General features: G+C 45.3%; 105 protein-coding genes and 2 rRNA genes (1 of these 107 running past the window's edge). 78 read left to right on the top strand and 29 right to left on the bottom strand.

All coding sequences use genetic code 11. The annotated features are described in order from the left end of the window. The 8 genes from T487_RS0108225 to T487_RS0108260 all read left to right on the top strand — a co-directional run. A 23S ribosomal RNA gene (locus T487_RS0108225) occupies nt 1-347 on the top strand; the annotation flags it as partial. A gap of 74 nt (nt 348-421) precedes the next feature. Next, nucleotides 422-539 (top strand): 5S ribosomal RNA (gene rrf, locus T487_RS0108230). 268 nt (nt 540-807) lie between these two features. Next, the gene (locus tag T487_RS0108235; RefSeq protein ID WP_051651601.1) at nt 808-1,776 is read left to right on the top strand and encodes a polysaccharide deacetylase family protein; all 969 of its coding nucleotides are present in this window, start codon (nt 808-810) and stop codon (nt 1,774-1,776) included. Nucleotides 1,777-1,818: 42 nt separating this feature from the next. Beyond that, complete coding sequence (locus T487_RS0108240; protein ID WP_031576377.1) at nt 1,819-2,508, top strand: response regulator transcription factor; 690 nt, start codon at nt 1,819-1,821, stop codon at nt 2,506-2,508. Nucleotides 2,509-2,532: 24 nt separating this feature from the next. Further along, nucleotides 2,533-3,930, top strand: coding sequence for a sensor histidine kinase (locus T487_RS0108245; RefSeq protein WP_051651602.1), 1,398 nt, complete (start codon nt 2,533-2,535; stop codon nt 3,928-3,930). 1 nt (nt 3,931) lies between these two features. Then, nucleotides 3,932-5,413, top strand: coding sequence for a hypothetical protein (locus tag T487_RS0108250; RefSeq protein ID WP_031576381.1), 1,482 nt, complete (start codon nt 3,932-3,934; stop codon nt 5,411-5,413). A 183-nt stretch (nt 5,414-5,596) separates the two neighbouring features. Further along, on the top strand, nt 5,597-6,511 hold the full coding sequence (locus T487_RS0108255; RefSeq protein WP_051651603.1) for a diacylglycerol/lipid kinase family protein: 915 nt from the start codon (nt 5,597-5,599) through the stop codon (nt 6,509-6,511). Between the two features lie 14 nt (nt 6,512-6,525). Further along, nucleotides 6,526-6,987, top strand: coding sequence for a hypothetical protein (locus tag T487_RS0108260; RefSeq protein WP_031576385.1), 462 nt, complete (start codon nt 6,526-6,528; stop codon nt 6,985-6,987). 93 nt (nt 6,988-7,080) lie between these two features. On the opposite strand, the gene T487_RS0108265 is transcribed toward T487_RS0108260, so the two are convergent. Further along, complete coding sequence (locus T487_RS0108265) at nt 7,081-7,704, bottom strand: hypothetical protein (RefSeq protein ID WP_031576387.1); 624 nt, start codon at nt 7,702-7,704, stop codon at nt 7,081-7,083. Between the two features lie 255 nt (nt 7,705-7,959). Here T487_RS0108265 and T487_RS0108270 point away from each other — a divergent pair, with 255 nt between their 5' ends. From T487_RS0108270 to T487_RS0108285, 4 genes are read left to right on the top strand one after another with little or no spacing between them, the layout of a single operon-like run. Then, nucleotides 7,960-9,966, top strand: coding sequence for a urocanate hydratase (locus T487_RS0108270; RefSeq protein WP_176758093.1), 2,007 nt, complete (start codon nt 7,960-7,962; stop codon nt 9,964-9,966). Next, nucleotides 9,967-10,860 carry a glutamate formimidoyltransferase gene (gene ftcD / locus T487_RS0108275; protein ID WP_031576390.1) on the top strand — a complete coding sequence of 298 codons (894 nt, stop codon included), beginning with the start codon at nt 9,967-9,969 and terminating at the stop codon, nt 10,858-10,860. Between the two features lie 10 nt (nt 10,861-10,870). Continuing rightward, nucleotides 10,871-12,112 carry an imidazolonepropionase gene (gene hutI / locus T487_RS0108280; RefSeq protein ID WP_031576391.1) on the top strand — a complete coding sequence of 414 codons (1,242 nt, stop codon included), beginning with the start codon at nt 10,871-10,873 and terminating at the stop codon, nt 12,110-12,112. A gap of 19 nt (nt 12,113-12,131) precedes the next feature. Then, nucleotides 12,132-13,043: an NAD(P)/FAD-dependent oxidoreductase gene (locus T487_RS0108285; protein ID WP_051651604.1), complete on the top strand. Its 912-nt coding sequence runs from the start codon at nt 12,132-12,134 to the stop codon at nt 13,041-13,043. A gap of 36 nt (nt 13,044-13,079) precedes the next feature. Here the strand turns inward: T487_RS0108285 and T487_RS0108290 are convergent, their stop codons facing one another. The 4 genes from T487_RS0108290 to T487_RS0108310 form a co-directional block, all read right to left on the bottom strand. Then, on the bottom strand, nt 13,080-13,562 hold the full coding sequence (locus T487_RS0108290) for a hypothetical protein (RefSeq protein WP_031576394.1): 483 nt from the start codon (nt 13,560-13,562) through the stop codon (nt 13,080-13,082). Beyond that, the gene (locus T487_RS0108295; RefSeq protein WP_162178239.1) at nt 13,562-15,136 is read right to left on the bottom strand and encodes a sensor domain-containing diguanylate cyclase; all 1,575 of its coding nucleotides are present in this window, start codon (nt 15,134-15,136) and stop codon (nt 13,562-13,564) included. Before T487_RS0108295 ends, T487_RS0108290 begins: the two co-directional genes overlap by 1 nt. A gap of 193 nt (nt 15,137-15,329) precedes the next feature. Then, complete coding sequence (locus T487_RS15915) at nt 15,330-17,030, bottom strand: CapA family protein (protein WP_051651605.1); 1,701 nt, start codon at nt 17,028-17,030, stop codon at nt 15,330-15,332. Nucleotides 17,031-17,148: 118 nt separating this feature from the next. Continuing rightward, nucleotides 17,149-17,781: a RusA family crossover junction endodeoxyribonuclease gene (locus tag T487_RS0108310; RefSeq protein WP_031576400.1), complete on the bottom strand. Its 633-nt coding sequence runs from the start codon at nt 17,779-17,781 to the stop codon at nt 17,149-17,151. 269 nt (nt 17,782-18,050) lie between these two features. Between T487_RS0108310 and tsaD the strand changes: the two genes are divergently transcribed. Next, the gene (tsaD, locus tag T487_RS0108320; protein ID WP_376751686.1) at nt 18,051-19,073 is read left to right on the top strand and encodes a tRNA (adenosine(37)-N6)-threonylcarbamoyltransferase complex transferase subunit TsaD; all 1,023 of its coding nucleotides are present in this window, start codon (nt 18,051-18,053) and stop codon (nt 19,071-19,073) included. Between the two features lie 2 nt (nt 19,074-19,075). After that, nucleotides 19,076-20,071, top strand: coding sequence for an alpha/beta fold hydrolase (locus T487_RS15920; RefSeq protein ID WP_031576403.1), 996 nt, complete (start codon nt 19,076-19,078; stop codon nt 20,069-20,071). Nucleotides 20,072-20,108: 37 nt separating this feature from the next. Here T487_RS15920 and T487_RS0108330 read toward each other — a convergent pair whose 3' ends face one another. Then, entirely contained in the window at nt 20,109-20,483 is a 375-nt protein-coding gene (locus tag T487_RS0108330; protein ID WP_031576404.1) for a hypothetical protein, read from the bottom strand. A 265-nt stretch (nt 20,484-20,748) separates the two neighbouring features. Here T487_RS0108330 and T487_RS0108335 point away from each other — a divergent pair, with 265 nt between their 5' ends. Then, a complete protein-coding gene (locus tag T487_RS0108335) occupies nt 20,749-22,056 on the top strand; it encodes a S1C family serine protease (protein WP_051651606.1) in 1,308 nt (435 codons plus the stop codon). Between the two features lie 123 nt (nt 22,057-22,179). On the opposite strand, the gene T487_RS0108340 is transcribed toward T487_RS0108335, so the two are convergent. The 7 genes from T487_RS0108340 to T487_RS0108370 all read right to left on the bottom strand — a co-directional run bounded on the left by T487_RS0108340 (nt 22,180) and on the right by T487_RS0108370 (nt 28,990). Then, nucleotides 22,180-22,848, bottom strand: coding sequence for a DUF542 domain-containing protein (locus T487_RS0108340; RefSeq protein ID WP_051651607.1), 669 nt, complete (start codon nt 22,846-22,848; stop codon nt 22,180-22,182). 9 nt (nt 22,849-22,857) lie between these two features. Next, entirely contained in the window at nt 22,858-24,081 is a 1,224-nt protein-coding gene (locus tag T487_RS0108345) for an FprA family A-type flavoprotein (protein WP_031576410.1), read from the bottom strand. 233 nt (nt 24,082-24,314) lie between these two features. Next, nucleotides 24,315-25,112 carry a hypothetical protein gene (locus T487_RS0108350; protein WP_031576413.1) on the bottom strand — a complete coding sequence of 266 codons (798 nt, stop codon included), beginning with the start codon at nt 25,110-25,112 and terminating at the stop codon, nt 24,315-24,317. After that, nucleotides 25,106-25,807: an ABC transporter ATP-binding protein gene (locus tag T487_RS0108355; RefSeq protein WP_031576415.1), complete on the bottom strand. Its 702-nt coding sequence runs from the start codon at nt 25,805-25,807 to the stop codon at nt 25,106-25,108. The genes T487_RS0108350 and T487_RS0108355 overlap by 7 nt, the downstream gene beginning before the upstream one ends. Continuing rightward, complete coding sequence (locus T487_RS0108360) at nt 25,804-26,172, bottom strand: GntR family transcriptional regulator (protein ID WP_031576417.1); 369 nt, start codon at nt 26,170-26,172, stop codon at nt 25,804-25,806. Before T487_RS0108360 ends, T487_RS0108355 begins: the two co-directional genes overlap by 4 nt. 118 nt (nt 26,173-26,290) lie before the next feature. Beyond that, on the bottom strand, nt 26,291-27,007 hold the full coding sequence (locus tag T487_RS0108365) for a hypothetical protein (protein ID WP_031576418.1): 717 nt from the start codon (nt 27,005-27,007) through the stop codon (nt 26,291-26,293). Nucleotides 27,008-27,058: 51 nt separating this feature from the next. After that, nucleotides 27,059-28,990, bottom strand: a complete 1,932-nt coding sequence (locus T487_RS0108370; protein WP_031576419.1) for an ABC-F family ATP-binding cassette domain-containing protein — start codon at nt 28,988-28,990, stop codon at nt 27,059-27,061. Between the two features lie 219 nt (nt 28,991-29,209). Here T487_RS0108370 and T487_RS0108375 point away from each other — a divergent pair, with 219 nt between their 5' ends. From T487_RS0108375 to T487_RS0108385, 3 genes are all read left to right on the top strand, one after another. Then, nucleotides 29,210-30,463: an MFS transporter gene (locus tag T487_RS0108375; protein WP_031576420.1), complete on the top strand. Its 1,254-nt coding sequence runs from the start codon at nt 29,210-29,212 to the stop codon at nt 30,461-30,463. A gap of 19 nt (nt 30,464-30,482) precedes the next feature. Beyond that, the gene (locus T487_RS0108380) at nt 30,483-31,577 is read left to right on the top strand and encodes an ArsR/SmtB family transcription factor (RefSeq protein WP_031576421.1); all 1,095 of its coding nucleotides are present in this window, start codon (nt 30,483-30,485) and stop codon (nt 31,575-31,577) included. Nucleotides 31,578-31,683: 106 nt separating this feature from the next. Next, nucleotides 31,684-32,784 carry a DUF3810 domain-containing protein gene (locus tag T487_RS0108385; RefSeq protein WP_031576422.1) on the top strand — a complete coding sequence of 367 codons (1,101 nt, stop codon included), beginning with the start codon at nt 31,684-31,686 and terminating at the stop codon, nt 32,782-32,784. 47 nt (nt 32,785-32,831) lie between these two features. Here T487_RS0108385 and T487_RS0108390 read toward each other — a convergent pair whose 3' ends face one another. Together T487_RS0108390 and T487_RS0108395 are read right to left on the bottom strand one after the other, a co-directional pair. Further along, entirely contained in the window at nt 32,832-33,269 is a 438-nt protein-coding gene (locus tag T487_RS0108390) for an Lrp/AsnC family transcriptional regulator (RefSeq protein ID WP_031576424.1), read from the bottom strand. Between the two features lie 180 nt (nt 33,270-33,449). Next, the gene (locus T487_RS0108395; RefSeq protein WP_031576426.1) at nt 33,450-33,869 is read right to left on the bottom strand and encodes a Fur family transcriptional regulator; all 420 of its coding nucleotides are present in this window, start codon (nt 33,867-33,869) and stop codon (nt 33,450-33,452) included. 181 nt (nt 33,870-34,050) lie between these two features. Here T487_RS0108395 and T487_RS0108400 point away from each other — a divergent pair, with 181 nt between their 5' ends. After that, nucleotides 34,051-35,250: a 6-phosphofructokinase gene (locus tag T487_RS0108400; protein ID WP_031576428.1), complete on the top strand. Its 1,200-nt coding sequence runs from the start codon at nt 34,051-34,053 to the stop codon at nt 35,248-35,250. A gap of 62 nt (nt 35,251-35,312) precedes the next feature. Here T487_RS0108400 and T487_RS0108405 read toward each other — a convergent pair whose 3' ends face one another. From T487_RS0108405 to T487_RS0108425, 4 genes are all read right to left on the bottom strand, one after another. Continuing rightward, nucleotides 35,313-35,648 (bottom strand): hypothetical protein, encoded by a 336-nt coding sequence (locus T487_RS0108405; RefSeq protein ID WP_031576429.1) that lies wholly within the window; start codon nt 35,646-35,648, stop codon nt 35,313-35,315. A gap of 56 nt (nt 35,649-35,704) precedes the next feature. Further along, the gene (locus tag T487_RS0108410; protein ID WP_031576431.1) at nt 35,705-36,088 is read right to left on the bottom strand and encodes a hypothetical protein; all 384 of its coding nucleotides are present in this window, start codon (nt 36,086-36,088) and stop codon (nt 35,705-35,707) included. Between the two features lie 200 nt (nt 36,089-36,288). After that, on the bottom strand, nt 36,289-37,080 hold the full coding sequence (locus tag T487_RS0108420) for a metal ABC transporter permease (RefSeq protein ID WP_031576433.1): 792 nt from the start codon (nt 37,078-37,080) through the stop codon (nt 36,289-36,291). Further along, complete coding sequence (locus T487_RS0108425) at nt 37,080-37,769, bottom strand: metal ABC transporter ATP-binding protein (RefSeq protein ID WP_031576434.1); 690 nt, start codon at nt 37,767-37,769, stop codon at nt 37,080-37,082. Before T487_RS0108425 ends, T487_RS0108420 begins: the two co-directional genes overlap by 1 nt. A 126-nt stretch (nt 37,770-37,895) precedes the next feature. On the opposite strand from T487_RS0108425, the gene T487_RS0108430 reads away from it, so the two are divergent. From T487_RS0108430 to T487_RS0108460, 7 genes are all read left to right on the top strand, one after another. Beyond that, complete coding sequence (locus T487_RS0108430) at nt 37,896-38,864, top strand: metal ABC transporter solute-binding protein, Zn/Mn family (RefSeq protein WP_051651608.1); 969 nt, start codon at nt 37,896-37,898, stop codon at nt 38,862-38,864. Between the two features lie 162 nt (nt 38,865-39,026). Beyond that, entirely contained in the window at nt 39,027-40,820 is a 1,794-nt protein-coding gene (gene pepF / locus T487_RS0108435; protein WP_031576436.1) for an oligoendopeptidase F, read from the top strand. A gap of 109 nt (nt 40,821-40,929) precedes the next feature. Further along, the gene (locus T487_RS15925; protein ID WP_051651609.1) at nt 40,930-41,907 is read left to right on the top strand and encodes a rhomboid family intramembrane serine protease; all 978 of its coding nucleotides are present in this window, start codon (nt 40,930-40,932) and stop codon (nt 41,905-41,907) included. Between the two features lie 115 nt (nt 41,908-42,022). Next, nucleotides 42,023-43,111, top strand: coding sequence for a DUF1232 domain-containing protein (locus tag T487_RS0108445; protein WP_031576439.1), 1,089 nt, complete (start codon nt 42,023-42,025; stop codon nt 43,109-43,111). Between the two features lie 53 nt (nt 43,112-43,164). Next, nucleotides 43,165-43,824, top strand: a complete 660-nt coding sequence (locus T487_RS0108450) for a ribonuclease H1 domain-containing protein (RefSeq protein WP_031576442.1) — start codon at nt 43,165-43,167, stop codon at nt 43,822-43,824. A gap of 302 nt (nt 43,825-44,126) precedes the next feature. Beyond that, the gene (locus T487_RS0108455; RefSeq protein WP_051651610.1) at nt 44,127-45,422 is read left to right on the top strand and encodes a helix-turn-helix domain-containing protein; all 1,296 of its coding nucleotides are present in this window, start codon (nt 44,127-44,129) and stop codon (nt 45,420-45,422) included. Continuing rightward, nucleotides 45,422-46,675, top strand: coding sequence for a helix-turn-helix transcriptional regulator (locus T487_RS0108460; RefSeq protein WP_031576444.1), 1,254 nt, complete (start codon nt 45,422-45,424; stop codon nt 46,673-46,675). Before T487_RS0108455 ends, T487_RS0108460 begins: the two co-directional genes overlap by 1 nt. A 92-nt stretch (nt 46,676-46,767) precedes the next feature. Here T487_RS0108460 and T487_RS0108465 read toward each other — a convergent pair whose 3' ends face one another. From T487_RS0108465 to T487_RS16230, 3 genes are all read right to left on the bottom strand, one after another. Then, nucleotides 46,768-48,384, bottom strand: a complete 1,617-nt coding sequence (locus T487_RS0108465; RefSeq protein ID WP_031576446.1) for an ABC1 kinase family protein — start codon at nt 48,382-48,384, stop codon at nt 46,768-46,770. Nucleotides 48,385-48,417: 33 nt separating this feature from the next. Further along, nucleotides 48,418-48,717 (bottom strand): phasin family protein, encoded by a 300-nt coding sequence (locus tag T487_RS0108470; RefSeq protein WP_031576448.1) that lies wholly within the window; start codon nt 48,715-48,717, stop codon nt 48,418-48,420. A 177-nt stretch (nt 48,718-48,894) separates the two neighbouring features. Continuing rightward, nucleotides 48,895-49,263 carry a PspC domain-containing protein gene (locus T487_RS16230; RefSeq protein WP_074542652.1) on the bottom strand — a complete coding sequence of 123 codons (369 nt, stop codon included), beginning with the start codon at nt 49,261-49,263 and terminating at the stop codon, nt 48,895-48,897. A gap of 163 nt (nt 49,264-49,426) precedes the next feature. Between T487_RS16230 and T487_RS15930 the strand changes: the two genes are divergently transcribed. The 11 genes from T487_RS15930 to yihA all read left to right on the top strand — a co-directional run bounded on the left by T487_RS15930 (nt 49,427) and on the right by yihA (nt 61,558). Then, entirely contained in the window at nt 49,427-50,692 is a 1,266-nt protein-coding gene (locus T487_RS15930; RefSeq protein WP_051651611.1) for an alanyl-tRNA editing protein, read from the top strand. A gap of 50 nt (nt 50,693-50,742) precedes the next feature. Next, a complete protein-coding gene (locus T487_RS0108485) occupies nt 50,743-51,870 on the top strand; it encodes a cysteine desulfurase family protein (RefSeq protein ID WP_031576454.1) in 1,128 nt (375 codons plus the stop codon). Beyond that, nucleotides 51,870-53,018 (top strand): tRNA uracil 4-sulfurtransferase ThiI, encoded by a 1,149-nt coding sequence (thiI, locus tag T487_RS0108490; protein ID WP_031576456.1) that lies wholly within the window; start codon nt 51,870-51,872, stop codon nt 53,016-53,018. The genes T487_RS0108485 and thiI overlap by 1 nt, the downstream gene beginning before the upstream one ends. Continuing rightward, nucleotides 53,015-53,167: a hypothetical protein gene (locus T487_RS16440; protein ID WP_162178240.1), complete on the top strand. Its 153-nt coding sequence runs from the start codon at nt 53,015-53,017 to the stop codon at nt 53,165-53,167. Before thiI ends, T487_RS16440 begins: the two co-directional genes overlap by 4 nt. Before the next feature lie 10 nt (nt 53,168-53,177). Continuing rightward, nucleotides 53,178-53,960, top strand: coding sequence for a hypothetical protein (locus tag T487_RS0108500; RefSeq protein WP_031576458.1), 783 nt, complete (start codon nt 53,178-53,180; stop codon nt 53,958-53,960). Nucleotides 53,961-54,040: 80 nt separating this feature from the next. Then, nucleotides 54,041-54,838, top strand: a complete 798-nt coding sequence (locus tag T487_RS0108505; protein WP_031576460.1) for a sugar phosphate isomerase/epimerase family protein — start codon at nt 54,041-54,043, stop codon at nt 54,836-54,838. Between the two features lie 70 nt (nt 54,839-54,908). Further along, the gene (tig, locus tag T487_RS0108510; protein WP_051651613.1) at nt 54,909-56,288 is read left to right on the top strand and encodes a trigger factor; all 1,380 of its coding nucleotides are present in this window, start codon (nt 54,909-54,911) and stop codon (nt 56,286-56,288) included. 281 nt (nt 56,289-56,569) lie between these two features. Beyond that, nucleotides 56,570-57,166 carry an ATP-dependent Clp endopeptidase proteolytic subunit ClpP gene (clpP, locus tag T487_RS0108515; protein ID WP_031576463.1) on the top strand — a complete coding sequence of 199 codons (597 nt, stop codon included), beginning with the start codon at nt 56,570-56,572 and terminating at the stop codon, nt 57,164-57,166. 173 nt (nt 57,167-57,339) lie between these two features. Next, nucleotides 57,340-58,581, top strand: a complete 1,242-nt coding sequence (gene clpX / locus T487_RS0108525; protein ID WP_051651614.1) for an ATP-dependent Clp protease ATP-binding subunit ClpX — start codon at nt 57,340-57,342, stop codon at nt 58,579-58,581. Nucleotides 58,582-58,634: 53 nt separating this feature from the next. Continuing rightward, nucleotides 58,635-60,962, top strand: a complete 2,328-nt coding sequence (lon, locus tag T487_RS0108530) for an endopeptidase La (RefSeq protein WP_031576467.1) — start codon at nt 58,635-58,637, stop codon at nt 60,960-60,962. After that, a complete protein-coding gene (gene yihA, locus T487_RS0108535; RefSeq protein ID WP_031576468.1) occupies nt 60,962-61,558 on the top strand; it encodes a ribosome biogenesis GTP-binding protein YihA/YsxC in 597 nt (198 codons plus the stop codon). Before lon ends, yihA begins: the two co-directional genes overlap by 1 nt. A 110-nt stretch (nt 61,559-61,668) precedes the next feature. Here yihA and perR read toward each other — a convergent pair whose 3' ends face one another. Both perR and T487_RS0108545 read right to left on the bottom strand, forming a co-directional pair. Then, complete coding sequence (gene perR / locus T487_RS0108540; protein WP_031576470.1) at nt 61,669-62,088, bottom strand: transcriptional regulator PerR; 420 nt, start codon at nt 62,086-62,088, stop codon at nt 61,669-61,671. A 71-nt stretch (nt 62,089-62,159) separates the two neighbouring features. Beyond that, complete coding sequence (locus T487_RS0108545) at nt 62,160-63,404, bottom strand: MFS transporter (protein ID WP_031576472.1); 1,245 nt, start codon at nt 63,402-63,404, stop codon at nt 62,160-62,162. Nucleotides 63,405-63,630: 226 nt separating this feature from the next. Between T487_RS0108545 and T487_RS0108550 the strand changes: the two genes are divergently transcribed. The 5 genes from T487_RS0108550 to T487_RS0108570 are packed head-to-tail and all read left to right on the top strand — an operon-like array spanning nt 63,631 to nt 67,379. Next, nucleotides 63,631-64,245 (top strand): TetR/AcrR family transcriptional regulator, encoded by a 615-nt coding sequence (locus T487_RS0108550; RefSeq protein WP_031576473.1) that lies wholly within the window; start codon nt 63,631-63,633, stop codon nt 64,243-64,245. A gap of 10 nt (nt 64,246-64,255) precedes the next feature. Beyond that, the gene (locus T487_RS0108555; RefSeq protein ID WP_031576474.1) at nt 64,256-65,113 is read left to right on the top strand and encodes an ABC transporter ATP-binding protein; all 858 of its coding nucleotides are present in this window, start codon (nt 64,256-64,258) and stop codon (nt 65,111-65,113) included. Continuing rightward, entirely contained in the window at nt 65,110-66,144 is a 1,035-nt protein-coding gene (locus T487_RS0108560; RefSeq protein ID WP_031576475.1) for an ABC transporter permease, read from the top strand. Before T487_RS0108555 ends, T487_RS0108560 begins: the two co-directional genes overlap by 4 nt. Nucleotides 66,145-66,155: 11 nt before the next feature. Continuing rightward, the gene (locus T487_RS0108565) at nt 66,156-67,154 is read left to right on the top strand and encodes an ABC transporter permease (protein ID WP_031576476.1); all 999 of its coding nucleotides are present in this window, start codon (nt 66,156-66,158) and stop codon (nt 67,152-67,154) included. Between the two features lie 18 nt (nt 67,155-67,172). Next, a complete protein-coding gene (locus T487_RS0108570) occupies nt 67,173-67,379 on the top strand; it encodes a hypothetical protein (protein ID WP_031576477.1) in 207 nt (68 codons plus the stop codon). Nucleotides 67,380-67,442: 63 nt separating this feature from the next. Here the strand turns inward: T487_RS0108570 and T487_RS0108575 are convergent, their stop codons facing one another. Continuing rightward, entirely contained in the window at nt 67,443-67,931 is a 489-nt protein-coding gene (locus tag T487_RS0108575) for a QueT transporter family protein (RefSeq protein ID WP_278245028.1), read from the bottom strand. Between the two features lie 125 nt (nt 67,932-68,056). Beyond that, nucleotides 68,057-69,538, bottom strand: a complete 1,482-nt coding sequence (locus T487_RS0108580; RefSeq protein ID WP_031576479.1) for a nicotinate phosphoribosyltransferase — start codon at nt 69,536-69,538, stop codon at nt 68,057-68,059. 171 nt (nt 69,539-69,709) lie between these two features. Between T487_RS0108580 and T487_RS0108585 the strand changes: the two genes are divergently transcribed. The 31 genes from T487_RS0108585 (at nt 69,710) to nagB (ending at nt 102,076) form a co-directional block, all read left to right on the top strand. Further along, a complete protein-coding gene (locus T487_RS0108585; RefSeq protein WP_143004625.1) occupies nt 69,710-69,979 on the top strand; it encodes a hypothetical protein in 270 nt (89 codons plus the stop codon). Nucleotides 69,980-70,030: 51 nt separating this feature from the next. Next, nucleotides 70,031-70,792: a nucleoside phosphorylase gene (locus T487_RS0108590; protein WP_036909336.1), complete on the top strand. Its 762-nt coding sequence runs from the start codon at nt 70,031-70,033 to the stop codon at nt 70,790-70,792. A gap of 170 nt (nt 70,793-70,962) precedes the next feature. Next, the gene (locus T487_RS0108595) at nt 70,963-72,690 is read left to right on the top strand and encodes an ATP-dependent helicase (protein WP_051651615.1); all 1,728 of its coding nucleotides are present in this window, start codon (nt 70,963-70,965) and stop codon (nt 72,688-72,690) included. Nucleotides 72,691-72,729: 39 nt separating this feature from the next. Then, nucleotides 72,730-73,695 carry an RluA family pseudouridine synthase gene (locus T487_RS0108600; protein ID WP_031576483.1) on the top strand — a complete coding sequence of 322 codons (966 nt, stop codon included), beginning with the start codon at nt 72,730-72,732 and terminating at the stop codon, nt 73,693-73,695. 12 nt (nt 73,696-73,707) lie between these two features. Then, entirely contained in the window at nt 73,708-75,309 is a 1,602-nt protein-coding gene (locus T487_RS0108605) for a putative polysaccharide biosynthesis protein (protein WP_031576484.1), read from the top strand. A gap of 155 nt (nt 75,310-75,464) precedes the next feature. Further along, the gene (locus tag T487_RS0108610; RefSeq protein ID WP_051651616.1) at nt 75,465-76,196 is read left to right on the top strand and encodes a zinc dependent phospholipase C family protein; all 732 of its coding nucleotides are present in this window, start codon (nt 75,465-75,467) and stop codon (nt 76,194-76,196) included. A 13-nt stretch (nt 76,197-76,209) separates the two neighbouring features. After that, the gene (locus T487_RS0108615) at nt 76,210-77,871 is read left to right on the top strand and encodes a B12-binding domain-containing radical SAM protein (protein WP_051651617.1); all 1,662 of its coding nucleotides are present in this window, start codon (nt 76,210-76,212) and stop codon (nt 77,869-77,871) included. A gap of 159 nt (nt 77,872-78,030) precedes the next feature. Further along, the gene (locus tag T487_RS0108620; RefSeq protein ID WP_143004624.1) at nt 78,031-78,357 is read left to right on the top strand and encodes a hypothetical protein; all 327 of its coding nucleotides are present in this window, start codon (nt 78,031-78,033) and stop codon (nt 78,355-78,357) included. 1 nt (nt 78,358) lies between these two features. Then, nucleotides 78,359-80,293, top strand: coding sequence for a V-type ATP synthase subunit I (locus T487_RS0108625; protein ID WP_162178241.1), 1,935 nt, complete (start codon nt 78,359-78,361; stop codon nt 80,291-80,293). Between the two features lie 12 nt (nt 80,294-80,305). Continuing rightward, entirely contained in the window at nt 80,306-80,791 is a 486-nt protein-coding gene (locus tag T487_RS0108630; RefSeq protein WP_031576489.1) for a V-type ATP synthase subunit K, read from the top strand. 42 nt (nt 80,792-80,833) lie between these two features. Further along, on the top strand, nt 80,834-81,388 hold the full coding sequence (locus tag T487_RS0108635) for a V-type ATP synthase subunit E (RefSeq protein ID WP_031576490.1): 555 nt from the start codon (nt 80,834-80,836) through the stop codon (nt 81,386-81,388). A 10-nt stretch (nt 81,389-81,398) separates the two neighbouring features. Continuing rightward, complete coding sequence (locus T487_RS0108640) at nt 81,399-82,400, top strand: V-type ATP synthase subunit C (RefSeq protein ID WP_031576491.1); 1,002 nt, start codon at nt 81,399-81,401, stop codon at nt 82,398-82,400. Then, nucleotides 82,393-82,701, top strand: coding sequence for a V-type ATP synthase subunit F (locus T487_RS0108645; RefSeq protein WP_031576492.1), 309 nt, complete (start codon nt 82,393-82,395; stop codon nt 82,699-82,701). The genes T487_RS0108640 and T487_RS0108645 overlap by 8 nt, the downstream gene beginning before the upstream one ends. Before the next feature lie 13 nt (nt 82,702-82,714). Then, a complete protein-coding gene (locus T487_RS0108650; protein ID WP_031576493.1) occupies nt 82,715-84,478 on the top strand; it encodes a V-type ATP synthase subunit A in 1,764 nt (587 codons plus the stop codon). Beyond that, nucleotides 84,471-85,859, top strand: coding sequence for a V-type ATP synthase subunit B (locus T487_RS0108655; RefSeq protein WP_031576494.1), 1,389 nt, complete (start codon nt 84,471-84,473; stop codon nt 85,857-85,859). Before T487_RS0108650 ends, T487_RS0108655 begins: the two co-directional genes overlap by 8 nt. 2 nt (nt 85,860-85,861) lie before the next feature. Next, on the top strand, nt 85,862-86,500 hold the full coding sequence (locus T487_RS0108660; protein WP_031576495.1) for a V-type ATP synthase subunit D: 639 nt from the start codon (nt 85,862-85,864) through the stop codon (nt 86,498-86,500). A gap of 183 nt (nt 86,501-86,683) precedes the next feature. Further along, nucleotides 86,684-86,950, top strand: coding sequence for a DUF1292 domain-containing protein (locus T487_RS0108665; RefSeq protein ID WP_031576496.1), 267 nt, complete (start codon nt 86,684-86,686; stop codon nt 86,948-86,950). Next, entirely contained in the window at nt 86,943-87,338 is a 396-nt protein-coding gene (locus T487_RS0108670; RefSeq protein ID WP_031576498.1) for a hypothetical protein, read from the top strand. Before T487_RS0108665 ends, T487_RS0108670 begins: the two co-directional genes overlap by 8 nt. 341 nt (nt 87,339-87,679) lie before the next feature. Continuing rightward, nucleotides 87,680-87,868: a DUF896 domain-containing protein gene (locus T487_RS15440; RefSeq protein ID WP_036909337.1), complete on the top strand. Its 189-nt coding sequence runs from the start codon at nt 87,680-87,682 to the stop codon at nt 87,866-87,868. 9 nt (nt 87,869-87,877) lie between these two features. Next, entirely contained in the window at nt 87,878-88,810 is a 933-nt protein-coding gene (gene hprK / locus T487_RS0108680; RefSeq protein ID WP_031576499.1) for an HPr(Ser) kinase/phosphatase, read from the top strand. 115 nt (nt 88,811-88,925) lie between these two features. Then, nucleotides 88,926-89,366, top strand: coding sequence for a Fur family transcriptional regulator (locus tag T487_RS0108685; protein ID WP_036909338.1), 441 nt, complete (start codon nt 88,926-88,928; stop codon nt 89,364-89,366). Nucleotides 89,367-89,556: 190 nt separating this feature from the next. Next, on the top strand, nt 89,557-90,231 hold the full coding sequence (locus tag T487_RS0108690; protein ID WP_031576501.1) for a response regulator transcription factor: 675 nt from the start codon (nt 89,557-89,559) through the stop codon (nt 90,229-90,231). Beyond that, the gene (locus T487_RS0108695; protein ID WP_031576503.1) at nt 90,228-91,232 is read left to right on the top strand and encodes a sensor histidine kinase; all 1,005 of its coding nucleotides are present in this window, start codon (nt 90,228-90,230) and stop codon (nt 91,230-91,232) included. Before T487_RS0108690 ends, T487_RS0108695 begins: the two co-directional genes overlap by 4 nt. A gap of 102 nt (nt 91,233-91,334) precedes the next feature. Further along, a complete protein-coding gene (locus T487_RS0108700) occupies nt 91,335-92,018 on the top strand; it encodes an ABC transporter ATP-binding protein (RefSeq protein WP_031576505.1) in 684 nt (227 codons plus the stop codon). Next, nucleotides 92,015-94,666 (top strand): ABC transporter permease, encoded by a 2,652-nt coding sequence (locus T487_RS0108705; protein ID WP_031576507.1) that lies wholly within the window; start codon nt 92,015-92,017, stop codon nt 94,664-94,666. Before T487_RS0108700 ends, T487_RS0108705 begins: the two co-directional genes overlap by 4 nt. Nucleotides 94,667-94,801: 135 nt before the next feature. Further along, nucleotides 94,802-95,686, top strand: coding sequence for a DMT family transporter (locus T487_RS0108715; RefSeq protein ID WP_051651619.1), 885 nt, complete (start codon nt 94,802-94,804; stop codon nt 95,684-95,686). Nucleotides 95,687-95,947: 261 nt separating this feature from the next. Next, nucleotides 95,948-97,354 carry a PTS mannitol transporter subunit IIBC gene (locus T487_RS0108720; RefSeq protein WP_031576512.1) on the top strand — a complete coding sequence of 469 codons (1,407 nt, stop codon included), beginning with the start codon at nt 95,948-95,950 and terminating at the stop codon, nt 97,352-97,354. Nucleotides 97,355-97,424: 70 nt separating this feature from the next. Continuing rightward, on the top strand, nt 97,425-99,482 hold the full coding sequence (locus T487_RS0108725) for a BglG family transcription antiterminator (protein ID WP_031576514.1): 2,058 nt from the start codon (nt 97,425-97,427) through the stop codon (nt 99,480-99,482). A 5-nt stretch (nt 99,483-99,487) separates the two neighbouring features. Beyond that, the gene (locus T487_RS0108730; protein WP_031576516.1) at nt 99,488-99,916 is read left to right on the top strand and encodes a PTS mannitol transporter subunit IIA; all 429 of its coding nucleotides are present in this window, start codon (nt 99,488-99,490) and stop codon (nt 99,914-99,916) included. Continuing rightward, nucleotides 99,917-101,068 carry a mannitol-1-phosphate 5-dehydrogenase gene (locus T487_RS0108735; protein WP_031576518.1) on the top strand — a complete coding sequence of 384 codons (1,152 nt, stop codon included), beginning with the start codon at nt 99,917-99,919 and terminating at the stop codon, nt 101,066-101,068. A gap of 282 nt (nt 101,069-101,350) precedes the next feature. Beyond that, nucleotides 101,351-102,076 carry a glucosamine-6-phosphate deaminase gene (gene nagB / locus T487_RS0108745; protein ID WP_031576522.1) on the top strand — a complete coding sequence of 242 codons (726 nt, stop codon included), beginning with the start codon at nt 101,351-101,353 and terminating at the stop codon, nt 102,074-102,076. Between the two features lie 88 nt (nt 102,077-102,164). On the opposite strand, the gene T487_RS0108750 is transcribed toward nagB, so the two are convergent. After that, complete coding sequence (locus T487_RS0108750) at nt 102,165-103,007, bottom strand: PHP domain-containing protein (RefSeq protein ID WP_031576524.1); 843 nt, start codon at nt 103,005-103,007, stop codon at nt 102,165-102,167. 271 nt (nt 103,008-103,278) lie between these two features. Here T487_RS0108750 and T487_RS0108755 point away from each other — a divergent pair, with 271 nt between their 5' ends. Next, nucleotides 103,279-106,737, top strand: coding sequence for a 5'-nucleotidase C-terminal domain-containing protein (locus tag T487_RS0108755; protein ID WP_031576525.1), 3,459 nt, complete (start codon nt 103,279-103,281; stop codon nt 106,735-106,737). A 59-nt stretch (nt 106,738-106,796) separates the two neighbouring features. On the opposite strand, the gene T487_RS0108760 is transcribed toward T487_RS0108755, so the two are convergent. Beyond that, the gene (locus T487_RS0108760; protein WP_051651620.1) at nt 106,797-108,047 is read right to left on the bottom strand and encodes a lactate/malate family dehydrogenase; all 1,251 of its coding nucleotides are present in this window, start codon (nt 108,045-108,047) and stop codon (nt 106,797-106,799) included. 12 nt (nt 108,048-108,059) lie between these two features. Then, nucleotides 108,060-112,889, bottom strand: a complete 4,830-nt coding sequence (locus T487_RS0108765) for a nucleotidyl transferase family protein (RefSeq protein ID WP_051651621.1) — start codon at nt 112,887-112,889, stop codon at nt 108,060-108,062. Nucleotides 112,890-113,086: 197 nt separating this feature from the next. Between T487_RS0108765 and T487_RS0108770 the strand changes: the two genes are divergently transcribed. The 4 genes from T487_RS0108770 to T487_RS0108785 all read left to right on the top strand — a co-directional run. Then, nucleotides 113,087-113,437, top strand: coding sequence for a hypothetical protein (locus T487_RS0108770; protein WP_031576530.1), 351 nt, complete (start codon nt 113,087-113,089; stop codon nt 113,435-113,437). Nucleotides 113,438-113,457: 20 nt separating this feature from the next. Continuing rightward, nucleotides 113,458-114,405: a DUF4097 family beta strand repeat-containing protein gene (locus T487_RS0108775; RefSeq protein ID WP_031576531.1), complete on the top strand. Its 948-nt coding sequence runs from the start codon at nt 113,458-113,460 to the stop codon at nt 114,403-114,405. A gap of 90 nt (nt 114,406-114,495) precedes the next feature. Then, a complete protein-coding gene (locus tag T487_RS0108780; protein WP_031576532.1) occupies nt 114,496-114,684 on the top strand; it encodes a ferredoxin in 189 nt (62 codons plus the stop codon). Between the two features lie 98 nt (nt 114,685-114,782). Continuing rightward, on the top strand, nt 114,783-115,343 hold the 5' end (the start) of the coding sequence (locus T487_RS0108785; RefSeq protein WP_031576533.1) for an O-antigen ligase family protein. 651 nt of this gene lie beyond the right edge of the window; 561 of the gene's 1,212 nt are visible here — the first part of the coding sequence; it begins with the start codon at nt 114,783-114,785; the stop codon falls past the right edge of the window.

Here is a 115,343-nt window from a genome sequence, read left to right on the forward strand (position 1 = left end):
GTTCGCCCATTAAAGCGGCACGCGAGCTGGGTTCAGAACGTCGTGAGACAGTTCGGTCCCTATCCGTCGCGGGCGTAGGAAATTTGAAGGGAGCTGTCCTTAGTACGAGAGGACCGGGATGGACCAACCTCTGGTGCACCAGTTGTTCCGCCAGGAGCATAGCTGGGTAGCTAAGTTGGGACAGGATAAACGCTGAAAGCATCTAAGCGTGAAGCCTACCCTAAGATAAGATTTCCCATGACGTAAGTCAGTAAGATCCCTTGAAGAACACGAGGTTGATAGGTGAGAGGTGTAAGTGCAGTAATGTATTCAGCTTACTCATACTAATAGATCGAGGGCTTAATCAAAAAAAGAACAACTTAAATTCTTTACAACCTCTGTATGCAGTTTTGAAAGATGCAGATCTTTCTAAAACTACATATCTGGTGTCTATATCTCTGAGGGTTACACCCGTTCCCATTCCGAACACGACGGTTAAGCCTCAAGGAGCCCATGATACTGCAGGGGAAGCCCTGTGGGAAAGTAGGTCGTCGCCAGTTACACTGCTCTAAGCGCAAGCTTAGGGCTTTTTTGTTGTCTCAAAACATGACATGCATCACGCCTAAACCATACGTTGTGGTGCAGGAGTTTCTTTTTCCTGTGAATTTTTGGGATTTCCTAGCAGAAAAGTCCACATAGGCTATAATGGAAGAAGAGAGGTTTTTCAGTTGAGCGGCTGATAGAATCTCAGAAAAAAATGAAGCTACTTTGTAACAAAATGAAAAACAATTGAACGTAAAATAGAACTATACATTTGGAGGAAAAAGAGTGGGAAAAAACGATATATTCAATAAGAGCAACAGCAACGGATACTATAGAGGAACAAGGAAACCAAGAATCTGGCCATTACTTCTGATTTTTGTTCTGGTGGTAGGTGTGGCCATTGGCGTTGTCATCTACAAGCTTATAGGGGAAGAACATTTTACCTCCCAGAAACCAGTCATTGCAGAACCAGAGCCAATCGAAACTCCAGTGGAAGAAGTGGTTATTGAACCCGATCCGTCAGATCTCGTGGATGATTCTAATCATATTTATGCAGCAAAAGACTACGCATACAGCGCCAAGGATGTGAGGAACTGGATCAGCAGCGTGGAACCTTACACAGGGGAGAAACTTGCATTTCTGACCTTTGATGATGGACCAAGCCCTACCAATACAGGGAAAATTCTCGATGTGCTGAAAGAGAAGGAAGCAGTTGCCACCTTCTTTACCATCGGTACCAGCTTGGAAAATACTGTGGATTCAGGTGTTATTCTGAACCGTATTCTTTCAGAAGGCCATGGAGTGGCTCTTCATAGCTATACTCATGTGTACGACAGGCTTTACCCTGGAAAGACTGTAGATAAGGAGTATGTGAAAGAAGAACTCGACAAGCTTCAGGAGAAGATCCGAGAGGTAACAGGGAAAGAGAAGTTTATGTCCCATGTATTCCGCTATCCGGGAGGCCATATGAGCTGGAAGGGAACAGAAGAAGCGGATGCGTATCTTGCTGAGAGCGGTATTGAGTATATTGATTGGAATGCTATGAATGGAGATTCAGAACCTACATCCAGAAGACCGAAAGATCCAGAAGCTCTGGCAAACTTTGTGCAGGAATCACTGACATACACAAAAATGAAGGATGTCATAGTAATCCTCATGCACGATGCAGAGAATAAGGGAATGACTGTGGAGTCTTTACCTAAAATCATTGATGATCTGAAAGCACTAGGATATAAATTCGCCATTTTGAGATAATGGACTGTCTTGGAAAAATGATGCAATCAAGGAGGAACGAGCATGAAAATACTTCTCTGTGAAGATGAAGCAAGTATTCGCGCATTTTTAAAAATTAATTTTGAAAGAAACGGGTTCACCGTTATTGAGGCAGGCACCGGTGAGGATGCACTGCGCCTTACGGAGCTGGAGAGGCCTCAGGTAGCCATCTTGGATGTGATGCTTCCAGGGATTGATGGGTTTGAAGTATGCAGAAGAATCCGGTCGTCCCATCCTGAAATAGGCATCATCATGTTGACCGCAAAAGGTCAGGATATGGACAAAATTGAAGGTTTGGAGCGAGGAGCCGATGACTACGTGGTGAAACCATTCAATCCAACAGAGTTCATTCTACGGACCAAAGCGCTCATCCGGAGACTGGAGGAAGGCAAGAACATCAAAGAGGATGATCATTTACTGAAGAGTCAGGTGTTCACACTGGATAAGTATTCCCAGACTTTGAAGAAAAACGATGAGTATGTGGAGCTGACGCCAAAAGAATTTGCCATCATGAAGATTTTTCTGGAAAATGAAGGAAAAGCATTCTCGAGAGATGAACTGCTGAATCTGGTCTGGGGTTATGACTTCATTGGAGATCCCAAGATTGTGGATGTAAACATGAGAAGACTCCGCGCCAAGGTAGAGGACAATGCTTCTGATCCTAAGTATATTGAAACAGTCTGGGGCACCGGATACAGATGGAGAAAAGTTTAATTTTGAAAGTAGGAATTGCAATACATGAAGCTGTTTAAAAGTATCAGGTCCAGACTCTCACTGAGCTATCTTCTCATCATCATGCTGACGCTCATCATTACAGATGTGGCTCTGGTCAGTGTTCTTCGTGCCTATTTTCTGAACAATGTCCGTGATACACTGTACAGTCAGCTGTCTATTTCTACAGACATCTATGAACGGTATTTTGCAGACAGCACTTTGGAAGAGAATGTGGCCAATGATGAGGATGGGTTTTGGAGACAGTCAGAAGGCCATGTCCAAATTGTGGGTCCAGATGGGATTGTTCTTTTGGACTCCACAGGAAACAGACCTCAACAAGCCCTTTCTTCAGAAGATATTCTTATGGCACTAAATGGTCAGCGGGGAACCACCATCTTTTCCAGCGGGGAAAGTGGTGAATCTCTTATGGCAGCGGCTATGCCTCTGGTATCGAATGGAGAGATTGTTGGTGTGCTGCGGCTTATTACATCCTTGCGGGGTGTCCAGCAGTCCATGAGCATCATCGTAATGTATCTGGCGATCTTTGGTATCGCTGTGGTCACTGTGACGACTCTCATCAGCAATGTCATTGCGCAGCGCTTCATTAGGCCCATAGACAAGCTGACGAAAACTGCAGAAATCATGGCCACAGGAAATTATAATGTGGTCAGTGTGAAGATGCATGAGGATGAGATCGGAAAATTGTCTGATACGCTGAACTATATGGCCAATGAAATCAGAAAGAAAGAAGAGCTGAAAAATGATTTTATCTCCTCTGTGTCCCATGAACTGAGAACTCCACTCACCTCCATTAAAGGGTGGGCAGTGACACTGAAAGATCCTATGACGGATACAGAGCTTCTTCATCAGGGACTGGATATCATCTCCAATGAGAGTGACAGACTGAAGTATATGGTGGATGAGCTTCTGGATTTTTCAAAGTTTGTGTCGGGTAAGATTGAACTGGAAAAAGATTGGGTAGACATTGAAGAGCTTTTTCTCTTTCTAAAGCATAACATCGATGACCGTGCCAAACGGGAAAAGAAGAACTTCGTGGTGGAGATCACTGAAGATATGGGGACCTGCTTTGTGGATCCCAACAGATTGAAGCAGGTATTCATCAATCTCATTGATAACTCCTTCAAGTTTACGAAGGAAGGCGGACATATCACGTTACGAATGGATCATCGTAAAAACTATATCGATTTTATTGTGGAGGATGATGGCAGCGGCATTTCTGAAGCGGATATCTCCAAGGTGAAAGAGAAATTCTATAAAGGCAAGACTTCCAACTCCACCAATGGGATCGGGCTTTCCATCTGTGATGAGATTGCGCTCCTTCATGGAGGAGAACTGATCATAGAAAGTCAGTTGAATGAAGGAACCAAAGTAACGTTACGGCTTCCGAACGGAGGAAAATAACATGAGCAGGGACATTGTCAAAAAGAATATGATCATTGCAGCTGTCCTTCTGATGGTCGTTTGCCTCAATGGCTGCAAAATCAGGCTTGCGGAAATCAGTGCCAGTGTCATGGCACCTGTGAAGGTGACCACTCCTTTGGAAGGGCAATACCGCTTCAAGAACGTACAGCATCTGGAAGAAGGAAAGTTTGTGGATGATACAGGCTTTCGGACCTTCACGGCTGAGTTCACCCAAGAGTCTGCAAGAATCGGCCTGGAGAGAGTGGAATCGCCACTTTATGTAGCAAAGCTGGTGAGTACTTATGAATATTTTGTGGAGAATTTCAGGACCAATCCCAATAGATTTGAAATAAAAGATGATAAAATAGAAATCATGCGCATCACCAGTGAAGGACAGTCTTTTTATGAGGTTTTCCGTATAAATGAAGATGAAATCGGGATTGTCAAAGGCAATCATCTGATCACTCTCGTAAAGACGGAGTTTACCCCTGAAGGTCTAGGACCTTATGTAGACGGTAAGGCCAATCAGCTGGAGACCGAGCTTCTGGAAGATCAGGATTATGAACCCATAGCGGGTGTTCTTCTGGGTCTTCGGGGACAACGGAATGATGAGACAGAAGAGCCTTCCTATAGAACCCTCTGGATCACCAACGATGGGGAGATCCAGGAAGTATATGAGATTGACAATATTCTTTTTCCAAGAAAAGAGTTCTGGAAAATGGAGGTTGTGAAAGAAGCCGGAAAAGAACGGCTTCAGATTTATGCCATCACGGGTACGCCCAGCAATCTGAAGGAAGAGATTGTGTATCATTATCCCGCCGAGTATGTGGATGTGGAGTTTGTGGGAAACAATTACCTCAGCATCCTCACATCAGACGAGAGCTCTTATGACAGAAGTGAGATGACAGAAGGATTGACCATTGGTGTAGATGGATATAATGAATATACTCCGGTTCCCATTGAGACTTTTTATGGTGAGGCTGGAAGGCAAGCTTTTTTAAGCTCCCTGAAACAGGCGACCGATGAGACAGAGGAGGTGCTTATGGCCAATCCTGAGACGGAAGAGTTCATAGACAGCTTTATTCTGAGAAGACATCATGGGAACTGGATGCTGGAATCGAGTTTCCAGTTGGGAGACGATACCATAAAAGTGCCCATCGCACTGCGGGCAGATATAAATCTTGTCACTTATGATGAGCTGACCATTCCCTGGTCTAAAGTACGTGAGAGGGTCCCCCAGGCACTGGATGCTTTCAATGCACCTGGAAACAGCTTTATGCTGGTGAGGACACCGAAATATCTCATGATGTATCGGATAGTAGGGGGAGAACTTGCGGAAGAACCGCTCCAGGCAATTGAAATCAAGGAAGAAGAAGAAATCATCATGGCGGAATGGGCAAGAGGAGAGTTTGTCAAAAGATGGACCGATATGGCATCCAGAGAAGGACATAAGATCATATTTGTGCAGAATCGAACTCCTTAACAAAAAGCTTCAGGAAGAACCGTCTTTCTGAAGCTTTTTTATATCACAGTGGTGAATAAAAAGCGTATAATTAGGAAGGGAGATCAGGATTTGTCCAGTTCTTAAAGGAATCTGAAGTTCATTAACAAATCTCTCTGAATAAGATACAATTAAACTAAGAATGATAAGATATTGAGGTAGCATATGGGAACCATCAAACATTTATTTATTGTCAATCCGGTGGCGGGAAACGGTATTGCCATGAAGATGACCGGCACCATCCATAAGCTTTTTAAAGAGCTGAAACTGAAATACCAGGACATCTCCTATGAGATTGTCTACACAAAAGAAGAAGGCCATGCAACTCAGATTGCAAGGAAATATTCCTCCATGGGAGACTACAGGATTTATGCGGTGGGAGGAGACGGCACGCTGAATGAGGTGCTCAATGGCATGATGGGCTCCACCTCCACGCTTGGATGTATTCCAGGAGGTTCAGGCAATGATTTCATCAAGAGTCTTGTAGAGACCTTTGACAGAAGAAGGATTCTTATGAATACTGTGCTGGGTCAGGTGGAGGAGATTGATGTGCCGTCGGTGGATGGCAGATACTTCATCAACATTGCATCCATGGGGTTTGATGCTTCAGTGGTCAACAATGTGGAGAAATGGAAGAACGTAAAGTACTTGCCCAATAAGTTTGCCTATCTGGCTTCTGTGCTGGATACAGCAAAAGATTTCCAGAATCTTTCTCTGAAAATTGTGGTGGACGGCAAAGAAATCGTTACGGAAGCTTTCATGGTGGCCATCGCCAATGCAAAATACTATGGTGGAGGCATCAAAATTGCGCCAGAGGCGGACTATAAAGACGGTCTCTTGGATCTGCTTCTTGTCAGGGACATCACCCGTGCAAAAATCATGAAGTTTTTGCCAAAGGCTATTCCGGGAAAACACATGGGATTGGAGGAAGTGACACTGCTTCGGGGCAAGCAGATTGATCTTTACAGCGATGAGCCTGTTTTTGTCAATATAGACGGTGAGCTGGAAGCCAGGCGTGAAGCTCACTTTGTCATGGGAGAGAAAAAAGTGAAGTTTATTGTACCCAGAAATACATTTTAAAGGAGTGCAGTCAAGTGGAAGAGAAGGATACAAAAAGAGAGAAGTTTGCGAAGAACCTGGGAAAAATCACCAGTGAAGTGCTACATGTGTCAGGAGATGCAGTGGGGCTTCTGGCTATGAAAATGGGCAAAGATGCTTTTGCCTATAAAACGATTAAGACCATGAGACAGAAGAGCCAGGAAGCTGGAGATCAGGTGGAACGCTTTGTAGATGAGAATATACAAAAAGTCCAGGTCCGCATCGAAGAACAGGATCTGAAGGATCTGCGGGATAAAGTGGATGGTGTGGTGCAGGATGTGAAAGACGCCGTAAAAAAGGTGGACATTCATAAGATCACGGACCAGGTCAAAGAGAAAGCAGAGTCTATCATCACAAAAGAGACCAAGATCTATGGGGATGCTTCTCACTTCTATGAGGAAGATAAAAAAGTAGAAGGCATTGTCATTGATGAAGTGACTTGGAAAGAAGAGGACTAGGATCGTAATATATATTCGTTAAAATGAAGAGAATAAAGATAGAGCGGAAGAACATTTATGGCATACCATTTTTGTTCTTCCGCTCTATTTCAGTTAAGACTTTTTGTTTTCTGAATCCGGTTTTTCATAGACTTCATAGGATCCCTGGACCTTTGCAGACTCTTTAGGACCAGTTCTAGGCTCCTCCTTGGGACGATAGGTAGAATCGGGTTTTCTTGGCCTGGAGGAGGTTCTGAAGACCAGGTACACGCCAAGTAGAAGGATCAGGAACGCCCGTACTGTGGAGAAGTTGAACCAATAGGGGAAATCTCCCAGATATCTGCCGTAGGTGAGGAAAGAACCGACGAGAATCAGTGCGATGGAAATCACAAGGATCCCTCTGTCCTTTGGTTTAGCCAGGTAGTACTGCAGCAGAGAGAAACCGAAGAATACCATAAAAATGGTGCTTGTAAGTCCATCCATAATGGGCACAAATTCTTTCACCAGGAAATATCCGCCGATGAGTGTCAGAAGACCTCCGGGAATCAGCACACTGGCATCCCGGTATCTGTAGTTTGAAAAGTAGTCAATCTCCAGAAATAGTCCAGGCAGCAGAATGAACAGCGGCCACATATTTCTCATGGAAAAAAGATCGTTCAGAAAAATTGCGTTGTATAGAGCGCCACCACCGATGAGGATCAGGATGAGGCCAATATAGTATGATGTTTTATTTCTCATGATTTCATACCTCCTTCTTTGCTAACAGAATATCCTGTTAAAATTAAAACCATGTTAAAAAAGACGGTTGATTTTATAAATCGCCATTTTTTACAAAGATCTTTCATGCAGTGCGGACAATTGTTTTCATGGTGGAAAAACACGGGAGTTCTCTAAAAAGCTTCTGAAAACTTCACTTTGAGGTGTTTAAAGTTTAAGGGTTTCGGGCTAAAATGTAGATATGCATAGAAAACGTTTTAATGGAGGGAAGTTTTGATGATGGAAATACAAGAACTGTCCATGGGAGTGGTTTTACACGGACCTCTGCCAAAGAAGCCGGAGTTTCTGCCGGGAATCAGAAGAGCGCCAAACCGTGGGTACACTCTTTCCAAGAAAGAAACAAAGGTAGCTCTTATGAACGCTCTGCGGTATGTTCCGGAAGAGCATCATGAGGTCATGGCCAAGGAATTTTACGAGGAGCTGAAAACCTATGGCAGAATCTATGGCTACCGGTACCGTCCTGAAGGGAGAATCTACGGAAAACCTCTAGAGGACTATGAGGGACGCTGCACCGAAGGGAAAGCCATTCAGGTCATGATGGACAACAATCTGGATTTCGATGTGGCTCTTTATCCTTATGAGCTGGTTACCTATGGAGAAACAGGTCAGGTCTGCCAGAACTGGATGCAGTACAGGCTCATCAAAAGCTATCTGGAAGTGCTGGAAAGCGATGAGACCCTGGTTCTGGAATCGGGTCATCCTCTAGGCATCTTCAAAAGCCATGCCATGGCGCCAAGACTTATCATCACCAATGCTATGATGGTGGGGATGTTTGACACCCAGGAGCATTGGCACTATGCCATGCAGATGGGCGTGGCAAACTATGGACAGATGACCGCTGGAGGTATGATGTATATCGGACCACAAGGCATCGTTCATGGAACGTTCAACACCATTTTGAACGCCGGACGTATGAAGCTTGGGCTGAAGGGAGAGGAGAATCTGGAAGGATATCTCTTTGTATCCTCAGGCCTCGGAGGCATGAGCGGCGCTCAGCCGAAGGCAGCAGATATCGCAGGGGCTGTGTCTATTGTGGCGGAGGTGGATGCTTCGAGAATCAAGACCAGAACGGATCAGGGCTGGGTGAAAGAAGTAGCAGAGACTCCCATGGAAGCCTTCCGTATGGCTGAAGAGGCCATGGAGAAAAAAGAGGCGCTGTCCATCGCATTTCATGGAAATATTGTGGACCTTCTGTCTTATGCTGTGGAGCATCATAAAACCATTCATCTTCTTTCAGATCAGACCAGCTGTCATGCGCCATATGATGGCGGATATTGTCCAGAAGGCATCAGCTTTGAAGAGAGAACCCACCTTTTGGAGACAAACAGAGCTCTTTTCCGAAAGAAAGTAGACGAGACGCTTCTGCACCATTATGAGCTTATCAAAAAGCTCTCAGACAGAGGTACCTACTTCTTTGATTATGGAAACTCTTTCATGAAAGCGGTCTATGATGCTGGAGCAAAAGACATCGCAAAGAATGGCACCGATGAGAAAGATGGATTCATCTTCCCGTCCTATGTGGAAGACATCATGGGTCCAGAACTCTTTGACTATGGTTATGGACCCTTCAGATGGGTCTGCCTTTCAGGAAAAGAAGAGGATCTGAAGGCTACGGATGCCTGTGCCATGAGCTGTATTGATAAAAATAGAAGAGCCCAGGATCTGGACAATTACAACTGGATCCGGGATGCGGAGAAAAATCAGCTGGTGGTGGGCACCAAAGCGAGGATTCTCTATCAGGATGCGGAAGGAAGGCTTAAAATTGCTCTGGCCTTCAACCAGATGGTTCGGGAGAAGAAGGTTGGTCCCATTATGCTGGGCAGAGACCATCATGATGTTTCCGGCACCGATTCCCCCTTCAGAGAAACCGCCAACATCAAGGATGGCAGCAATATCATGGCAGATATGGCTGTGCAGTGCTTCGCAGGAAATGCCGCAAGAGGCATGACCATGGTGGCCCTTCATAACGGTGGCGGTGTTGGTATTGGAAAGTCCATCAACGGAGGCTTTGGCATGGTCCTGGATGGCAGCGATAGAGTGGACGAGATTTTAAAGACGGCTATGCTGTGGGATGTCATGGGTGGCGTTGCCAGAAGATCCTGGGCGAGAAACCCCCATGCCATGGAAACCAGTATCCGGTTCAATGAGGAAGAAAAAGGAAAAATTACCATACCAAGAATTCCGGAAGAGGAACTTCTTGAAAAACTGCTGGAGGAGAAGTAAATGGAAAGAATTGTAGAATGTGTGCCAAATTTCAGTGAGGGAAGAAGACCTGAAGTCATCGAGAAAATCATCGACAGCTTCAGAGGAAAAGACGGAGTGAAGCTTCTGGACTATTCCAGTGACAAAGACCACAACCGTACCGTGGTGACCCTGGTGGGAGAACCAGAGAACGTGAAAGAAGCGGTGATCCAAGCTGTAAAAGTGGCAATGGATGAGATTGATCTTCGAAATCATACGGGAGAGCATCCAAGAATGGGTGCCTGTGATGTGATTCCTTTTATACCCATCAAGAACTATTCCATTGAAGAGGCTGTAGCACTTTCCAAAGAAGTGGGAGAAGCCATTGGAGCTCTTGGAATCCCGGTATTTCTCTATGAGCGCAGTGCCACGGCAGCCCACAGAGAAAATCTTGCGGCCATCCGGAAAGGACAGTTTGAGGGGATGGCGGAGAAGATGAAAGAAGAGAAGTGGTACAGTGATTTTGGACCAGGTGTTCCTCATGGATCTTTCGGCACAGTGGCCGTTGGCGCAAGAATGCCTCTGGTGGCGTTCAATGTGAATCTGAACACACCGGATGTGGCCATTGCAGATGCCATTGCCAAGAAGGTCCGTCACATTGGAGGAGGCCTCCGGTATGTGAAAGGCATGGGCGTGTACTTGAAAGACAGAAATATTGCACAGGTGTCCATGAATCTTACGGACTATACCAAGACTTCCATTTACAGGGCTCTCGAAACTGTACGTTTTGAAGCCAAGCGCTATGGGGTCAGCGTTGTGGGAACGGAGATCATTGGTCTTGTGCCTCAGCAGGCCCTCATTGATTCTGCAGAGTATTATATGGGCATAGAGAACTTCTCCAGTGCTCAGATTCTTGAGAACAAGCTGTCTGAATAAGGAGGGCAAAATGGGAGAAATACTGATAAAAAACCTGGCCTCTTTGGCCACCAACACTGGGAACAAGGGAAAAGGCGGAAAAGAGATGGGAAACATTGTGGAACTTCTCCATCCCTGGGTACTCATTAAAGACGGCATCATTCATAAGATTGGAGGGGAGGAGCTTCAGGATTTGGCAAAAGATGCCAAGGTTCTGGATGGAACCGGTAAGACCCTTCTTCCTGGGTTTGTGGATCCCCATACCCATCTGGTTTTTGGCGGTACCCGTGAAGAAGAGTTCAGTATGAGGCTTCGCGGTGAAAGCTATATGGCCATTATGGAAAAAGGCGGTGGCATCAAGTACAGTGTGCGTAAAACCAGAGAAGCTTCCTTTGAAGAACTTTTCACTCAGGCGGAGAAAACGCTGAAGAATATGGCAGAGCTGGGCATCACCACCGTGGAAGCCAAAAGCGGATATGGCCTGGATAAAGACACAGAACTGAAACAGCTGAGGGTGACGAAAAAGCTCATGGAAACCAGTCCCATCGAGATTGTTTCCACCTTCATGGGGGCCCATGACATTCCTCTGGAGTACAAGGGAAGAGACCGGGAGTTTTTGGATTTTCTCACTGATGAGGTGCTTCCTGTGATAAAAGAGGAGAACCTGGCAGAGTTTGGGGATATCTTCACGGAAAAGAATGTATTTACGGTAGAAGATTCCAGAACGTACCTGAAGAAAATGAGAGAAGCAGGGCTGAAACTGAAGATCCATGCAGATGAAATCAATGACTTGGGCGGTGCAGCACTTGCAGCAGAGCTGTCTCTTGTCAGTGCGGACCATCTGCTGAAAGCCAATGAAGAAGGTCTCCTGAAGATGAAAGAAGCTGGTGTTATTCCTGTGCTCCTGCCCCTTACCGCTTTTTCTTTGAAAGAAGAGTTTGCAAAGGCAAGGTACATGATTGATCTGGGTCTTCCCGTGGCCATGGGAACAGACTTTAATCCAGGCAGCTGCTATTCCTTCTCCGTGCCACTGATGCTTTCCTTAGGCACCCTTTATATGGGGATGACACCGGAGGAGGCACTTACGGCGGTGACCCTGAACAGCGCAGCGGCTCTTGAGAGGGCAGACCGCATCGGCAGTATTGAAGAAGGGAAAGAGGCAGACCTAATTCTCGTCGATGCACCTTCTTACCGTTTCCTCACCTATCACTTCGGGATGAATCTGGTGACAACCACTGTGAAAAAAGGTAAGATAGTGTATATGAAACAGTAGAAATCGAGGAGGAGAAAGCATGACAGAATACGATCTCATCATCATCGGCGGAGGCGCTTCCGGTATGAGTGCGGCCTTAAGTGCCAGAGCGGAGGGAATAGAAAAGATTCTCATCCTGGACCGGGAGGACTCTCTAGGGGGAATCCTCAATGAACTGATCGAGGTCGGTCATGGGTTCATAGAAGAAGGCATCACTGGGGTGGAGGTTTCAGAAGAACTCAAGGAGAAGGTCAAAAAAGAAAAGATTGAAGTGAAACTGGGGACCTTGGTTCTGGATGTGAGAAGAGACAAGCGGATCAAGTATGTGTCCGGCAGTGAAGGCGTCAAGGAAGTTCTTGGAAAATCTGTGATTTTTGCCACTGGAGCCAGAGAAAGGCCCAGAGGAGAGCTTAATATTTCCTCCAATAAGTCTGCTGGAATCATGTCTGTGGGCTCCGCGAGAAAGCTCATGGTCTATGAGGGATATCTTCCGGGAAAACATGTGGTCATTTACAGTCAGGATGTCAACAGCCTGTACCTGGCGAAAATGCTCCTGGTGGAAGGCGCAAAGGAAATCACCATCATAGAGCCCACCAAGAGTCTCAAAGAGGATTATGGATATAAAGCGTATCTGGACGCATTTCCCAATGTCAGGATGCTCTATAACACCAAGATCATTCAAATTATAGAAAATGGACGTATTGAAGGGGTTGTCATCAAAACCGCAGAGGGACAGGAGGAGAGCATCTCCTGTGACAGTCTTCTTCTTTCTGTAGGACTTGATCCTTCTAAGAGACTGTTCAAGAAGTTTCGACGGGGAATGGATGAAATGGGGATGTTTGTATCAGGAAATGCAGAAGAAGTCTCCTATGATCTTCCTGTGGTTGTGGAAAAAGGTGAGCGAGCCGGAAAATCTGCCGCGACCTATTTGAAAAAATTGAATGAAGCATAAAACATAAAAGAAGTTCCAGAAAGCCTGGAACTTCTTTTATGTTTTGCTGTTACCTTTTGTAAGTTTCTTTTTGACTTCTTCTCTTAGGAGCTCCTTGGTGGAGGGATGATTGTATTTATAAAGCCGAAGATACTCATATTCTTTATAAGAAAGAAGATTCTCACCATATAGGGTATCTAGATACGGCACATCAAACCGGTGACTTAAGACCTCAGCCAGAAGCTTCCGTTCGCTTCCTTGCTGATAGTAGACCTGAAGCGCAAAGGGGGAAGCATCAAAGGTCTGTTTTTTTACATATTCCACGGTCATATGTTCTTCCAGATGAGGATCTTTTCCATAGGTAGGATTGGGAATGGGCACATAGTAGACAATACGCTCCACGCGAAAGGGCATGGAAGCAATGGTAAACTCAGCTTTATCCGGGAGCATGTTTCGCTCAATGGCGCCATCTCTCTTGAAGATGGGCACTTTATAGATGAGAACAAGGAACAGAAGGAAGGACAAGGCTGTGGTGAGCATCAAAGCACCTCCCAGTGAATGGTATTTTTACCGGATTCTTTTGCAGACTTCAGTTTTCTGTCGGCCAGAATGAACAGTTCCTTTTCACAGCTGGCGTCTTCTGGATAAGCTGCAAGGCCAATGGAAAGAGTCAGTGGATGGTCCACTTTATGGAGGGCTATGGAGAGGGCAGAGTCCTGGATGGTTCTTGCTACATCCAAAGCCTCTTCCCGGGTTCTTTTCGGCAGGATGATTGTAAACTCATCTCCACCATACCGGAAAGCTTCTCCTTTAAACTTCACTGCATTTTTAAGGCTTCCACCCACTTCTTTCAGGACTTCATCTCCCGTGGCATGCCCGTAAATCTCATTGAAACTTTTAAAATCATCCACATCGATGACCATGAGAATAAAAGAGATTCCGGACTCCATATATCGAGCTATGGTATCTTTATAGTGCCTATGGTTATAGACCTTGGTGAGCTCATCTGTAATGGCCAGAGTTCTGATTTTGTCATAAAGCTGGATGTTCTCAAAAGCCAGGGCTGCCTGGCCAGAAAAGGTGATGAGTGCATCCAGATCTTCATCCTGAATGGGTTTTTGGTTGAAGCAGTTGTCCACAAGGTAGACGCCCACCACCTGATCTTTGGAAATCATCGGTACCACTGCATAATTCTCAAAACTGAGTTTTTCAAGGATGGGCCCTAAGTCTTCGGGATTTCCTTGCCGGATGAGAAGAGGTGTTTTTTCGCGCACGCAGCGGAGGAGAGGGTTCCTCTCATGGCTGCCGATGGGAAGAGACACCTTACGGACCACGTCCAGAAGGGTTTCGTCCTTTTCTTCAGGACTATTTAGAACTTCGTGGAGATTGGACTGTTTGATGACCACATCTCCCCAGATTCTATAGGCTTCTTTCCGGTTGGAAGGTCCAATGGCATATTCACCCACCAGTGTATCCTCTTCCACAAGAAAAAGCAGACCTCTGTTGAATCCTAAGCCATACCCTGCAGTGATGGCTGTGAGTACAATTTTATCCAGCTTTTTCAGATCCTTGACGCTCTGCATGGAGGTGGTGATGTCCCTTAAAAGTGTCATTTCGTTGATTTTTGTATGAAGCTTCTGTAGCCAATCCTCATTATTCTTCACCACCTGATGGAGGATTCTTGAAAAATAAAGTAGAGAAACCAGGGCACATCCAAGGACGATCATGGTTTCCTGATACACTTCCTTTGAGAGGCCGAAAATCTGGTGGTGATAAGAAAGTGCAGCTCCAGCAAGAACATAGAGGACCACACCGCCATAGATGCCATGTCCGAGGATGGACAGCGTCAGTGGAAATAGGAAAAGGAGCGGTGCAAGAGGAGAGGTGTTCGAGAGAACCAGCAGCGCGTAGAGCACAAGGAGAAATGAACCAGCAACCACTGCCAGTTTATGGAGTTTGGGCTGGTAGCTTCTGATATAGTTCACGGCAAGACCCAATGCAGAAGCCAGAAGAAGAATGGATCCTTCCTCTTGGATATTCAGGCCTTCCTGAAGATAAAGAAGATACAAGATGAACCCAATAAAAAAGAAATATAGAACAGGACGATTCTTCAAGATCATATCCCCCCTGTAATGATTGATTTTCTTGGCAAACTATGGTCATTGTATCATTTTGGACTGAAGAATTCCATAGTGAGGTTAAAGGTTTTCAAGTCTGATTCTTTTTCTGAAATATCCAGGAGAAGTTTTAATGAGGATGATGGAATTAGAAAAAAAGAACATCCGAAAATTCAGATGTTCTTTGGTGTTATTCCTGATCCAAAGATCTTTTGGAAAAATCAATGGGAGCTGTGGTGTCGAGTTTGAGTTTATCCAGTGCTCTTCTAATATGGGCTTCATTGTCCATGAGAATGGGGGTATAGAGGTTCTTCGAGGTGTGTCCGGCCCAATAGAGGGGCTTGTGGGTGAACTCGGCGTGAAGTTCTCCGAAGCGGTCTTTTTTAAGATTCACATTCACCAGAACACTGTCGGGATCTTTTACGCCATTATAGTTCAGAAACAGAAAGTCTCCGAAGCTGTAATAAATGGGTTTTCCCTGATAGACTTCTACTTCCTGGAGCACATGGGGATGGTGTCCATACACCAGGTCTGAACCCATATCAATGAGTTTTCTGCCCATCTCTTTCTGCTTCCAAGTCACTTCATGAGTGTTCTGTCCGCCCCAGTGGATGGAGGTGACGATGTAATCGACTTTTTCCACGTTTCGCATCCTGTCGATATCCTTCATGATTCTCTCATCTGACACAGAGCTGGTATTAAAGCCCAGATATCCAAGAAGACCGACCTTGATGCCGTCCTTTTCAAAAACCGAAGTGGATTCTACAAAGACGTTGCCGATTTCGATGTTCTCCGTAAAGGTCTCATTGGTGCCGAAGTATTCGATGCCGCTGGCTTCCACATGGGTGAGGCTTTCCTCGAATCCTGCCTCCAGAAAATCCACCATATGGTTGTTCACGATGTTCACATGGGTAATGCCGCCTAGGGTCAGCACATCGATATATTCAATACGCGGTGCTTTTATATTATATATTTTGCCCTTCTGTCCTCTGGTTTCACTGGTGAAGACATTTTCAAGGTTTGCAATGACCATGTCGGCTTTCTGGAATTCTTCCTGAAGACCAGCTAGAAAATAGCCGCCCCCATGCTCCTGCCAGAGTTTGTCAAAAGCGTTCTTTCGTCCCCCTGTTGTGGCAACAGCGGTGTCACCCAGGAGAATAAAGCTCAGGTTCTGTTCCTTCTCTTTTTTCAGGAGTGCTTCATAATATCCATCTGCGTCTCTCTTCTTGGTGGTTTCCATGAACGATAAGGCCGGGTAGGGATCTTGACTCTTCTCATAGGAGAAAGAAAGAGAAGTGTCATCCGTGTAGATCTCATGGCCTGTAATCTCCAAGAGATCTGCCACAGGCAGAAACAGCATCCCATTTTTCATGTAGGTTTCTCCATGAAGAGAAAATGCAGTCTCAAAATCATGGTCTCCTTCTTGATAATGGAGCCTTGCTTCCCGGGCATTCTTTTCGAGAATTACATAGGCAGTGCCCTTTCCAAGATCTTTTTTCAGAAGGAAGGAGCCTTCAGGGCTTTCAGTATATGTATACTGAAGCGTAGCTGAAAGAACAGACAAGGAGGCATAGGGAACGTCCCAAAGAGTCAGAAAGTCTTCGACCCTGGCTTCTTTCAGCTGAAGAAAATCCAGTCTGCCGGAAGAAAGGGAAGGATCTTCGCTTTCAGATCTCAGGGGCAGGTTCTCATAAAGACGTAAGGTAGTGTCCTCTTCCACACGGAACCTTTCATAAGAGCTGAAAGGATCAGGTGTTTCCGGGGCCTTGGGAGAGGCTTCGGCTTCTTCAGAAGGGGGGGAAGCTGTGAGGTTTTTCAGATCACTGCAGCCACTTGTAAAAATCAGAAGGGCAAAAAGCAGAAAAAGTGTGGTGTATTTTCTAAAATGCATAGGCATCCGTCACGTCCTTTACGATTTAAAATCCCCCAAATTATATCATATTTCTTGTGTAAAGAGTGTTACAATAAAAAAAAGAATCCCCAGTTTCTTAGAGATTCAATGTATATCCTTACCGAAGCTTGGCGAAGCAGTCTTTACAGATGAGGGTTCTGCCACCATTGCCACTGATGAAATTGCCGTTTTTTAGAGGTTTCTCGCAGACTTCACAGCGCTTTTTGTCCTTCAGATCTTCTTCCACTTTTTTCTTAGCCGGGAGCTTCTTTGACACCTTTCCTTTGGTGTTGGCTGGAGGTTCATAGTTTTTTACCTCAATGGGTGTTTCTCTTCTGTAGACCGTAAAGTCCAGATTGAACTGGCTTTCCCGATAAAGCTCCAGCTCAAAGCGAGGATTTTCCTTGTCATAGTATTCTTCGATGACAAGTCTTGTGACCTGAGCATCATTGATGATGAGACCTGATTTTTCAATGCCGTCGAAGATGCTCTTGGTGATGTTGTTGGTGTCCGGATGTCTTTTCTCACTTTTGTAGAAGACCTTGAGGACTGCGATTAGCGCCTCGGTAAAGACAACACCTGGATTCTGAGCTCGGGCCAGAAGGGCGATGGTGGACTCATAGACATCATAGCGGTCGCTGTAGCTTCCTGTATTTTTGGGCAGAAAAAAGCGGCCTTCTTTACTGACCATTTTAAAATTCGATTTACTGATGGGGGTACCAGGGACCACGACTTTGGCATAATCAGACATGAATCTTCACCTACAATTTTATTTTAGAACATGTATTCTAAAGGTAGTATAGCATGGAACGGCAGGGAAGAAAAAAGTTTTCAAGAGAAATTAAGTTTTTTTGTATCTAAGCCCTAAAGAATGTATAATATCATAGGTAGTGACAATGAGGATAGTCCTTGATGCCCAATGTGGCCAGAGAGAAGAGAAGATCCTTGGGTCAAAGAAACAGCCAATCATGAAACAGGAGGAAAGGCAGCCGATAAGAATGACTGCCATAAAAATAGATGATGAAAGATGTGTACATATTAGCCATAGAATCCAGCTGTGATGAGACAGCAGCAAGTGTAGTGAAAAATGGACGGGAAGTGCTGTCCAATGTGATCTCTTCCCAGATTCCCATCCATCAGAAGTTCGGAGGTGTCGTACCAGAAGTGGCTTCACGAAAGCATGTGGAGAACATCGCCTCTGTGGTGGAGATGGCCCTGTCTGAAGCAGGTGTAAAGAAAGAGAATCTTTCCCTTGTGGCCGTGACCCATGGACCAGGTCTTGTGGGCGCGCTGCTTGTGGGACTTCAGTTTGCGAAAGGATATGCGTTCTCTTTGGGGATTCCACTTCTTGGCGTGAACCATATTGAAGGGCATATAGCGGCGAACTACATCCAGTATAAAAATCTGACACCACCCTTTGTTTCTCTGGTGGTTTCTGGAGGTCACACCTTTGTGGTCCATGTGGAAGACTATGATAAGTTCACTGTCATGGGTGAAACCAGAGATGATGCGGCAGGCGAGGCTTTTGACAAGGTGGCGAGAGCTTTGGGTCTTGGCTATCCTGGCGGCCCTAAAATCGATGCGGCGGCCAAAAAGGGGGATCCTTATGCCATCACCTTCCCCAAGGCAAGGTTTCATGAGGACACTTTGGACTTCTCCTTTTCTGGATTAAAGTCAGCGGTGCTCAACTACCTCAACAGTGAACGCCAGAAAGGAAATGACATCCATGTGGAGAATGTGGCGGCTTCCTTCCAGAGAGCAGTGGTTTCTGTTCTGGTGGAGAATGCCATGAAAACCATAGAAACCAAACATCTCGACAAGATTGCCGTGGCCGGTGGGGTAGCTTCCAACTCCAGTCTCCGGGAGGAGCTCAAGAAAAGAGGCGATGAAAAAGGCGTGGAAATTCTCTTTCCTGAGATGATTCTTTGTACAGACAATGCAGCCATGATCGGCAGCGCAGCCTATTTCCAGTACATGAAAGGGAAAAGATCAGACAATAGCCTCAATGCTGTTCCCGGTTTATCATTAGGGAGGGAAGCATAAGGATGAAGTTTTATGAGGACTCCAACAGTGTGGAAAGATATCGGTTCCGAAGGATATTCCACAAGAAAAATCTCGTAAAAGCGATTCTACTTCTGCTCGCGGCGGCTCTCCTTGCTGGGTATCTCTACGAGAACTATGAGGCGAAGCAGCATCTGGATGCGTATACAGGAAACACAATTACGGTGAACCAGGTCACCTACAACTACCAGGTGGTGGGCAGTGGTGACTATACTGTGATTGTAGATGGCGCAGCCGGAGAATCAGATCTTTCCAGGCAGAAGCTGGTGGAAGCCTTTGATGGAAAAGCCAGACTGTTTTTTTATGACAGACCGGGTTATGGCGGAACAAAAGGGGACTATAAAACACCGAAAGAAGTGGCAGAGGATCTTCATTTTATCTTCAGAAGGTTCGGCTGGAAAATGGAGTTCATTCTCGTGGGGGAAGAATACGGATCCCTGGTGATGCAGGAATATCTCCATCTTTACCCCGATGAAGTCCTAGGAGCCGTGTTTCTGAATCCCATGGGAGAAGCACTGGGCAGCGAAGAGATGGCAAGATATGAAGGAATTCACACAGCATCTTTCCCTTCCAAAGAAGGGCTTGGTCTTTTCGGTATTCCAAGAGCCCTTCAGAATGCGGGGATTCTGGATTTCTTTGATCATGTGGATTTGCCGGAAGAAGAAAAGAGCATGTATGCCAATCTCAGACTCTCCAAAGACTTTATGGCGGCTTTAAAGACAGAATATCAGTATATGACTGCGGGAGAACCTCTCCCGGTGAAGTCCATGCTGCTGCAGGACAAACCCTTTGCTCTGGTGACTACAAAGTTGTCAGAAGAGCGGTACAGTCAGGATAAATATCTTTCCTATTCTTCAGATGCCTCCGTTTTTTATGTGCAGGATTCTGTCCGCGACATCCTTCTGGAACGGCCAAAAGATGTGGCTCCTGTTCTTTATACTGTTGTGGATAAAGTCATCCGAAGCGGATATAAGAAGTAGCCTAAAGAAGAAAGCACCCAAACGGGTGCTTTCTTCTTTAAGGATAACCTTCCAGCATGGTAATTGTCACCATAATTTCTTTTAAAACAGTATCATCATTAGTTATTGTAAGGGCTTTTTTCAAAAATGATAATCCGATATCTTTTCCATTCGCCGGATGATAAAACATACCTGTATAGTACCCCAAAAGATGATAGAGATATCCTATTTCATTTTTGTTTTTATCAAAATCTTTTTCTAAACACAAAATGTTGTAATAGATTTTGAAATAAATGATGGATCCCTCTTGCCCTTCTTTTCCTAGTTCTATATCGAAATTCAGTATACTATCTACAGTTAAGGTTTCATATACCTCAGTTCCAGATAAAAAAACTTCGCTATCATATGTGAAAAAATCTTTTACCGTAATCATTTTACCACCTCGAATGATATATTTTAGATTTTCCTGACACCTTATGCTTTATTTACAATCATCATATCATCTCCTAGTATAATATATTATGCTCCATAGGACTAAAAATATTCATTCTTGAACAAAATAAAAAGCGATTCATCGCCCCTCTAAAGAGGAGTGGGGATGAATCGCCAATTAAGTTAAAAATTTTTCTGTATGTCACGAATCTGTAACATTGACTTAGTACCATAAAGTTAGCAAATGAAACAAGGAGGAATTACACATGAACCGTGAAGATGAATTCAATGAAAAACCTCATGAAAATGAAGAAAACATAAATGAAATGGAAGAAGTAGAGACCAGGAGTGAAGAAGTGAAGGAAGAACCGCTGTATGTGGAGCCGCAAGAGAAAACCGATTCCTATGTATATAGAGGGGGATCTTCCTATGAACCTGGTGTAGAAGAGAGAAGGAGAAAAAAGAAGTTCTCTGGGTTCTCTGTCATCGCCATTGCGCTGATTTTCACTTTGCTTGGCACCAGCCTCGGGGTCTATGGCGCATTCAACATTCTTCCGGAGACAGATTTTTTCCTGAACTCCAAGCTGGGACAGATGGTCTTGGAGAATAAGAATGAGACACCAACCTTTGTGGCCACCCCAGAACTTCTGGAAGAGGGGCTTACCATACCTCAGATTGTAGAGATGGTCCAGCCTGCTGTTGTCACGGTATCCGTTCAGGTGCCTGGCGTCACAGGATGGTTCAATCCACAGGGAAGCTATTCTGAAAGCATTGGTACTGGATTTATCCTCAATGAAGAGGGACTCATCGCCACCAACTACCATGTGGTGGAAAATGGGGAAGAAATCAAGGTCACCTTATATGATGGACAGGAAGTGTCCGCAAAACTCGTGAACTATGATGCAAGCAATGACCTGGCAGTCCTTCAGATGGACGAGAATATTAAAGTACCCGGGGTTGTGACATTAGGAGACTCCTCCAACCTGAAGGTGGGAGAGTCTGTCATCGCCATCGGAAATCCCCTTTCCAAGGAATTTGCGGGAACCGTCACTTCCGGCATCATCTCCGCTACACAGCGGGCAGTGACCATCGGAAGCAATGAATATAACTATATTCAGACCGATGCGGCCATCAACGGTGGAAACTCCGGTGGTCCGCTGATTAATGCCAGAGGTGAGGTCATCGGGATCAACTCTGCAAAGATCGCTACAGAATCTGTAGAAGGCATCGGCTTTGCTATTCCAATCAACACTCTCATTGATGGTCTGGATGCTCTCTCCAAAGCGCAGCTCATCATTGGTATCGCAGGTCGCGGCGTGGATCAGGAGACAGCCAGTGCCAATGACACCGTACCTGGTGTTCTTGTCATGGAAGTCCAGAACAATACCCCAGCGTATATCGCAGCCATCATGGTGGGGGATATCATCACAGAGTTTGACGGACAGAAAGTCACTTCCGTGGAAGAGCTCAACAAAGCAAAAAACACCAAAGAAGCTGGTGATGAGGTCGTACTGAAAATCTACAGAGATGGACAGTACATTGACCTGAAACTCACCCTTAGAGAAAGAAACTGACTAAATTGACATATTCTGTTTTCCCCTAAACAGAGAAAAACAAGTTCGGTGAAAGGAAGAGGCCCCGGCATCATTGCCAGGGCCTCTTCCTTTATATGGTAAAGAGATTCAGGTTTTTAAAGGTTAGAATCTTTCAAACAGGATGGAGTTTTCTAAAAAGATGTGTCTGAAGAGATCACTTTCCAGAGCTTCCAAGTGATGATAGCAGGCTTCAAAGGTGTTGCAGGCATAGCCTGGCAGGGTATAGTCCTTGGTCACCTGACGAAGTTTTGCCAGAAGATTTCCTGCGGCATCATGCTCGTCTTCTGTGATCTCGATTTCCTTTTTCGCTTCTTCAAAGCGTCCTTCCAGGATGAGGGGAAAGAGGTCTGCCTCTTCTTTGATGAGGTGTTCCAGCAGCTCTTTTCTGAGACTTCCATAAAGGTCATTGACTGCAAGAAGAAGTTCCCGGTCCTCTCTGTAATGGGCTCTCAGGATGGCTGAAGTAAAGACATCCAGTTCTCTTAAAACGCTTCTTGTGAAGCTGTGATGGGTAGAGACGATGTAGTGGATGAGCTCCTCATTATCCATGTGGTTGAAAAAATCATCCTTCTGGCCCTTTTCGTCCAGTGCTTTCTGAAAGGCTTCAAGCCTTAACGTAAAATCATTCGGGTCCAGATTCTTTTCGGAGAGAACCTCAGAAAGAATTCGGTGTCCATTGCAGCAGAAGTCTATTTTTTCTTCCTGGAAGAAGCTGGAGAGCCGGATGTCTTCTTTCACCAGGGCATTGATTTTCATTTCGGTTATGTTCATGGGTTCCTCCTAGTATCTTAAAACATCGATGAAGACGGCAGCAGCTTTCTTGATCTCTTTTTCACTGTTCTCAGGGTTGAAGCGGACTCTTAATGGGAATTCGATGTCAGACATTCCAGTGGACTTGATGATATCGGAAGAGCGGAGGGTTCTTAAGTCCGCTGCTCTTAAGTAGTCTTCCACCACTTCCACCGCTTCTCCGGACCAGCCATAGGAACCGAAGGCTGCAGCAGGCTTTCCTTCCACTTCCAGATCCTTCAGCTCTTTGAGGATCACTTCCAGGTTTCCAGGGATATCTGCATATCTGGTGGAGGTTCCAAAGAGGACACCATCGGCTTTCTGGATCTTTGTATAGATTTCATCAAGATCTGCTTTTTCGGTGTTGATGGTTTCTACCTTGATGCCTTCCTTCACCAGTTCGTTTTCCAGCATTCTGGCCATCTTTTTGGTGTTTCCGCTCATGGTGTTGAAGAGGATGAGAGCAGACACTTCTTTCTTGGATTCCAGGGCGTGGTTCTCATAGACGCTGATGTAAGAAGCAAGGTCCTGATCCAATACATATCCATGGGAGGGGGCAATGATTTTCAGAGAAAGCGGCTTCACCACGTCAATCATAGGCAGCACATACCGTCTGTGTGGATCCATGATGAGCTGGTAGTAGGTGTCATAATCCTCCATGATGGAAATACCTTCAGGCAGCTCGGATACAAGAAGGTGATTGAGATCCGCCACGTGGGTGGAGAAGATGTCACAGGTGAAGAGCACTTCATCTTCCTTCAGATAGGTGACCATGGTTTCTTCTGTATGAAGATAGGGGGTTTCATAGAAGACCAGAGTCTTTTCTCCCAAGGAGATTTCTTCTCCGTTTGTCACCACCTGAAAGCGCTCTTTGCCGATTTTGTACATTTCCATAAGTTCATACACAGCTGGCGCGGTACAGAGGATTTTTGCGTTCACCGCTTTTCTTGCGATAGAGCCCAGTGCACCGGAATGGTCTGGCTCTGTATGATTGATGACAATGTAATCGAGAGTTGTAAGGTCCATAGCCTCTGCCATTTTGTCTGTGAACTCTTTTCCGAAGAGCATGTCCACGGTATCAATGAGGGCTGTTTTCTCATCTTTGATGAGATAGGCGTTGTAACTGGTTCCTTTTTCCAGGACCAGTCTATGGAATGGCACCTTTCTGTCGTCCACTTTTCCAACCCAATATACGTTCTTTGCAATTTCTCTCATATCTATTTCCTCCTAAGACTTTTATAAAACATGGGGTGTTTCTATGGCCTTAGCATACACCCAGGGGGAGGGGATTTATTTGACCTGTATCAAATTTGAGCAAAGTTTCTGAATTTGACACAGATCAAATTTCTGATAAGTAGAGAGTGAAAAGTATTGGACAACAAAAGAAAACACCGGCGCATCTTTTTCCCGTTATAGGAGATGCCGGTGTTTTTTTAATGATTTTCTGCTTAATCCAGATTCAGTTTCTTTTCCAGATGGTACTTTGTCAGGAAATAAAAGAGCACTGCTTTCGCTCCAGTATAGACAAGAAGAACCGAGATCATGGATTTGAACGCTTCCATCATGGCAGGGAAATCCTGCATATAATTGTCTTCTATGAAGATCTGGAACCAGGTGGTGTTTTGCAGAAGAAAACCTCCGCTGAAGGTCACTGCTGTTTCCAGTACATTGAAGACCATGGAAATGAGGATAAAGATGATGATGCCGCCCAGGATCCTGTTTTTTGTGATGCTTCTGGACTGTGCAATGCTTAAGGAAGCATAGATATGAAGGATGGACTGCACTACCGAAACGATCATCAGAAGAAGAAACAGAATCACAAGCATGGGATCCACATCAATGAATCTGAAAGCCATAAAGAGTTCAGGCAGGTCCAGATCTCTGATGGTGATGAAGGTGATGGACAGGAGAAACACCAGAAAGGTTCCAAAGAGCCACAAAATGGCAGTAAGAAGCTTTGCGGTGATGAGGGTGCTGGTCTTTGCGGGCAGTGTAAACATGAGATATCCTTCGTCGCCTAAAAGATTCCTGTCAAATCGTGTGACAATGAGGATAAATGTCATGACCATGATTCCCACAAAGGTAATCCCTAAGAGAGCAGGGAGCAGCACATCCAGGATGGGCAGAAAGCTTCCTCCGAATCCTCGAAGTCCCATGAAGAGGGAGAGGAGGAGAATGGCCAGATACAGCGGCAGAAAATACCGGCCTGTGGCCTTCAGTTCGTATTTCATGAGTTTCTTTAGCATCGGAACACCTCCCGGAACAGTTCGTCAATGGATTTACCGCTTCTTTCTCTTAAGTCCTCCACAGGAGCATAGTCATAAAGCTGACCATCTTTCAGGAGAATCACCTCATCAAAGATCTTTTCAATGTCACTGATGAGATGGGTGGAGATGATAAGAGTAGAACCTTCTTCGTAGTTGTTTAAGATGGTGGACAGGATGAAGTCCCTGGCAGCAGGGTCCACACCGCCGATGGGTTCGTCCAATAGGTAGAGCTTTGCACGTCTGCTCATAACAAGGATCAGCTGAACCTTTTCCTTGTTTCCTTTGGATAAGGTCTTCAGAGAAGCCTTAGGATCAATGGAGAGCTTTTCGAGCATGCTGTAGGCTTTTTCTTTTTGGAAGTCCTCATAAAAGTCTGCGAAGAAGTCCATGATCTCATAAACTTTCATCCACTCATTGAGATAGGTTCTTTCTGGAAGGTAGGAGATGACATTTTTTGTAGCGGTGGAAGGCTTCGTGCCTTCTATGGTGAGTTCTCCTTCTGTAGGTTCCAGGAGCCCGTTGAGAAGCTTGAAGAGGGTGGACTTACCACTGCCATTGGGTCCCAAGAGGCCAATGATCTTCCCTTTTGGGAGGGTCAACGTCAAGTTATCTATGGCGTTTTTCTTGCCGAAGGACTTGGTAAGATTTTTCAGTTCAATCATGGGTTCGTTCATGTGGTTTCCTCCTTGCATCTTGTGATTCTGTCGATGACATCGGCTTTAGCGAGGCCCAGTTTCTTCATTTCTGTGAGAAAGGGTTTCAGTTTGTTTTCGATGTAGCTTTCTTTCAGCTGCAGTATCTTTGTCTCTTCCTCGGTGACAAACTTGCCGGATGTCCGTTCTGTTTGGATAAGACCCAGGGCTTCCAGCTCCTGAAGCGCTTTCTGCATGGTATTGGGGTTTACATTTGCTTCTTTGGCTAAATCCCGGATGGATGGCAGTTTATCTCCTGGATGAAGCTCACTGCTGAAAATCTTACGCTGGATCTCATTCATGATCTGAAGGTAGATGGGAATGCTGTTGTCAAAATTCCATGGCACAGGAAATCCTCCTTTACATGTATCATTGTACTAAGTGATTAATACAATGATACAAAGAACAGGAAGAAATGTCAATAAAAATCACATAAAAAAAGCGCTGATGAGGCGCTTTTTGTTGTTATTCAGTTCTTGTAAGCATCTCTTCAATGGCTTCCACATAGATGGGATCCAGTGTTTCATAGAGATAAGACAGATTATCAGTAGAAGCAGTTTTAGGAATTCCAAGATCAAGCAGTCTTTTGTCCAGGCGGCTCAGCACAAACCGGAAGTCTTCTTCTGTGGCGGATCCGCCCATGTCTGCGAGGTTGAGGACACTGCCGTTTTCCAAGGTGACCTTGTAGTAGAACTCTCCTTGGAAAGTGAAGGATTTTTTCTTTTCCCCTTGGATGCCGGTATCGATGGCGGAGAGGGACTCATAAGGATAAAAAGTCCCTTGGGGGTTCAAGGCGCTGTGGTCTATGATGCCCTCCTCTGTCAGCACACTGACATGGATGAAAAGAAAATAGAGAAGTACAACATTCACTACAATGAGAGAGCCGTTTCTCCATCTCTTCCAGTGAGGAAGGACTCTTTCGAGTTTATTCTGAAGGTAATGCCAGGCAGCTTTGATGTCTTTCGACAGAAAATACCCCATAATGGCAATGAGCTCCACTTCAAAGAACAGGAACAGAAAGCTGTAGGGAGATTTCATAATCCAGTACAGGTGCTGCTTTGGAATGAGGATTTTCTGCTGCAGATAGGATAGGAGAAGCAGGAAGAGAAGGGTCAATACTACGGCAAGGACGAGAGACAAGACAAAGAGCAGGGTTTTTCCGATGATTTTTATGAGCTTCATAAGGAGTCCTCCAAAATTTTACAGTCTAGTTTCGTGCAAAAAAAGGGAAGCCTAGGCTTCCTCTTCCTCCATGAGAAGCAGTTCCCACTCCTCATAATGGTCTTTGATTTTATCGTCCACTTCTTTGATTTTATCTGAAATCTCCATGGACTTCTTGATGTCTTTATAGACTTCTTCTGTGGTCAGGGACAAGGTGAGGGCCTCTTTTTCGGCTTCCATTTTCTCAATGGTCTCTTCCAGCGTTTTCAGACGCTTTTTCTTTTCCCGTTCTTCCTTTTCCCGTCCTTTTTTCTTTTTCTTTTCATCCTGATACTGGGTCTTGTTGCGTGTTTCTTTCTCCTCAATGCCCTGGAACCGGTTGGGGTTCAGTTTCTTATCCATGTAATAGCTGTAGTTGCCCAGATATTCCACAATCCCGTCTTCCTTCAGCTCAAAGATCTTATGCACCACTTTGTTCAGGAAGTAACGGTCATGGGAGATGACAAACAGTGTACCATCATAATCCAGAAGAGCATCTTCCAGAGCTTCCCTTGATGGAATGTCCAGATGGTTTGTAGGTTCATCCAGGATGAGAAAATTGGATTTTTTCAGCATGAGTTTTAGTAGATTCACTCTGCATTTCTCTCCACCGGAGAGATTTTTCACTTCTTTAAAGACCTCGTCTCCCCGGAAGAGGAAACTGCCGAGATATGTTCTTACTTCACGCTCCGTGAGATGAGGAAACTCATCATGGAGCTCCGACATGACGGTTTTCTCTGGATGAAGATCGCTCTGCTCCTGATCGTAGTAGCCCAGGGTCACGTTCTTTCCAAGAATGATGTCTCCCTGGTCTGGTGTTACCCGGTCCAGCAGCATCTTGAAGAGGGTAGTCTTTCCCCGGCCGTTTTCTCCGATGAGGGCTATGCGCTCTGCTTTCCGGATGTGGAAAGAAAGGTTCTCAAAAAGCCTGGTATCTTCAAAGGCTTTACTGAGATTCTCTACAATGAGGACGTCCGTGCCGCTTTCAATCTCATTGTCAAAGGAGATTTTATAAGGGCTTCTTGCCTTAGGCGGTGCTTCAATCCGCTCGATCTTATCCAGCATCTTCTGTCTGGATTCTGCTGCTTTGATGCTTTTTTCCCGGTTGAAGGATTTGTAGCGCTCGATGATTTTCTCCTGCCTGGCGATCTCCTCCTGCTGGTGGCGGTACGCCTTCATTTTGATCTCATAATCCTTTTCCTTCAGCTCCAGATATTTCGTATAGGGAGCATTGTAGGTGTAGATTTCACCACGGATCATCTCAAAGGTATGAGAAGTGATGGAGTCTAAGAAAAATCGGTCATGGGAGATGATAAGAAGCGTTCCTTTGTAGCTTTTCAGATATTCCTCCAGCCATTCGATGGCCTGAAGGTCCAGATGGTTTGTGGGTTCATCCAGAAGAATGATATCCGGATTGGAAAGAAGAAGTTTTGCAAGGGCCACTCTTGTTTTCTGGCCCCCGGATAAGATGGAAACTCTTTTTGTGAACTCTTCCTCTTCAAAACCAAGGCCCCGGAGCACTTTATGGACTTCTCCCTTGTAGGTTCGGCCTCCCATCATATCGTACTTCTCCTGAAGATGCACATAATCTGTGATGGCCGCTTCATGGGCTTCATGCTGGGCTTCCTCATAGGGCTTTTTCATTTCCTCTTCCAGATAGAGCATTCTGTCTTCCATATCCATCAGATGCTGGAAAACGCTGAGTGCTTCCTCGTGGATGGTCTTTTCTGTATCCAGATTGATGTTCTGGGAAAGGTATCCTAAAGACTTCTGACGGTCCAGAAAGACCTCTCCCTCATATTCTGTGATTTCTTTGGTCAGGATCTTGAACAGGCTGGACTTGCCAGCGCCGTTGGCGCCGATGAGCGCAACTTTATCGCCTTCCTGAATGCTGAAGCTGACGGATTTTAAAATCACGTCTATGCCGTAGCTGAGTTTTATGTCTCTTGTAGACAGTACAATCATTTTCATTCACCTCTTGTCAATAGCACTATTATACGGGATAGGCGGAAAGAGTGTAAAGGAATGTTTTCCTTGGGAAAACCTGGCGAGGGAAGAGACTTGAAGGAACCAACAGGGAATTCATAAAATAATTAGATGGATATCTAATTATTTTATTGACATGGATTTATTTGACGAGTATTATGTAATCAAGAAACAATCTAACTACTCTAGGAGGGTACCATGAAACGAGCTTTGTTAAAAAATAAAAATTTCACCCTGCTTCTGGCTGGGAACGCCGTCTCCCTTCTTGGCAGCAATATGCAGCAGTTTGCGCTCTCCCTTTACGTGTTAGCGGTGACAGGATCTGCAACGGTTTTTTCTGCTATGCTTTCCATTTCCATCTTACCGAGAATTCTCATGACACCTTTTGCAGGAGTTTTTGGAGACTGGTTTGACAGGAAAAAGAGCATTGTCCTCATGGATACCATCAATGGGGTTCTCATTGGGGCCTATGCTGTGTATTTTTATATGAATGGCAGTCTAAGCATACCCAGCATCTATCTTCTGGTGGTTCTTCTGGAGATTACAGAAATTTTCTTCGGATCCGCCATGGCGGCGGTGACTCCGAGCATTGTGAAGAAAGAAGAGCTCTTTGATGCCAACAGCCTCAAAAGCATCGTCAGCAATCTCTTCTCCATGCTGTCTCCTATGATTGCCGCTGGTCTCTACGGTGTTCTTGGCATGCAGGGGATATTGCTTTTAAACTCTGTGAGCTTTTTCCTTTCTGCTTTCAGCGAGACCTTCATTGAAGTGCCTGCGCTTCATAAGAAGCCTCAGAAAGTGAGTCTGGAGTATTTCTGGAAGGACTTCAAAGAGGGCCTTTCCATCATGAAGGACCTGAAAATAGTCCGGAACATCATCGGACTGGGGATGATCCTGAATTTTTCCCTGGGTGCACTCTTCAGTGTGGGTCTCTTCTATATTTTGAGAGAAGTCCTGTCTGCCAGCGATGTGGAGCTGGGGATCTTCTCTTCTCTTCTTTCCTTGTCCATGGTGCTGACGCCACTTCTTCTGGCAGGGTTTGCGAAGAAGGTGGATCTTGGGAAACTTCTCATCTACAGCTTCTTTGCGGTATCTCTTGTGATTCTTTCCATGGGATTCATTGTTTCGGATGGGCTCTTTGGCCGGAAGATGATTTTCCTCCTCCTCATGGGACTGTCCTTCATCATCGGAGTTTTTGTCTCCATGGCGAATATTTCCCTGGGAACGCTCTTTGATACGCTGGTGCCCAAACAGGCCATGGGCAGAGTGGGGACGGTGATGGGCCTAATGATGACCATCATCCAGCCTGTGGGGCAGGTGCTTATGGGCATCGGGATGGATACCTTGAAGCCACAGTATCCGATTCTTGTTGCCGGTGCCATCATGGCCATTGGCGTGCTATACTATAAGAAACCTTTCCTTGCGAAAGTAGAAGTGAAGGCCGCATCTTAGCGGCAGGAGGAGATTTTTTGTGAAATACCAGTTCCATGAGAAAGAAAGCTATATTTTTGATCTTCTGACCCTTCCGCAGCATATTCACTACAAGGAAGACGTCTACAGCAAAATGGATGAAAATTATGAAGAACTCATCCCGGAGGAAACCAAGGTGTATGCCCGGGAATTCCACAAGATTCTTCTGCCATATAAGGAGAGACTTCTGCCATACTACTATGAGTCCACCGAGGACCATGATTTTATAGCCCTTCTTTCCATGACACACCCCATCATCGGTTTTGATAAAGTGGAAGACTACCTGGACAGTTTAAAGAACCTGACGGAGAAAGAGCTCCTTCACAGCGTTTACTTTGCACTGGATTACTATGACAGCGATACGGAAGAGAATAAAGAGAAATCGAAAGTTGCTGCGAAGAGACTTGTGGAGCATCCGGAAGAAGTCATGAGTTTTCTTCAGAAGCTGTCCATCGGCAATGATGCCAGGTGGAATCTTCTTCACTTTTCCACCCAGCCTCAGGTCATGGTGGGAAATCTGGTGGATCTTCTCTTGGAGATTCATCCTCAGTTTGAGGTGCTTTATGAAGTGAAAAAACCCCTGATTCTGAAAAAAGGAATAGAGTTGACAAAGAAGCTTCAGGCGTTAGAAGGAGATGGTCTTTCTGAGGTGTCCAGAGGCATCATGAAGGAGAGTCTTCTGAATTGGGAAGAATATCCTCTACTCATCTCCATATCCAATCCCATGCAGCTGATGCTGAACACGGGAAATGTCCATCCTTTCATTTCCTGGGGAGTGTACCTGGATGATATTTTTGAAGCCATCAAGGAGCAGGAAGAGAACAAAATCCAGGAACAGGTCCTTCTATTTAAGAACCTGGGGGATAAAACCCGCTATGAGGTGGTCATGAATCTGGCCAAAGGCATCACCTCCACCAAGGTCATCGCACAGAATCTTCATGTTTCTCCCGCAACCATCTCGTACCATCTCAACAACCTCGTTACAGCGAAAATAGCGTATCTGGATCAGGTGGATGGGCGGTACATCTATAAAGTCAATGAGGAGATTCTAAAGGCTGCCATAGAGGAGCTGAAAAAGGATTTCCTGCTGAAGTAGAAAAAAGTCCCAAGGGGAGCCGTGCTTCTCTTGGGACTTTTAAAGGATTTTTAAAATATGTGTGTGATAATGATAAAAATTATGAAGAAAGAAAGGAGGAAGGCCATTGAAAATAGGAAAAAAGAAAAAGGGACTGCTCAGTGAAGGGTATTTATGGATTCTTCTGGCGCTTCTTTTTTATGGCGCCTCCTTGGGTGCAAGAAAAAATCCGGATCTTTTGGAACGGGTCTATCCTGCAGAGTGGAACCGGGCACTCATCAGGCTCATGAGCAGAATCACAGGACCGTTTCCCTTTTCTCTGGGGGAAGCGTTTGTGTACTTTCATGTGTTCCTGGGGGCAGTTCTTCTTCTCCTCTTTTTTGTGAGGCTTTTTAAAGGAGGAGCGTGGACTCTTCTCCTAAGAACTTTGGCCTATGCGTCCATCCTCTACATTATGTTTATGATGGTTTTTGGCCTCAACTATCAGAGACCTTCTGTAAGAACGCATCTTTCTTTAGAGAAGACGCTCTACGAGAAAGACGTTCTTGTATCTATGAACCAAGCCCTCATTGAGCGGGCAAACAGTCTGAGAGAGCGTGTGCCAGAAGATGACGAGGGTGTGTTCACCCTGAGCATGGAAGAGGGGATCCTTTATGAGAAAGCACTGAAAACCTATGAGGCCTTTTCCAGCGAGCATCCGGTGTATGCCGGGACCTATGGTCCGGCGAAGGGGATACTTCTTTCTGAATACATGAACTATACAGGGATTACGGGCATCTTTTTCCCATTTACGGGGGAGGCCAATGTGAACACCAAAGGTCCGGATCTTCTTTTTCCAGCCACGGTGCTGCATGAAATGGCTCATCAGCGAGGTGTGGCCTATGAAGATGAAGCCAACTATATGGCTTATGTCACCAGCCAGTATGCTGAAGAGGAAGAAATCCGCTATTCTGGCACCATGCTTGCGCTCATCAGTTCCATGAATGCCCTGTACCGGGTGGATAAGGAAGCTTACCAGGCCTTATATGCAACCTATGACGAAGGCGTCAAAAGAGACCTTTCAGCCTACAGCGCTTTTTATAAGCCATATGAGGGAAAGGTTCAGGAGCAGGCCACCAAGGTCAATGACAATTACCTGAAGAGCAATGGCCAGGTTTCTGGTGTGCGGAGCTACGGAGAAATGGTGAACCTTCTGCTGGAACAGTTTATGCAAAAAGGGAATTTATAAAAAGCTGCAGGGATGTCTTTACAAAAGACCATCTCCGCAGCTTTTTCTTACTCATATTTTAGAATTCCACGATGTTCCACAGGGGTAGAAAATACAATCTGGGTATCTGTATTTCCAAATCGCTGCAGAGCGCCGATGAAGGCATCCAGTTCCATGGTGGTGTGGAAGGCCACTTTAATCAGCATGGAGTATTTTCCTGTAACGCAGTCACATTCCAGCACATTGGGACAGGCTTCAATAAATGGATAAAACTCCCCTTTCTGCTTTGGTGTCATTTCCAGGTTGATATAGGCTTTGATGTTGTACCCCAGTTTATGAGGATTCACAGAGCAGGAGTATCCGGTGATGATGCCTTCTTCTTCCATACGGCTGATTCTTGTGGAAACTGCAGGGGTTGAAAGATAGACCGCATCCGCCAGGGCTTTCAGAGAGCACCGCCCGTTTTCCTGCAGCAGTTCCAGTAGTTTTTTATCAATATGATCCATGGTACGGGCTTGGAGGAGTATCCCCATTGCCTCTTCACCTGCCTTTTATAATATGTTACTATTTTAAAGTTTCAGGAGGGGGATGGTCAAGGTTTTTCTTGCTTCAGCTTAAGAAAAATAAGTTTAACGGCTTTAGGTAAAAAAAGTTCTTTCCAAAATAGTCTCTTGGAAAGAACGGGTTCAGTGCTTTTTTTTCTCCAGGCAGTCTTTGCAGATGCCTTTCAGTTCCAGATGATGCTCCGTAAGATGAAAACCTGTTTCTTTGGTGATGAGATCTTCAATCTGCTTCATGGGACAATCCAGATTGATTACCTTATGGCAGCTGTCACACTCGACGATATGATGGTGTCCATGACGGATGAGGCTGAAGTTGTACTTCTTCTCTCCCAGGTCATACTTCTGTATCAGATTTTTTTCTTCAAAAAGTTCCAGAGTACGGTACACCGTGCTGAGATTGATGGAGAGGTTCTCCTTCAGCAGGGTGCTGTAGATATAGTCTGCGCCGATGCCGGTATGCTCCTTTTCCAGAAGCTCATAGATGGCCATACGGGGCTTGGTGACTTTGATGGAATGCTTCTTGAGGATTTCTATGGTATTCATTAAAAATCGCTCCTTCATCGTTTGGGCTGTCCTCATTATAGTATGGATTTCAAAAGAATTCAATGAAACGGTGGAAGCCCTTTGGATATCAAAATAGTTTGTGGGACGCGTCCTCTTGGTTCATTTCATGCTGTTTCTATGCTAAGATATATGTATATCATAAGAAAAGCGAGGGAAAACTATGAGAAACTGTGTGGTGGCTCAGTCCGGCGGGCCAACTTCTGTCATCAATGCATCGGTGATGGGACTGTTATCCAAGAACAATGAAGTGGGGTATTTTGACCATGTTTATGGCGGGCTTCATGGCATCGAAGGTATTCTGAAGGAGGATTTCATCAACCTTTCAGAGCTGTCCAAAGAAGACATCGACAAGGTGAAGCATACACCGTCTGCAGCACTGGGGTCCTGCAGATACAAACTGAAAAACTATGAGGACAGCAAGGAAGAATATGAGAAGCTTTTCGAAATCTTCAAGAAGCATGAGATCAAGGCGTTCTTCTATGCAGGGGGCAACGATTCCCAAGACACCGTAAGAAAGCTTTCTGCCTATGCAAGAGAGAGGGGCCATGAGGTACAGTTCATTGGTATTCCAAAGACTGTGGATAATGACCTTCAGGTCATAGACCATGCGCCAGGCTTCGGTTCTGCGGCAAGATACATTGCAGTGAGCGTTCTGGAGAGTTATCTGGATTCTCTTGTCTACTCCAACAACGGCGTCTTCATCACAGAGACCATGGGAAGAGATGCTGGCTGGCTGGCAGCTTCAGGGGCTGTGGCCACCCATGAGGGGAAAAGATGTGCTGATATTATTCTTCTTCCAGAAGTGCCTTTTGAAGAGGAGAAGTTCCTGAAGAAAGTGGAAGAAATCTATAAAGAGAAGAATCATGTGTATATTGTGGCCTCAGAAGGCGTCAGACTGAAGGATGGTTCCTTCCTGGCCGCGACAAAAGCCCATGCCCATGATTCCTTTGGACATGCTCAGCTGGGCGGTGCGGGCAATGCGCTGAAAAATATCATCAAGGACAGCGGCATCACGTCAAGAGTGAAGGTGCTGGAACTGTCTACCCTTCAGAGATCCGCTTTCCACCTGGCTTCAACAGTGGATGTAGAAGAGGCCTTCACCTTGGGAGAAAGAGCTCTCATTCTTGCCAAAGAGGGAGAAACCGGTGTGGTTTCCATCTTGAAGAGAGTTTCTGATGCACCTTATGAGGTGGAGTACACCAAGACCGATGCGTCCAATATTGCAAACCATGTGAAATACATGCCGCTGACCATGGTGACCGAAGACGGCATGAACATCACCGAAGAAGCGCTCAGCTATTTCAGACCTTTAGTAGGAGACCTGCCTGAGTATAAGGTTCTTCACCGTCAGCATAAATAAAGAAAAGTATAAAAGCGCAGAACTTCAGTTTTCTTGAGTTCTGCGCTTTTTTCACTTCCGTTTTAGAAACTGGCGGTCCACCGATTCAAATACCGTCGGTTGTTCTGGATGTTGAAAAATATCGCAATGAAAAGAAGTAGCGATCCAGAAAGACTGACAATGAGCTGATACAAATCAGAAATCGGCAGATTATTTGATAGGTTAGTGCAATAAAACCCAGCCGCAAAGATCAGTTGTACGGCCATTCTTCTTTTGATGAAGTTTTCCAGTGTTTCCCCGGAAAGATACTTTTTAGCAGAGGGTGGAACACTTCTCCTTTTATAGAGCCTGATCCAGTCAAAAAGACAGAAAAGGCTGAAGAGATTGATCCAAGGTGCCAGCTGTTTCAGTAATGTCATAAAGACGTCCATCCTTTCCTATAGTTACTCTGGTCATGAATTCAGGAAATGGCCTGCTACTCCATGGGCATGTATCCGATGACTTCGGAGGTAGTGCTGTCACAAACAATCACTGCAAAGTCAAAGCCGGATCTGTCCCCAAGGGTGATGATCCAGTCTGTAGTATCCACTGTACTCTCTTCTGCTTTACCGCTGTCTGTATACACAGATTGCCAGGTGTTTTCCTCTGCAGTATCTATTTTGATCAGGCTTGTGTCGATCCTGTCTTTTGAGGCAAGCTCAGAGTTTTTTATATACTCTATAGAGTTTTGTACAGCTTTTTGCTGTTCAGAGGACAACGAAGTTTGAGGGGGAGTTTCAATGGAAACCTTTTTTGGTGCGCATCCGGCCAGTGAGGAAAGTATCAGTAGAACCAGAGGTATGATCCAATATTTTTTCATGATACCCCCATTTGTGTAAATAACGATATGTATCCTGAGTACTTTCATTAATATTCAAATATAGTCACATCCTTTTGGTATGAGTTCATTATATGCAAGTTTTCTGTCCGTGTAAAGAAAGTCCGCAAAAGGGATGGTACTGAAAATATAAAAAAAAGCGTCCATCCGGGTATTAGATCCGGAGGGACACTTCCACATGATTACTTATTCAGAGGATTGAGAAGCAGTGAGATCACCATGGTGATCACCGAAAGAAGAGCAATGGTTCCTCCAGGAGCACTGTCCAAGGTATAAGAGAGGACTAGGCCTAAAAGAACATCCACAAGTCCCACGGCAATGCTGAGGAAAAGTGTGTGTTTGAAGCCCTTTTTGAACTGCATGGCTGTGGCCACGGGCAGCACAATGAGGGAAGAGATCACCAGCACACCGGTGATCCGAATGGATACTGCAATGGACAGCCCCATGAGAAGAGCGAAAATATAATTGACACGCTTCACCTTGATGTTGATGATGTGAGCGCCGTCCTCGTCAAAGGTGGTATAAATCAGTTCATGATAGAAGTAATATACCGTAGCTACAGTGACCAGGGTGACAAGAAGTACCAGATAAAGATCCTGCCGGGTGACCGTGAGGATACTTCCGAAGAGGTACTGGTTGATGTTGGTGTTGGCCTGACCGCTGGAAACCAGAACGATGGCAATACCTACAGATAAGGTCAGAACCACGGACATAAGAATTTCAGCATATCTTTTGAACCGCTCTCTTAAAAACTCGATGAACACAGCAGCCAGGGCAGTGAAGATCACCGAGGACAGAGTTGGACTGATTCCAGCCACAATACCGATGGCAACACCTGCCAGAGACGAGTGGGCCAAGGTGTCTCCCATCATGGAGTAGCGGCGGAGCACCAGGAATATTCCGATGATGGGACTTAAGATGGCCACCAGGGCGCCTGCCATGAGGGCGTTTTGCATAAATGGATAAGAAAGCATCAGAATTCCTCCTTCCGGAAGACCAGCATATTGTCCACGTCTTCGTGCTGAATATTTCTCTTATAGGTTTTGATGTCATAGAGAACACCGATATTGTCACCCATACGGATGATGAAGTCGGAGTTGTGGATGGCAGCGGAGATGTTGTGCTCCACGGTGAGAATTGTGACTCCCTTCTCCCGGAGTCCTTTGAGGATCTTACGCACTTCTTTCTGGCTTCTGATGTCCATCCCTGTAGAAGGCTCATCGAGAATGAGAAGCTCGGGGTTTCCTAAAAGAGCCCGTCCAATGAACACTCTTTGGGTCTGTCCTCCGGAAAGATTGCCCACCAGAGATTTTTTGTATTCCAGCATGGAGACTTCCTCCAGGCATTCATCAATTCTTTTGTTGTCTTTGATACCAAGGGCGCGAAGATGAGTTTTGTACACCTCTTCCACGGTGATGGGGAACTGTTTGTTGAATGTCTCCATCTTCTGGGGCACATAGCCTACGGATTTTGCAAGGATCTTCACCTGACCTTTGATTGGCTTTAAAAGACCCACCACCAGCTTGATCATTGTGGATTTTGCTGAGCCGTTTTCTCCGATGACTGAGATCAGCTGCCCGCCGGGGATGGTCATATTGAGGTCTTTGATGAGATAGGGCTCTTCTCCTGTATAGGAGAAGGATAAGTTACTAATTTCAATCATTTTCATTCACTCCAGTTTTTGTTCACAACTAAATATAGTACAAAAAATAGCCGTTGACAATGTATATTTCTTAGTATATTATACTCATGGATGCGAATCATTTGCAACAACTGGAGGAAAAAAGATATGAAAAAAAGATTAATCGGACTGATTGCGGCAGTTTCTGTCATGGCTTTTATGGCTGGATGCCAGGCAGAGCCCAAAACTGAAACACCAGCAGAAGAAGGTCCAGCCGTGGAGAACCCTGAGGAACCAACCATTGAGAAGCTTAAAGTAGCAACCACCATACATCCTGTGAATGAAGTGGTGCGAATCGTCGGTGGAGACTATGTGGACACCTGGAAGATTGTGCCAGAAGGAGCGGAAGCCCACGATTTTGAACCCACCATCAAAGATATGGGAGAACTTTCCACAGTGAAGTTTTTATTCATGAATGGCCTTGGCATGGAACCTTGGGTAGAGAAAGCGGTAGAGAATTCTGGAAATAAAGATCTCTCTGTCATTGATCTTTCAGAAGGCGTTTCTCTCATCACCATCGAAGGCGATGATCATGACCACGATCATGAAGAAGAAGGCCACAGCCACGACCATGGAGAGTTTGATCCTCATATCTGGCTGTCCATTGATGCCCTCATCACCATGGCAGAACATGTGAAGGAAGAGCTGACCGTGCTGGTTCCAGAAGGTGCAGAAACCTTTGAGGCGAATCTTGAAGCCTTCAAGGCAGAGGCTGTCACCTTGAAAGAGACCTATCAGGAGAAATTCAAGGTGTATGAAGGAAAAGCCTTTGTCACTGGACATGCGGCTTTCGGATATATGACAAGGGAAATGGGACTTCAGCAAAAAGCCATCGAGGGCCCTTTCCAGGAAGGAGAGCCTACCCCAAAGAAGCTGCAGGATCTCATTGATTATGTCAAGGCGGAGAACATCACCACCATTTTCCTGGAAGAGGCGGCCTCACCAAAGGTGTCTGAAACTCTGGCAAGAGAAACTGGCGGAGAGACTGTAACCATCAATGCGCTGGAAGCAGAAGGAGATCTTCTTCTGAATCTGGAAGACATCTACAAGAAAGTGCTGGAGAGTTTCGAAGGCTGATTCATACGTATAGACTCTGGAGAAAGATGCTTCTTTTTCCGGAGTTTTCTTTTTAGCAGTACAGAATCTTTGGAGTTTCTCATAGTTCCTTTCGGAATCAGTATAAATTCTCAATATTCTCCTTTATAATAGAGGAAGAATGTAAATTTCGGGAGGTACTTTATGGCTATTGTAAAACCAAGAAATGAAATCGACCCTAAATTCAAATGGAAGCTGGAGAAGATCTACGCGTCCAATGAGGCTTTTGAAGAAGAGCTTGCAAAACTGAAGGAAGAAGCACTTGTGCTCATGAACTACAAAGAGAAGCTTCATGAAAAAGAGAGCCTTCTTTCTTATTTGAAGGACTTTGAAAAGTACACAAGAGTCCTGGAAAAACTCTATGCCTACGCGCATATGAAGAGCGATGAGGATACCACCAATACGGCTCAGCAGGTGATTCTGTCCAAGGTGGCTCAATACGCTGCAGAATACAGCGCCATGGTAAGCTACTTTGTGCCAGAACTTTTGGCCCTTCCTGAAAGTGTCATCGAAGGCTATCTTTCGGACAAGGATCTTTCCTTGTATAAGTTCTACATTGAGTCTATCGTCAAAGAGAAGCCCCATGTGCTCAGCAAGGAAAAAGAAGAGCTCATGGCCACGCTGTCGGACTCTCTCAATGCACCAGATGATATCTATTCCATGTTCACCAACGCGGACATGACGTTTTCTGATGTGGAGGATGGGGAAGGCACCAAGCATCCTATGACAGAAGGCAGCTACAGCATGTTCATCCAGTCCAAAGACAGAGTGCTGAGAAAGAATGCGTTCAAGGAGCTGTTCGGCACCTATGGGAAGTACAAAAATGCCATCGGCACCATGCTTTCCTCCAATATGAAGACGTTCAACCTCAAAGCGAAAGTCAGAAATTATGGTGGACCCATTGAAGCTTCACTGAGCCCCAACAATATTCCAGTGGCGGTGTATGACAATGCACTGGAGACCATTTCAGAGAGCGTTTCTTCTCTTCACCGTTATGTGGAGCTGAAGAAGAAGCTTCTGAAGCTGGATGAAATCCATATGTATGATCTGTATGTGCCTGTCATCGATGTACCTGAAGAGAAGATTCCTTTTGAGGAAGGGATTGCCCTTTCACTGGAAGGACTGAAACCATTAGGGGAAGAATATCTTTCCATTTTCAGAGAAGGTGTGGAAAACGGCTGGATTGATATTTATGAGAACAAAGGAAAGAGAAGCGGTGCGTACTCCTCTGGAGCCTATGACACAGAGCCGTATATCCTTCTGAACTATCATGAGGATCTTCGGGACGTGTCTACCCTTGTCCATGAGATGGGGCATTCCATCCATTCCTACTACTCCAGAAAGCATCAGCCCTTTGTGTATGGAGACTATACCCTATTTGTTGCGGAAGTGGCTTCCACAACCAATGAGAAGCTCCTCATCCATTATCAGATTGAAAAAGAAGAGGATCCGATCAAGAAGCTGTACCTTGTAAACCAGGAACTGGAGCAGATCCGAACCACAGTGTTCCGTCAGCTGATGTTTGCAGAGTTTGAAAAAGTTACTCATGAGACCATTCAGAAGGGAACGCCAATGACAGGAGAAGACTTCTGCAGCCTTTGGATGGACCTCAACAGAAAGTACTTTGGAGAAAACATTGTGCTGGATCAGGAAATTGAAATAGAATGGGCGAGAATTCCTCATTTCTACAGAGATTTCTATGTCTATCAGTATGCCACAGGGTATGCTGCAGCCAGTGCTTTTGCAGAACATATCCTCAAAGAAGGAGAACCAGCGGTGGAAAGATACCTGGGCTTCCTGAAGACCGGGGGCAGCAACTATCCTGTAGAAACTCTCCAGGTGGCAGGCGTGGATATGACAAGTAAAGAACCTCTGGAAGCTACGGTGAGAAGATTCAATGTGCTTCTTGATATGTTGGAGGAGTACCTCAATCAGTAGTATTTTCAAAGATTTTCAAAGACCTTTCTTCGGAAGGGTCTTTTTATATTCAATTTATGCTTTTTCTAGTAGAATGAGGATAAGTTTTAACAGGGAAGGAGGATCTGTCATGATCCAGAAAGTCATCAAAGAAACCATGGAACTACTCATTGACGGAAAAGGATTCTTTCTGGAAGAATTTCCTTCCACAGAAGAGGATCTTCAGTTCTACCTTTATACCACCATACGAAATGGATATCTGGCGGTGATTTTTTCCAGACTGGGGGAAGAAGAGAAGAACCATCTGGCATTTTTAAACCATGCCCGGGGGAAGAATATGCCGGTCTATATTCTGAACATCATCTTTACGGATGATCTGCCGGTTCCGCTGAAAAATCACATGCCCAATTACTCAGAAGTCTATGTCAATGGAGATGGAGAGTTTTTTGGACATGATGATGTGTCCTTGTCCGTGCTGTCCAAAAAGAATACGGCTGTGAAAAAGTTCAGCGCCAAAGCCATGAAAGCTACCTTGACCCTGGTGCTTATCAATGTGGTGGTGTATCTACTGACGGCTCTGGCATCAGGAAGCTTTGACATCCGCATTGATGTGCTCATCCGGTATGGAGCCAAGGTCAATGAGCTTATCGTGGAAGGAGAGCTTTACCGGCTCTTAAGCTCCGCATTTCTTCATGGAGACTTCACCCATATCCTTTTCAATATGTACGCGCTCTTTGCTTTGGGGAAAATCGTAGAAGAAGCCATGGGGACTGAAAGGTTTCTCCTGGTGTATTTTATCTCTGCCTTGGGCGGAGGAGTCATGAGCTTTCTTTTTACACCCAATGTCTCGGTAGGTGCATCGGGGGCCATATTTGGTCTCCTGGGAGCGGTGATGATGATGGCGCTTCTCGGAAAGTCCGGCGTAAACAGAAGAATGTTTCCAAGGATCCTTCTTCTTCTTTTCATCAATCTCTTTTCGGGATTTTCCTCCTCGTCCATCGATAACTTTGGGCACATAGGGGGGCTCCTTGCCGGAATCCTCGTATCCTTTGCCATTTTGCAGTTCTTCTCTAACAAGACAGAAGAAGACAGACCACCATTTCTTTGAAGACAAATGTTAAGTTAATTGAAATCTTTTAAGACCTGGAGTCATTTGGCTGTGGAAATTGATATAATAAGACTAAGATTTCAAAAGCGATTGAATACTTGGAAGGAGACCTTTTATGAGAGTTACATCTTTTACCACAACTATGAGTGCGGAAGATATCATGTACGATCTGAAAACCCTGGTGGAGCCTCAGGTGCCTGAGCTTACCTTTACAAAGCTCACCCTGGAGGACAATTACATTGAGGTGGCGGGCACATTCCATAAAATCATGGATATTCCGTTTTTGGCCAGAATCCGCATTGTCAGTGTGTTCCAGAACATCATGTCATTGCGTATCGAAAGAGTGAAAGTGCTGAAAATCGGCATTCCAAAGTTCATTCTCAATACAGCATCCAAAATGGCAGCAAAAAAAGCTTTGGAGATGGGACTGGGGTATGAGAACAAGACCATCCTGGTGAACATTGACAAGGCGCTTCAAAAGGTGCCTCATGTGCATCTGGAAGTGGACCACTTTATCATCGAGAACGGTGTGCTTTCCCTAAGGCTGAAAGGCATTGAAGCTGATATTGAAGCCATGCAAAAAGAAGCCAATAAAGACAATGAGGCAGAAGAAAGAAAGCAGCAGGAGCTGGAAGCTGAGAAGATCCGCATCTTCAATGAGAAGCTCCAGGAGATCAGGAAAACAGAAGACTCCTACTCTGAATTCAGAGACAAGATCATGCAGAAGGTTCCTTATGACCGGAAGAATCTTGCAAAATACGGATTCATCCTGCCGGATATGTATGCCCTTGCGCTGCGGCTCATGAAGGATAAGCGGGTGACAAAGAGAGACAAGGCCATCATCGCGTTCACTTTTATGTACCCTTTGGTGCCTATGGATTTTATCCCGAGTAAAGTGCCGGTTCTTGGAAAAGTGGATGACATTGCCATCTTTTTCTTCGGAACCAACTACATCATGAAGAAAATCCCAGTGCCAATCCTCGTGAAGCACTGGCAGGGAGATCTTGCCACGCTGAAGCTTGTGAAGGACAACATAGAGACCATTCTGAACTTCACCCCGGGCAAGACCCTAAATCAGGTCTATGGCTTTGTGGATGAAAGTCTGGAGAAGAGAAAACCATCTTATCTCAAGGATGAGGCTTACCTTGTGGAAGCCCCCATCCCCATGGATCTTAGTCCCATCTTTGATCCAGTTACAAAATAAAATAGAAGAAATAAAAGGGACGCGGGCCGTCCCTTTTTGTTGGAGGAAGAGTCGTGGCGAAATATTACGCAGTGATCAATGGACATAGCATCAAGGAAGGAATTCTCACCTCCTGGGATGCCTGCAAAAAAGAAGTTACAGGTGCAAAAGGAGTCATTTACAAAAGCTTTCCGACCCAAGAAGAAGCCAGAGAATTTCTAAGACTTCATGGCAAAGATGTGCCTTCGAAGGAGACAAAAAGCAATAAAGAAAAGAATCAGGAGAAGCCAGCAGAGGTCTCAGCGGAAATCTCTTCCATTTCAGAAGCAACCATATATGTGGACGGGAGCTATGAGCTTTCCACGGGCCGATATGCCTACGGCATGGTGGTGGTGGAGCATGGAGAGGAAGTGGCTTCTTTTAAGGAAGCGAGGCAAGGAGAATACAGCGCCATGAGAAATGTCGCTGGAGAAGTTCTGGGGGCTATGAAAGCGATGACGTATGCCAAGGAGCAGGGCTATCAGAAGTTAACCCTCTATTTTGATTATCAGGGTATTGAAAGCTGGGCACTGGGTACTTGGAAAAGAAACAACACCTTGACTCAGGGATATCATGAGTTTTATCAGAACATGAAGAAAGATATCACCATAAAGTTTATGAAGGTTAAAGGTCACAGCGGAGATCGGTTCAATGACCGTGCGGATGAGCTGTCTAAAAGTGCCTTTCATTCCTAAAACTTCCAGAAATATACGGATGGAACGAGCTTTGATTAAATAAATACAGAAAAAGTGCTGGATGCGAGTATCCTTGGAAGGGCCTGGAATTAGACAGGTTCCTTCTTTTTTTTACTTAATGGGCTTTTCATATGGCTCAATCCTAGAAATCTTTCAGGGATATTTATTTTAATAGTTAACTCTCACTCATTTTTTTAGGAGAAACACATAAAAAATATGTCACAAATGAATATTCTGGATTTTTTCTAGCCTGATTATATGTTATAATAAAAATATTAAAATTTGGTGTGGGAGAGATGTTTATGGAAGTATTATCCTTAGGGGAAAAGGTCAAAAAAAGGCGAAAAGAACTGAACATGACACTGAAAGATGTGGCTGGGAACCGAGTGACACCTGGTCAGATCAGTCTTGTTGAATCCAGCAAGTCAAATCCTTCCATGGATCTTTTGGATTATCTGGCAGAAACACTTGAAGTTTCCGTAGAGTATTTTATGGAGTCAGAAAGCACTCAGGCAGACAGAATCTGCAAGTATTTTGCTCAAATGGCGGAAGTGCATATCGAGCTGGAAGAGCTGGACAAGGCGGCCAAGTACATTGAAAAAGGGGACCGTTACATCGAGAAGTACAACCTGATTCTCCCAGAGGCGAAAAATCTCTATTTGAAAGGGATGCTGGAGATCAGAAAAAAGAACTTCACCAAAGCATTCGACTATCTCTTTCAGTGCAACATCATCTATTCCACCCACAACTTCAAAGGTTCTTATATAGACAATTTCATGCTGGTGGCAAAAACCTGTATGCAGGACGAATCTCTGCCCATGGCCATCAGTTACTTCCATAAATCGGAAGCGCTGTTTGAAGAAGGGGTGCTGACGGATGAAATCATGCTGGCGAAGGTGTATTTTTATCTGGCTGTGGCCTATAAGAAGAGTGGAAATTTAGAGAAGAGCAAAGAATACACATTGAAATCCACGGAGAAATTTGAGATCATGTCCGACAAGAAAGCTTATGGACAGTTTCTTACCCGTCTGGCAGAAAAAAATGAGGTGGAAGGAAACTTTGAAGAAGCCTTCAAGTATTCCGCCATGTCTCTTGAAATCTTCCATGACATTTTGGGAGAAAGTGAGATGGGAGAAATTGAGCTGAACCTTGGAAAGCTTTATGAGGACTTTGAGAGCTACGATGAAGCCTTGGAGCATTATAGAAAAGCAGAGACCATCTACTCCAAGGATCCGAAGAAAATCACGGAAGTCTATCTTCACCTGTCTTTGTGTCTGGCCAATCTCAACCGGAAGGAAGCCACCTATGAGATGCTTCAGAGACTGGACCGCATGATCCTGGAAGAGGATTTTCTTGGCAACATCGAACTGTACCGGGTGAAATCCAAAGTGGAGTCTCTCTTTAAAAACACAAGAGGTGCGGTGAACAATTTGATCCTCGCCCTGAATACCGCGAAGGAAAAGAAACTGAAGAAAGAAGAAGCGGAAATCATGCTCCTCATGGCCAAGTTCTATCTGGACAAAGGCAAGACCGTGGACTCCTTCAAGCTTCTTGAGAAATCCATGTCCATGATGAAAGAGGGAGAGGTGGAAGCTTAATGGAGATTTTAAGTACTGGTGAAAAGATCAGAAGAGCGAGAGTCCAAAAAGGGATGACGCTGAAAGCGCTCTGCGGATCGGAGATTTCCGTTTCCAAGATGAGCACCATTGAGAATGACAAAGTGCAGGCGGAGGAGTGGATCCTGGAGCTTGTGGCAAAAAGACTCGGCATTGAAAAAGAGAGCCTCAAGAAGGATCTGGTGGAGGAAGTGACAGAAGAGCTTCATCGTCTCTCCCAGAATATGTTCACAAAAAACTACGAACGTGACATCAGAAGCCTCATCAAGGTCTCAGAGGAAAATCACCTCATTTATCAGGCCTTTATCGGCAGAATTCAGCTGGTGGAACATTTCATTGAGAAGAACAAACAGGAAGAGCTCAACATTGAGGTCTCACAGCTTTATAAAACCTATATCAATATTGTCAATCAGGAGACGCAGTACCTGTATTGCATCACCATGGCGAAGTATCTGGATCTCATGAGTGAGTATGACAATGCCTTGGTATTCCTGAATTTTCTCATGAGCCACTACTATACACTTCCAGATCAGATCACAAAAGAGCAGCGTCTTCTCATTCCGTACTATACGGTGAAATGTCATTTGTATCTGGAGGAGTTTGAAGAGGCCAAAAAGTATCTGCATTATTTGGAAGAGCTTCTCACAATCACTGAAGACGAAAGTCTGAAGGGGCAGATTATGCTTTATATGTGCATGGCCAATGCAAAAGAGGATCTTAAAGAATGCAGTCTGAAAATCAAAGACTTCATGGCAGATTATCCAGTTCTTCATGCAAAAGCCAAGTATATGCTGTCCATACGTCTTCTGAATAAAGGGGAGATAGAGGCTTCATATCAGGAAATGGAAGAAGCTGTCCGTATGCTCGGGCCAGAAAATATGGCAGAGAACATTGAGCTGGTGCTTCATGCTATGGATACCTTTGTGGAGAAGGGGCATATCAAGGAAGCCTCCAAGTATATTGACCTGGTGGTGAATGCAGCCATTGAGAACCAGAATTCCCGATGCGTGGAGAAGGCCTATTATTTCAAGGGGCTTTTGCTGGCGGAAAACGGTAATTTCAACATGGCGGAAACCTATCTCAGCGTTTCACTGGATATGCTTTTAAAGAGAGGGAAAACCCAAGAGCTTGCCAAGAGATACCATGATCTTGCAGAAGTGTATTATAAGATGGACAAGAAAGAAGAAGCCATCCGATACTTCGCGCTCAGCATCCAAATTGCAGGTCATATTTAACTAAAAACAAGAAGCTTCCGAGAGATTCCCTGAAGGGGAAGTCACCCGGAAGCTTTTTTTATAATGAGATGATTCCTGAGTAAAAAGGCGGACTAGATATTACCAGATTTCAGAATGGAGATGAGAAGCCATAGGCCGAAGAAACCGGCCAGGGCAAACCCCAGCATCCCCACAATACTGATGCCGTTGATTTCTGGTCCTGCACCAGTTCTTATAATGAGGGCAGATGCAATGATAATGGCTGAGACAACCAGCGCAAAGACCATACGGTTCACCATCTTATTGAAGTCCACCCATTTGTCGCTGAGATTCACAATGTCCACCTTGACTTTGCCACGGCCGCTGATGAAATTATCCAAGATGGTCTGGATGCTGATGGGGATTTTCAGACTGTCTTTTACGAGGGTATATCCATTGAGTGCCAGAGCATCCAAGCTGAAATCCGGCCATAGGTTGATTTTGTGGTCTTCTTTAAGGTAGTCTTTTGCGATTTCCATGATACTGAGATCCGGCGCAAGTTCGCTGAGCACTCCTTCCAGAATCAGTAGGGATTTCAGAAGGGTGGTGTATTCCTTGGGCAGTTTCAGATTGTTTTTTCTTGCAGCTTCAAAAAGATCCATGAAGAGTCTTGAGACCTGTATGTTCTTCAAACTGGACTGCAGATAATAATGAACAATGTACTCGATGTCTTCGTAGAGCACATTTTTGTTCAAAGGGCCTTTCTGTTCCGCCACCTCCACCACAAGATTTGTCAGGGAGGAGATGTCTTTCTTCACCATGGCCAAGAGAAGATTATTGATGGCGTTCTGAGTTCTTTTGGATAGTGCCCCCATGATGCCGAAATCAATATAATAGATTTTTCCATCCAGTATGAGAAGATTCCCCGGATGGGGATCTCCATGGAAAAAACCATTGTTGAACAGCTGATAAAGATAGGAAAGCACAAGCTTCTTGCCGATATCCTCCAGGTCATAGCCTTCCTGAAGGAGCAAGTCCTTTTCTGTGATTTTGATGCCTTCCACTTCTTCCTGTACGATGACTCTTTTGGTACATAGATGGTCATAGACTTTTGGGATGGCGACGCACAAAATAGAGGCATTCTCTTTCTCGAATCTGTGAATGGCTCGCATTTCATGAAGAAAATCCAGCTCCACCTTGGTGGTTTCTAGAATCTCCTCCAGAGCCTCCACAGGATCAAGGAGCACATCCCGCAGAGTGTTTGGCGCTGTTTGCACGATGCGGATAAGGATGTGAAGATCTTCCAGGAGCCTTTCTTCGATATCGGGACGCTGCACTTTCACGATGCAGCGGGTTCCGTCTTGTAAGATGCCCCGATGGACCTGGGCTACAGAGGCGCAGGCCAAAGGGGTCTTCTCAATGGACTGAAGAAGTTCTGTCTTTTGTCCAAGTTCCTCTTTTAAAATCTCCCAAAGGGTTTCATAGGGAAAAGGAGGTGCTTTATCCTGAAGCTTTGCCAGCTCCGTGATATATTCCACCGGAAGTATGTCTGGCCTTGTGGAAAGAATCTGACCGATTTTAATAAAGGTCGGACCCAGCTCCTCAAAAACAAGCCTCAGATTCTCCGGGTCTTTTTTTAATTTATCACTGCGCAGTTTGGCATGGAGGATATGTCCGAAGCCGTAGGTTGCAAGGACCCGGACAATCTCTCTGAACCGCTTTTTTGTATATGGTCTTTTCTTTTCCGCCATCTGACGCACCACCTTTTGTCCGAAATTTTGCCACTATTCTTTGGTCATGGCATCGAGGCGCTCCTCCAGTTTTCTCACCCGCTCCTCCAGAGCCGCCAGTTCTCTTTGTCCTGCATAGTTCAGAGTTTCCAGAATCTCATGAAGCTCGTCTTTCTTTACTGGAGCAGATTCGTTCTCTTTCTTTTTCCGAAGCAGTTCTTCCCGTAGCTCTTTTCCTTCTTTCACACTGAGTTTTCCTTTTTCGATGAGTTCCTGCAGCATGGCATCGGCTTTTTCAATGCTGATGGCAGCAGCACCTATGGTTGAGAGCAGCAGTTTTTTCATTTCTTCCATGACGATTCCTCCTAAAGATTGTATTTTGGAATATTCTGTTTATTAAGCATTATACCGTCAGAATCTTAAAACAATGTGAAAAATATATTAAGGGAAGAAAGTTTTCAAGATGGCGAACACAAAAAAAGAACCGGATGCACCTAAATGGATGCTCCAGTTCTCTCATGATCTCATTTCTTATGAACGGTCCCGGTCCTCCGGTGTGTAAGCACCACCGGATTTTTTGTAGTTGGACTGAATGTCTTCAGGCTGAGGATTTTCTTTGTACTCCACATCCTGATAAGCCTTGCTTTCACTGTTTTTCTCGTAGCTTTTGTAAGCATTTTCTTTGCTCCTGTAGTTGTAGCTGTCCTGTTCTTTCCGCTCCGGCATAACAATGGCAAGGATGATGTATAGGATAAGTCCTGGGAAGCCATCAGTAAACACACTCAGCAGAACATAAATAACTCGGAGGATGGTCACATCCACACCTAGATAGTCAGAGAATCCTGCAAGTACACCTGAAATCATCTTCCTGTCTGTATTTTTATATAATCTCTTTTCCATGATTATTTCCCCTTTCTTCTTCAGTACGAATCTTTGTCTTGGTCTATGGTCCTATTATAAAAAGGATACATTAAAAACGAATTAATAATTCCTTTTTTCTTTACAATCATTCCAGGATTTTGAAAAGTACCTTCCAAGAGGATGAACACAAAAGAGGTGGAAGATGGGCTGGGCTGTTCTTTCGCGCATGTATTTTGCGGTTCACACATTTTTCAGAACATCCTTGGGCTTTTTTGATACAATGAGAAAGAAGAATGTGATTGGAGTGAAGAGCTTGAAACTGTATCAGAAAAATCCGGAGAAGGTTCGCTTTACGAGCCGCGTGAAAAGTGTAAGAGAGAAGGAGGACTGCGACCTTGTGACCTTGGAGGAATCCTGGTTTTATCCAGAAGGGGGCGGACAGCCCCATGATGAGGGAACCATCAATGGGAAGAAGGTTCTGGATGTCTTTGTGGAAGACGGGGAGATTTATCATAAGCTCAGCGCTTATTCCGGCTTGACCCTCCATGTGCCGGTGGACTGCGTCATTGATGAGAAGGTCAGGTGGGACTACAGTGTCCAGCATACTGCTCAGCATGTGCTCACAGCAGTTCTTGCAGACCATCATGCTGTGGAGACCGTGAGTTTTCATCTGGGCACTGTCCATGCCACCATCGATACCGACCGTCCTGCCACCTGGGAGATGCTGAAGGAAGTGGAAGGAAAAGTTAATGATCTCATCCGGGAGGACCTAAAAGTTCTTGCGTATTACCGGGATGCCTACAGCCTGAAAGATCTTCCACTTCGAAAAGCGGTTTCTGTGGAAGAGGACATCCGGATCATACAGATCGGCCAGCTGGACTACTGCGGTTGTGGCGGGACTCATGTGGAGTCTTTGAAAGACCTGAGGCTCTTTAAAGCGATTCAGGTGGAGAATTATAAAGGTGGCAGCAGAATCTATTACAAGGCTGGAGACAGAGCCTTCAGACACCTGGAGGAAGAGGAGGAGATTCTGGCGCTGCTTAAAGAAGAGCTGGAAGTGAACCTGGATGCTCTGCCTTTTCATGTCAGAAGACTGAAGGAAGAGAAAGAGGAGTATAAGAAAACGGCTGAAATATTCAGCAAGAGGCTTGCGGAAGAGATGGTGAAAGGCTATCAGGAGGATGTGGTGGTGCTGCCGTTGGAGGAAGGGGATGATTTTCTGAAAACCCTTGGTGCTGAGATGATGAAGAAAAATAAGATCGGTGTTTTCTACCGGGAGGATGGGCGAATTTTTGTCTTCACCGGGAAGAGAACCAGTGCAAAACTCCTCTTATCGGGTCTGAAAGAAGAGTTCAGATTCAGAGGTGGCGGTGGTGACACGATGGTCCAGGGATATATTGAACTGGAGGAAGAAAGAAAACCCTTCGTATCAAAACTCTACGATAGGCTTCTTTCCCTTGAGCTTTAATAAGTATTGTGATAAAGTATATCAGGTAAATTGAAAGACGGGTGATATCTTTGGAAGCATATTTGGATAATGCAGCCACAACAAAAATGCGTAAATCCTCTATTTTGGCTGTGTCTGAAGCCATGGAGATGTTTTACGGAAATCCCAGCAGTATTCATGGCATCGGCCGCAAAGCGGAGGATGTGCTGGAAAGTGCAAGAAAAAAAATAGCGGAGTCCATGGGGGCCAGGAGTGAGGAAGTGGTATTCACCTCCGGGGCAACGGAAGGAAACAATTACATCATCCGTTCCTATATAAAAGAAGGGGCACATTTTATCACCACAGCCATAGAACATCCCAGTGTTCTCCAGACCATGGCCTACGCTGAGAAGATGGGCGTCAAGGTGGACTACCTTCAGGTGAACCGCTATGGTCAGATAGATCTTAGAGAGCTTGAGGAGAAGCTGACTAAAAACACAGCACTGGTTTCCATCATGATGGTGAACAACGAAATGGGCGTTTATCATAATCCGACAGAAATCGCCAAAGTCATCCGGGAAAAGTCCTCGAGAGCCAAGTTCCATGTGGACGCCGTTCAGGGGTTCATGAAGTATCCTGTGGATGTCCACGCATTTGATGTGGATTATATGACGGTCTCCTCCCATAAGGTTCATGGACCCAAAGGGGTAGGAGCGGTGTATGTGAAAAAAGGTCAGAAACCCCAGGGGCTTCTTCTTGGGGGAGAACAGGAACGTGGATTTAGAGCTGGAACGGTGAATGTGCCTGGGGTGGCAGGTTTTTCTGAAGCGCTGAAAACCAGGGAGGAGATTCTCTCTGATTTTGAAAGAGTACAGAGCCTGAAGGAAGAAATGATGAAAGAGCTTTCAGCGATTGATGGGATTCTTTTCAATTCGCCGAAAGGTATTTCCTCTCCTTATATCCTTGGTATTTCTATTTCGGGAATGCGTGGGGAAGTGACCCTTCACTATCTCAGCGACCAAGGCGTCTATGTATCCACAGGCTCTGCCTGCACAGCCAAAGACACCAAGGACTCCCATGTGCTTCTAGCCATGGGGCTGAAGAAAAAAGAAATTCAGGGAAGCATCCGTCTGAGTTTTGAGGAAGAGACCTCCCTGGAGGAGATCCGTTATGGGGCGGAGAAAATAAAGGATGCAGTGAAATTTCTGAGGAGGTCATAATCGTGGAGTTACTACTGATAAAATATGCTTCTGAAATCTTTCTGAAGGGACAGAACCGAGGAAGATTTGAGAAGAAATTAAAAGAAAATATCAAGAATGTTTTAAAAGGTGAAGAGTATACTTTTAAGACGGACCAGAACAGATGGTTCATCGAGACAGAAAACCTTACTTCTGTGAAGGAAAAGGTGAAGAAAGTCTTTGGTGTGTACGAAGTCTGTGTGGTGAAGAAGACAGAAAGAGACATTGAGAAGATCAAAGAGGAAGCCCTTTCCATCATGCTGGAAAAAGCACCAGGGACGACTTTCAAGGTCATCACCAAGAGAGCGGACAAGAAGTTTCCAATGAATTCCATGGAGTTTTCTGGTCTTCTGGGGGCGCATATTCTAAGAAATACAGAAGGAATCACCGTGGACATCAAGCATCCGGACTTCCCTCTGGAAGTGGAAATCCGTGAGGAAGCCTATATCTATGTATCCAAAGAGAAAGCCATCGGTGGAATGCCCTATGGCATCAATGGCAGCACCATGCTGATGCTCTCCGGAGGCATTGACTCTCCTGTGGCGGGATTCCTCATGGCCAAAAGAGGCATTGAGATCCACAGCGTTTATTACCACAGTCATCCTTACACCTCAGAAAGAGCCAAAGACAAGGTGAAGGAACTGGCTTCCATTCTGGCGGGATACACCGGCAAGATGTATCTTCATGTGATGCCTTTTACAGAGATTCAGATGGAAATCATGGACAAGTGCCCAGAGAATGAGCTCACCATCATCATGAGAAGATTCATGATGAAATGTGCCTGTGCTCTGGCGGATAAATACAGCATCCAGAGCGTCACCACCGGTGAGAGCATCGGACAGGTGGCTTCCCAGACCATGGAAGCCCTGGTGGTTTCTGATGATGCAGGGGACCGTCCTGTATTCAGACCTCTTGTGGCCATGGATAAAATGGATATCATGGAGATTTCTGAGAGAATCGGCACCTATGAAACATCTATTCTTCCTTATGAGGACTGCTGCACGATTTTTGTGCCGAAGCATCCAGTAACGAAGCCCAAACTGAAGTATATTTTGGAACATGAGAAAGCCCTGGACAGCGATGCTCTGGTTGCCCGTGCTGTGGAAGGAACGGAGGTATTTGAACTTTGATGGAGGATCTACTGAAAGACGGCTACGACTACGAAGACTATACGGAGAATTTTCAGAAGGAAGAGAAGAAGTCCTGCTGCAAAGACAGGAATGATGGGAGTAAAGGCGGCTGCGGCTGTGGCCAAAGCGGCATTCTGATCAAGAAATAAGGAGCAAGAAATGGCAAAGACAAGCATTTTCAGCAGCAAATACCACAAAAGACAGAAACGGAAAAAGTTCATCAGAAGGACAGCGCTTCTGGTGCTGATTCTTGCGGCGCTGTTCCTTTTGTTCAGAACACCCATCACCAATATGGTGGAGCGGGTTCGGCAGAATATCGCTGAAGAAGAGAAGCAAAGAGAGGAAATCCTGGAGCAGGTGCCCACTCCTGTGGAAACCCCTGCGGAGGAAGAACCTGAAGAGCCAGCAGAACCGGACCCTGTGTATGTCACAGTGACACTTCCAGGGGGCGAGATGTTTTCAGCTGAGCTTATAGAGGAGAATGACGAAAAGCTTTTTGAGGAACTGGATGGAACCATCTCTCTGGAAGCTGATCTATCCCCTTCCAGAAAAATGATGGTGGTTTTGGAAGAGTCCACTCAGGACCTCTATCTGGTAGACACAGAAGGTGCTGTCACAGACATCACCTATAGAACCTATAAGAACTCCAGAGGGTATTCAGCCTCTAAAGAGAGCATACTGGAGAGAACTCCGGACTTTATATGGGCAAGCCAGCCGAAGTTCCTGGATGAGGACACTGTGGTTTATATGTCCCAGCTTCCCTGGTTTGATGAGAGAAGATTCCTCTATATTGTGGAACTGAATCCTTTGTCCCATAAAAACTTCCAGAGAGTAGGCGGCACCGATGTGGAGCTTCTGGAAAGAACAGAGATGGGACTGAAGTTCAGAATCAAAGATGTGGAAGAGGTACTGACGCCTGATTATAAAGTAGTGAGTCCGTAAGAAAGAGGGCAGCAGACGGAATTGTTCTTTTTACTTTTTCGGATTTGACAATAAAGCGAGTGAAGTGAAGTGATGAACCTTTGGAAATAGGAATATCCACAGCGATTTTCTACCCCGAGGAGAGAACAGAAGATGCGGTGAGACTTCTTGCAAGAGAAGGGTTCCGGGTCATGGAAGTATTTGCCAACAGTTTTTTTGAATTCACAAAAGACTATGGTGAGACTCTTCGGGAGATTGCAGATGAAGAAAATGTCCGAATCAACTCCATACATACAGTGAGTTCTGCTTTTGAACCGTACCTCTTTGACGCCTATGAGCGGAGACGGGATGATTTTTTCAGGATTTATCTGGACTTTCTTGATTTTGGCCAAAGAGTGGGAGCGAAGGTCTATACGTTCCATGGCCTGATCAAGAAACCACATCCGAAGATGACCTTTGATGATGTGGTCTATATTTATGAGAAGATGGTTTATGAAGCGGGTCTTCGGGGGATTTCCCTGGCTCAGGAAAATGTGTCCTGGTGCCTGTCGGGTAATTTGGAATATCTGAAGAGGCTTAAGGAGCGCGTGAAGGGCCCCTTGAAATTCACACTGGATGTGAAACAGGCGGTGAAAGCGGGGCAAAGTCCCTATGAGTATCTGGACATTTATGGAGAAGATCTGGCAAATCTTCACCTTAATGACCACGATGACAGCAGCACCTGTCTTTTGCCCGGTGATGGACATTTCGATTTCAGTTCTCTTCGGAATAAAGTCCAGGAACTGGGCTACAAGGGCCCTGGCATCATTGAGGTCTACCGGGAAAACTATACGAGCATAAAGGACTTGGCAAAAAGTAAAGCAGATCTTGAAAGAATACTTTCAGAATCATTGAAATAGAGAAGTTTTTCCATTATAATATTATAAGTTTGAAATGAAACCCTTCGGGGTATAGGAGGATATTAATACGATGAACGTAACAGTTGAAAAATTAGATGCTAAAAAGGTGAAACTGGAAGTGACTCTTGAAGCTGCAAAGCTTACCGAAGCCATCCAGAAGTCTTACAAGAAGAATGTGAAGAACCTGAATGTCCAGGGATTCAGAAAAGGAAAGGCTCCACTGGCGCTGATCAAGCAGTTCTATGGCGTGGAGGTTCTTTTTGATGATGCAACAGACTTCCTTCTGAACGAAAGCTATCCAAAGGCACTGGCTGAAGCAGATGTGAAGGCCATTGACTATCCACAGATCGACATCAAGCAGATGGAAGAAGGACAGGAGTTTATCTACACTGCAGAAGTGGAAGTATATCCAGAGTTTGACCTTCCTGAGTACAAGGGTCTGGAAGTAGAAAAGCCAGTATACGTTGTTACAGAGAACGAAGTGGACCACGAGCTGGAACACCTGGTGGAAAGAAACGGAAGAATCGAATCCAAGGGCGAAGGCGCTGTAGTTGAAATGGATGACATCGCTGTGATCAACTTTGACGGAAAAGTGGACGGCGTTCAATTCGAAGGCGGAAAGGGTGAAAACTTTGAACTGACCATCGGAGCAAACATGTTCATCGGAGACTTCGAAGAGCAGCTCATCGGTCTGAAGGCTGGAGATAAGAAGGTTGTTAAGGTTACTTTCCCAGAAGACTATCAGGCAGAAGAAGTAAAGGGCAAGGATGCAGAGTTTGATGTGGAAATCCTGGATATCAAGTCCAAGGAATACCCAGAAGTGGACGATGAGTTCGCCTCTGAAGTATCCGAGTTTGAAACTCTGGAAGAGCTGAAGGCAAGCATCCGTGAAGGACTTACAAAGGATGCGGAAAACAGAGGAAGAAATGAACTGAACTCAAACCTCATCAAGGCTCTGGCTGAGAAGGCTGAAATTGATGTGCCAAATGCCATGGTGGAAACCAGCATTGACAGAATGGTAAGAGATTTCGAACAGAGAATCCAGCAGCAGGGCATCTCCATGGATATATATCTTCAGATGACCGGTCAGGATAAGACCACAATCCGTGATATGTTCAGAGACAATGCTATGAGCGTTGTGAAGAATGACCTGCTTATCGAAGCCATCATGGAAAAGGAAGGCATCACCGCGACAGAAGAAGAGCTCGTGGCTAAAGCGGAAGAAATCGCTCAGATGTACGGCGGTCAGATGGAAGAGCTGAAGGACATGCTTCTCAACAGCAACAAGAAGGAACTGGAAATGGAAGTGACCACAGCGAAGGTGTTTGCCCTCTTAGAAGAGCATGCAGTTCTTACAGAAGTGGAAAAGAGCACAGCTCATAACCACGGACACGACCACGAGGACCATGACCATGAAGACCACGACCACGAAGGACATGACCACGAATAAGAAGAAGATCAGATGGGACACTTTATCCTTTTGATGAAGCTCCCTAGAATCTAGGGTAGATAATAGAAGAATCATTGCCAGGGAAGAGCTTCTCTGGCAATGATTCTTTCTGGAGAAAAAGTAAAATCTCTCTTTTCTTTTTCAGCAACGTGTTGTAGAATTAGAGATACAATTAAATTGTTTCAAATTAATTAATTTTGTATTTAAGTTGATTTTAATGGATTTTTTGTATGCTACAATAACAATAGAAGAAAATGAATGTATTAATTGGAGGGAATAAAATGAGTTTAGTACCAATGGTAGTAGAACAAACCAATAGAGGAGAAAGATCCTACGATATTTTCTCAAGACTTTTAAAGGACAGAATCATCATGCTGTCAGGAGAAATCAATGATGTCACAGCAAATCTTGTGGTGGCGCAGCTTCTTTTCCTGGAGAGTGAAGATCCAGACAAGGACATTTATCTGTACATCAACAGCCCAGGAGGATCCATCACTTCCGGTATGGCGATTTTTGACACCATGAACTACATCAAGCCTGATGTGGCAACCATCTGTGTCGGTATGGCAGCATCTATGGGTGCATTCCTTCTGACTGCAGGTGCCAAGGGCAAGCGTTTCGCGCTGCCAAACAGTGAGATCATGATCCATCAGCCTCTGGGCGGATATCAGGGTCAGGCTACAGACATCGAAATCCATGCAAGAAGAATCCTTCAGATCAAGGACAAGATGAACAGAATCATGGCGGAGCAGACCGGACAGCCTTTGGATGTCATTAAGAACGACGTGGAAAGAGACAATTTCATGGGAGCAGAAGCTGCCATCGCATATGGTCTCATCGACAGCATCCTGGAAAAGCACGTGGCTAATAAAGAATAGTGCTTTTTGCCGGGAAATGGTAGAATAGGGTAAGAACAGCCCACAATGAAAGCGCCCATTAAGTTTTGTTGATGCGTGAGACAAAGATATGGGTCAGGCATCCGGATATTTACGGATTCCTCCGGAAAGAGAATACTTCTCCGGTATGTTCAAGCTTAAAGAGGTGAAATCATATGGCAAAATTTGAAGATAAAAACCTACTGAAATGTTCTTTTTGCGGTAAGAGCCAGGATCAGGTGAAAAGACTCATCGCGGGACCTGGAGTGTATATCTGTGATGAATGTATTGAGCTGTGCTCAGAGATTGTTCAGGAAGAACTGACAGAGAAAAATGAAATGGACTTCACAAAAGTCCCAAAGCCCCATGAGATCAAGGCACATCTGGACCAGTATGTCATTGGTCAGGACGATGCTAAGAAATCCATGGCTGTGGCGGTGTATAACCACTACAAGAGAATCAATTATCCCAAGAAGAGTGATGTGGAGCTTTCCAAGTCCAATATCCTCCTTCTAGGACCTACGGGGTCCGGTAAGACTCTTTTGGCCCAGACCTTGGCAAGATTCCTGGAAGTGCCTTTCGCCATCGCTGATGCTACAACACTGACTGAAGCCGGATACGTGGGAGAGGATGTAGAGAACATTCTTTTAAAGCTCATTCAGAATGCGGACTACGATGTGGAAAAAGCAGAGCGGGGCATCGTCTATATTGACGAGATTGACAAGATCGCCAGAAAATCCGAGAATCCGTCCATCACCCGTGATGTATCCGGAGAAGGAGTTCAGCAGGCGCTGTTAAAGATTCTGGAAGGTACCGTTGCTTCAGTTCCACCCCAGGGTGGACGTAAGCACCCTCATCAGGAGCTTCTCCAGATCAATACTACAAATATACTTTTCATCGTCGGTGGTGCCTTTGACGGCATCGACAAGATCATTGAAAAGAGAACCCAGAAATCCTCCATTGGTTTTGGTGCAGAAATCCAGTCCAAGCATGAGAAAAATGTTGGACAGCTTCTGAAGGACATTCTCCCTGGAGATCTTCTGAAGTTTGGACTCATCCCTGAGTTTGTGGGTAGAGTGCCCATCGTGGTAACGCTGAACAGTTTGGATAAGGAAGCGCTCGTAGAGATTCTTCTGAAGCCAAAGAACTCCCTGGTGAAGCAGTATCAGAAGCTGTTTGAGATGGACCAGGTGAAACTTGAATTTACAGAGGCCTCTCTTCTCGCCATCGCAGAAGAAGCCATTAAGAGAAATACAGGAGCCAGAGGTCTTCGTTCCATTCTGGAAGACATCATGAAAGAAGTGATGTTTGATGTGCCTTCCGATGAGACCATCGAAAAGGTAGTGATCCATGGAGACACCATCAAGACAAAAGCTCCAGAAATCATCTACCGTAAGGAAACGGAAGAAACAGCATAAGTAAGTGGACAGACCGAAAGGTTTGTCCATTTTTGAGAGAGAGGTAATTTGTTATGGCAAGAAAGAGAAGAACTCTTCCAATGATTCCCCTTCGTGGAATCACCATATTTCCCTATATGGTCCTGCACTTTGATGTGGGTAGAGAAAAGTCCATTGCGTCTTTAGACGAGGCGATGATGAAAGACCAGGAGATTTTCCTGGTTCCTCAAAAAGAAAGCAAATTGGAGAATCCTACCAAGGAGGATCTGTTATCCATCGGTACCCTTTGTGTCATCCGTCAGCTTTTGAAGCTTCCCGGAAATACCGTGAGGGTTCTTGTGGAAGGAATCTCCAGAGGAAAACTGGTGACCTTGAAGGAAGAACCTTTTTACAAAGCCACCATTGAAATTCTGGAGGAAACCGCAGCAGAACCATCCAATGTGGAAGAAGAAGCACTTGTGAGAAGTGTGAAAGAAAGTCTCCATGCCTATGTGAGGCACACAGGATATATGCCGCAGGAAGCGGTGATGTCTCTGGATGATATTGTGGAGCCAGGAAGATTTGCGGACACCGTAGCATCTTACCTGATGCTGAAACCGGAAGACAAGCAAAGCCTTCTATTGGCGCTGAATGTCACAGAGCGGCTGGAAAAGCTCTTGGTCATCGTCAACAAGGAACTGGAAATTGCAAAGATTGAGAAGAAAATAGGCACCAAAGTAAAGAGCAACATTGATAAGGTGCAGAAAGAATATTATCTCCGCGAACAGCTGAAGGCCATTCAGGATGAGCTGGGAGAATATGATGAGGATGCAAAGGAATACTTTGCCTACAAGGACAAGATTGAGAAAGCGAAGATGCCAAAAGAAGCCAAAGAGAAAGCTCTTTACGAGCTGGACAGGCTGAGAAATTCCGGCAGTTACAGCCAGGAAGGTGGTATCATCAAAACCTATCTCGACTGGCTCATCAGTCTGCCTTGGAAGAAAGAGACCAAGGATAATCTGGATATTGTGAAAGCAAGAGAGATTCTGGAAGCGGACCATTATGGCCTCAAGGACGTGAAGGATCGTATCATTGAGTATCTTGCGGTGAAAAATACCGCACAGACCCTGAAAGGTCCGATTCTTTGCCTCGTAGGCCCACCTGGAGTGGGAAAGACATCCATCGCAAAGTCTGTGGCAAGAGCTGTGAACAGAAACTTCGTCCGCATGTCTCTCGGAGGAGTCCGGGATGAAGCGGAAATCAGAGGACACAGAAGAACTTATGTGGGCAGTATCCCAGGCAGAATCATCTATGGTATGCGACAGGCCAAGAGCAAGAATCCTCTCTTCCTATTGGATGAGATTGATAAAATGGCCAACGATTTTAGAGGTGACCCAGCGGATGCGCTCCTGGAAGTTCTTGATGCGGAGCAGAATGGAACATTCCGTGATCACTATCTGGAAGTGGAGATGGACCTTTCCAAGGTCATGTTCATCACCACAGCCAATACACTGGATACCATCCCAAGACCACTTCTGGACAGAATGGAGGTCATTGAGATCAATGGCTACACCTATGAGGAGAAGCTGAACATCGCAAGACGTCACCTGCTTCCCAAGGTGCTGAAAGAGCATAATCTCACGGAAGACCAGCTGAAGATCTCAGACAATGCGCTGAAGTTCATCATTGAAGGCTATACCGTGGAATCTGGAGTGAGAACTCTGGAAAGAACGCTGGCCTCTTTAACGAGAAAGTCTGTGGCCTATATGCTGGAAAAGAAAAAGGATGCGGTGAGCTTGACACCCCAGATGGTGGAAAAGTTCTTGGGTCATTCGAAGTATATGTACGACAGAGCAGAGAAGGAAGACCGGGTGGGTGTTGTCACAGGCCTTGCTTGGACCATGTTCGGCGGAGACATTCTGCCTATAGAGGTCACTGTCATGGAAGGCACTGGGAAGCTGGAGCTTACAGGACAGCTGGGAGACGTGATGAAAGAGTCTGCGAAAGCCGCTTATTCCTACATCCGAGCCCACAGGGAAGAGCTTGGCATTGAATCCAAGTTCTACAAGGATCAGGACATCCATATCCATGTGCCTGAAGGAGCTGTTCCCAAGGACGGTCCATCCGCAGGCATCACCATGACCACAGCCCTGACCTCGGCGCTGACCGGGAAGAAAGCAAAACATAATGTTGCCATGACAGGTGAAGTGACCCTTACAGGCAGAGTGCTCCCCATCGGCGGACTGAAAGAGAAGTCTCTGGCTGCTGCCAGAGCAGGCATTGACACCATCATCATTCCGGATAGGAACAAGTTCGACTTGGAGAAGCTGCCGTCCTCCATTTTATCCAAACTCACCTTCATACCAGTGAAGACTGTGGATGAAGTGCTGGAGAAAGCCCTTATTAAAGGAGATAACTCATGATTAGAATTAAAAATGCGGAGTTTGTCACGTCAGCAGTGAAGCAGAACCAGTATCCGGAAACAGTGCATCCGGAGGTGGCTTTTGTGGGGCGTTCCAATGTTGGAAAGTCTACCATCATCAATGCACTGACCAACAGAAGAAAGCTGGCTAAAGTGTCCAACACCCCCGGCCGTACAAGGCTTGTGAACTTTTTTCTCATCAATGGACAGGCCATGCTTGTGGATCTGCCAGGCTATGGTTATGCAAAAATCTCCAAATCGGATAAAGCTGCCTGGGGGAAAATCATTGAGGACTATATTGTTAACAGTCCGAATCTCAAGCGGTTTGTACTTCTTGTGGATTCCAGGCATAAACCTACCCAGGATGATATTGCCATGATGGACTATCTCAGATATTATGAGAAAGATGTGGTGGTCATTGGTACAAAGCTGGACAAGCTGAAAAGAAATGACATTAAAAAGAGTGAGAAGCTCATAAGAGAAACCCTTCAGATGGAAAAAGAAGAGCCTCTTTTTCTCTACTCCTCCACCTCGAAGGAAAATCTGCAGCAAGTCATAGACCTGGTGTTCAAAGATCTTTTACCAGAAGAAGCATAAAAAAAGAATCAGCACCTATAATAATGCTGATACGAAATATCCCAACCCATTACATGGAAAAGCGTGAGGAAAGTATAATTACTTTTCTCACGCTTTATTCATTCATTCATTTATCGTTTTGTTTCTTTGCAGGTTTTACACATCCCAAAGAAATAGAGCTTACTGGATGTCACAGCAAAATCTTCGTCTTCTTCCACAGAAGCTTCCAGGCTGTGAGCTGAAATGTGCATAAGATCATATACTCTCGCGCAGCTGGTGCACTGGAAATGGGCATGATCTTTCATCAGGGCGTCATAGCGGAAGTTTCCTTCACCAAGGTTCAGCTCTTTAATGAGATCCACCTCACAAAGGGTCTTTAAAGATTTATAGACCGTGGCCAGACTCATGGTGGGGAACCTGTCAATGAGCGCGGAATAAATGGTCTCCGCGGACGGATGTTCTTTGGTGCCAAGAAGATATTCATAGACGGCAATTCTCTGCGGCGTCAGCTTTAATCCTTTGTCCTTGAAGGTTGTTGTAATAGTGCTCATTCCGTTCTCCTTTTTCGTTTCAATCATTCTGTTTTTTATAATATCATAAGAAGCCATTGGATTCAAAATTATCAGGATTTCTTCTGATCCGTTTTATACCGAAGGTAAAAGACGCTGCTGCCCAGAAGCCTTAATAATGCGGTGACGATAAGGGCCACGATGATGCTGGTTCTCGTGACAATGTAGGCACCCAGAAGAGGAGCCACTGCTAAAGTGATGCTGGTTAAAGTGGCGTGAATGGCGACACTCATGGTTCTGAACTTGTCGCTGGAAGACTGAAGCAGTGAACCCAAAATGGCCACGGTGGTACCTGCTGTGAAAAATCCTGTGATAGGCTGCATCAGGGTGAGGACAAAGAGGTTTTTTGACAAAGCATATAAAATTGGGGTCAGCCCCATACCGAAGGTGGCCAGAGTGATGGCCAGCTTATAGTCATACTTTTTGATGAATCTGTTCCAGAGACTGAAGGAAATGACCATAAAGAGGCTGGACAGAACATTGATGATGGTGAGCCACATCTCTGTTGCCTCAAGATTTTTGATCTGATAGACATTGAAAAGTGGCCAGCCCATCTGCCATCCGAAGTGGAACACCAGGGAACAGAGGAGAAATCTAACATACTCCTTATGAGAAAAAACACCCTGGATACTTTCTTTTAGAGAAGTGTGCTTTATGGGGCCGGATTTTGACTCTGGTTCTTTGGGCTCCATTTTGTACATGTAGTGAATCTCTTTGAGTCCTAAAAGAAAGCTCAGCACAATGAACACCTGGTACATGAGAATGACCGTTTGGTTCACGGAAGAAAGAGATAAGACAAAGCCCACAAGAATGGACACGGTGATCTGAGAAACCTGTGACAGCTGATTTCTGATAGAAAGAGCATCAGCCCGCTCTGAAGGGGAGAAAACATCCCCAGTATAATCCTGGAGCGAGGTGGCGGAGATGGACTCCGGAAAGTTCATCAGACCATAAAGAAGGACAAAAAGTAGAGGCTGCACATTTTTAGGGAGAAAAGGAACTGCAGCAAGAAACAGCGGCATGATCCTTGAGATGTAGAAAAAGATCCCTAACGTTTTCCGCTTTGACTGTCCCCTTTGGATGAGGAGAATCCCTGGTATTGTTGTAAAGATGGCGACAAAACCAGGCAGGGCATTGAACAGGCTGTAGTGAATCTCCTGTCCACCGAGTCTGTCCAGAAATTTGATGGCGTAGCCTTTACTTAATACTGACACCATGGTGAACAGTATCCCATTAAGAGCATAGTATTTGATGTTCTGATTGTTTTGGAAGAGCATAAATTCCAGTTTCTTCTTCATATCATTTTCTCCAGCATTTCTTCATTGTTATTGATTGTATTTTACAGTATTCCATCCCGGAAAACCATAGGGGTATCAGTCTTCCTGTACGTTTTTTTAAAGCTTCAGGACTTAATTTCTTTTTCCAAGGAAGCAGAGCATAAAAATCTCTTGCCAGACTATATGGGCGGTGCTACAATGTGACCAAGAAGTCATATGACCATGCGGTCATAAAGGAGGGGTGAACTTGCCCAAACAGACATTTTTCAACCTGCCAGAGGAGAAAAGAGAAAAGATCCTACAGGAGGTGATGACAGAGTTTCGGGACAATGCCTATGATTTGGCCAGCATCAACCGTATTGTGGAGAGAAGCGGCATTTCTAAAGGGAGTTTCTATCAGTATTTTGAGGACAAGGAGGATGTGTATTTCTATCTTCTGCAGATTATCGGTGACAAAAAGCTCCAGTATCTGGGTCCCACCATCTCAAGGATTATGGACATCGGATTTTATGAAGCACTGAGAAAAATCTATGAGGCTGGTATTGAGTTTGCACTGGAGCATCCAGATTATCTCACCATAGGGAACCGGATGATGAGAGATGGAGGCACCATGGTCAGAAAACTCCAGGAAAAATTCGGAGGCCAGAGCGACGCGCTTTTCAGCATGCTTCTAGAAAAAGGCATTGAACGAGGAGAAATCAGACCTGACATTGAAGTACCACTTGTGGCAAGGCTTCTGATGAACATGCAGATGACCGTTGTGGAGTATTTTTTTGAGAAGCATCAGGAAGTAGGATACAGCAAGGAAATACTGTCAGAACTGAATGTATTTATTGAAATGGTAGAAAAAGGCATAAGTTAGGAGGGAGACCATGATTAAAGTAGAAAATCTGTTTTATTCCTATACCAAAGATGAGCACTTTGCGGTGAAGGATGTGTCATTTGAAGTGAAAGAGGGGGAAGTCTTTGGCTTTCTTGGCCCTTCTGGTGCTGGGAAATCCACTACTCAGGGCATCTTGACGGGGCTTCTGCCTCTTCAGAAAGGAAAAGTGGAAGTGGCTGGTTATGATCTTCATCATCCCGACAGAAAGATGTTCAACCGCATCGGCGTTTCCTTTGAGCAGTCCAATGTGTATGGGAAGCTGACAGCGCTGGAGAATCTTGATTTTTACAGAAAACTCTTTGATGTGGAAACCATGGAACCGGAAGAGCTTTTGAAACTGGTGGGGCTTTCTGAAGTGAAAAATAAAAAAGCGGGTACTTTTTCCAAAGGAATGAAACACCGGCTTACCTTCGCAAGAAGCATGATCAATCAGCCATCCTTATGGTTTCTGGATGAGCCCACCACGGGGCTGGATCCTGCCATTGCAGGCACCATCAAGGATATTGTAAAAGAAAAGAACCAGGAGGGGACCACTGTTTTTCTCACCACCCACAATATGTTCATTGCGGATGAACTCTGTGACAGAGTTGCTTTTATTGTGGATGGCGAAATCAAAGCCATGGACTCCCCAAGAAACCTGAAGCTTCTCCACGGAAACAAGATGGTTCAGGTGGAGTACAGAGAAAATGGGAATACGGTGAAAAAGCTTTTGGACCTTTCTAAGGAACCTGAAAGACTGCTTCTTAATGACATTATTCTGAAAAAGGACATCGAGATGATGCATACAAAAGAGGCGACCTTGGAAGAAATCTTCATTAAGATCACAGGAAGGGAGCTGAGTGTATGAAGCTCTTAGCGACCTTTTTAAGAGACCTGAAAGTCTCGTACCGCTCCTTTTATATCTATATTGAGTTCATCATGGCACTCATCATCGTGGCAATGCTTCTCTTCGTGGTGCCTGAGAACTTCGATGGACAAGGAAAGCTTTATCTTTATCTGGATCCAGTCCTTTCCAATAGTGGCATCGAGGAGGCTCTTTCTAAGGATGAATCCACCCTCGTGATAATGGTGGAGAGTCTGGAGGAAGTGAAAGCCTCCCTTTCAGAAGACCGGACAGCCCAAGGGGCATCCATCACCATGGACGTTGGGGAAATTCGCTATGACATTGTGCTGCAGGGATATGAGAGTGATAAAGTGAGAAACCTTCTGGAAGAAGTGGTGAAGCTGGAGCTTCTGAAGGAGGATCCTTCCTTTGATCCAGGCACTGCGGTGAGAACCTTGGAGGAAAACTCAGAGCGCCTTTCTGACAGAATCTCCTATATGCCCATACTGCTTCTCCTGAACTCCGCCTTCATGGGACTGTTCATTGTGGCTGCGTATATTTTCATGGACAAGGAAGAAGGGACCATCCGGGCGCTCACGGTGACACCGGTATCCATCCGGGAATACCTTCTTGCAAAATCAGGCGTGATGCTTTTCACGGGCCTTTTCACAGGACTTCTCACCACGGTGCTGGTGGCAGGGGGACAGGTGCATTATGGCCTACTTGTGATTCTACTGACCGCTTCCAATTTCTTTGGCACCGCAGTGGGACTTTTCATTGCAAGTTTTTATGATTCCGTCATCAAAGCCATGGGCGCGCTCTATGTGGCCATCATGATCCTTGCTTTTGGGGCAGTCTCGTACTTTATGCCGAGTTTTTCTCCGCTTTTCATGAGAGTTCTTCCTTCATATCCGCTGCTGTTTGCCTTTCGGGAAGTGTTTCTTAAGGAAGCGGATATAAGGTTTGTGCTCCAGAACTCACTGCTGTTTCTAGGCATTGGGATTCTCGTATTTCTCGTTTCAGTGAAGCGCTACCAGAAAACCATCACAGTGTAAGGAGGACGGATATGAAAAAGATTTTTGACATACTAAAACGGGATCTGAAATCTGGAACGCGAGATTCCATGATCCTCTATATCCTGGTGGTGCCGTTTCTCATTGCGGTGGTTCTCAATGCCGTGACAGGATCCGTCTCTGAAAGCGGACTGACCCTTCTTGTGCCAGAAAGTCTGGATTCCGAGGAAACAGAATATCTGGAAAAATTTGCCAAGGTCACTGTGGTGGCTTCAGAGGATGCGGTGGCAGAACGTGTGCTGGATCTGGATGATGTGTATGGGGTTCTAAAGAAAGGAGACGCCTTTGAAGTTGTTGCCCAAGGCAATGAAAAAATCAATCTTCAGGAGACGGTGCGTCTTCTTCTGGATGGACTAAAAAACAGAAATCTGGAAGCACCGGTGGAAGTATCTGTCACGGATGTGGGGTGGAAGCTGTCACCCATCAAGCAGTTTGGGGGTGGACTCCTGGTGGTCTTCATTTCGGTCTTTGGCGGCATGATCATCATGATCAATCTGGTGGAGGAGAAGCAGGAGAATACACTTCTTGCTATGAATGTGTCTCCTGTGACAAGGCCGCAGTATCTCATGGGCAAAGCGCTTCTTGGGTTTCTCGTTCCGCTCATCCATGTCATGGGGATTCTTCTTATTCTGAACTATGGAGACATCAATTATCTCATGGCGAGTGTAATGACCTTGTCCATTGCCCTGATTTCCGTAATCATTGGGTTTGCCATAGGCGTCAACAGCGACAATATTCTAGCTGCCATCTCCGGCATGAAGATGATTTTTCTACCCATACTGGGTTCTGTATTTGGGGCCATATATTTAAGAGAATCTCTTCATGTGCTTCTTTACTGGTCTCCTTTCTACTGGGCATTCAAATCCATCAATGAGATCATACTGAAAGAGGCGGTGTGGGGCGATATCTTCATAAGCATGGGGATGATACTTTTCATTGCGGCGGTGCTGCTGCTCTTTATGAAAAAGAAAATCCGAAGGGGACTTCGATAATAGGAGGAGGGTAAATAAATGGACGGTTTGGCACTTATTGGTTTGATTCTTCTGGTTTACGCAGGAGCTGTGGTGTACATCACACTGAAGAAACCGGAAGCCATCTGGAATATGGCAAAGATTCGGGTATTCCGAAAACTTCTGGGGGATCGGGGCACTGAGATTTTCTTCTATCTCTTTGCTCTGGCGTCAGCAGGCTTCGGCCTCTGGCTTCTCGTAAACTGAAAAGAAATATCCACTGCATAGAAAAACCCCGGAGACCAATAAAATGGTTCCCGGGGGCTTTTTTTAGCTGAACTTCAGCATGGACACGAGCTTCTCGTCCCGAAGGATTCTTTTGAAGAGGAAGTAGCCGATGAGGGTTACCACCACAAATTCTCCTAAGAACACCTGGGCTGCGGACAGAAGGTAAGGAAGGTCCAAGAGATAATACAAAATGGCGCCGATGATGAGTCCGTTCACAATGGCCGGCCAGAGGGTGGCCAAGAGAAGGTTCTTCGTCCTTGCGATGAGCTGCAGCGCAAGGAGTGTAGCCAAGGTCCCGAAAATCACATCGATGGGGCCTAGAGGACTGCCTAGATTCGCAATGAGGCAGCCGAAGGTGAGACCATAGATATACCGTCTGTCAATGAAAACGAGAAGGGTCAGCACTTCTGCCACACGAAACTGCACGCCCAGATAGCTGAAAGGAAGTAGCATGGTAAGGGATGCGTAAAGAGCAGCGATGAGGGCTGACTTCACCAGAAGCTCCTGATAGTTGTTTTTATTTGTGTTCAATTTGAAATCCTCCATAAATTATCAAAAAATCGAATAAAACCTGGATTATTATAGCACAGGTGGCAGGCAATAGGCAAAAAAAGTACCGCTCTCCCGGAGGAACCGGGGGATGCGGTACGTATCTTTTAGTATTTGTCCTCGGCGTACTGCTGGGACTGCTCTATGAGAAGGTTCTGTCTGGTGTCCCATAATTTCTGGGAAAGATCCACATAGTAGTTATGAGGATACTCAAGACGGAGCACTTCCGGCCAGAGCTTTTCAATTTCCTTTTTGGAGTAGGCTCGGATTTCAAGCACCGTAGGACTTTTATAGACCAGCTCTCCGGATTTGAAAATCTGCTCCTGAAGAGGTTTCAGGTAATACTCTGTGAAGGTTCTTCTCTTCCAAGTATAGGTGGGGTCAAAGAGCGTCAGTGGCTCATTCTCATCGAAAACCTCATCATGTTCGCAGATGAGGTCTGCCACGGCGAGGTTGCTCTTTTTAGAGAAAACACGGTAAATTTTCTTGAAGTGCGGGGTGGTGATCTTCTCCTGGTTTTCACTGACTTTGATCTTTGGCTGCACCACACCGTCTTTTTCAGTAGCCACCAGTTTGTAGACACCACCAAAGACGGGTTCACTGCGGGCAGTGATGAGTCTTTCCCCTACACCGAAGATGTCGATGGGAGCACCCTGGGACAGCACGTCTCTTATGATGTACTCGTCCAAAGAGTTGGAAACAATAATTTTCACATCATGGAATCCTGCGGCATCCAGCATTTTTCTGGATTCTTTGGTTAAATAGGCAATGTCTCCGGAATCGATCCGGATGGACTTGGGCCTCTTGCCCTTGGGCAGCACATATTCGTTGAATACTTTGATGGCGTTGGGAATGCCTGATTTCAGCACATTGTAGGTATCCACGAGAAGGGAGCAGTTGTCCGGATAGATTTCAGCCCATTTTCTGAAGGCTTCAAATTCGGAGTCAAAAAGCTGTACCCAGCTGTGCGCCATGGTTCCTGTGGCAGGGACATTGAACATGATCTCTGCTAAAGTGTTGGAGGAGCTTGTGCATCCTCCCACAATGGCGGCCCTTGCGCCGTAGATGGCTCCATCATAGCCTTGGGCACGTCTGGAACCGAACTCCAGAACATTACGTCCGCCGGCGGCACGTACAATACGGTTTGATTTGGTGGCGATGAGTGTCTGATGGTTCACGGTGAGAAGCACCATGGTTTCCACAAACTGCGCCTGGATGATGGGTCCCCTTACGGTAACCAGCGGTTCGTTTGGAAATACTGGAGTTCCTTCTGGAACTGCCCAAACATCACACTCAAACTTGAAGTTCTCTAGGTAAGAGAGGAATCCCTCACTGAAGGTGTTTTTTCTTCTTAAGTATTCTATGTCTTCCTTGCTGAAGGTCAGATTCTCCAGGTATTCAATGAGCTGGTCCACACCAGCCATGACGGCGAATCCTCCCCCATCTGGGATTTTTCTGAAGTACATGTCAAAGTAGGCAATGGTATCCTGCACACCATTCTCAAAATAGCCATTTCCCATGGTAAGTTCGTAGAAATCAGTCAGCATGGTCAGATTTCTGCCATTTCTTACATCGATTATCCGTTCCATATAATCACCGTTCCCTAACATTATTAATAAGATGATTCCTATTATATCAGATTTTCGGAGAAAGAACCCACAAAGAAACACTCCGGCAGTGTATTTGGGAATAGAACCTAAGATTTTGCAGCCTCCTGCGGGTTTCATCAGTTTTTCAGGAAATATTTGGAATTCTTTGTTATGATAGAGAAAATAATGCGAAGGGATGAAATGAAGATGATCCGATTTGATGAAATAATCAAGCCCATAAAGCTTAAGAGCGACACAGGAGTCTATATGATTTTGGCAGGTCTACTCTCGGCCATTGCGGGTATTTTTGTAGCACCGGTGCCGCTGGGGTTTCTTTCAGTGATCCTCAGTTTTCTCGGGATGAAATCTCCTAAAGGAGCCTGGGGCATTCCTGTGTTTCTTTTCGGCACAGGAGTGATTATCTCAAGTCTGTACCGGTAGGGTCTGTTTCGCGTACAGCAAACCACGAAATTAAAATATCTGGAGGTTTTTATGCTGAGTTCTGACTATCCAATCCTTGAGTTTGATGAGAACAGGGAGGCTCTGATCCGTCCTGAGTTTCTGAAAAACCGATATGAGCCCATTTCAGAGAGACTTCTCATCTGCTTTTTCCATGAAACCATTGAAAAGCTTCTGGAGCGAGAGGAGATTGTACTGCACTTTGTGCTTCGAGGGGAGAATCCCTTAAAAATATACAGATTTCTTGATCAGGACATCACCCTTGTGGAAGGGCGCCTGGGGGCTCCTGCTGCTGGGGGATATCTGGAGGATCTCATTGCCCTCGGTGCAAAAAAGATACTGTTTGTGGGTGGAGCAGGTGTCTTAAGAAAAGACCTGGCTGTGGGAAAGTTTCTGGTCCCTACTTCCGCGGTGAGAGATGAAGGGTTCAGCTATCACTATCTGCCGCCTGCAAGAGAAGTGGAGGCCAATCTAGAGGTAGCCGAAAAAATTACTGAGTATCTGAAGAAAAGCGGCATCGACTACCTCACGGGGAAGACCTGGACCACCGATGCCTTTTACCGGGAAACACCAGCAAGGATTAAAAAGCGCCGGGAAGAGGGCTGCCTGTTTGTAGAGATGGAGCAGTCTGCCCTGATGGCTGTGGCCGCTTATAGAGAGGTGGACTATGGTGCTATTTTATATGGTGGAGACGATGTGTCCAAAGAAAAATGGGATTCGAGAAACTGGAGAGACAGAGGGGACATTCGCGTTGGGCTCACAGAGCTGGCAAAAGAAATTCTCCTTGTCTTATAATCTGAACTTAAGAAGTGGAAAGACAAAGAGATCCTTCGTGGATCTTTTTCTTTGAATGACCTTTCTTTTTCTCCACACAATAGGATACGGGAAAGTCTTTTTGAAAAGAGAAGCGCTTTGTCGTACAATAAGAGTTTATGGATGTGTGAAGTAAAGGAGATACGATATTGATGGAACTGGATACCTATCAGAAAAATGCATACCTCACAAAGGAGAAGAAGGTGCTGGTGGTGGCGCCGCCTGGCTCAGGGAAAACCACTGTGATGCTGAAAAGACTGAAACTGCTTCTGGAAGAGGAGAAAATAGCGCCAAGAAAAATCATTGTACTGACCTTTTCCAAGGCTTCCGCCGTGGAAATGGAGACGAGGTTTTCCGCCAAAGGTCCGGTGAAGCCTTTTTTTGGCACCATCCATGGACTCTGCTACAGAATCCTGAGAGGCCAGAGGGGAGAGCTGAATCTCATTTACGGGAAAGAGGAGTTTATTCTGAAGAACAAGCTGAAAAAACAGCTGAAAATAGAGGATGAAGTGGTGGAATCCATCCTGAGAGGCATTTCCAAGTATAAAGTCATGAACTTTCTGTCTTTGCCTTTACCGGATCTTGGGGTCCGGGAAGAGCTCTTTCACAAAGCTTTTGAGATCTATGAAGAGGAGCGTATAAAAAAGAATCTTCTCGACTTTGACGATCTGCAGATTGAAGTGCTGAAGCTTCTTTCAGAAGAGAAGTTTTTAAGAAGCTTTCAAGCGGTGCACAGCCACATCCTCATCGATGAGTTTCAGGACCTGGACCCGGTGCAGCTGAAGATTGTGGAACTCATGAGTAAAGACCAGAGCCTTTTCTGTGTTGGAGATGAGGATCAGTGCATCTATGCCTTCCGAGGATCAGATCCTCGGGGGATGATTGACTTTGAACCGATGTTTCAAGGAAAGAAGCTCTATCTGAAATACAATTACAGAAGCAAAGAGAATATTGTGCAGTATGCAGGAGAAGTCATACGGCATAACGCCCAAAGAAACAACAAAGAGCTTCTTTCCAGCCGGAAAGAGGAGACGAAGATTCTGAAGGTGTTTCCGGAAAATCAGGAGCTCATGCTGCAGCACATGGTCTCTGAAATAAAGAAAGATGCTTATAAGAGCTATGCAGTGCTCTACCGGACCAATCAGGAAGGGCTGAGAGTAAAGGAGTATCTTCGGAAAGAGAAGATTCCTTTCATGTCCAGAGATGGATATAATTTCTTCAAGGGATTCATAGCCAAAGATATTCTGGACTTTATAAGAGCTTCCTGCCAGGGAGACCGGGAAGCGTTTCTTCGAATCGCCAACAAACCCTTCCGGTATATCACCAAGGAGGAGATGAGAAAAATCTCTTTAGGAGAAGCCATGGAGAAAGTGCTTCTGGACCCCAAGAAGAAAAACTATACCCTCCAGAAGCATGGAGAGTTCCTGAAAGACCTTTCCTCCTTAAAAGGCATGAAGACGGCGAGAATGATCTCCTACATCGAGCAGGTGCTTGGGTATGGGGAGTATCTGTCGAGCTACGCAGAAAAAACAGGACGGGATGAGGAAGCTCTTCTAGAGGAGCTGGAAGAGATGAAGGAAGTGGCAGCGTATTACGACAATCCACTGGATCTTCTGGCCGCATCGGTAAAAGAGCCGGAGGTCAAAGAGGCCAAGGTGAGCTTATCCACCGTTCACGGAGTCAAAGGACTGGAGTTTGACAAGGTTTATGTGATCAATGCCGTGGAAGGTTTTATGCCTCATAGTGCGTCCCTGAGTAATCTGGAAGAGGAGCGAAGAATCTTCTACGTGGCCATTACACGAGCGAAAGAGGAGCTGACCATTTACAGCCCAAGATTTATTCATGGAAAAGAGAGAAAAAGAAGCAGATTCGTACTATAATAAAGGGTAAAGAAAAAATAGAACATTTAGGAGTAAATTATGAGAATAGAAATAGGACCGAACGAACAAGGACAAAGATTGGACAAGTTCCTTCGAAAGTACCTGAAAGATGTGCCTCTGTCGGCCATATTTAAAGCCCTCCGGAAAGGAGATGTCCGAGTGAATGGCGCCAAGGGGAAAGAGAAAATGTTTCTTCAGGAAGGCGATGTTCTGGAAATTAAATATCTCTATTCCAAATCTCCGGAGGAGAAGAAGGTAGTCTTTGATGTGGAGCCAGAGTTTAAAGTGACCTTTGAGGATGACAACATCCTCATGGTGGAAAAGTGGCCGGGGATTCTTGTGCATAAAGATCAGGAAGGAAAGGATCCGACTCTCACCGATCAGGTGCTGTCTTACCTTTTCAGAAAAGGGGCCTATGACCCTAAACTGGAAAAGACCTTTTCGCCTTCTCCAGTGAACAGACTGGACAGAAACACGTCAGGCATCGTCATCTATGCGAAGAACTATGAGGCCTTGAAAACACTCAACGAAATGATGCGGGACGGCAGAATTGTGAAGAACTATATTGCCATCGTGAAAGGAAGAATCGCTGACGGAGAGTACCGCGCTTATATCGAGAAGCGTGAGGACAATAATGTCAGCAGTGTTTCAGATACTCCAGGACCAATGAAGAAGGAAATCGCCATGACGGTGAAAACCATGGAATCCACTGGGCAATACTCTTTGGTGGAACTGAATCTTCTTACAGGCAGAAGCCACCAGCTGAGGGCTCATCTGGCATCACTTGGAAATCCCATCATCGGAGATAAGAAATATGGAGTGAAGGAAATCAACAACTTCCTTTCCAATAAATATGATCTCAATTTCCAGTACCTTTATGCCTTTAAAGTGACCTTCAAGAATCCGGATGGTGTTCTTGAATATCTGGGCAACAAGGTGGTGGCGGAAAAACTGCCGCCAATCTTAAAGAAAGTGAAGAATGACCTGTTCAAGTTTGACTTGTAGTCGGAGGAACTTATGAAGAAACAATCCACTGGTAGAGGTTTTGCTTACCTTTCCATTGCAGAGCTTCTTGTGAAAATTATGTCTGTGATTTATGTCCCTTTCCTTGTGGCCATTCTTGGTGAGGAAGGGCATGGTATTTATGCGGTCTCCTATGAAGCCTTCGCGCTGATTTATGTATTGACCAATGAGGGAATTCAGCGTGGTGTAGCGAAGCTCGTTGCCGAGCTCCATGCAAAAGACAATCCCAGGGATGCTTTGAAAGCATTCCGTTTGGCGAGAACTTTACTGATTTTTGGTGGGCTGATCGCATCCTTGCTGCTCTTTTTCATGGCGCCGTATATTGCAAGAGCACAAAAGACAGCAGAAGCCACCTTATCCATACAGGCTCTGGCGCCAACGGTGCTGATTACAGCGGTTTTATCCGCCTATCGGGGTTATTTCCTGGGTAGAAGTTTTATCACCGCGAATGCTGTGTCAAAAGTAGTAGAACAGATCGTCAATGTGGCGGTTTCCTTAGTCGCTGCGTTTTTCCTCATGAAGGTAGGCCTTGTTTTTGGCGTTACAGGAGGAACCTTTGGTACGAGCGTAGGTGCACTGGTTGCTGTTGCGCTTCTCGTACATGAATTTCGAAAAGGAAAGCTGTATAAAGTCAGAAAGAAGGATCAGGATCCGGAGACGTATCATTATACCAGCAAGGAACTCATCCAGAGACTTTTGTCTTATTCCTTCCCGATCACCCTGACCGCTGGTGTCATGCATTTGGGCGGAATCATCGATACGTTCATTTTTAAGAACAGGCTCATCAGCATAGGATTCACGGAGGTCATGGCGAATATAGGCTACAGTACTCTTGTCCGATATAAGAGTCTGCTCCTCGTGCCAAACACCATTATTGTTTCTCTTGCTGCCGTTATTCTTCCAGGTATATCCAGAGCCAATGCGCTGCAAGATAAGAAAGACATGCAAGAGAAAATCTCATATGCCGTAAAAATGGTGTTCACCGTTGCGCTTCCATCCTTCGTGGGGCTGAGTATTTTGGCGGAACCGATTTATCACCTTCTTTATCCAGGTAAATCCGGATATGAAATGTTTTGGCTGGGATCGATCACCGTCGTTTTCCTGGGTTTTATACAGATTCAGAACAGTCTTTATCAGGGGGTAGGGAAGTTCTACTGGGGAACATTCTCCATGGTGGCTGGTATTCTAGTCAGAATTCTTCTGAACTACATTTTTGTCGGAATACCTGAAGTCAACATCCTAGGTGGTGTAGTCTCCCATATGGCAAACTTCATTGTTCCGTTTATCATCAATCATATTCTGATCACCAGAGTGCTGAAGTATCCTATGCCGCTTCTTAAAAATGCATGGAAGCCTTTCCTGGCATCCATTGGCATGGGGATCGTCCTTTTTGTGCTTAACCTGGGACTGAGCTTCATTGAAGTTCGGTACATCTTCTCTGCCGCATTGACTGGAATTATAGTAGTAATTGGAATTCTGGTTTATGGTGTGCTGATTCTTCTTCTTGGTGGTATTTCCAAAAAAGATCTGACGGATATCAGTCCTAGACTTTACAGAATGCTCCCATCTTCCGTAAGAAGCAGGATGAGAGCCTAAAGAGGTCCTTTCCTATTCCAATTTCTGATTCTTTTTGTTTTTCTTAAGGAAAACCCTTATAATAAGAGTAAGATGATTGAAAATCATTATCAATTAGCGTAAGTTGTTTTTTCCATGTGTACGGAAGAATTGGAAGAGTAGGAGTTGGTATAGAAATGGAAGGAACTTTTGAAGATAAAAGAAAAAGAGGATTTGAGAATACCTATGGGAAGGTGCTCACCGGCATGATGCTGGCAGCCAATCCATTCAAGAAAATGGCTTTTAAGACCCCTTGTATGGTGCACCGTTTCATCAATATCCAGGCGGTGGTGATTCTGGAGAATGAAGGCTATGAGGATGCATCTAACTTTTATAAAGCATACATCAAAGCTCTGAATGAGGGAGCCACCTGGGCAGATCAGGACTTCAAGTCCATCAATCACTTTTATCACAATGAGAAGAAGAAGGGCCTCTACGGTTTTTCCGACGGGCTCACAGAAGCAAGAAGATATATGGACAAGTCCCTTTTCTATCTGGAGAAGGGAAACATCCAAAGGTCCGTGTTCTATCTGGGGGTGTTCTGTCACCTGTCCCAGGATATGACTGTCCCTCAGCATGTGACAAACAGACTTCTGGACAGCCATAAGTCCTATGAGACCTGGATCAAGAAAAAGATTTTCGCAGAAATTGATTACTCTGTGGATCACGGAATCCTAAGGTTTGAAACTCTGGATGACTACATCCGGGAGAATGCTATTGTGGCAAACTTCTATGCAGAGAAGTTCAAGGACATAGAAAACCGGGATACCATGTATGAAGCTCTTTCCAGAAAAATGATTGAGGTGGCCCAGACGACAACTGCAGGGCTTCTTCTGGATTATTACGAGCTGTATTATAAAAACTTATAAGGAAAATAGAATAATGAGAATACTTTTGACAGCCATCAATTCAAAATATGTCCACACCAACATCAGTTTGAGATACCTGGAGAACTATACAAAGGATCTACCGGTTTCAACCATGCGGACAGAATTTTCCATAAATGAGCAGAAAGAAACCATTCTCGAAGAAATGATACAGAGAAAGCCCGATTTGGTGGCTTTCTCTGTTTATATTTGGAACGTGGAAATGGTACGGGATCTGTCTGTGCTTTTAAAGAAAGTGCTGCCTTCTGTGAAAATACTCTATGGTGGACCGGAGGTTTCCTATAAGAGCCGGGAACATCTGGAGGAGTTCCAGGGGGATTTCATCATACGGGGAGAAGGAGAAGAGTCCTACCGGTCTCTTCTTCAGGTTCTTTTATCGGGGGGGAAGCTCAGCGAAGTCCGTGGGCTGACCTATAAAGAGGAAGATGAGGTTTTTGAGAATCCGCCCAGAGAAAAAATGGACCTTTCTAAGGTGCCCTATCCCTATGAGGAGAAGGAGGACCTAAGAGGGAAGCTTTCTTATATGGAAGCTTCCAGAGGCTGCCCCTATCAGTGCAGCTACTGCCTCTCTTCCTCGGAGCGGGACCTTCGCTTTATGCCGCTGGAAGAAGTGAAAAGAAGAGTGCTCCTGGTGATGGAGACCGGGACTCAAGTAGTGAAGTTCATAGACCGGACCTTCAACATCCATCCGGATGCCCTGGAAATCTGGCGGTTTCTTCTTTCTCTTGAGACGGATGTGACCTTTCATTTTGAAATTGCGCCAGATCTCATAAAAGAAGAGCATCTGGCACTTCTGAAGACAGCACCTAAAGGAAGGATCCAGTTTGAAGTGGGCATCCAAAGCACAGAAGATGAAGTGCTTCGCTCCATCTCAAGATATATCGGGTTCCGGAAGATTCTCCCGAAACTTGAAGAACTGCTTGCCATACGAAATATCCACAGTCATCTGGATCTGATTGCGGGCCTGCCTTATGATACGGTGAAGACCTTCAAAGACAGTTTCAATGACGTCTATCCACTAAAGCCGGATATGCTTCAGATGGGGTTTCTTAAAATCATCAAAGGAACTCCCATGGAAAGGGATGCAGAAGCCTTTGGCATGGTCTACAGCCCATTTCCACCCTATGAAGTACTGAAGACCCGCTGGATGACTTATGAGGATCTGAGGTCTCTTCATAGAACAGAGGACGCTCTGGAAAGGTACTACAACTCTGGAAGGTTTCAAACATCCTTAACGTATCTTCTGGAGGGAGAAACGGATTATTTCGCGTTCTATGAGGCTTTAGGTGACTATATCAGCACCGAGTACCGGGGAAGATCCATCGGACTTAAAGACCAGTATAAGATTCTCCTGGATTTTTCTAAGGTGTATGCCGGGAATGAGAAAGATTCCTTCATACTCAATGAGCTTCTCAAATATGACTGGCTGCTCCACAACAAGAAACAGTATGTACCGGAGTTTCTAGTGCGAAATCACGAGAAGAATCATGCATATAAAAAGAATATGGAGAAAGAAAATGGAATGAAAATACATGTTGAAATTTTCAGTCTGGATATCCCTCACTATATTAGTGAAGGAGAGCTTAAAATAGGTGATACTCCCGTATATTATGATTTAAATCTTGGGAAAATCATCAAAAATCAGTTGATAAAATAGGAGAATTGTCGTACACTGATTCTTATGTGGTATTGCATAACCTATTAAGGGATAATTGTTACAAAATTCACTTCCTTTATGTTTTTCAAATACCATGGTAAAATTAAAAAGTATGAGAACGGTTTGCATACAGGTCATGCAGAGAATGGGGGTGAAAGAATGGCAAAAGAAGCATTGGAAAAGGTGAGACAAGCGGAAGAAAAAGCGCGTGAGATCACAAAAGAAGCCAGTCAGAAATCAAGAGACATCCGGCGTGATGCAGAAGCACGAGCCGATGAACGTTACAAAGAAATCATGAACATGGCTGCAAAAGAGACAGAGGCTTTACGGGAAAAAGCCAGACTCGAAGGGGAACAGGAAGCCAAGCCAATCCTTGAAAGTGGAAAGGCGAAAGCAGGGGAACTGTCGGCACTGGATGATAAAGTGCTGGAGGATGCAGTCAATATTATTTTAGAGAGGATTGTGAAGGCAGATGGCAATCGTTAAGATGTCAAATTTCGGCCTCTTCACTTTCGACTCGGACAGGGATAAGCTCCTTCATGAACTTCAGAAGTTCGGATATGTTCATTTCACAGATCTGAAAGAACAGACCGCATATCTGGAAGAAGGACTGGAATCTCTGGAAATTCCTTATGAAGTCAGTGAAGTTGAGGATAAGATTCAAAACGTTAAGTTCGCCATGGATCTTCTGAAACGCTATGATGAACGGGAAACTGGAATGAAAGCCATGATCAAAGGGAAGAACACCTTCACCTTTGAAGAGCTGGAAAAGAAAGTGGCCCATTTTGATTATGAACCTGTCATTGACAAGTTCAGAGAACTGACCCGAAAGATTGATCTTATCAGTCAGGAGGAGTTGAAAGAAAAGGCGGCCATGGAAGAGCTGAGACCTTGGAGAAATCTCGATTATGATGTGAGACTCTTCAGAGATTTTCAGTTCAGTGAGGTATTTACAGGCACCATCCCTAAGAAATTGATGGAGTCTTTGAAAGAAGCCCTCGGCACCTTGGAAGAGACCTATTTGGAAACCCTCAGTGAAGGGAAAGATGAGGCTTATGTGATAGGTCTCACCAGTAAAAGGGAAAAGGAGGACTTCAATGAAATCCTCAGAAACCATAGTTATACCACAGTAAATCTATCTGTTTCCGGAACACCGGAAGAGGAGATGAAAAAAAGAAAAGAATCTCTTGAGAAAATGAAGGAAGAGAAGAAAAAGCTTCAGGCGGAAATCAAATCCATGGCAGGTCATCTGGCAAGATTTGAAGAAGTTTACGAGTATCTTCTCAATCTCAGACTCCGCTATGCTGCGGAGAACAACTTCTTAAGAACTGGCAGCGTCAATGTCATTGAAGGGTTTATACCCACTGACAAAACCGATGGATTCAGGAAAGCGGTGGAAAAGACTCAGGAAGGGGCCTATTATCTTGAACTGGAAGAGGCCAAGACTGAGGATGTGTCCGTTCCGATTCTTCTGAAGAATGGTAAGTTTACAGAGGCTTTCGAGTCTTTGACGACCATGTATTCCTTGCCTACGTATGATGCGATTGATCCGACCCCTCTCTTTGCGCCTTTCTTCTTTGCCTTCTTTGGCATGATGATTGGTGACTGGGGCTATGGTCTTCTTCTTCTGCTCGGTACAGGAACGATTCTGAAAATCGCGAACCTTGAAAAAGGCCAGAAACTTATGATGAGATTCCTTTTCTATCTAAGTTTTTCTACCATAGCTTGGGGATTTATCTTCGGATCATTCTTCGGTTTTCCATTCCCAGGATTCTCTCTGATCAGTCCAGCAGAAGAATACAATAAGCTTCTTATTGTTTCCATCGCTTTTGGTGGGATTCATCTGTTCTATGCATTGGGAATCAAAGCTTATTTAGCATTTAGGGCCGGAAAGCCTTTAGATGCGCTCTATGATGTGGGATTCTGGTACATGGCCCTGATGGGTGGAATTGTGTATCTTCTTTCCATGGTCCTAGGAAGCTTGCCGGATATGGTGGCCACAGGTTCACTGATTGTCATGGTGATTGGAATGGTGGGCATTATTCTGACGGGCGGACGTGAAAATGAAAGTGCTGTTGGAAAGCTTGCCGGTGGAATGTACAGTCTCTATGGCATTTCCAGCTACATTGGTGATTTTGTTTCCTATTCAAGACTGATGGCTCTAGCCCTGTCTGGTGGATTCATTGCAACAGCCATCAACATGATGGTTGAAATGCTCTTCGCATTAGGAATTCCAGGAATCATTGGTGGAGTTGTTGTCTTTGTTGTTGGACAGGCATTCAATCTGTTCCTGTCTGCGCTGAGTGCGTATGTGCACACCTCAAGACTGACCTATGTCGAATTTTTCGGTAAGTTCTATGATGGTGGCGGAAAACCCTTCAAACTATTTAGAAATAAATCAAAATATATTAATATTGAATAATTTTAGGAGGATATGAAAATGACTTTAACACAAATGTTTATCGAAAATGGTGGCGTGGTATTTGCAGTCTTGGGCATTGCTCTGGCGGTAATTCTTTCAGGTATTGGTTCTGCGAAGGGTGTAGGACTCGTGGGTGAGGCTGCAACAGGGCTCATCATTGAAGAACCAGAAAAGTTTGGTAAGTCTCTTGTACTTCAGCTGCTTCCAGGTACCCAGGGTCTTTATGGATTCGTTATCGGTCTGATGGCTCTTGGTTCCCTTAGTGTAGAAATGTCACTGGCACAAGGATTCTATATTTTCTTTGCTTGTTTACCAATCGCTTTCGTTGGACTTTATTCCGCTATTTACCAGTCAAAGGCTGCTGCTGCTGGTCTGGCAATTCTTGCAAAGAATGAAGAGCACTCCACAAAGGGTATCATCTATGCGGTAATGGTTGAGACCTACGCACTTCTTTCATTCGTTATGTCTCTGATCCTGCTTTCTTCCGTTACATTCTAAGAAAGACGGTCAAAGCGAAATAACAGAAAAGGAAGTGAGTTCATGTCCAATCTGGAAAATTTGACAGATAAAATTCTGGAAGAAGCGAAAATCCAGGCGGACCTTCAACTCCGTGACGCCAAGGCTTTTGAAGAAGAAGTCATCTCTAAGAAAGTAAGAGAGGCAGAGGAAAAGAAGGAAAAGATGCTGGAGAAGGCCAAGTTTGAGGCCAATCTTCTGAAAGAAAGAATCGTTTCGAATGCGGAAGTGAACCGCAGAAATGAACTGTTAAATGGAAAACAAAAAGTCATTGACCAGGTGTTTGAAAAGGCTAAGGAAAAGCTTGCCCACCTTCCACAGGAAGAGTACATCGCTTTTCTGAAGAACACCATTTCTTCCTTACACCTGAAGGGTACAGAAACTCTGAAGGTCAAAGAAGAATATATTGAAACCGTGAAAAATCTGGGGCTATCCCTGAAGGTGTCTGAGGACAGTGTTACTTCCGGGTTTGAAATCCAGGATGAGAAAATCTCCCTCAATTACAACTTCAACGATATGGTGGATTTTTACAGAGAAGAATTGGTTAAAGATGTAGCAAGCACATTATTCAGGGAATAGGAGGGATTTCATGAACAGAATGGATTTTTCCCAAGCTGTAATCAGAATCAAGGTTCTTGAAAAGCGGCTCCTGACCCGTGCAAGACTGGAAAGAATGGCGGATGCAGAAAATCTGGAAGAAGTCATGAAAATCCTTGGTGAGACCGAATATCAGCAGCATCTTGGGAACCTCAAGAGAGTGGAGGACTACGAACAGGTCCTGGCCCTTGAGATGAAAAGGGTGTACCACCTGATGGATGAACTCACCGGGGAAAAAGTCATAAAGGATCTTCTAGCCATGAAGTATGATTATCATAATCTGAAAGTCCTGGTCAAAGAAAAAATCTCAGGAAAGTCACTTTCCCATCTTTTGGTTCCTTACGGAACTCGCGACATGGGCAGTGTGAAAACAGCTTTGGCTGCCGGAGACTACCGGGAACTGGAAGAGCCTATAAGAGAAGCGCTGCTTCAGGTTCTTTCTGATTATGAGAAAACAGGAGATCCCCAGAGGATTGATATTCTTCTGGACCGATCCTACTATGAGCATCTTGGCCACATCGCGAAAGAAACAAAGATTCCTCTCTTTGAGGACTATGTGAAGAATCAGGTGGACTTTGCCAATGTCAGAACCCTCATCCGTGTAAAGAAGATGGATAAGGATCTGAAGTTCCTGGAGGAAGTGCTTCTTCCAGGGGGAAACATTGAGCGGGAGACCCTGCTTTATGCCATCCATGACTCTCTGGACACCATCATGGTGAAGCTGAAGAATGAAAAGCTTTCAAAGCCCATTCTTCTAGGCTTGGAAGCCTTCAGAAAAACTGGAAGGCTCAGTGAGTTTGAGAAGATCGCAGACAATGAGCTGATGAATCTCAACAAAGGATCCAAGAATGTGATCTTCGGACCGGAACCTCTCTTCTCCTACCTTCATGCGAAGGAAGCCGAAGTGAAGGCTCTTAGAATCATCATGGTCTCCAAGATCAATAAGCTTTCTCCAGAGACCATCCGGGAAAGGTTGCGTGATTTGTATGTATAAAATCGGCGTCATCGGAGACAAAGACTCCATTCTGCCATTCAAGGCGCTTGGGGTGGATGTGTATCCGGTCATTGGTGCGGAGGAGACAAGAAAAACCTTGGATACTCTCGCCAAAAATAAATATGGTATTGTCTTTATCACTGAACAGTCGGCTGAACTCATTCCAGAGTCCATTGAGCGGTACAACAGAGAACCTGTGCCTGCGGTGATTTTAATCCCCAGCAATCAGGGTAGTCTTAATATTGGCCTGAACAGAATCAATGAGAACGTGGAGAAGGCCGTCGGTTCAAATATTTTATAGAAGGAGCGCTCTAATGAAAGTCGGAAAAATAATTAAAGTGTCCGGCCCCCTTGTTGTTGCAGAGGGGATGGATGAAGCCAACGTCTATGACGTGGTTCAAGTTTCAGATAGAAAGCTCATTGGTGAAATCATCGAAATGAGAGGAGACCGTGCTTCGATCCAGGTTTATGAAGAAACCACCGGAATCGGACCAGGAGAGCCTGTGTACACCACAGGAGAGCCACTATCTGTGGAACTGGGACCTGGACTTATCGAGTCCATGTTTGACGGAATCCAGAGACCTCTTAATGCGATCATGGAACAAGTGGGTGACTTCCTGGAGAAGGGCGTGGTTGTACCATCCCTGAACAGAGAAAAACTATGGAAATTCACTCCAGCAGTGAAGCCTGGAGATGCAGTCTCTCAGGGAGATGTGCTGGGTACAGTGCAGGAGACTTCTGTTGTACTTCATAAAATCATGGTGCCTTATGGCAAGAGTGGTGTAGTGAAGGAAATCAAGGAAGGCGAATTCACAATACTAGATACAGTCTGTGTACTGGAGTCCGGTGAGGAAATCACCATGCTTCAGAAATGGCCAGTAAGACGTGGACGTGGGTATAAGAACAAGATCAACCCAGATGCTCCGCTCATCACCGGGCAGAGAGTCATCGACACCTTCTTCCCCATCACAAAGGGAGGAACTGCTGCAGTTCCAGGACCATTCGGTTCTGGTAAGACCGTTGTGCAGCATCAGCTGGCTAAGTGGGCGGATTCTGAGATCGTTGTATATGTAGGCTGCGGAGAACGTGGAAATGAAATGACCGACGTGCTTCTGGAATTCCCTGAAATCAAGGATCCAAAGACCGGAGAGTCTCTCATGAAGAGAACCGTGCTCATTGCAAACACCTCCAACATGCCAGTGGCAGCCAGAGAAGCTTCTATCTATACCGGAATCACCATTGCTGAATACTTCAGAGACATGGGCTACAGTGTAGCGATCATGGCAGACTCCACTTCCAGATGGGCAGAAGCTCTTAGAGAGATGTCCGGAAGACTGGAAGAAATGCCTGGTGACGAAGGATACCCAGCGTATCTTGGTTCCCGTGCAGCGGAGTTCTATGAAAGAGCAGGTAAGGTAAAATGCTACGGTTCTGATGACAGAATCGGCGCTCTCACCATCATTGGTGCGGTATCCCCTCCAGGAGGAGATATTTCCGAGCCAGTATCCCAGGCAACCCTTAGAATCGTTAAAGTGTTCTGGGGACTGGATGCAAGCCTTGCTTACAGAAGACACTTCCCTGCCATCAACTGGATGAACTCTTACTCCTTGTATCAGAGTAAAGTAGACGGCTGGATGGATCAGAATGTGGACAACGAATTCTCTTCCAACAGAACAAAGGCTATGGCGCTTTTACAGGAAGAATCTTCCCTACAGGAAATTGTAAGACTGGTTGGACGTGATTCTCTTTCAGAAGCAGATCAACTGAAGCTGGAAGCGGCAAAATCCATCCGAGAAGATTTCCTTCAGCAGAATGCGTTCCACGAAGTGGATACCTATTCTTCCCTGGACAAGCAGAACCTTATGCTGGATCTTGTGCTGCACTTCTACCATGAAGGACAGAGAGCTCTGAAGAACGGCATTTACCTCAATGATTTAATCAATCTTGAAGTAAGAGACCGTATTGCAAGAGCGAAGTATCTGGAAGAAAAAGACATTGAAAAGATTAAGGACATCAAAGTGGAACTGACCAAGGTTATTGATGATCTCATTGCAGAAGGAGGGATCCTAAATGCTTAAAGAATATAGATCCGTTACAGAAGTTGTAGGACCCCTGATGGTTGTAGAAGGCGTTGAAGGCGTCAAGTACGAGGAGCTTGTGGAAATCGAGCTGCAGACCGGAGAAAAGAGAAGAGGAAGAGTTCTTGAAATCAATGGCGACAAAGCCATGGTTCAGCTCTTTGAAGGCTCCACCGGTATCAACCTCAAAGGCACAAAGGTACGATTCCTTGGAAAGCCCCTGGAACTGGGCGTTTCTGAGAGCATGATCGGCCGTATTTTCGACGGTCTTGGCCGTCCTAAAGATGGTGGACCTGAAATTATTCCAGAAGCCCGTATGGACATCAATGGTGTGCCCATCAACCCCGTTTCCAGAGACTACCCATCGGAGTTTATCCAGACTGGTATCTCAGCCATCGATGGTCTGAATACCTTGGTTAGAGGACAGAAGCTGCCAATTTTCTCCGGTTCAGGACTTCCTCACGCAGAGCTTGCAGCGCAGATTGCAAGACAGGCGAGAGTTCTTGGTAAGGGAGACAAGTTTGCGGTGGTCTTTGGAGCCATCGGTATTACCTTCGAAGAAGCAGAGTTCTTCATTGACGACTTTAAAAAGACCGGCGCCATCGACCGTGCTGTACTCTTTATGAATCTTGCCAATGACCCTGCCATCGAAAGAATTGCAACCCCAAGAATGGCACTGACCTGTGCAGAGTATCTTGCTTTTGAGCAGGGCATGCAGGTTCTTGTTATTCTGACAGACCTGACAAACTACGCAGAAGCGCTCCGTGAGACTTCTGCTGCCAGAAAAGAAGTGCCAGGCAGACGTGGATATCCTGGATACCTTTATACAGACCTTTCCACCATCTATGAAAGAGCGGGAAGAATCAAGGGAAGAGCTGGGTCCATCACCCAGATCCCAATTCTCACCATGCCTGAAGATGACAAGACCCATCCAATCCCTGACCTGACCGGATATATCACGGAAGGACAGATCATTCTTTCAAGAGACCTCTACAAGAGAGGCATTGAGCCACCTATCGACGTGCTTCCATCCCTGTCCCGTCTGAAGGATAAGGGTATTGGCCGCGGCAAGACCAGAGAAGACCATGCGGATACCATGAATCAGCTGTTTGCAGCTTATGCAACTGGTAAGGAAGCGAAAGAGCTTTCTGTCATTCTTGGAGAGTCTGCGCTGTCTGAATCTGACAAGGCTTTTGCGAACTTTGCGGATGCTTTTGAAAAGAGATATGTCAGCCAAGGATATGAAACCAACAGAGAAATCACCGATACCTTAGAGCTTGGGTGGGAACTTCTCACCATTCTGCCAAAGAACGAGCTGAAGAGAATCCGTGATGAATATATTGAGAGGTATATGCCAAAGGCCGCTGAAGGAGTTGAGTAATCATGGCTACACTGAACGTGAATCCAACCCGTATGGAGCTCACCAAGCTGAAAGCCAGACTGGTTACTGCTTCCAGAGGTCATAAGCTACTCAAGGACAAGCAGGATGAGCTCATGAGAAGATTCATTGAGATGATCCGAAGAAACAAATCGCTCCGTGAGAACGTGGAGAAGGAGCTCATTGAAGTGTTCAAGGAGTTTCTCGTCTCTTCCGCCATCATGAGCCCGGAGTTTCTGGAAGAAGCGGTGGCCATCCCGAAAGAGGAGATCACTGTGGACATCCGCCAGAAAAACGTCATGAGCGTCAACGTTCCTGTGATGAACTTCGTCAGAAAACTTCAGGATGACCCTGGCAGCATCTATCCTTACGGATATGCCCAGACCTCTTCAGAGCTTGACGATGCCATCTCCAGGCTCTATGCCATCATGCCCCAGCTTCTGGAGCTGGCGGAAGTGGAAAAGTCCTGTCAGCTCATGGCAGACGAAATTGAAAAGACAAGAAGAAGAGTAAATGCCTTGGAATACAGAACCATCCCTGAGTTGAAGGAAACCATCAAGTTCATCCGCATGAAGCTGGATGAAAACGAGCGTGGTACCATCACAAGACTCATGAAGGTGAAGGATATCATCCAGAAGGCGTAAAATTGTTAAAAAAGGAAACTGCCGAGTGAACGATTGTTCCAGACAGCAGTTTCCTTTTTTCGTGCGGTGCAGAAAGAGCATCAGGAAGATTATTCAGCAGTTTTGAATTCAGCAGGATAAATACTTCTTGAATAGTAGGAGCTCAAAATGGTATCATCTAAATGTGATAGGAGTTGATTACACGTGGACGAGAAAACTATATTAAAATTCAAAGACGAAGAAGGCAACGTTGTAGAGCTGGAAGCTGTGGCGGAGATTTATCTGGATGAACAGAAGTATCTAATTCTGGCACCACTGGATGACAATAGTGCCGATGAATATGTATACCGTGTGGATGTAAATAAAGAAGGACAGGAAGAACTCAATGCCATTGAAAGTGATGAAGAGTTCATGAAGGTCAAAAAAGAATACAAAAATCTACTGTACAATGAGGGTGGTAAGAATGAATAAGGACAATATTTTAGAATATCTGGAAAACAACGGTCTCACAGACGTAGACATCATCAGAGAAGAGGAAGGGCTCATCGTGGCTACAGCCTTCTATGATTTTGACGACGAAGAAATGGAAGCAGCCAAGGCTTATGCTGAAGGGCAAATCACCGATGAGGAAGACGCAGAAGCTTCTGAGGAGTACCTGATGAACTATCTGGTTGATCTTGCTGTGGATAATCTGGGTGAAGTTTTCGAGGAGCTCATTGATGAGGAAGGTGTTGATGCACAGTACCTGACTTATGAAATGGACCCAGAAGAGCCAGACACCATCCAAGTGGCAATGCTGTTCTCCAAGGGAGATCTGGATAAGGATCTGGAAGATATTCTGGACGAACTGGAGATGTAAAGCCTTAATGTTATTTGAATATTAAGAAAATGGTCCGGAGCTTTTATTGAAAAATACAGGATTTGTGCTATAATAAAGTTAATCAAGAAATCCTGAAGTGTTCGTGTAGCCTATATATTCAACCTACATTATAGATCCGGGATTGCTAACAGAGAGAATGATATCAGGCTTAAATGGTAGCTACCTTTTCCTAGGAACGTAAGAAGATAGATAATTTTCTTGAGGCGAACCCACCTGCTGAGGGCAGGTATGGATTCATAGGTGAACGGCATGTCGGGAACTTAAATGATTATGATTGCTCTGCTTCACTGCAGAGCAATTTTCATATGTGGAGGAATAAAATGTACGAAGAGATACCACACGACGAGCTCGTGGCAAAAATCAATGAGTTTACAAAAATGACAAGAGAAAGAGATTTGACCGAAGAAGAAGAGAAAGAACGCGCGGCTTACCGCGAAGAATATCTGAAGAGAATCCGACAGAGTATGCGTGGCAGTCTTCAGGGTGTTTATTACAAAGGAAAGAAGTAGGAGGCCATTATGTCCGTTAAAGTAAGAAATCTCATCAAGGAGTTTGACCTGGAGGTGCTTCAGGAAGGAACCATCAACAGCGAAATGACCATCAATGACATCAACCGTCCAGGTCTTCAGCTGGCAGGATTCTACAATTATTTTTCCAAAGACCGTGTTCAGGTCATCGGCATGGGAGAATGGAGTTTTCTGGATGAACTGATTCCTGCGCTCCGTGAGAAAAGACTGGAAAAGTTCATGGCCCATGAGATTCCCTGCATCATCATGACCAGGAATCTGGAGCCCCATGAGGAGCTTCTATCTGCAGCCAGAAGAAACAAAAGATGGGTGCTGCGGACCAAGCTCTCTTCCACCATTTTCATTTCCAGGCTGACCATGTATCTCTCCAACGAGATAGCGCCAGAGACAAGGCTGCATGGTACTTTAGTGGACATATATGGCATGGGAGTCTTTATCACAGGGGTCAGCGGGATCGGCAAGAGTGAAGCAACGCTGGAACTTCTGAAAAGAGGCCACAGACTGGTTGCAGATGATGCTGTGGATATCCGGGCTGTGGATGGTGTCCTTCGGGGCAGATGTCCTGAAATAACCTTCGGCATGATGGAGGTAAGAGGTCTTGGCATCATCGATGTGTCTGCTCTCTACGGTCTTTCCACCATGATTCCCAATAAGCGCATTGATTTCATCATCCATCTGGAGCACTGGAGAGATGATGGGGATTACGACCGTCTGGGGATGGATGAGTTTGAGGAGATCCTGGGGGTCAAAGTGAAGAAGCTGGTGGTTCCCGTGAGAAGCGGAAGAAATATTTCCATCATCATCGAAGCGGCAGCGGCCAACTACCGATATTCAAGAATCTCCAAGGTTTCTCCCGCAGAGGTCATTGATGAACGTATGAGAGAAGTGAGCCAAAGGCTCATGGCAGAACAGGAAGAAAAATAAGGGAAGAAAAATAAGATTCTCTTAAGACCTTGAATGTCAAAGAAGACTTGTAATTGTGCTGAATTTAATCTATAATTAAACTAAATTAAATTCATTATAAATTGAGGTGAAAAAGATGATTGTAAACAACATAGATGTTTACCTTCGCGAGAAGGGGGTTAAGCCTTCTTATCAGCGAAAGAGAATTTTTGAATATATGATGCATCACCACAATCATCCATCCGTAAACGACATTTACGAAGCGCTGATTCATGAGATTCCTACATTGAGCAAAGCTACGGTGTACAATACCATGAATCTATTCCTGGAGCATAAACTCATTGAAGTGCTGCCCATTGACAGCAATGAAGCCAGATATGACGTCTATAATCCCAAGGAGCACGGGCATTTCAAATGTGATGTCTGCGGCAAGATCTTTGATGTGAACATCAAGGTCAATGTGGATGAGCTGTCAGATGATCTTCATGGATTCAAGGTGGATCAGGAAATCTACAACTTCCGAGGCACCTGCAAAGAATGTATGGCGCTGGAGACAGAAGAAGCAAAGGTCATGTAGTAAATTTTAAAGCAGAGTGAAAGATCAGATCTTTCCTCTGTTTTTTTACGCTCCTTTTTAAAGAAGCGTATGTTCGGCGATTCAATAACTGTAAATTCAGGACTTTCTAAGAACTTTTTCAGATGGAAACACCACTTCCTGTGGTACAGTAAGAGAAAGTATAAAATTACAAGAAATGCAGGTGACAGAGATGAATACAATTCTACTGGTGGAAGATGACAAGGCCATTGTAGAGAACTTGGTGGAAATTCTGAAAAGAGAAGGCTACAGGGTGGAGAATGCGAAGGGACAGCAGGAAGCGCTGGAGCTTCTGCCGCTTTTTTCATTTGATTTGTGTCTTCTGGATATTTCTCTTTCAGAAGGCAATGGCTTTGCGTTATGCAGAGCCATCAAAGACAAGGAGCCAGACCTTCCGGTGATCTTTCTTACAGCTTCTGGAGATGAGTACAGTGTCGTAGCAGGGTTTGACATGGGAGCCGATGACTATGTGAAAAAACCTTTCCGGCCCATGGAGCTTCTTTCCAGAATCAAAAATGTGCTCCGAAGAAGCGGGAAAGCGCAAAGCGTGGTGGAAATACGGCACCTTTCTGTGGATACAGTAAAAGGTACAGTGAGGAAAAGTGGAGAAGAGGTGTTTTTGTCAGCCCTGGAGTATCGGCTTCTTCTGGTGTTTCTTTCCCATAAAGGTATGATTTTGTCACGGTCAAAACTTCTGGAGGAGATTTGGGATGCGGCGGGAGACTTTGTCAGTGACAATACCCTGACGGTGTACATCAAGAGGCTCCGGGAGAAAATCGAAGAGGACCCTCAGAATCCCGAGATCATCAAAACAGTGCGGGGCCTAGGCTATAAGGTAGAAGAATGATGAAGATTTTTCGGAATAAGGAAATCCGTGTTCTACTTCTTTTTCAGTGTCTGCTTCTTGCAGCGCTGCTCACCCTGACTGTGTTCTTTCCGGAGAAGGCTTTTCTGATTCTTGCCCTCTATGGATGTGCTTCAATGATGTCTTATCTCTACTTCACCGGCAGAAGATATAAAAAGATTGATCTGCTTACAAAGGAAGTGGACCAGGTGCTCTTCCAGGACCAGTTCACCCCCATCTCCCAGTATGAGGAAGGGGAGCTCTCCATCTTAAGGACTCAGATTCATAAGATGAATCTGAAGCTTCAGGAAAACCAGAGCGCTCTTCATAAAGAGAAGGTCCATCTGGTGGAAGCTCTTCAAGACATCTCCCATCAGGTGCGGACGCCTTTAACGACTCTCTTTCTCCTGGCTGAACGGATGAAGGAAGAGGATCTTCCAGTCAATAGAAGACGGAGTCTTCTTCAGGAAGAGGTGCGTCACCTTCGCCAGATTGACTGGCTCATCGGGTCTCTTCTTAAAATGGCGAAGCTGGATGCAGATACGGCTGTTTTTGAAAAGAAGGAAGTCCAGGTAAAAGACCTTCTGCTCAAGGCGCTGGATCCCTTGCGGATTCCTTTGGAGCTGAGAGATCAGGAGGTGCTTCTTCACCTGGAGGAAGGAGCTTCTTTCATGGGAGATCTTTCCTGGAGCGCAGAGGCACTGACGAACCTTCTGAAAAATGCCATAGAGCATATGGAACCTGGAAAGAAAATACTTGTGGAAGCCCGGGAAAATGTACTGTTTACTGAGGTGGTCATTAAGGATGAAGGACCAGGCATACCAGAAGAGGACCTGCCCCATCTTTTCGAGCGGTTCTATAAAGGCAAAAATGCCAAGGAGAACAGCGTGGGCATTGGACTTGCGCTGTCCCGCATGATCCTCATAAAGCAGAACGGAACATTGAAGGCGGAAAATGCCTTGGAGGGCGGCGCGAAGTTCACCTTGAGAATCTATAAATCATAAAATCATCCCATGACCCGAAAGTGACGGAACTGTCACTTTCGGGTCATGAAGCTGTAAGGTTCAGTTTGTATACTGATAGTATCAAGAAAAGTGGAGGAACCTATGGAAATTTTAAAAGTAGAACATCTCACCAAAACCTATGGCGAGGGAAATAATATGGTGAAAGCTTTGGACGATGTATCTTTTTCTGTGGAGAAAGGGGATTTTGTCGCCATCATCGGACCTTCGGGTTCTGGAAAATCCACCCTGCTGCATATTCTGGGCGGTGTGGATCAGCCTACTTCTGGGAAGGTGTTTATGGATGGAGCAGATGTATATGCTCAAAATGACGAGAAACTTGCCATCTTCAGAAGAAGACAGGTAGGACTCATCTATCAGTTCTACAACCTTATTCCGGTATTGAATGTGACGGAGAACATGACGCTTCCTGTTCTTATGGACGGCAGAGAGGTGAGCGGAGAGAGGCTCACAGAGCTCACAGAAACCCTGGGACTAAAGGGGCGTGAGAATCATCTGCCAAATCAGCTTTCAGGCGGACAGCAGCAAAGAGTGTCCATAGGACGAGCTCTGATGAATGCGCCTGCTGTGGTACTGGCCGATGAGCCCACCGGAAATCTGGATTCTAAGAACAGTCAGGAGATTATCTCTCTTTTGAAGGAATCCAACAAGAAATACAATCAGACACTGATTCTCATCACCCATGATGAGAACATCGCACTGCAGGCCAACAGAATCTTAAGCATCGAGGATGGAAAAATTGTCCGGGATGAGGTGGTAAGAAGATGAATATCCTTCACCGGGTGACCCTGGAAAACCTCAAGAAAAATAAAGTCCGAACCTTTGTGACCATCATCGGCATCATTTTATCTGTTTCGCTATTTACAGCGGTCACAAGCTCCGTGTACAGCCTTCAGACCTATATTCTGGAGGTGGTGAAGGAGCAGGAGGGCGATTACCATGGCGGTGTTTATGAAGCCAGCGCCAAAGATCTGGAACAAGTAGTGCCCCATGAGAAAGTGAAAAGCACCGTGATGCTTCAGAACCTGGGTTATGCCAAGGTGGAAGGGATCAAGAATGACTACAAGCCCTATATTTATGTGGGGGCCATGGGAGAAGGATTTTCTGAAACCATGCCCGTGCATGTGACCAGTGGCAGGCTCCCTGAAAACAGCAAGGAAATTCTCCTTCCAGAGCACCTGGGGGATAACGGCGGTCTTCGCTACAAGGAGGGAGAAGTGCTTTCTCTCTCTTTAGGACAAAGAGTGTACGAAGGAGAACAGGCCTATCAGAACATGGCGCTCCTTGTGGGAGAAGAGCTTACAGACCTTCAAGTGAGAACTTATAAGGTGGTAGGGTTTTACGAAAGACCTTCCTTTGAGCGGCAGGATGCACCAGGATATACGGCCCTTACGATGCCAGACGGTGCAGGCCCTGATTCTTTTCAGGCGTATTTTCAGATTGAACCAATGAAAGACACCTATACGTTCATGGAAGCTTCCTTCCCCAATACGTCCATCACCTACAACAATGATCTCTTAAGATACAGCGGAAGCTCCAACGAGAACAACTTGAACTCAGTACTCTACAGCATGGTGGCGGTGCTTTCTCTCATCATCATGTTCGGTTCTGTATCTCTTATTTACAATGCGTTCTCCATCTCCATCAGTGAGCGGACAAAGCAGTATGGACTGTTGAAGTCCATGGGCGCAACCCGGAAACAGATCATGAACAGCGTATTTTTTGAAGCTCTGATATTAAGCGCAGTAGGCATTCCTTTAGGAATTCTTCTTGGTATTGTGGGGATTGGCCTGACTTTCTTCTTCTCGAAGAATCTCTTCTTGAATCTCTGGCAGGCCGGCGTAAAGACAGAACTGGTTCTAAGAATCGGATGGACACCACTTCTTGTGGCACTCATTCTGGGCCTGGCCACTGTTCTGATTTCAGCATATATCCCTGCCAAGAAAGCAGCAGGCGTTTCCGCCATCGATGCCATCCGTCTTTCTAAAGACATCCGCATCGATCCCAAAAGAGTGAAGACTTCAAAAATCACCTATAAACTCTTCGGATTCAGCGGTCTACTGGCAGCAAAGAATTTCAAGAGAAACAGAAGAAAATACCGGGCAACGGTAGTCTCCCTCTTCATGAGCATCGTTCTCTTCATTTCCGCCTCCAGCTTCACTGCGTATATCGAGCGTGGCATGAGCGAGGTGATGAGGGAGAAGGGGTATGATATTACCTACACCATTTTCCCCGAAGATTACAATGCAGAAGAGCTGCGGGATCTTCTCGGCAAGACGGAAGGTGTGGAGAAAAAGGCTCTTGTCTATAACCGCTCCTTTATGGAAGCATCACTTCCGAAAGAGCTGGTGACAGACCGATACCTGGAAGTGACAAAGGACATGGAGCTGAGACCCTATGTGGAGGAAAGCCAAAAGTCCATGATGTATGTGAATCTCACTTTTCTGGATGAGGAGAATTATGAGGCGCTCATCAAAGACAATGGTCTGGATGAGAATAAATATCTCAAAGTGGAAGATGTGCCCGCACTTTATTACGGGCAAGGAAGCTTCTATAATTACGACACCAATAAATATGTGACCTTCGAGCCACTGAAATCAGGCAGCTTTACCATGGAGCTCTATGAACTGAAGAGCTTTGGAGACAGCATCTACTATACAGGCGAGATGAAGGATGGGCAGCTGGTCTACAGAGACCAGGAAGAAAACGAGGTGCTGAAGAGTCTTGGAGAAGCCCTGACGGTGAAAGAGGTCTTTGTGGGCGACCGGATTCATACCCTCCCCATGGCCCATTTCAATGACTCCCATGAGCTGAAAATGTTCTTTCCTCTCCATATGATGGACTCCATCATGTCAGTAGAGGAAAACAGACCCATGGAGCTGTTCTTCAAGAGCAAAAACCATAAGGCCACCTATGAAGAAATGGTGGAGACTTTGGAAGGACTTTCCCTTCCCACCCAAAGGCTCACAAATCATGGCGCTTACCTGGAGCAGGAGCGGTCTATGATCACTGTGGTGAACATCTTCTCCTATGGGTTCATCATCCTCATATCTCTCATCGCTGCAGCCAATGTCTTCAACACCATCTCCACAAACATCCAATTGAGGCGGCGGGAGTTTGCCATGCTGAAAGCAGTGGGCATGACGAGGAAAGCCTTTGACAAGATGATGCGCTTTGAAAGTATGCTGTATGGTGTAAAAAGTATCCTCTATGGTATCCCTGTGGCCATTGGGATGACGTACCTCATTTATATGTCCATGAGAGGTGGCATAGAGTTTGACTTCTTCTTGCCTTGGACAGCCCTCTTCATTGCCGTGGGCAGCGTGTTTGTTGTGGTATTTGCCACCAGCCGGTATGCCATGGAAAAGGTGCATAAGGACAATCCGGTGGATGCACTGAAAAATGAAAATCTCTAAGGAACAAGGTTTTGTTGAAAAGTCTCTGGAATCTAAAGGGTTTCAGAGACTTTTCTATATAAAAATGAAAAAGACCACTGACAAAGCAAAAGAAAAAATGATACACTATACTTTAGTTTAGTAAGAGAAAGTAGGGTGAGCGTATTGAAAAATGTGAAGGGAGAAGTGGGACTCCTTTTGGTCTCCATCATATGGGGATCCGGATTCATAGCCAGTGCCATTGGCCTGGGCTATCTGACAACTTATGAGACCTTAGCAGGAAGATTTTTCGTGGCAACACTTCTTCTGGGCTTTATGACTTTTAAAAAGATGCGGAGGATCCCTATCCGTACGCTGAAAAACGGTGTTCTTCTGGGGGTGTTTCTCTATGCATCCTTTCTGCTCCAGACGCTGGGGCTGGAACTCACCACTCCATCGAAAAACGCCTTTCTCACCGCAGTGAATGTGGCGGTGGTGCCCTTCATCGGGGTGCTGTTTCACGGTCATACCCTGAATAAAAAAGATGTGGTCCGGGCAACCATCGCCATGATCGGGGTAGGACTCATCTCCTTCCAGTGGTCTGGTGCAGTGAATTTCGGAGATGTCTTAAGCTTCCTCTGCGCGTTCACCTTTGCCTTGCATATTTTTTACACAGGAACCTATGCGAAGGAGGATGATGCCATTGCGCTGACCTTTGTGCAGATGGGCACTTCCTTTATTCTTTCCTTTGCCAGTGTCCTGTACCGAGGAGACCACATTCTGGGACATGATCCCAGAGGGTACCTGGCGGTGCTCTATCTTGGAATTTTCAGCACCACCATCTGCTTCCTCATGATGACCATCTCTCAGAAACATACAAAGCCTTCCAGAGCGGCGGTGATCATGTCCACAGAGAGCCTTTTTGCCATGGTGTTCTCCATTCTGATTCTGAAAGAAGTGGTGACTTTCCGGATGATTCTGGGTGTGCTGGTGATTTTCACAGCCATCATTCTGCCGGAGAAAAAAGAACAGCAAGATGCATTGGAAGAGACGGCTTCATAGAAAGTTTATAAGTTTTGAGGGACCGTTGTACGGTATTATTGACGCCATTAAAGCTCTTTTGTCGCATCTTGTGTGACAAAAGAGCTTTATCTTTTGATTGTTTCACAAATGAAAACGTACTACACTAAGAATATAAAAGAAAAACAAATGATAAATCATGATTCTCTAATCCGGATGAGATCAAGAACTGTCGCTGTTTCTTGTTTTCAACTGACTGATCATCAGAGAGAAAACAGTAGTACTTTGAAATGGAGGATTAAAATGGAAAAATCTGGAACAAAAGCCGGGATTCAGAAGTTTGGTGCATATCTTTCCGGTATGGTTATGCCAAACATCTCCGCATTCATCGCCTGGGGACTTATAACTGCATTATTTATCGAAACAGGCTGGCTGCCCAATGAAAAACTTGCTGCAATGGTTGGCCCAATGATTACGTATCTTCTGCCTCTTCTCATTGCCTATACAGGTGGTAAAATGGTATATGATCACCGTGGAGGCGTAGTAGGCGCTACTGCTGCCATGGGTGTTATTGTAGGTACAAGCGTGCCAATGTTCCTTGGCGCTATGATGATGGGACCTCTTGCAGCGTTCCTCATCAAGAAAATCGACAAAATGCTGGAAGGCGGCGTCAAGGCTGGATTCGAAATGCTGATCAATAACTTCACAGCTGGAATTCTGGCCACCATCCTTGCCATTGCTGGTTTTTTTGTCATCGGACCTGTGGTGGAAGCTTTGAACAACTTCCTGGCTTCCGGTGTAGACGCCATCATCAATCTTGGTGTTCTGCCTCTGGTACATCTTTTCGTAGAACCTGCCAAGGTGCTGTTCCTGAACAACGCCATCAATCATGGTATTTTCACACCACTGGGTGCTCAGCAGGCTGCTGAAGCTGGAAAGTCCATCATCTTTATGCTGGAATCCAATCCAGGACCAGGACTTGGTATTCTCCTTGCATACATGTTCTTTGGAAAGGGTCTTTCCAAAGCGTCTGCTTCTAGTGCTTCTATCATTCATTTCCTGGGCGGTATCCATGAAATATACTTCCCATACATCCTGATGAAGCCAATTCTGATTGTTGCGGCCATGGCCGGTGGTGCTGCTGGTACTCTGACCTTCTCCCTGCTGGGGGTTGGACTGAATGCTGCTCCTTCACCAGGATCCATCTTCGCCTACATTGCCATGACACCAAGAAGCGACTTCTTTGGTATGTTCCTGGGTGTAGCGGTTGCTACTGCAGTTTCCTTTGCGGTTGCTGCGGCCATCCTGAAGAGCTCCAAGGGAAAAGAAGAAGATCTGGAGTCTGCTGTGACTAAGATGGAAGAAATGAAGGGTAAAGAAAGCTCCGTTAGAGGCACATTCGTGTCTTCAGCTAAGAGCTACAAAGACGTGAAGAAGATCATCTTCGCTTGTGATGCAGGTATGGGATCCAGCGCCATGGGTGCTTCTATCCTGAAGAAGAAAGTCAAGGAAGCCGGTATCACAGATGTGGATGTGACAAACCTTGCCATCAACAATCTGCCTTCTGATGTGGATCTTGTGGTTACCCATAAGGATCTCACCGATAGAGCAGTGAAGATGGTGCCAGGAGCCATCCATGTATCCGTGGACAACTTCCTGGGATCAAGCAAATATGAGGACATCGTGTCAGAACTGAAAAAGACAAGATAAAGTAATAGAAGGGGGGAGCCGTTGCAGATTCTTGCAAGGGCTTTCCCGTATATAAGGAGGTGTGGTGTAGATGTATATAACGGCAAGAGAGAGACAGATGTTAAAGATTCTCCTGACGTCACCACAGCTCTTTATTTCTTTAAATGACATATCAAAGGAGCTTGATGTGTCCTTAAGGACTGTGCAAAGAGAGCTGAAGACATTGGAAGATACCTTGGACCCACTGAAGCTTTCCATCGAGAAAAAACAAAGTGAGGGTATACGGCTTTCTGGGGAAGAAGACAGAGTGAAAAAACTCCGGGACAGCTTAAGAAGCTATTCCACCTTTGAACTGGAACAGAATGAGCGGAGTCTTCTTCTTTTTTATGAACTTCTGAAAGCCAAAGACGGAGTGAAATCCGGATATTTATCGGGTCTGCTTCATGTCTCGCCTAAGGTGCTGCAGAAGGATCTGGATTTCTTTGAAGAAGAGATCCGATACTCCAAGTTAAGCCTTGTGAGAAAACCTGGCTATGGGATTTCTTTGGAAGGACGGGAAAAGGACAAGCGGATGTATTTTGTGAATCTGGCTCTGCAGAGACTGGAGCAGACGCCGATTTTCTCCTTGAAAGAAGGTGAGTTCATCTCCCTGGATAAGAAAGATCCGGTTTTTAAAATGCTGGATCCTGAAAGGCTTCTGGAGGTGGAGAAAATTCTTCTCAAGGAAGTGGAGGTGCTGCAGTTCACCCCCACAGATCTGGCGCTGTTTGAACTGATTCTGTATCTCAACTTGTCCTTGGCAAGAATTTCCCTGGGAGAGTTCATTGAGAAGAAAACCCTGGAGGATTCTCTGGAGCTTTCGGTATCGGAAAGCGTTTATGGCGCTCTATCTTCAGCATTCCATCTTACTGTGCCGATAGAAGAGATTCATTTTTTTGCAAGTGTGCTCCGCAGTGCAAAAAGAGTGCGTAATGGGGAAATCGATGAGAATATGGAGCTTGCCCTTCTGGCCAATGAACTCATAGATTCTGTGTCCAACGCCACAGGATATTACTACAATAAAGACAAGAAATTCTTCGATGCTCTGGTTTCCCATCTGGAACCGCTGTTAAACCGCATGAAGGAAGGAATTACGGTCCTGAACCCCGTCAAGGAGGAAATCAAGGAAGCGTACGGGACTCTTTATGGGACCCTTGAAACCATCCTGCGTCAGAAATTTCCTGAGAACTTTGTCAGTGAGGATGAAGTAGGGTTTCTGACTCTTCATTTTGCTTCTGCCATCACTGAGCTTCATCATGCACCCAAAGTATCCACCTTGGTCCTCTGCACCAGTGGTATCGCCACTTCCAGAATGCTGACGAAGAAGCTTCTGGGAAAGTTTCCTCAGCTGACCATCATTGAGCAAGGGTCCATCTGGAACCTGAAGAAAATGGATCTGTCGGAGTTTGATCTCATCATCTCCACCGTTGGCATCAAGGAAGCTTCCTTCCCTTATATTCAAGTGAATCCGATGCTCACGGACGAAGATGAGAGAAAACTAGAAAGAGTCGTCAATGAGAAGCTCCTTCTTTCCACCAAGCGGGGTCTCAAGGCGAAAAATGAGGATAAGAAAGATGGGGAGAACCATCCGCTGCCTCTTCACCGCACAGACCAGCTCAATCTTAGAATGAGGGAGCTCCTGGAAGGCTTTAGGTGCATCAGATCTGATGTGGAGTCTCTGGAAGACCTCTTTCAAGTGATGAAGGAGAAGCAGAGAATGCCTTCGGAAAAGAAGGATGCAGTTTTTCAAGCACTCTACAATAAGACCATGGAGACTGGGGCGGGGCTGCCTGGTTCTAAAATCGCCCTCATCCATGGACGGCATAAAAATCTGAAAGAAGTGCATGTCAGTGTCTTCAAAAACAAGAAGCCGATTCTTCTTTTGGGGATGGACCAGAAAATGCAGCCTGTGGATACCTTCCTCCTGCTTATGGCAGGAGAAGATCTCATGGAGGAGGAGCTGGAGCTTTTATCCAGCATCAGCATCAGCCTGCTGGAGAAGGAGAACCTCCTGATATTTGAAGGAGAGGACGTCACCGCCATGGAAGCTGTACTGAAAAACTATCTGAAACATACGTATCTTGAAATCATCAATCGAATTTGGAGGTAAAATCAATGAGTAGTGTATTAAGAATTGAAAACATCAGAATGAATGAACGCTTTGACAGCAAATATGATGCCATCCGTATGGCAGGTGAGCTTTTGGTGAAGGGAGGCTATGTGTCGGAACATTATGTTGAGGAAATGATCAAAAGAGAAGATCTCTCCACCACTTACATCGGCAATGACATTGCCATTCCTCATGGCACAGAAAGCGCAAAGAATGATGTGCTGGAATCGGGCATCAGTGTCATTCAAGTGCCTGAAGGGGTAGATTTCAACGGCGAGAAAGCAAGGGTGGTTTTTGGCATCGCAGGAAAAGACAACACCCATCTAGAGATCCTTTCAAACATCGCTATTTTCTGTTCGGATATGGACAATGTGGAGAAGATTGTGGCCGCCAAGAACGAAGAAGAAATCATGTCACTGCTGGGAGGGATTTAGATGAACGCACTACATTTTGGTGCTGGCAATATCGGCAGAGGGTTCATCGGGCTTCTTCTGGCACAGAACGGATTTCAGGTGACCTTTGCGGATGTGTCAGAAGTTCTCATCGATGCCATCAAAAAAGAAGGGAAGTATCGGGTGATTCTTGCAGATGAAAGCCACGAGGCGGTTCCTGTAGAAGGTGTTTTCGGCATAAACAGCGCCAAAGAGCCAGATGCTTTAAAAGAAGCGGTGCTGAAGGCAGATCTCATCACCACAGCTGTGGGCGTCAACATTGTGCCTCATATCGGCAGATCTCTTCTGGAAGGGATCAAAGAGAGGCTTCATCAGGAGAAAGTCACACCCTTTAGCATCATCGCCTGCGAGAATGCAGTAGGAGCCACCAAAGTCCTGAAAGAAGCACTCTATGAGGGACTCAGCGAAGATGAAAAGACGCTTGCTGAAATGTATATCGGATTCCCCAATTCTGCTGTGGACCGGATTGTGCCGATGCAGAAAAACGAGAACCCTCTGGATGTCCAGGTGGAGCCCTTCTTTGAATGGGTGGTGGAAGAGGACGCTGTGAAGGGAGAGCTTCGAAGCCTGGAAGGTGTGCACTATGTGAAGGATCTGACGCCTTACATTGAAAGAAAGCTTTTTACAGTGAATACAGGACATGCTGCCACAGCATATTTTGGTCTCTTGAAAGGACATGAGACTGTTCTTCAGGCGATGAAGGATGAGGAAGTGGTGACTGCAGTAAGAGGTGTCCTGAAAGAGACCTCCGCTTATATCGTAAAAAGCTATGGATTTGATGAAAAAGAACATCAGGCATATGTGGAGAAAATACTGAGCAGATTTGAAAATCCTTATATTTCAGATGACTTGACGAGAGTTGCACGGTCTCCCATCAGAAAGATCTCTCCATCTGACCGCTTCATGAAGCCTGCCATGGGCCTTATCTCTTTGGGTCTTGAACCGAAGGATCTGGCGCGGGCCATTGCAGCGCTCCTTCTTTACATCAATGAGGAGGATCCGGAAGCAGTGGTGCTTCAGAAGGATCTGAAAGAGCTTGGTCTTTCAGAAGTGCTTCTGAAGTATGCAGGTCTTTCCGAGGAGGATGCACTGGCGAAGCTGATTAAAAAAGAATACATTCTTCTTACAGACTAACGGAACAAGCCTCATTTTGTTTTACATGATCAAAGCTCTTCTATTCCCTGGTGGGGATCGAAGAGCTTTCTTTCTTGCAGATACAAAATGAAAATAATTTCCGGAAAATGGATCAGAGTAATCAAATTATGAAAATTATTTCCTAAAATGCCTTGATGGTTATTCTTTTGACAAGCTTTTATCAAGAAACCTTCTATTCTCTTAATTCCTCTGAGCATCATTAACTTTACCTGGAAAGTATGATAGGATGGTAGGTGAACTAAAGTAAAGTGAGGTAAGCATATGGAATTTAAAATTTTCGACTCCTATGAAGAAGCCAGCAAATATAGTGCAGATCTTGTGGCAAATGTTCTGAAAGATAAAAAGGATGCAGTACTCGGACTGGCAACCGGTTCCAGCCCAGAAGGAATGTACAAGGAACTCATTGCACTCTATAATAAGGGTGAAATTGACTTCAGTGAAGTGAAGAGTGTCAATCTGGATGAGTATGTGGGTCTGGATGGAAGCCATCATCAGAGCTACCGCTATTTCATGGATGTGAATCTCTTTAACCATGTGAACATCGACAAGAAGAATACACACGTACCAAACGGTATTGCAGCAGATCTTCAGGAAGGGGCGAAAGCCTACGATGCACTCATTGAGTCCATGGGCTCTGTGGATGTTCAGGTACTTGGAATTGGACCTAATGGACATATTGGATTCAACGAGCCTGGAGAAGAGCTTCTGGTGCATACACATGTGGCAGATCTGAAGGAAGAAACCATTGAAGCCAATGCAAGATTCTTCGAGTCTAAGGAAGAAGTCCCAACCAAGGCTGTGACCATGGGTGTTGGTGCAATTATGAAATCCAAGAAGATCGTCCTTATCGCATCTGGAAAGAACAAGGCCTGGGCTGTGCAGCAGATGGCCAGTGATGTGATCACCACAAAGATTCCTGCTACTTTATTAAAACTTCATCCTAACGTGACTGTGGTTCTTGATCAGGAAGCGGCAAGTCTTCTGTAAGAAAAGAAAACTGTAGGGAAGAATAGAATAAACGCTCAGAGATGTAGCCTATGGCTATACTGCTCTGAGCGTTTTTTTGCGTACTTGATTATTTCTTGTAGAGGGGACCTTCCTGGTACCAGGAAAGAAAAGGGGTCAGATGATTCTCATCATAGGTCATGGATCCCAGGTATCCGTGCTTCACATCTCCAGGGATACCATGGTAGTCAGAACCAGCAGTGATGAGAAGGTTTTTCTCCTGAGCCAGCTTCAGTGATTTTTCTGTCAGTGCTTCGTCATTCAGATAATAGTAGCATTCCAGGCCATCAAAGTCATAGGAAAGAAGATCTTCTAAGGTATTTTTCTTGTAGATGACAGGATGGGCCAGGACCACCTTTGCCCCATGCTTTTTCAGAAGAGATATACCGTCTTCCACGGAAAGCCTGATGTTAGGAATATAAGCAGGGCTTTTCTTGTCCAAGTAGGTCTCGAAGGCTTCATTATAGGTCATATGAGGCACCAGCGGGTGCACTTCTCTAGCGAGGTTTGCCCTGGTGAGTACTCCTTGGTTCGTCCTTCTCATTTGGTCATAATCCACCGTGAGATCAAAATGCTTTTTAAGATTGTCGATGAATTTTCGGATTCTTTCGTTTCTTGCTTCATGAAGTTCCCGCAGCACTGTAAGAAACGCTGGATCTTTATAGCTGTCACTGTTGAAATAGCCTAGGATATGGATACTCTCCCCATTTTTAGAGGTCGTAAGTTCTATTCCTGGGATGTAGTGGAAGGATCCTTCTTTTAGTAGTTCTTCCATGCGGAAGTGTCCATCCACCGTATCATGGTCTGTTAGTGCCATGTAGCTGAGGGTTTCTTTCTTTGCCAGATGATAAAGTTCTTCCGGAGTGAGTCTTCCATCGGAACAAGTGGTATGGCAGTGCAGTTCTAATTTCAATCTATTTCACCTCTGTTCATAATTTAGAAATAAGTTGTCCATGAGTACGTTGACATAATATTATCGACATGGATTGCTTTAAGCATCTATGGGTGGAAGGTTATGTAATCGTATCCACTAAAATATTTATTATGTAAACGACAAACAGAACACTTTGTAACGGATGCGTAAAACCTGCATTAAATGGCTGTTTTCTGGTTAACGCAGCGTGTTTATAAGGTTATAATAGCATTAGATGCTAAAATTTAGCAAAAATTTTGGAGGTGTTTTTTTGAGAAAACGCAGTTTTACAAAATTCCTGTCCGTTTCCTTACTTCTTCTTTTCTCATTGGCTCTTTTACCTATGGGAAAGATTTCAGCGGATGAAATCTTGGAGCCGATTCCAGATCCTTCCATAGAATCGGTGATCGATGAAGGAACTCCTGTTCCTGAAGTGGAAGTGCCGGTAGAAGAACCAGTTCTTGAAGAAGAGCCATCTCTTGAAGAAGAACCAGTTCTCGAAGAGAAGGGGGATTTACCCGAAGAATCTCCAGCAGAAGGAGAAGCTGAAGAAGAAGTCTTGATGACACCTATGGTAGCACCTGCAAGTGTCACTTTCGACTATTATGCTCTCAATGACCTTCATGGAACCCTCGATGGATCTGCAAGCTCAAGTAATCCAGGTCTTGCAAAAATCCAACAGTTCCTTTTGGACTTTAAAGCTACGAACCCCTATACCTATCTGCTTTCAGCAGGAGACCAGTATCAGGGTTCCACCATTTCCAATCTGTCCTATGGAGATGTGACCAACAAGATTCTGAAGCAGATGGGCATGCTGACTTCCGCCATTGGAAATCATGAGTTTGACTGGGGCAGCAAGCTGATTCCTCAGTGGGCTAAAGATGGGGGATTCCCATTTATCGCTTCCAATATCGAAGTAGAAGCTTCTGTAAAACCAGCTGAATGGGATACTTATGTGAAGCCTTTCTATGTTCATCCTGTACAAGTGAATGGTAAAACCATCAGAGTTGGGTTCATTGGTATAGCTACACCTGAAACAGCGTATAAAGTAGCTGCAGCCAATGTAGTAGGATTCAAATTCACAGATCCTGTAGCCGCAACCAACAAGTGGGCTACTCATTTAAGAGATACTGAAAATGTTGATGCGGTCATCGCGCTGACCCATCTTGGGTCAGACCAGAAAGATGGAAAAATCACTGGAGAAATCGTTGATTATGCAAACAAAATCTCGGGTGTTGATGGAATCTTCTCCGGTCATACACATAAACTGGTCAAGGGTACTGTGAATAATATTCCAGTGGTTCAGGGCATGTACAACGGAAGAGCACTAGGTAAGCTATCTCTTACCTTTACAGAGACTCCAGATGGTTACGAGCTCGATGTCGTGACTCCTGATGTATTCAATATCAAGGCTTTGAGAGATGATTTACTGAAAAAGGTAGCTGAAAGCTTAGATAATGAAGACCCTAGTGATAATCTAGTGTTTACAGACATTGATTTTAAAGATGATCCAGTAGTAGCAGACATGATAAAAGATGCGGCTAAAGAGTATGATTCCGTACTAAATAAGAAAATTGGTACACTTACGCAAGACTTATCTCATGATATGACTAATGTACAAGTAACACCAATGGGTCAGTTTGTGGCTAAGACCATGGCTGAACTTGGCAATACACAGATTGCCATTGTCAATGGTGGTGGTGTCAGAGCTGGACTGGATAAAGGCGATATTACCATGGGAGATATGTACACAATTCTCCCATTTGACAATACTCTGGTGACGTTAGAAGTATCTGGAGCAGAACTGAAGAAACTCATCGATCATGGAATCATGTCCCCAGATTTCAGACCGGGACAGTTCTATGGAATTGAAGTCTTTTATGATAAGAATGATCCGTACAAACAGAAGGTCAATACCATCAGACTTCTAGACGGATCCTTGGTACAAGACGATAATATGTACTCTGTATCTACCTTGGACTTCCTCTTAACAGGTGGAGACAAGTATGATTTCAGTAAAGCCAAGAACGTTGTGGATACCTATCTGCCGCTAAGAGATCTTATCGCAGAAGCCATTCAGAAAATGGGCACTGTGGACTTTACTTTTGAACAGAATCTGTTTGAAGGAGATTCCGTAAAAGTGGACTATTTCTCTATCAATGACTTCCACGGTAATGTAAGCACCAGCGGAAAAAATCCTGGATTAGCAAAGATTGCTACGTTCTTAAAACAGAAAATAGCGGCAAATCCATATACTTATTTCCTTTCCTCTGGAGACCATTTCCAGGGAACGGCCATCTCTAATCTCACAAAAGGAACTGTAGTCAATAAGATTCTGGATGAAATGAATATCCTGGCTTCTGCCATTGGTAATCATGAGTTTGACTGGGGCAGTGACCTGATTCCACAATGGGCAAAGGATGGTAAGTATGTCTATCTTGCATCCAATATTGAAGTGGACGCAGCAGCGAAGCCTGAAGGATGGGATGACTATGTACTCCCTTACATCGTTCAGGAACAGGTTGTGAACGGTAAAACTGTAAAGATAGGCTTTATCGGAATTGCAACACCGGAGACTAAGTTTAAGACTTCTGCAGCGCATGTGGAAGGCTTCACCTTTACAGATCCAGTGGCAGCAACAAACAAGTGGAGCAAGCATCTTCTTGAAGTGGAAGGTGTGGATGCAATCATAGCACTGACCCATTTAGGTTCTTTCCAGAAAGATGGTGTCATCAGTGGCGAAATCGTAGAGTATGCCAATAAAGTACAGGGCGTTGATGCTATATTTACAGGACACACCCATCAGGTAGTCAATGGGAAAGTAAATGATGTGGTTATCGTTCAGGGTGCATACAATGGCAGAAATATCTCTCAGATTTCTCTGGACTTCAGACTGAACAATGATGCAGTGACACTGCACAGTGTAACTGGAACCGTGACCAATCTTACGGATCTCATCAGCAGCCTTTCAGATGATCCTGCTGTGAAGGCCATTGAAGAAGACTATAAGGATGAGCTTCAGCCAATTCTTGGTGAAGTGATTGGAACTCTGAAAAATGATCTTCCACATGATACTGACACTATGCAGCTGAGCCCCATGGGACAGTTTATTGCGAAATCTTTGGCTGAACTAGGAAACACTCAAATTGCCATCGTGAACGGTGGTGGAATCCGTAGAGGCTTCGATGCAGGTGAAATCACCATGGGTCTTATGTACGAGCTTCTACCATTTGACAACACACTGGTGACCATGAAGGTCACTGGAGCAGAACTGAAGAAGCTTCTGGAGCATGGTCTGCATCCGGACAGTTTCAGACCTGGACAGTTCTATGGTGTGGAAGTTTGGTATGACAAAGACAAGCCAGCAGGCGAAAGAATCTCCAGCATCAGACTACTCGATGGAACCCTAGTCAAGGATAATGGAACTTATACCGTTTCCACACTGGACTTCCTTCTGACTGGTGGAGACAACTACGACTTCAGCAAGGCAACAGACGTTGTGGATACATATATCCCAGTGAGAGACCTCATCGCAGACATGATTCGTGAAGAGAAGGTTATTTCCCATACCTTCATGGAACATCTGCATGTTGGTGCAGACACGACCTCTGGAAAACCAACCCTACCAGCAACAGGTGCAGCCAGTTCAGGAGCTTTCTATGGTCTTGGACTCATCTCCCTCATGGCAGGTGGTTATATCTCCAGAAAAGACAAGAAAAAAGCATCTTAAATCTTTAATAAGCCAAGGACCCCGGACATGATGTCCGGGGTCCTTTCAGGTTACCGTTTCTATTCTATGGAACCTTTCTTTTCATAGAAAGAAAGAAGTAGTTCTTCCGTTTCTTTCAGAAGGGGTCTAAGCGGCTCAAAGGATACTTTCTCTGTGAGGGTAAAGCTGCCAATGAGCCTGTTTCTCGCCCCCATGAAGACTTTTCCATTATAAAAGGTAGAAAGATGCTCTGTGCCTTTTAAAGCCTTCACAATGGAGATGGCGCCCGAGGAGAGGGCAGGAGCAATGTAGGGCTTGAACCCTGTTTCTCTTACCCGGAAGTTCTCTCGCTCTGTCAGGTGGGTCAGTTCCTTTGATATTTCTTCATCATAGCTCTTCAGCGAGTTGACCACAATGAGTCCTCTTCCATGAGGCCCATAGGTTCTCAGATCTTCTTTCAGGAGGCCTTTTTCACTGGCGATGAACCGGGCTCTTGCTTCCATGACCCCAAGACCGAATCCTCTGATTCTGTGGCTTTCTATACCACCTTCTTCCATGAGATTCATACATAATAAATCCACGGGGTCTGAAACGATAAAGTAGTAGCCCTTAAAGCCGCTCTGCTCCGCCTGTTTGGCATAACTTAATAAGATTTTCCTGTTTTTGTCAAACTGAACCAGTCGCACATCCTGAAGTGTGGTATCCAGAGGCGGGATATAGACCGATACCGTGAAAATTAAGACGTCAGTATCAAATACTTCATCGATACCGACTTCTTTTACAGGAGGAAGCTCTGTGCCATCACTGACCTCATTGATCTCCAGATAGTATCTGCGCCTTTTTTTCTCATCCAGATCAAAAATCCGGATCTCCTTCAGCACATCACGGCCTAATAGGCGAAGCCCCATGAGAAGTGTACCACCCACATCTCCCAGTCCCAGAATGGAGACGGTGAAGGGTTTTTCTTTCTTCATGAGCTCTTCCATGAAGTTCCGGTCGTTTTCTTTCAGAAGATAGACAGGAAATGGTAGGGAAGTGCTGCCCTTTACGATGAGATCAGCGGTATCTGTTTCCAGGAGCTCCTCCAAAGTGGAGGCTATGATTCTGCCGGGGCTCTTTTCCTTCTCAAGAATCATGAATATGGGTTTTTTCTCCTGAAGGGTTCTATTCAGCGTATCTACGAGGCTTTTTATCCGATGGGCATCCTGGAGAATCTCTTTCGTTTCCTTCAGGAGATTCTCTGGAAGAAGCCTCAGAAAATCGTCCTTTTCCGACTCTAGTGAAGTTGTATGCAGTGCAAGGACTGCCATGAGTTCTGCTTTTTTAAACATGTAAGTCACTCCTTATAGTATCAGTCTTTCCAGACGTTTCAGTTCTTCCAGATCAAACTCCAGATAGTGGGAAGGCGCTTTGTAGAGATCATAGGAAACATCTTTTCCCTTATCAGGTACCCTTGGCATAGTGAAAACCTGTCCTAAGGAAGAGAGAGTCAGCTTTCTTTCGTAAACCTTATGGAACTCCTCCTCAATGACCCGCAGCACCTTCAGTGCATTCTCCAGAGAGATTTTGGAGAGAGTATACACATTCCTTGCACCCGCATCCATGATGAACACCGGAGTGGTGTAGGGCAGTATGAGATTGATGGAGTCAATGAGGTTTCGTTTGGGGAAGCTTCCTCTCCAAAGGGCATCTCCGCCCATGAAGGGGTAAAGGTCCTTTTCGTTGAACCAGGCCTTTAGCCTCGGAATATAATAGACCCCCTCCACCGCATATTCCTTGGATGACATCCGGTCGAGCCCCTTTGCAGAGACAATGCCGGTGATGATTTTCCGGACCTCAAGACCGTGGGTTTTGAAGAGAGGGCTGAGCGCATTCATACGGTAGCCCTTATGAAGGATGGTGTCCACCAGAATCACAGGCCGCTTGAAGGACGCCAGGGTTTTCACCTGGTTCTCCAGACTGAGATAAAAGGGCACTTCTTTGATGCTGAAGCCTTTCATATCGCTGTTGAAGTATTTTTCTGTATGGAGAGCCTTGGTCACCGTATTGGGCACCACTGACCTGTCCAGCACATCCCCGTAAGGAACACACATATGAGGTCCCAGGACCTTCGGTTTAGACTCCTCCATAGAAACTCCATTCTCCTGGAGCACAAGACCGATGATGCCTTGCTGAAGCATAAGAGGCTCAAAGGGGAGGATGAGGTTTCCTGGATAGAGCTCCCCAATGGCTCTCATGAGACGCTCTCTGGTTTCCTGGATGACATTTTTCACCCGCTGGTTGTTTCGGAAAGGATCCTTCAGGATGTTTTCCATATCAAGATTCAGGGCCAGTGGTGTGCTCATGTCGGTGTAGTAGACCGTCTCCTGCTCATCGAGGGTCTTAAAGTTATAAAGCTTCAGAAGAGACAGGAAGCGCTCATCCTTTAAAGGTTTGTTCCGGGTTATGAAAAGAGCGCACTCATAATCTCTGGAAACGCCAAAGGATAAAGTCTCAGTAAGTAGAATCTGGTGATAGTTTCTGAGCTTGTCCGGCGCCTTCACATACAGTCCATCCAGCACCATGATTCTGCCGAGATTCAGGGTCCGGACCTTATCCGCAAACTCCTGGGACTTCAGCTCTTCCATGAGATGCTCGCTTCGGGCCCAATGGAAAATACTAAGACCAATGGGCATGTTCTCCGTCCTGTCTGTGAGAGTCAGTACCCTTCCAGAAGGTTTCTGAAAGAGCTCTTCAAGCATTTTCAGCATCTGATTTTTACTGGCAGGAAAGAGCACCTCCACAGCGTGGAGAAGGTCTGGTTCCAGATCCCTATAGATGTTCTTCTCCAGGAACGTGAGACTCACCATGGATTTCTCCACAGGTGCTTTCTGGTAAAAGCCGTTGAGGTAGATATAGTTCTGAGCCATGGGGTCGATGAGGGTGGAAATATCGCGGTTTTCATCAATGTTGGTTCTGATTTTGGTTGAACTCACTTCTTTCAGATCCTTAGGAAGATCCATGAACACCACATGGTCCACCAGTCCTTCAATGGTCTTTCTTGCCCCACGGACTCTGGTGCGGTCAAAGACCAGATGGTTCATGCGATGGATGCTGTTCTCGGTGCGTTCTTTCTTATAGCTGGAGGCGTTCAGCACCACATCACTGCCACAGACCATATAGATCTCGCTGCCGAAGATGCCCTTGAGGCTTTTGATGTCCTCCTCATTGGCGATGTTGATGGGCAGATCTTCTGGAAACAGATAAAGTCCCAGTTCTCCCGCCGTGCTCATTTCAAGGATCCTTCTGCGGACATTGTTCGGCAGCGTCTTTTTGGACCAGGAAAACTCATCAATGGCCAGATACACTTCATAGCCCTCATCCCGGATGAGCTTTGCAATGGAGAGGTGGGAGAGAGTAAAGGGATCAAAGGTGCCTGGGAAGAAAGCATAGCGCTGAGGTTCGTGGTGATGGAAAGCGCCTTCTTCATGCAGATAATCATTCATGAATCTGTAGATGTTGTTGAGGCCTACACTCTGACAGAGGAAAAGAAGATTTCTCTCTTCGTTGGTCAGGAGCGTAATGAGCTTCTTATGGATGAACAGGAAGACCTCTTTCTTGCTTTCCAGTGTCAGAACATCGGAGGCGAAGAGCACCTTGCCGATGGTGGTGAAAGCGGCTCTTACGGTCAGGTCCTCATAGTCTGCCATACCGTAGAGCAGTACGCTCAGCATGTTTTTGATTCGTTCCACCTTCTCCTCTTCTGTGAGGTTCACTTTACGCATGCCAAACTGGATGAAAGATTCTAACGTGGTGCCCAGAGTTTTGATGACCAGAGTCTTCACCGAAGGATTTGCGGTTTTCACTTTGATCAGAAGATCGTCGATGATCTCATCAAATTCTTTCAGATCCAAGAACAGCAGCACCTTGCCCAGGGGCTTTGGAATATATTCCGTGAAGCGGTGTCCTTCAATTTCCAGAGCCCTAAGAAGCTCCACCGCCACTTCATTGCGCTCATAGGAAGACAGCTCTCTCATGAGATTCAAAAGAGAGGATCCCGCAGTCCTTCTTACGGACTCCATGGCAGAAACCTTGAGAAGATTGCAAAGGTGCAGTGCGGTGTTGATTGGGGAGATGAGATCTCCATCCAGGGTATAGAAAGAAAGAAGCTTGATGCTGTTTCTTTTCATAATCCAGTGAGTGGCTGTTTTTAGGTTCGATAAGAAAACCTCTTCCCGCTCTTTCTTGCGGGATTTGAGATTCTCTGAAAGCTGTACCCGTTCCTTTTCCATGTTGAGCTGCCCAGCCAGTTTCATATAGAGAAAGGTCTCTGTGAGGTCTGTACGTTTTGTGACTTTTCGGATCCGGTCCTTCAGCTCATTGGTGAACTCCGCACTGTAGGTTTCCTCCGTGAGGCTGGCACTGAGCAGTTCAAGAACACTGAGACGTCCTGCAAGGTTCCCGGAGAGGTTGGTTCGGAAGAAGGCTTCCTTCATTTCCAATGGAAAAGGGATGTATCGGATGGCTTCCGTGAGGAAGATGCTGGTTTCTTTTTTGGGATTCACCTCTTCATAGAATCCTGCCACCACTTTGGTGTAATCGGGAATTCTTGTTTCAGGAAGGTTTTTGAAAAGCGTCCTGGCTACGCTGGCAAAGGAGTATCCGAGCTGCATCTTATGGCTGTCGATGACTTTATGACCGGGATAAAGGATTTTTCTCAAGGTTTCCTGAAGAAGGCGAAGTCCTGATACTTTAGACGAGGGCGCCACTTCCTCCAGAGGAATCTCCTTTCTGTAGTCCTCATCATAGAGTCCCATGATGCTGCCAAGGAGCTCTGCGCTGTGGAAACGGATGTCATCTTCCGGATGGATGAGACACTCCAGAAGAAAGCTCACCACCTGCAGCTTCTGGCCTTGAGTGAGATAGGTGGAGTACTCCTCCAGAATTCTGATATATTCCCGAAGATCCCGCCAGTCTCTTAAAGAGCGTGCTTCCTCCAGGAGGGTGTCCATACTGAACTCATTTCTCAGAAGGTGCATCACCTTGATGTTGTGGTCGATGGCATGGTACTTAAGCCTGGCGACGATTTCGTCTCCAAAGCAGACCGCTGGTTTTTTCAGAACCCGAATGGTTTTTTTCTGGTCGATGACTTTTCTGTTTTCCTCGCGGCTTCGCAGGGCCACTTCCACTCCGAGGCCTGTGAGGTACTTTTCAAAATCCTGAAGCTTTGCATAGACCCTTTCATAGCGCCTTTTCTTAGCATCATCCACATTGTCCAGTTTCTCCAGAATCACATGGAAGGATTCATCCAGGGGATAGATGTGCATGGTATCTACATCGTCTATCTTTTTGTTTTTCACCCGGAAGTCCGAGTAGATGAGAAGGAGAGCCTCCAAAGAGAGATTCTCAAGCTCCAGATCCCAGGTGCTATGATTGACGGCGATGTTTCGGATGTAGTCAATGCCATGTTTCTTAAACCAAAGATCTGAATAGTAGTAGTGAAGATACGGAACTCTTCTCATCTCGGAGAGCTTCACACCGTACTTTCCGATGTCATGACCGGCCAGGGCACCGGAAACGCGTCCAAGATCCACCGGTAGGCCCAGGTTTTTCAGCTGCCTTCCAATGAACATGCCGACCTCATGGACTCCGGCCACATGATCCAGTGTATTGAAACCATGGAGGTCTCTGGAAAGCTTCATGAGGGCATAGATGTGGTCTTCTTTGAATGCTCTCATAAAGCGTCGGTATTCATCATCTTCCAGCACTTCCAGCTCTTTCTTTGTGAGAAACTGAAAGCTGTGCTTCAAATAGAACTCTTCTGGATGGTCCTGCACCTCGAACTTCAGAAGCGCCTCATAAAGGGCGATATACAGCTGGATGAAGTTTTCTTCCTCCTTTGTGAAGGTTCTCTCTCTGGCATCCTCATCCACCAGCAGCACCATATAATCATAGACTGCAGCCAAATCCACGGAAACGGTGTTTTCCGCAGGAAAGGTTTCCTTCAGCAGTGTAAAGAGGGATGCTCCATGGTACTCTTTTTTCGCCAGAAGCCTCTGGAGTCCTGTGATGAACTTCTTGTCTTCTAAAAAGAGCAGAAGGTCTTTCTTCAAATAGGTCACTTTCTTTTGAAAGCTGGAAAGTGTCAGCGCTTTTTTCATCTCATAGAGTACTGTTTTTGCCGTTCCTTGCATAAAATTCTCCCCCCATTGTTTCTACTTAAAATTATAGATGATTTGAGGGAAATACTCTACAAAACCTTTACATTCCTTCGAATTGCTTTGGAAGCAGCAAGAGGAGACGAAGTAAAAGAAGATCTGCCGGGGATGGATTTTTAATTTGTCTTTAATTCAGGACAGGTATAGTTTAAGAAAAAGAAAGGAGGGAGACCATGGGACAAAATTATAGAGGAAGTGACAGAGGACCTTTAGCGAAACTGATTCTTCTGATTCTCCTCATTATTTTCATCGGTCCCACAGCCCTTGGTATTTTGGGGTCTGTGGTGGTGGGGCTTGCAGGATTTCTCATTGTCCTGCTGGTGGGTGCTCTTTTTCTTTTGGCTTCCCCCATACTGATGATTGTGTTTCCTTCTTCTCTGAGCCTGGGGATCCCACTTTTGGCTCTGTTTTTCTTTGGCATTGCCATGCTTTCTATTTTTGTACTGTTTACAGCACTCTTTTTCAGAATTGTCCGGTGGGTCTTTAAGACGGCGCTGATGCTTCTGAGAAGACTGCTTCCATAAAGAAACTGGAGGATTTTAAAATGAGCGGATTTAAAAAAGTGGTGGTTGCCACACTGATTATTGCTTCTGTTTCCGTCGGCATTGGGGCGTATATTGTGTATGAGTCCGGTGTTGGTACCGGTGAACTGTCAGAAACCATAAACAAGCTCCTGGAGCGGGGAGACATCAACGTCAATCTTGGTGAAACAAAAGAAGTGCGGGAAGAGCAGAGCTTTTCCTATGAGGATAAAAGAAATCTTGAAATTTCAGTACCCATCGGCGACGTGAAAATCAAAGCCTATGAGGGGGATGAGATAAAGCTTCTGGTGGAAGGAAAAGTGCCGGAGAATTATCTCAACCGGTACTTGGAAATCAAAGAAGAAAAGGACAGTCTTAAAATCTCTCTTTACAAGGGGATGGGAAACATCAACCTGAATTTTTTCAACCGGTATGACATTTCTCTTACCTTGGAAGTGCCTGTGGGATATCAGGGAGACCTGGATGTTTCTAATGTTTCGGGGGATATCCTTGTGGATGGACTGAATCTGAAGGAGCTGTCCTTGGAGAATATTTCAGGAGATCTCATTGTGGAGAGCGGCACCATTGAGGAAGTGGATTTTGATGTGGTTTCTGGTCAGTTCATCAGCTATGGAGACGTGGGCCGTCTTTCCGGAAACAGCATTTCAGGAAAGATCACGGCCACAGGAGTAAGAACCAGCGCTGATGTGGAGAGTGTATCTGGCAGTGTCAGCTTGAAGTTCTTGGACAGCACGAAAGAAGTGGAGGTGGAGACCATCTCCGGATCCGTAGAACTGGAGTTTGAAGGGCTGGAGGATCTCAGTTATGACTTGGAAAGCGTCAGCGGCAGCCTGACTGTGGAGAATCGTGAAGGAATAAACCAGAGCACCAGGTCTTTGAAGAGAAATATTAACAATTCACCAACAGCAGATGTCTCAACGGTTTCCGGAGCTGTGCGCATTAAATACTAACAGGTTGTACAAAAAGTTTACAATTTGTTCATAGACTTTGTGATAATCTTAATTATAATTAGGGTATAAAGTATAAAAGGGGTGTTGTATATGAAGCCATCAGTAGATCAGGATCTTTGCATCGGTTGTGGAGTTTGCCCAAGTGTTGCACCATCAATATTCGATATGAATGACGATGGAAAGGCTTACGCTATCGTGGACGAAGTTCCAGCAGGTGAAGAGGATTTAGCTCAGGAAGCTGCAGAAAGCTGTCCAGTAGCTGCTATCACAGTAGAATAATTGTGAATATAAAAGAGACCGAAAGGTCTCTTTTGTTATGCGCTGAAATCGTGTATGATAGATATATAATTGTCATCTAGAACTGCTGGAGGTTTATTATGGAACTATTTGAGCGGGGTCAGCTATTCAAGGCTGTTCTTGCTGTTATTGTCCTTTATCCGCTGATTCCCATAAAATATCTTCCTTATCTAGGCATTGCCTTGGGTGGATATTTTCTTGCGTATTTATTTAAAAATCGAGATGTTTTTGACAAAATCCGAAGAAGCAGACGCCAGACGAAGCTAGCCTACGGTCTCTCCACATTTTTGTTTGTTGTGCTTCAGATGGTTTCCTTGATCTATTCAGAGAGTCCTAGAGACACACTTTCTGGAATTCTTCTTTATTTCTCGGCATTTATAGTGTTTTTTGTGCTGAAATATGAGATCAACCGCCCAAATCATGCGGTGCCCCTGACAAGAGCGTATTTCTTATCCGCTTTTCTGGTGGGGTTTTATCATGTGGGGCAGGTGGTCTATGATGAGATTGTCCGGGGGATTCCTTTTGATCCTCTGACCAACACCTCCTTCATGGAGAATGGTCCGGTTCTTGCATATTTCATGCTCCTGGCTCTTTTTCCTGCTTTAACTCTTTATATTTTCAAAGAGAAGAACAAAGAATCA

It is taken from the genome of Proteiniclasticum ruminis DSM 24773 (assembly GCF_000701905.1).
Classification (GTDB): domain Bacteria; phylum Bacillota; class Clostridia; order Clostridiales; family Clostridiaceae; genus Proteiniclasticum; species Proteiniclasticum ruminis.

Excerpts from the sequence above, each read along its gene's own strand:
- T487_RS0108240 (WP_031576377.1), top strand. The coding sequence starts at position 1,819 with ATGAAAATACTTCTCTGTGAAGATGAAGCAAGTATTCGCGCATTTTTA.
- T487_RS0108245 (WP_051651602.1), top strand. The coding sequence starts at position 2,533 with ATGAAGCTGTTTAAAAGTATCAGGTCCAGACTCTCACTGAGCTATCTT.
- T487_RS0108250 (WP_031576381.1), top strand. The coding sequence starts at position 3,932 with ATGAGCAGGGACATTGTCAAAAAGAATATGATCATTGCAGCTGTCCTT.
- T487_RS0108255 (WP_051651603.1), top strand. The coding sequence starts at position 5,597 with ATGGGAACCATCAAACATTTATTTATTGTCAATCCGGTGGCGGGAAAC.
- T487_RS0108265 (WP_031576387.1), bottom strand. The coding sequence starts at position 7,704 with ATGAGAAATAAAACATCATACTATATTGGCCTCATCCTGATCCTCATC.
- T487_RS0108270 (WP_176758093.1), top strand. The coding sequence starts at position 7,960 with ATGATGGAAATACAAGAACTGTCCATGGGAGTGGTTTTACACGGACCT.
- ftcD (WP_031576390.1), top strand. The coding sequence starts at position 9,967 with ATGGAAAGAATTGTAGAATGTGTGCCAAATTTCAGTGAGGGAAGAAGA.
- hutI (WP_031576391.1), top strand. The coding sequence starts at position 10,871 with ATGGGAGAAATACTGATAAAAAACCTGGCCTCTTTGGCCACCAACACT.
- T487_RS0108285 (WP_051651604.1), top strand. The coding sequence starts at position 12,132 with ATGACAGAATACGATCTCATCATCATCGGCGGAGGCGCTTCCGGTATG.
- T487_RS0108290 (WP_031576394.1), bottom strand. The coding sequence starts at position 13,562 with ATGCTCACCACAGCCTTGTCCTTCCTTCTGTTCCTTGTTCTCATCTAT.
- T487_RS15915 (WP_051651605.1), bottom strand. The coding sequence starts at position 17,030 with ATGCATTTTAGAAAATACACCACACTTTTTCTGCTTTTTGCCCTTCTG.
- T487_RS0108310 (WP_031576400.1), bottom strand. The coding sequence starts at position 17,781 with ATGTCTGATTATGCCAAAGTCGTGGTCCCTGGTACCCCCATCAGTAAA.
- tsaD (WP_376751686.1), top strand. The coding sequence starts at position 18,051 with ATGAAAGATGTGTACATATTAGCCATAGAATCCAGCTGTGATGAGACA.
- T487_RS15920 (WP_031576403.1), top strand. The coding sequence starts at position 19,076 with ATGAAGTTTTATGAGGACTCCAACAGTGTGGAAAGATATCGGTTCCGA.
- T487_RS0108330 (WP_031576404.1), bottom strand. The coding sequence starts at position 20,483 with ATGATTACGGTAAAAGATTTTTTCACATATGATAGCGAAGTTTTTTTA.
- T487_RS0108335 (WP_051651606.1), top strand. The coding sequence starts at position 20,749 with ATGAACCGTGAAGATGAATTCAATGAAAAACCTCATGAAAATGAAGAA.
- T487_RS0108340 (WP_051651607.1), bottom strand. The coding sequence starts at position 22,848 with ATGAACATAACCGAAATGAAAATCAATGCCCTGGTGAAAGAAGACATC.
- T487_RS0108345 (WP_031576410.1), bottom strand. The coding sequence starts at position 24,081 with ATGAGAGAAATTGCAAAGAACGTATATTGGGTTGGAAAAGTGGACGAC.
- T487_RS0108350 (WP_031576413.1), bottom strand. The coding sequence starts at position 25,112 with ATGCTAAAGAAACTCATGAAATACGAACTGAAGGCCACAGGCCGGTAT.
- T487_RS0108355 (WP_031576415.1), bottom strand. The coding sequence starts at position 25,807 with ATGAACGAACCCATGATTGAACTGAAAAATCTTACCAAGTCCTTCGGC.
- T487_RS0108365 (WP_031576418.1), bottom strand. The coding sequence starts at position 27,007 with ATGAAGCTCATAAAAATCATCGGAAAAACCCTGCTCTTTGTCTTGTCT.
- T487_RS0108370 (WP_031576419.1), bottom strand. The coding sequence starts at position 28,990 with ATGATTGTACTGTCTACAAGAGACATAAAACTCAGCTACGGCATAGAC.
- T487_RS0108375 (WP_031576420.1), top strand. The coding sequence starts at position 29,210 with ATGAAACGAGCTTTGTTAAAAAATAAAAATTTCACCCTGCTTCTGGCT.
- T487_RS0108390 (WP_031576424.1), bottom strand. The coding sequence starts at position 33,269 with ATGGATCATATTGATAAAAAACTACTGGAACTGCTGCAGGAAAACGGG.
- T487_RS0108395 (WP_031576426.1), bottom strand. The coding sequence starts at position 33,869 with ATGAATACCATAGAAATCCTCAAGAAGCATTCCATCAAAGTCACCAAG.
- T487_RS0108400 (WP_031576428.1), top strand. The coding sequence starts at position 34,051 with ATGAGAAACTGTGTGGTGGCTCAGTCCGGCGGGCCAACTTCTGTCATC.
- T487_RS0108405 (WP_031576429.1), bottom strand. The coding sequence starts at position 35,648 with ATGACATTACTGAAACAGCTGGCACCTTGGATCAATCTCTTCAGCCTT.
- T487_RS0108410 (WP_031576431.1), bottom strand. The coding sequence starts at position 36,088 with ATGAAAAAATATTGGATCATACCTCTGGTTCTACTGATACTTTCCTCA.
- T487_RS0108420 (WP_031576433.1), bottom strand. The coding sequence starts at position 37,080 with ATGCTTTCTTATCCATTTATGCAAAACGCCCTCATGGCAGGCGCCCTG.
- T487_RS0108425 (WP_031576434.1), bottom strand. The coding sequence starts at position 37,769 with ATGATTGAAATTAGTAACTTATCCTTCTCCTATACAGGAGAAGAGCCC.
- T487_RS0108430 (WP_051651608.1), top strand. The coding sequence starts at position 37,896 with ATGAAAAAAAGATTAATCGGACTGATTGCGGCAGTTTCTGTCATGGCT.
- pepF (WP_031576436.1), top strand. The coding sequence starts at position 39,027 with ATGGCTATTGTAAAACCAAGAAATGAAATCGACCCTAAATTCAAATGG.
- T487_RS15925 (WP_051651609.1), top strand. The coding sequence starts at position 40,930 with ATGATCCAGAAAGTCATCAAAGAAACCATGGAACTACTCATTGACGGA.
- T487_RS0108445 (WP_031576439.1), top strand. The coding sequence starts at position 42,023 with ATGAGAGTTACATCTTTTACCACAACTATGAGTGCGGAAGATATCATG.
- T487_RS0108455 (WP_051651610.1), top strand. The coding sequence starts at position 44,127 with ATGGAAGTATTATCCTTAGGGGAAAAGGTCAAAAAAAGGCGAAAAGAA.
- T487_RS0108460 (WP_031576444.1), top strand. The coding sequence starts at position 45,422 with ATGGAGATTTTAAGTACTGGTGAAAAGATCAGAAGAGCGAGAGTCCAA.
- T487_RS0108465 (WP_031576446.1), bottom strand. The coding sequence starts at position 48,384 with ATGGCGGAAAAGAAAAGACCATATACAAAAAAGCGGTTCAGAGAGATT.
- T487_RS0108470 (WP_031576448.1), bottom strand. The coding sequence starts at position 48,717 with ATGGAAGAAATGAAAAAACTGCTGCTCTCAACCATAGGTGCTGCTGCC.
- T487_RS16230 (WP_074542652.1), bottom strand. The coding sequence starts at position 49,263 with ATGGAAAAGAGATTATATAAAAATACAGACAGGAAGATGATTTCAGGT.
- T487_RS15930 (WP_051651611.1), top strand. The coding sequence starts at position 49,427 with ATGGGCTGGGCTGTTCTTTCGCGCATGTATTTTGCGGTTCACACATTT.
- T487_RS0108500 (WP_031576458.1), top strand. The coding sequence starts at position 53,178 with ATGGCAAAGACAAGCATTTTCAGCAGCAAATACCACAAAAGACAGAAA.
- tig (WP_051651613.1), top strand. The coding sequence starts at position 54,909 with ATGAACGTAACAGTTGAAAAATTAGATGCTAAAAAGGTGAAACTGGAA.
- clpP (WP_031576463.1), top strand. The coding sequence starts at position 56,570 with ATGAGTTTAGTACCAATGGTAGTAGAACAAACCAATAGAGGAGAAAGA.
- clpX (WP_051651614.1), top strand. The coding sequence starts at position 57,340 with ATGGCAAAATTTGAAGATAAAAACCTACTGAAATGTTCTTTTTGCGGT.
- lon (WP_031576467.1), top strand. The coding sequence starts at position 58,635 with ATGGCAAGAAAGAGAAGAACTCTTCCAATGATTCCCCTTCGTGGAATC.
- perR (WP_031576470.1), bottom strand. The coding sequence starts at position 62,088 with ATGAGCACTATTACAACAACCTTCAAGGACAAAGGATTAAAGCTGACG.
- T487_RS0108545 (WP_031576472.1), bottom strand. The coding sequence starts at position 63,404 with ATGAAGAAGAAACTGGAATTTATGCTCTTCCAAAACAATCAGAACATC.
- T487_RS0108555 (WP_031576474.1), top strand. The coding sequence starts at position 64,256 with ATGATTAAAGTAGAAAATCTGTTTTATTCCTATACCAAAGATGAGCAC.
- T487_RS0108560 (WP_031576475.1), top strand. The coding sequence starts at position 65,110 with ATGAAGCTCTTAGCGACCTTTTTAAGAGACCTGAAAGTCTCGTACCGC.
- T487_RS0108565 (WP_031576476.1), top strand. The coding sequence starts at position 66,156 with ATGAAAAAGATTTTTGACATACTAAAACGGGATCTGAAATCTGGAACG.
- T487_RS0108570 (WP_031576477.1), top strand. The coding sequence starts at position 67,173 with ATGGACGGTTTGGCACTTATTGGTTTGATTCTTCTGGTTTACGCAGGA.
- T487_RS0108580 (WP_031576479.1), bottom strand. The coding sequence starts at position 69,538 with ATGGAACGGATAATCGATGTAAGAAATGGCAGAAATCTGACCATGCTG.
- T487_RS0108585 (WP_143004625.1), top strand. The coding sequence starts at position 69,710 with ATGATAGAGAAAATAATGCGAAGGGATGAAATGAAGATGATCCGATTT.
- T487_RS0108590 (WP_036909336.1), top strand. The coding sequence starts at position 70,031 with ATGCTGAGTTCTGACTATCCAATCCTTGAGTTTGATGAGAACAGGGAG.
- T487_RS0108595 (WP_051651615.1), top strand. The coding sequence starts at position 70,963 with ATGGAACTGGATACCTATCAGAAAAATGCATACCTCACAAAGGAGAAG.
- T487_RS0108600 (WP_031576483.1), top strand. The coding sequence starts at position 72,730 with ATGAGAATAGAAATAGGACCGAACGAACAAGGACAAAGATTGGACAAG.
- T487_RS0108605 (WP_031576484.1), top strand. The coding sequence starts at position 73,708 with ATGAAGAAACAATCCACTGGTAGAGGTTTTGCTTACCTTTCCATTGCA.
- T487_RS0108610 (WP_051651616.1), top strand. The coding sequence starts at position 75,465 with ATGGAAGGAACTTTTGAAGATAAAAGAAAAAGAGGATTTGAGAATACC.
- T487_RS0108615 (WP_051651617.1), top strand. The coding sequence starts at position 76,210 with ATGAGAATACTTTTGACAGCCATCAATTCAAAATATGTCCACACCAAC.
- T487_RS0108620 (WP_143004624.1), top strand. The coding sequence starts at position 78,031 with ATGGCAAAAGAAGCATTGGAAAAGGTGAGACAAGCGGAAGAAAAAGCG.
- T487_RS0108625 (WP_162178241.1), top strand. The coding sequence starts at position 78,359 with ATGTCAAATTTCGGCCTCTTCACTTTCGACTCGGACAGGGATAAGCTC.
- T487_RS0108630 (WP_031576489.1), top strand. The coding sequence starts at position 80,306 with ATGAAAATGACTTTAACACAAATGTTTATCGAAAATGGTGGCGTGGTA.
- T487_RS0108635 (WP_031576490.1), top strand. The coding sequence starts at position 80,834 with ATGTCCAATCTGGAAAATTTGACAGATAAAATTCTGGAAGAAGCGAAA.
- T487_RS0108640 (WP_031576491.1), top strand. The coding sequence starts at position 81,399 with ATGAACAGAATGGATTTTTCCCAAGCTGTAATCAGAATCAAGGTTCTT.
- T487_RS0108645 (WP_031576492.1), top strand. The coding sequence starts at position 82,393 with ATGTATAAAATCGGCGTCATCGGAGACAAAGACTCCATTCTGCCATTC.
- T487_RS0108650 (WP_031576493.1), top strand. The coding sequence starts at position 82,715 with ATGAAAGTCGGAAAAATAATTAAAGTGTCCGGCCCCCTTGTTGTTGCA.
- T487_RS0108655 (WP_031576494.1), top strand. The coding sequence starts at position 84,471 with ATGCTTAAAGAATATAGATCCGTTACAGAAGTTGTAGGACCCCTGATG.
- T487_RS0108660 (WP_031576495.1), top strand. The coding sequence starts at position 85,862 with ATGGCTACACTGAACGTGAATCCAACCCGTATGGAGCTCACCAAGCTG.
- T487_RS0108670 (WP_031576498.1), top strand. The coding sequence starts at position 86,943 with ATGAATAAGGACAATATTTTAGAATATCTGGAAAACAACGGTCTCACA.
- T487_RS15440 (WP_036909337.1), top strand. The coding sequence starts at position 87,680 with ATGTACGAAGAGATACCACACGACGAGCTCGTGGCAAAAATCAATGAG.
- hprK (WP_031576499.1), top strand. The coding sequence starts at position 87,878 with ATGTCCGTTAAAGTAAGAAATCTCATCAAGGAGTTTGACCTGGAGGTG.
- T487_RS0108685 (WP_036909338.1), top strand. The coding sequence starts at position 88,926 with ATGATTGTAAACAACATAGATGTTTACCTTCGCGAGAAGGGGGTTAAG.
- T487_RS0108690 (WP_031576501.1), top strand. The coding sequence starts at position 89,557 with ATGAATACAATTCTACTGGTGGAAGATGACAAGGCCATTGTAGAGAAC.
- T487_RS0108695 (WP_031576503.1), top strand. The coding sequence starts at position 90,228 with ATGATGAAGATTTTTCGGAATAAGGAAATCCGTGTTCTACTTCTTTTT.
- T487_RS0108700 (WP_031576505.1), top strand. The coding sequence starts at position 91,335 with ATGGAAATTTTAAAAGTAGAACATCTCACCAAAACCTATGGCGAGGGA.
- T487_RS0108705 (WP_031576507.1), top strand. The coding sequence starts at position 92,015 with ATGAATATCCTTCACCGGGTGACCCTGGAAAACCTCAAGAAAAATAAA.
- T487_RS0108720 (WP_031576512.1), top strand. The coding sequence starts at position 95,948 with ATGGAAAAATCTGGAACAAAAGCCGGGATTCAGAAGTTTGGTGCATAT.
- T487_RS0108725 (WP_031576514.1), top strand. The coding sequence starts at position 97,425 with ATGTATATAACGGCAAGAGAGAGACAGATGTTAAAGATTCTCCTGACG.
- T487_RS0108730 (WP_031576516.1), top strand. The coding sequence starts at position 99,488 with ATGAGTAGTGTATTAAGAATTGAAAACATCAGAATGAATGAACGCTTT.
- T487_RS0108735 (WP_031576518.1), top strand. The coding sequence starts at position 99,917 with ATGAACGCACTACATTTTGGTGCTGGCAATATCGGCAGAGGGTTCATC.
- nagB (WP_031576522.1), top strand. The coding sequence starts at position 101,351 with ATGGAATTTAAAATTTTCGACTCCTATGAAGAAGCCAGCAAATATAGT.
- T487_RS0108760 (WP_051651620.1), bottom strand. The coding sequence starts at position 108,047 with ATGTTTAAAAAAGCAGAACTCATGGCAGTCCTTGCACTGCATACAACT.
- T487_RS0108765 (WP_051651621.1), bottom strand. The coding sequence starts at position 112,889 with ATGCAAGGAACGGCAAAAACAGTACTCTATGAGATGAAAAAAGCGCTG.
- T487_RS0108770 (WP_031576530.1), top strand. The coding sequence starts at position 113,087 with ATGGGACAAAATTATAGAGGAAGTGACAGAGGACCTTTAGCGAAACTG.
- T487_RS0108775 (WP_031576531.1), top strand. The coding sequence starts at position 113,458 with ATGAGCGGATTTAAAAAAGTGGTGGTTGCCACACTGATTATTGCTTCT.
- T487_RS0108780 (WP_031576532.1), top strand. The coding sequence starts at position 114,496 with ATGAAGCCATCAGTAGATCAGGATCTTTGCATCGGTTGTGGAGTTTGC.